Genomic DNA, 111,113 nt, shown 5'->3' with positions numbered 1-111,113 from the left:
CCATCCCGAACGCTCCCAGCAGGCCCGCTCCGACTCCGCCCAGGACTCGAACTCGGTCTCGGTCTCGGACTGGCGGTGAAAAGCAAGCGGCGGCTCGCCCCGAGGGGTGGGCCGCCTGTTGCGGGCCGATGTGAACGCCTGCTCCGGCCTGCCCCTACAGCACCGCCAGGTTCTTCCGCAGCTCGAAGGCCGTGACCAAGACGCCCGGTCAGGACGGTTGCGACGCGGCGAGGCTGTGACGTACGTCATCACCCCCGCCGTCCGCGAGCAGGTCGCAGCCCTCCGCGACGGCCGCCCCGGTCGACGGGCGTGACAGCCCCTGCCCTGCTGCTCTGCCGGCCAGGGGCCGCTCGTTCCGGGGGGCCTGCAGTTACTCGTTGTGACTTATGCCGATCAGGGCTGGGGTGTCACCGCAGTCCACTGAGACTGAGGCGTCATTCCCTGCGCTGGGGCGGGACATACGAGCGTGGTGCCGTTGGCCGCGCAATGCAGCGTGTAGACAGAGCCGCCCTGAGTGATGATCTTGTAGAACGCGTCACTGCCCTGAGCGTCGACCGAGACGCCGCAGACCGGGGAGTTCGTGGGGAATCCGGTGATCGTGCTGAGGTCGGTCCAGCCGGCCGCATTGGCCGGGCCCGAGACGATGTTCGGGCTGTCCGGGTTGGTGTTGGTGTTGGGACGCCTGCCGGCGAATGGCACCCCATTGACGAGGGCGGCGAGGAATTGCTCCATGCCGTTCGGCTTCGTCGAATCGACACCGGTGCCGCATGCAGTCGCAGTCGCGGTCACGGTTGCGGTCGCCGTGGTGGTCGCGGTCACCGTTGCGGTCGCGGTTACGGTCTTCGTTACGGTGACGGTGGGTTTCGGATGGGTGGTGTCGCAGTCGTCTTCGCCCCCCCGTTGGCGAGGCTTGTCGTGGTCGCAGTGGGGATCGACGGCGTATGCCACGCCTGTCTGGGACGTTACGGTGGCGGCCACCGCCACCGCGGGGGCCCCTACCGCGACTGTCACCGCCGTCGTGATCGCGGCGAGCCTGCGGACCCTGTTGAAGCCGCCGTGACCGGCTGACCCGAGTTGGGAGGTCGTCCTGTACTCAGGACTCATCTGGGTGCTCCTTGCTACTAAGTCCCGGGTGATCCCCGAGGCCACATGCGGAGCTTGACCTGGGCGCATCGGAGCATCGGTCCGATGGTGGGAAAACGCGCTTGTAGATCAATAAATCGGACTAGCCGGCATCTTCCGAATAGGCCATTTTCTGTGGATTTGCTGTGCGCGGCGGATCTGGTCGGAACTGCTCGGCGTAAGCGCCCGCCGCAACCCCCACACCCGCCCCAGCTCCCATCCCGTACGCCGTCGACCCACACACCGTGGAGCGGGCGTGGTTCCTGGCGTCCAGGTGGAGCGCGCCACTGTACGAACGGCTGTGAGGAAGTGGACAGTGCCGGCCGATCCCGCGCCGGAGGCACTGCTCTGACCGTCGCGTACGCGGCGATCGACTCATGGCCACCGGCCCTGTCCACCAGTGGGCGCGCGTCGGCGCAGTGCGGGCGGAGCGGGCCGAAGGCAGGAGCGTCGCCCGCAGCGGAGCCGGGAAGCGCGCCCGGCAGAGCGAAGCGCAGCCGGGGCTTGATCGAGGCGGCGGTGAAAGTCTTGACAGCGCTCGGCCTCGCTCTGGCAACGCCAGGGGATCCCCTGCTGCAGCCCTGAGCAGACTCTCGGGGCCGCATGGGACGCGGCTACGGCACGGTGAGTATCAGTTCCGACGACCCAGAGACGGCCCGGCACCCGCGAGACGCACAGGGCCGACGGTCCGCGACCGTCGGCCCCAAGGGATCGTTTCGGCGATAACCCGCCCTGACCTGCCCCTACAGCACCGGCAGGTTCTTCCGCAGCTCGAAGGCCGTGACCTCGGACCGGTACTCCTCCCACTCCTGGCGCTTGTTGCGCAGGAAGAAGTCGAAGACGTGTTCGCCGAGGGTCTCGGCGACCAGGTCGCTGCGTTCCATGAGGGTCAGGGACTCGCCGAGGTTCTGCGGGAGGGGCTCGATGCCCATGGCGCGGCGCTCGGCGTCGGAGAGGGCCCAGACGTCGTCCTCGGCGCCCGGCGGGAGCTCGTAGCCCTCCTCGATGCCCTTCAGGCCCGCGGCCAGGAGGACGGCGTAGGCCAGGTAGGGGTTGGCGCCGGAGTCCAGGGAGCGGACCTCGACGCGGGCCGAGCCGGTCTTGCCGGGCTTGTACATCGGGACGCGGACCAGGGCGCTGCGGTTGTTGTGGCCCCAGCAGATGTAGGAGGGGGCCTCGCCGCCGGCGCCGGCCGTGCGCTCGGAGCCGCCCCAGATGCGCTTGTAGGAGTTCACCCACTGGTTGGTGACCGCGGAGATCTCCGCCGCGTGCCGCAGCAGGCCCGCGATGAAGGAGCGGCCGACCTTGGAGAGCTGGAACTCGGCGCCGGACTCGTAGAACGCGTTGCGGTCGCCCTCGAAGAGGGACAGGTGGGTGTGCATGCCGGAGCCCGGGTGCTCGGAGAAGGGCTTCGGCATGAAGGTCGCCTGCACCCCCTGCTCCAGCGCCACCTGCTTCATGACCAGGCGGAACGTCATGATGTTGTCCGCCGTGGAGAGCGCGTCGGCGTAGCGCAGGTCGATCTCCTGCTGGCCCGGCGCGCCCTCGTGGTGGGAGAACTCCACCGAGATGCCCATCGACTCCAGCATGGTGATCGCCTGGCGGCGGAAGTCCATGCCGACGTTGGTGGGCGTGTGGTCGAAGTAGCCCGAGTTGTCGGCCGGGGTGGGGCGGGAGCCGTCCAGCGGGCGGTCCTTCAGCAGGAAGAACTCGATCTCGGGGTGGGTGTAGAAGGTGAAGCCCAGGTCGGAGGTGCGGGCCAGGGCGCGCTTGAGCACATAGCGGGGGTCCGCGAAGGACGGGGAGCCGTCCGGCATGAGGATGTCGCAGAACATGCGGGCGGTGCCGGGGGTCTCCGCGCGCCACGGCAGGACCTGGAAGGTGGAGGGGTCCGGCTTGGCGATCATGTCGGACTCGTAGACACGGGCGAAGCCCTCGATGGCCGAGCCGTCGAAGCCGATGCCCTCGTCGAAGGCCTGCTCCAGCTCGGCGGGGGCCACGGCGACGGACTTCAGGAAGCCCAGCACGTCCGTGAACCACAGGCGTACGAACCGGATGTCGCGCTCCTCCAACGTCCGGAGCACGAACTCCTGCTGCTTGTCCATCTTCCGCTACCCCATCCTTGCTGGTCAGGCCGCCTGTCCCCCGTCCCGCGGGAGGCGGTCGGGCACCTGAGCATCCCACCACAACACCATTTCATGCGCGTTGCGGACCTTGATCGCGGATGCGTCCTCGGCCTGAACGCCTCTCGTACGGCAGCTGTACTGCCGTGTCGCCCATCTTGCCTGCTCGGACCGATATCCGTAATGGGCGATTGGCTGAAGGCGTGACCGATGCCACGCCCGTTTAATTTGCATCTCAGATGCAACTTTTCTTACGGTTCTGATCAGCTGAGCCGATTGGAGTTCCGATGCTGTCCGAACAGTCCGCAGCCACGGTCCGCGCCACTCTCCCCGCCGTCGGCGCGGCCATCGGCGAGATCACCGAGCGTTTCTACGCCCGTCTCTTCGCCGCCCACCCCGAACTGCTGCGGGACCTGTTCAACCGCGGCAACCAGGCCTCCGGCGCCCAGAAGCAGGCCCTCGCCGGATCCATCGCCGCCTTCGCCACGCACCTGGTGAACCACCCGGACCAGCGGCCGGACGCGATGCTCGGCCGCATCGCCCACAAGCACGCCTCCCTGGGCGTGGCCCCCGAGCACTACCCGATCGTGCACGAGCACCTCTTCGCCGCCATCGCCGACATCCTCGGCGAGGCCGTCACCCCCGAGGTGGCCGCCGCCTGGACCGAGGTCTACTGGCTGATGGCGAACGCGCTCATCGCCATCGAGAAGCGGCTGTACGAGGAGAGCGGCAGCACCGAGCGCCGGCCCTGGGAGGTCGTGGAGCGCATCGAGGAGACGGCGGACGTCGTCACCTTCCGGCTGCGGCCCGCCGACGGCGGCCCGGTGCGCGGCTTCCGCGCCGGCCAGTACGTCTCCGTCCAGGTCGAGCTGGCCGACGGCGCCCGGCAGATACGGCAGTACAGCCTGTCCGGCGCGCCCGGCGAGTCGCTCCGCCAGTTCAGCGTCAAGCGGGTGACCGGCGGCGACGCGACGCCGGACGGCGAGGTCTCGAACCACCTCCACGCGCGCGTGCACGTCGGTGACGTCCTCGGCCTGTCCGAGCCGTACGGCGACCTCGTCCTGGACGCCGACGGGACCCCCCTGCTGCTCGCCTCCGCCGGCATCGGTGTGACCCCGGTGATCGCGATGCTGGCCGACCTCGCGGCGGGCGGCCACGGCGGCCCGGTCACCGTCGTCCACGGCGACCGCACCCCCGCCGACCACGCCCTGCGCACCGACCACGAGATGTACGCCGGGAAGCTCGCGGACGCCTCCGTGCACTTCTTCTACGAGCGGGACGCCGAGCCGGGCACCCGCACCGGCTTGGTCGACCTGGCCGGCATCGCCGTACCCGCCAGCACGCGCGCGTACCTGTGCGGCCCGCTGCCGTTCATGCGCGCGGTGCGCACCCAGCTGATCGAGAAGGGTGTGGCCCCGGCCGACATCCACTACGAGGTCTTCGGCCCCGACCTGTGGCTGGCCCAGGCCTAGCCCTACGGCCGCCGGATCACTCGGCGCCGAAGCGGCGGGCGCCCTCGCGGCCGGTCTCCTGGTTCTCCGCCACGTACGGGCGCAGCTCCTGCTCATAGGCGGCGAAGGCCTTGGTGTGGTCGTCTCCGGACCCGGCGAGTTCCCGGGCGAGAGCGCGGGCGCCGATCAGGGCCTGTGAGGTGCCCATGCCCGAGGTGGGAGCGGCGCAGTAGCCGGCGTCGCCCACCAGCACGACCCGGCCCTCGAACCAGTGGTCGAGGTGGACCTGACAGGCGGAGGAGAAGTAGAGGTCCTCGGCGGCGGACATGTCGTCCAGCAGGCGGGGCACGATCCAGTCGGCGCCGGCCATCCGCTCCCGGGTGATCCGCTCCTGCTCCGGGCGGTCCAGCAGGTCCAGCTTCGGCGAGTCGCTGGCGAAGGAGAGGCTGACGGACATCCGCTCCGGGTCGGCCGCGCTGAAGGCGTAGACCGTCCGGCCCCGGGTCTGCCACAGCGCGCCCCGGTGGTCCAGGCCCAGCCGGTTCGGCGCGGTGAAGCCGACGCCCGACACGCCGAGGTGCCGGACCGTCTCGCTGTGCGGGCCGAAGACCAGCCGGCGCACCGCGGAGTAGAGGCCGTCGGCGCCGACGACCAGGTCGTAGGTGTCCGGGGCGCCGCGTTCGAAGCCGACCCGGACCCCGTCGGCGTCCTGCTCGATCGCATCGACCGAGTCGGCAAAGACATAGCGCACCGCGTCCGCCGTGCGCGCGTGCAGGATGCGGGTCAACTCCCGCTTGGGCACTTCCAGTTCACCGGCGAAGACCTCGGCGGGCAGTTCGCCCGCGCGGTTGCCGTCGGCGTCCAGCAGGTCGGTGCCGCGCATCCCGGTGGCGTGCCCGCGCACCTCCTGAAGGATGCCCAGGTCCGCCAGCGCGTCGAAGGCCGCGCCCCGGAAGTCGACGGCGTAGCCGCTGTCGCGCAGCGCCGGGGCGCGCTCGATCACGGTCACCTCATGGCCGTCGCGGTGCAGGAAGAAGGCGAGGGCGGGACCGGCGACGCTCGCGCCGGAGATGAGGACCTTCATGACGTACCCCCGTCGTCGTGTTCGAGTCGGGGACCAGCCTTCATCAGGTCTGCCCGGTGATCAACACCGTCTTTCGGACACGGGCGTCAGTCGCCCCGCGGCCCCCGCGAGATCCCCAGCAGCAGCGGGCCCGTCGGCTCGGCGACGATCTCGGCGACCGTGACCGGGTCCAGGGCGGCGTAGAAGGCCTCCTGGGCCCGGCGCAGGGCGCCGCGCAGGCGGCAGCCGGAGTTCAGGGGGCACGGAGTCGGGCCCTCGCAGTCGACCACGTCGCCGTCGCCCTCGAAGGTGCGCACCACCGAGCCGACCGAGGCGGTACGGCCCTCGGTGGTGAGGGCGAGGCCGCCGCCCCGGCCGCGCCGGGCGTCCACGAGTCCCAGGTGCTGGAGTTCGGCGACGACCTTCGCGGCGTGCGTGTAGGGCACGTCCATGTCCGCCGCGACCTGGCGGGTGGTGGGCGTGGCGTCGGCGGCCACGGCCAGTCGCATCAGGACGCGCAGGGCCAGGTCGGTGGAGCGCAGGAGCCGCATACCGCGAGCGTAGGTAATGCGCATCCACGATTCAAATTATCCGTCGATCAGCTCTTTGCCGGGACCTCGCTGCGGAAGCCGACCCCCTCCCCATTACGATCGGCGGGCCCCACCCTTCCCGTTGCCGTCCCTTTCCCCAGAAGGACACCTCATGGGTTCCGCCAAGAACAGCAGCGCGGCGCGCAAGGCGCGCATAGAGGAGATGCGCCGTACCGAGCGGGCGCGCGAGCGCCGCAACCGTGCGCTCACCATCGCCGCGAGCGTGGTGGTCGTCGCCGGCCTCGTGGTCGGTGGCGTGGTCCTCGTGAAGTCCCAGTCCGGCGACAAGAAGAACAGCGCGAGCGACTCCAAGAGCTCCTCCGGTGACTCCGGGCACTGGACCACCGGCAAGGACGGCGTGCAGGCCTGGAGCGGCAAGCTGGCGCGGACGCACGTGACGGCCAAGGTGTCGTACCCGATGCACCCCCCGGTCGGCGGCAACCACAACCCGATCTGGGCGACCTGCGACGGCACCGTCTACACCAAGCCGCTGCAGGACGAGAACGCCGTGCACTCGCTGGAGCACGGCGCGGTCTGGGTGACGTACACCAGCAAGGCGAACAAGGCCGACGTCGACGCGCTGGCGGCGAGGGTGAAGAAGACGCCGTACTCGCTGATGAGCCCGTACGAGAACCAGGCGGCGCCGCTGATCCTGTCGGCCTGGGGCCACCAGGTGGCCGTCAAGAGCGCGGACGACCCCGAGGTGAACAAGTTCTTCAGCGCCTACGTCCAGGGCCCGCAGACCCCGGAGCCGGGCGCCGCCTGCACCAGCGGGGCGATGTAGTGAAGCGCCGGCACGTCGGCTGGATCTCCGGGGCCGCGGCGGCGCTGCTCGTCGCGGCCGGCGCGATCACGTACGCCGTCGCCGAGAACACGGGCGGCACCTCCGCCGTGCAGACGCCGGCCGCCGAGTCGGCGGACGCCGGGTTCGCGCGGGACATGGCCGTGCACCACCAGCAGGCCGTCGAGATGTCGTACATCGTCCGGGACCGCACGAAGAACGAGGAAGTGCGGCGGCTCGCCTACGACATCGCGCAGACGCAGGCCAACCAGCGCGGCATGCTGCTCGGCTGGCTGGATCTGTGGGAGCTGCCGAAGGTGTCGGAGAAGCCGCCCATGGCCTGGATGGGCATGGGCGACATGCCCGAGCGCGGGGACGGCTCGCTGATGCCGGGCATGGCGACGAACACGGAGCTGAGGAAGCTCCAGTCGCTGAGCGGCAAGCAGGCCGAGATCCTGTACCTGCAGCTGATGACGGACCATCACAAGGGCGGGATCCACATGGCGGAGGGCTGCGTCGCCAAGTGCACCGTCGGCGTGGAGAAGCGGCTCGCGCAGGGCATGGTCGACGCGCAGCAGTCCGAGCTCCAGGTGATGGCCCGGATGCTCAAGGAGCGGGGCGCCGCGCCGCGTTCGTGACCAGCGGTTCGTGAGCAGCGATGGGTGAACGGTGAACGGGTGGTTCGTGAACAGCGGCCACACACTTCCGTTACGCAACCGTGAGGTACGAAAGGTGCAATTCGCCCTACGTGACGGCTACTTGGGCTTCTCTTGACCTTTCCGTTCCCCTGGCATGAACCGTTCATCGAAAGAGTGACCCCCATCGTGTGATCCACAGGGCCGGCCGAACCGCCGCGGGCCGGCACGCGGATGCATGACGTATCGACCACTACATGCATGCGAACCGCATCGCAGGGGGTTCTATGAGATCCAACCGCGCCAAGCTGCGCGCCGTGAGCATGGCAGCGACACTGCCGATGGTCGCCGGCGCGCTGGCGCTGGGCATACCCGCGGCACACGCCGCGGACAGCCCCGCTCGTTCCGCACTGAAGGGCACCAAGCCGCTGTGGGCCACGGCCAAGGCGGACAAGGGCGCGACCGCGAACAGCGCCCCGGTGAACGCCCGGGTCTACTTCGCCGGCAAGGACGCGGCGGGCCTCGCCGCCTACGCCAAGGCCGTGTCCGACCCCAGCTCGCCGCTGTACGGCAAGTACCTGAGCGCCAAGAAGGCGCAGGCCCAGTTCGGGGCCACCAAGGCCCAGGTGGCCGCCGTCAAGTCCTGGCTGACGTCGGCCGGCCTGAAGGTCACCGAGGTCACCCAGCACTACGTCGCCGTCTCCGGTGACGTGGCCGCCGCCGAGAAGGCCTTCGGCACCCAGCTGCACAACTACGCCAAGGGCTCGGCGACTTACCACGCCCCGGCGCAGACGGCCACCGTGCCGGAGGGCCTGAAGGGCGCCGTCCTGACCGTCACCGGCCTGGACAACGCCCCGCACATGGCCAACCACGACGACCAGCTTCCGCCGCCGGACGCCGTGTTCAAGAACTCCGGGCCGTTCTCCTCGTACTACGGCTCGAACATCGCGACGACGCTGCCGGACGCGTACGGCGGCAAGATCCCGTACGCGATCAAGGGTTACACCGGCAAGCAGCTGCGCGCCGCCTACGGCGCGGGCGACTACACCGGCAAGGGCGTCCGCGTCGCCATCACCGACGCCTACGCCTCCCCGACGATCGCCTTCGACGCGGGTACGTACGCGGTCAAGCACGGTGACGCGGCCTGGAAGACCGGCCAGCTGCACCAGGCGCTGCCGAACAACTACACCAAGATCAAGGAATGCAAGGCCGCGGGCTGGTACGGCGAGGAGACCCTCGACGTCGAGGCCGTGCACGCGGTCGCGCCGGACGCCGACGTCACGTACGTGGGCGCCGCGTCCTGCTTCGACAACGACCTGCTCGACTCGCTCAGCAAGGTCGTCGACAACCACCTGGCCGACATCGTCTCCAACTCCTGGGGCGACGTCGAGGCCAGCCAGACGCCGGACCTCGCGGCCGCCTACGACCAGGTCTTCCAGCTGGGCGCGGTGCAGGGCATCGGCTTCTACTTCTCCTCCGGTGACAACGGCGACGAGGTCGCCAACACCGGTACGAAGCAGGTCGACACCCCGGCCAACTCGGCGTGGGTCACGGCGGTCGGCGGTACGTCCCTGGCCGTCGGCAAGGGCAACACGTACGAGTGGGAGACCGGCTGGGGCACCCAGAAGGCCACCCTGTCGGCCGACGGCAAGAGCTGGACCAACTTCCCCGGCGCCTTCACCTCGGGCGCGGGCGGCGGTGTCAGCAAGACGGTCGCCGAGCCGTACTACCAGAAGGGCGTCGTCCCGGACTCGCTCGCCAAGGCCAACAGCGCCGACGGCAACCGCGTCGTCCCGGACATCGCGGCCATCGCCGACCCGAACACCGGCTTCCTGGTCGGCCAGACCCAGACCTTCTCGGACGGCTCGCAGCAGTACAGCGAGTACCGCATCGGCGGCACCTCGCTCGCCGCTCCGGTCATCGCGGCGGTCCAGGCCCTGGCCCAGGAGGCGCACGGCGGCAAGGCGATCGGCTTCGCCAACCCGACGATCTACGCCAAGTACGGCAAGGGCGTCTTCCACGACGTCACGGACAACCCGACCGGCTCCGGCCTGGCGGTCGCCCGCGTGGACTTCGCCAACGGCCTCGACGCGTCGGGCGGCCTGCTGTACTCGGTCCGCAGCCTCGGCAAGGACAGCTCCCTGTCGGCGGTCAAGGGCTACGACGACGTGACGGGCGTCGGTTCGCCGGCGAACGGTTACGTGCAGTCGTACAAGAAGCACTGACGCGCTGACGCTCCGCTGAGGAGCGGGGGGCGTGGGGTCCTGGTGACCTCACGCCCCCTTTGCGTTACGCGGACTTCGACTTCAGTGCGGTGATGAAGGGGGTCCAGGCGGTGGGGGTGAGGAGGAGGACCGGGCCGCCGGGGACCTTTGAGTCGCGTACGGGGACGAGGGCGGGGATGTTGGGGGCCACTTCGACGCAGTCGCCGCCGCTCGCGTTGCTGTAGCTCGACTTTCGCCAGAGGGCGGCGCCTGGAAAGTCGCTCGCGATCTCGACGCAATCCCCGCCGTCACCATTGCTGTAGCTGCTCTTGAACCAGAGAGCGTCACTCAAGTCGATCCGGTTGCTTGCCATTTCGGTAATCCTCTGCCGCTGCCTTGATCATGGCGAGGGACGTGTCTGGTGACAGCGCGACGGCCCTGAGCCGATCGTATGCCTTGCGGTATTGCTTCACGAGGGCCGGATCGTCGATGGTGTCCCCGCTGTACGACGCCTCGATGTAGAGCAGCGGCGGCGCGTCCGGAAACGTCATGACCTTGATGGAGGCGGCCATCAGGGGATACGCACCGCACGTCCGCAGAACGATTTGTGGTGTGATCCGGCGCCGCTCGGCCAATGCCACGACCCGGTCCAACTGCTCGGCCGTCTCCAGTGGTGGCAGGATCGGGTCCGTGATCAGCGACTCGTGCAGGATCGCCCAGTACTCCGGGGTGGAGTGGTCCTCCTCGAAGAGGCGGGCACGAGCGAGCCGGGCGGTCACCTTCTCCTCGACCCACTCGTCGGAGGTCGCCGGGTGGGCCGAGCGGACCAGCGCTCGTGCATACGGCGCCGTCTGGAGCAGCCCAGGAAAGGTGATGGGACACCATTCCTCAATGGATTCCGCGTACTTCTCGGCCTCCAGGACCTTCTCGAAGTACGCGGCATGCGGCCCTCGCCGCGCCTTCCGCACATCCTCACAGTTCCGCTCGAAGAACCCGTCGGTCTTCAGCACCCGATCCGCATGCCGGGCCAGGTCGAGCGGCATCCTCCGCTCCCCGCGCTCGATGTCGCTGAGGTACGTCTTGCCGTAGAAGCTGCCTTCGAGGAACGCCTCCAGCGACAGGCCCGCCGCCTCCCTCTTCCACCGCAACTCCTTGCCGTAGAAGGTCGGGACGCTCATCGAGCCGTCGATGTCCTTGCGCCGTGCCATCGTTCACCTTTCGCTGCCCCGGTCGCGAACGCGAAACCACTTTTACGGTAGCCAGCAGGCGGACAGTCTGTGAGGAGTTCGTCACACAACGCACAGAAGGCGGCCACCCCTCATGCCCGACCACCGCTCCCCCACCGCCTACGACGTCACCCTCTGCGTGGAGGAACTCCGCTCGGCCCTCGCCCTGCACGGCATCACGCTCCCGTCCCTCCGCGTGGATCTGCCGAGTTTCGCGGGTAGATACGGCCGGTCCGCCGGACTCGTCACGCTCGGGAACTGCGACACGGCCACGGCACGGGCGCTGGCCGCCGCCCTCAGGAAGGCGGCGGGCCGGTGAGGACGGTGCTCGAACTCCGCCTGCTCGCCACGCCGAAGGCCGCGCCCGAGCTGCGTCACCGGCTCCGCGAACACAGCTACGACGTCCGGCTGTGCGCGACGGAGTTACTGACGAACGTCATCGACCACCTGGGCGAGGGAACACCGGTGACCGTACGGGTCATCGGTACGCCCGCGGATCACGGCCGTACCCGCATCGAGGTGACCGACCCCGCCCCGCGCACCCTGCCCGTCCTGCGGTCCGCGACGCAGGCGGAGGAGTCCGGGCGGGGCCTGGCCCTGATCGACGCCCTGGCCGATCGATGGGGCGTGGACCAGGGACCGGGCCGCAAGACGGTCTGGTGCGAACTCTGACAGCACCGTCGGCCAGACGGGCGGCAGCCCGCCGACGGGGGAAGATCGGCGGGCTGCCCGGGTGTTTCCGCAATGGCTCAGTGGACGGAGTGCTCCTCCAGCGGGAAGCTCCCGGAGACGACGTCCTCGGCGAACGACTTCACCGCGTTCCCCATGACCTCACGCAGATCGGCGTACTTCTTGACGAACTTCGGCACCCGGCCGGAGGTCAGCCCGAGCATGTCGGTCCAGACCAGGACCTGCGCGTCCGTCTCGGGCCCGGCGCCGATCCCGACCGTCGGGATGTGCAGCACCCGCGTCACCTCGGCCGCCAGCTCCGCCGGGACGAGTTCGAGGACGACGGCGAAGGCGCCGGCGTCCTGTACGGCCTTGGCGTCGCGCAGCAGCTGCTGGGCCGCCTCCTCGCCGCGCCCCTGCACGCGGTAGCCCATCGCGTTCACGGACTGCGGGGTCAGGCCGATGTGGGCCATGACCGGGATGCCGGACTCGACCAGGAGCCGGATCTGCTCGTGCGAGCGCTCGCCGCCCTCCAGCTTGACCGCGCCGACACCCGCCTCCTTCACCAGCCGGGTCGCCGAGCGCAGCGCCTGCACCGGGCCCTCCTGGTAGGAGCCGAAGGGGAGGTCGCCGACGATCAGGGATCGCTGGGTGCCGCGTACGACGGCCGCCGACAGCATGGTCATCTCGTCGAGGGTGACGGGCACGGTCGTCTCGTACCCGAGGTGACAGTTGCCCGCCGAGTCGCCGACCAGGATCACCGGGATCCCGGCCTCGTCGAAGACGGACGCGGTCATCGCGTCGTAGGCGGTGAGCATGGGCCACTTCTCGCCGCGTTCCTTGGCGAGGGTGATGTCGCGGACGGTGATGCGGCGGGTGCCCTTCCCCCCGTACAGCGCCTTGCTGCCGTCGGAAGGCTTGTGCTGGGCAGCCGAAAGCTGCGTCATGGCAACGGCTCCTTCAGTCATCTCGAGGCGCCCTGACGGCGTCCCCGGATCGTCTCCATGGTGGCACCTCGTGCCAGTCAGGGCCAGGGGGGTCCGCTGTGATCCCCACCCGTGGCCGATCCGCGCCCCTGCCGGACGCGAGCCATGCACGAGCTGTGTAAGGCCTTGGTAAAGAAGCAAGATACGAGACCGTTCCGTATCGGAATGCCCGTAGGCTCGAACACATGACAAGTCCCGTCCCTGCCTCCCGGATACCGGAAGCCGTGCACCGGCGCCGCTGGGCGATCCTCGGCGTGTTGATGCTGAGCCTGCTGATCGTGGTGCTCGACAACTCGATCCTGAACGTCGCCATCAAGACCATTTCCAGCCCCGCGCCGACCGGCCTCGGCGCCACCCAGGGCCAGATCGAGTGGGCGATCAACGCCTACACCCTCGTCTTCGCCGGCCTGCTGTTCACCGCCGGCCTCATCGGCGACCGCCTCGGCCGCAAGAAGGTGCTGCTGGGCGGCATCGCCGTGTTCGGCATCGGCTCGATGCTGGCCGCCGAGTCCGGCTCGCCGGGCCAGCTGATCGCCTACCGCGCGCTGATGGCCCTCGGTGCCGCCTTCGTCATGCCCGCCACCCTCGCCGTCCTGATGAACGTCTTCGAGCGCGAGGAGCAGCCCAAGGCCATCGGCATCTGGGCGGGCGGTGTCGGCCTCGCCATCGCCATCGGGCCCATCACCGGCGGCGCGCTCCTCGACCACTTCTGGTGGGGCTCGGTCTTCTTCGTCAACGTGCCGATCGTGATCGTCGCGCTGGTCCTGATGACCTGGCTGGTGCCCGACTCCCGCGACCCGAAGCCCGGCCGCCTCGACCCCGTCGGCGTCGTCCTGTCCGTCGTCGGCCTGGTCCTGCTGGTCTACGGCATCATCAAGGGCGGCGAACTCGCCGACTTCACCGACGCCAAGGTGCTGGCGACCATCGTCGCCGGTCTCGTCGTCCTGGCCGGCTTCGTCGTCTTCGAGAAGCGCAGCGACCACCCGTCGCTCGACGTCACCTACTTCCGGAACAAGGTCTTCTCGGCCGCCATGACCGCCATCGCGCTGGTCTTCTTCGCGCTGATGGGCGTCACGTTCTTCGGTGTCTTCTACACCCAGAGCGTGCGCGGCTACTCGCCGCTGGAGTCCGGTGTGCTGATGCTGCCGCTCGCCTGCGCCCAGCTGATCTTCGCGCCGCGCGCCCGGCTGCTGGTCGACCGGTTCGGCAACAAGGCCACCACCACCGCCGGCCTGCTGCTGATCGCCGCCACGCTGGCCGCGTTCGCCGGCTTCGAGGCCGACACGCCGATCTGGATGCTCGAGGTCGTCTTCTTCCTCATGGGCACCGGCATGGCGCACATCATGACGCCGACCTCGGTCGTCATCATGCAGGCGCTGCCGCGCGAGAAGGCCGGCTCCGCCTCCGCGCTCAGCAACACCTTCCGCCAGGTCGGCGGCGCGCTCGGCATCGCCGTGCTCGGCTCGGTGCTCGCCACCTCCTACCGCAACGGCATCGACGGCAAGCTCGGCATGCTGCCGCCCGCCCTGCGCGACAAGGCGGCCGAGTCCATCGAGGCCACCCTCGGCATCGCCGGCAAGCTCGGCCCGCAGGGCAAGGCCCTGGTCACGCCGGCCGACGACGCGTTCCTGCACGCCATGCACGTCACCGCGCTGTGCGGAGTGGGCGTCGCGCTCATCGGCACCGTGGTGACGGCCCTGTTCCTGCCCGGCAAGCCGCCGGCCGCTCAAGCGGGCGAGCAGGAGGCGGAGTTGGTCGCGGCCGCGGACTGACGCGGCCGCGGCCGTACCACGGTCGTACACGGGGGAAGGAGGCCGCTGCGGGACAATTCCCGCAGCACAGTGAGAGGACGGACGACGTGAGCCTTGCCGAGAGCCGGCCGCGACCGGACGGGCCCGTGCGGGGACGCCCCCGCAGCGAGGCCGTGGAACGGGCCATTCTGGAAGGCGTGATGAAGCTCCTGGAGGACGGCGTACCGCTCGCCGAACTCTCCATCGAGCGCGTCGCGCGCACGGCCGGGGTCGGCAAGGCCACCATCTACCGCCGCTGGAGCGGCAAGGAGGAGCTGTTCGTCGACGTCATGCGCGCCGCCGAACCCCCCGACCCGGTACTCCCCGGCACCTCCATGCGCGACGACCTGGTCGCCCTGCTGGAGTCGCTGCGCCAACGCGGCCTGGTCAGCCGCTCCTCCGCGATCCTGCACAACGTCTACGCCCAGATGAAGTCCAGCCCCAGGATCTGGTCGGCATACCACGCCGCGGTCGTCGAGCCCCGGCGCGCCCTCGGTCTCGAAGTCCTGCGCCGCGGACAGCGCAACGGCGAACTGCGCGCGGACATCGACCTGGAACTGGCCAACGACATGTTCGTCGGCCCCATGCTCGTCCGCTCCGTCCTGCGCCGCGACGGCGCACTGCCCGAGGGCCTGGCCGAGCAGATGGTCGACTCCCTCCTGGAAGGCCTACGGCCCGTCAGCTCGACAGCCTCGTAGCGCTCATGTGCGCGTTCTGTCACAGACCCCACGGTTTCGGGGGTAACCGGAACTCCCTGCCCCGACTCGTTCGTCCTCGTCTTCCGTACGGCCGTCATGGGACGGCGGGAACGGAACCGATCATCCCCTAGGGTCGGAAGAACACGGGGGGACGACGGTGTGCACGGCAGGCAGTGAGGCAGACGGTATGGCGCAGCAGGCGTACATGACGGAGACGGACAACGGCGGCTCGGGGCCCGAGCGACCCGGATCCCGGCTTCGGCGCCTGGTGCACCGCCTGCTCGCCGGCTGGCGCGGCGACCCACGCATCTGGCGCCGGGGCATCATCCTCGCGGTCCTCGCCCTCCTGCTCGCCCTGGTGATGCTGGTGCACTCGCGCGTCCCGAACCGGGTGGGCAACCTCGGCAGCCTCACCGAGACGTTTCTGCCGTGGCTGGGCCTCGCGATCCCGGTCCTGTTCCTCCTCGGGCTGCTGCGGAGGTCGGCGACCGCGCTGATCGCGGTGGTCCTCCCGGCCGTTGTGTGGCTGAACCTCTTCGGCGGGCTGCTCACCGACAAGACGGGCTCGGGCGGCGACCTGATGGTGGCGACCCACAACGTCAACGCCGAGAACCCCGACCCCGCCGCGACGGCCCGCGAGGTGGCCGCCTCCGGCGCCGACGTGCTGGCCCTGGAGGAGGTCCCGGGGACGGCCGTGTCCACCTACGAGAAGGCGCTCGCGCCGACGTACAGGTACCACGGGGTCGAGGGCACGGTCGGCCTGTGGAGCAAGTACCCGATGAGCGATGTGCAGGCGGTGGACATCAAGCTCGGCTGGACGCGCGCCATGCGCGCCACCATCACCACGCCGAAGGGCCCCGTCGCGGTCTACGTCGCCCACATGCCCTCGGTGCGGGTGAAGGTGGAGGCCGGGTTCACCGCCCGGCAGCGCGACAAGAGCGCCGACGCGCTCGGCGAGGCCATCGCCGACGAGCCGCTGAAGCGGGTGGTGCTGCTCGGCGACCTGAACGGCACGATGAACGACCGCTCGCTCAACGCCGTCACCTCCCAGATGCGTTCCACGCAGGGCGCGGCGGGCAGCGGCTTCGGGTTCAGCTGGCCGGCGTCGTTCCCGATGGCGCGGATCGACCAGATCATGGTCAGGGGCGTGGAGCCGGAGAGCTCCTGGACGCTGCCGCGCACCGGCAGCGACCACCTTCCGGTGGCTGCCCGTGTGAAGCTGGACACGTCGGCGTAACCCCTTGGAATACTGGGCCTGAGAGGCTTTGTTCCGCAGCTGAACATATGCTGGTGCGGACCTCCGCTCTCCGACTTTCCCTGACTTCGAAAGGCACAGGCCCTTCATGCCCCTGGCCCTGCTCGCTCTGGCCGTCGGCGCCTTCGGTATCGGTACGACCGAGTTCGTGATGATGGGCCTGCTGCCCGACGTCGCGGACGACCTGCACATCTCGATCCCCGCCGCCGGTCACCTGGTCTCGGCGTACGCGCTGGGCGTGGTGATCGGCGCCCCGCTGCTGGCCGCGCTCACGGCCCGCATGTCCCGCCGCACGGTCCTGATCGCCCTGATGGCCCTGTTCGTGGCGGGCAACGCCCTCTCGGCGTTCGCTCCCGGCAACGACTCCCTCCTGGCCGCCCGCTTCCTCAGCGGCCTGCCGCACGGCGCCTTCTTCGGCGTGGGAGCGGTCGTCGCCACGACGATGGTCCCGCCGGAGCGCAAGGCCCGCTCGGTCTCCCTGATGTTCCTCGGCCTGACCGTCGCCAACATCGCGGGCGTACCAGCGGCCACGCTGATGGGCCAGCACCTGGGCTGGCGGGCCACCTTCCTCGGCGTGAGCGCGATCGGCCTCGCGGCGATCGCCTCGCTGGCACTGCTCATCCCCCACGACCGTGGACACGCCGCCTCCTCCACCGGCCTGCGCGGCGAACTGGCCGCACTGAAGCCCCTCCCGGTCTGGCTGGCCCTCGGCACGACGGTGGCGGGCTTCGGCGCCCTCTTCGCGGCCTACAGCTACGTGACCCCGATGCTGACCGGGCCGGCCGGGTTCGCGGAGGGCGACGTGACGCTGCTCCTGGCCCTGTTCGGGGTGGGCGCCACGGCGGGCAACCTGCTGGGCGGCCGCCTCGCGGACCACTCCCTGCGGGGCACGCTGTTCGGCGGCCTGGCCTCGCTGGGGCTCGTGCTCCTGCTGTTCCCCCTCCTGATGCGGGCGGAGTGGAGCGCGGCGCTCGCGGTGACCCTGCTGGGCATGGCGGCGTTCATCACGGGTTCGCCGCTGCAGCTGATGGTGATGGAGAAGGCGGCCGCGGCTCCCTCGCTGGCCTCCTCGGCCAACCAGGCGGCCTTCAACCTGGCCAACGCCGGCGGCGCCTGGATCGGCGGCCTGGCACTGGCGGCGGGCTTCGGTACGACGTCCCCCGCGCCGGCGGGCGCGATGCTCGCGGTGCTGGGTCTGGGCGTGGCGAGCGTGGCGTACGCGGTGGACCGGCGCCGGGTGACTCCGTCGGCGGGCCGGGAGAGGCTGGTCGCCTCCCATGTGCCGGAGGGGTCGGGGGCGCTGCAGCACTGACCCGGGCAGGAGTACCGGCGGGCTGTCGGCGTGGTGTCGGTCGGCTGTCGGTGGTTTGTCGGTGGGCCCTGGCACCGTCTTCCCCATGACGCGAATCGATGACAACCCCGTCGGCGGGGGCCACGCCGTGACGGTGCGGGGGCTGGTCAAGCACTACGGCGAGACCAAGGCGCTGGACGGTGTCGACCTGGACGTGCGCGAGGGCACCGTGATGGGTGTCCTCGGTCCGAACGGCGCCGGCAAGACCACCCTCGTGCGGATCCTGTCCACCCTGATCACCCCGGACGCCGGCCGGGCCACCGTGGCCGGGTACGACGTCGTACGGCAGCCCCGGCAGCTTCGCCGGGTGATAGGACTCACCGGGCAGTACGCCTCCGTGGACGAGAAGCTGCCCGGCTGGGAGAACCTCTACATGATCGGCCGGCTGCTGGACCTGTCCCGCAAGGACGCCCGCGCCCGCGCCGACGAGCTCCTGGAGCGGTTCTCCCTGACGGAGGCGGCCAAGCGGCCGGCGAGCACGTACTCCGGCGGCATGCGGCGGCGGCTCGATCTCGCCGCGTCGATGATCGGGCGGCCGGCCGTGCTCTGCCTCGACGAGCCGACCACCGGACTCGACCCCCGTACCCGCAACGAGGTGTGGGACGAGGTGAAGGCGATGGTCGGCGACGGCGTCACCGTGCTGCTGACCACCCAGTACATGGAGGAGGCCGAGCAGCTCGCCTCCGAGCTGACCGTGGTCGACCGCGGCAAGGTCATCGCCACCGGCGGGATCGAGGAGCTGAAGGCCCGCGTCGGCGGGCGCACCCTCCGGGTCCGGCCGGTCGACCCGCTGCAGCTGCGCCCGCTCGCCGACATGCTGGACGAGCTGGGCATCACCGGACTCGCGACCACCACCGTGGACACCGAGTCCGGGACCCTGCTGGTGCCGGTCCTCAGCGACGAGCAGCTGACCGCCGTGGTCGGCGCGGTCACCGCGCGCGGCATCACGATCTCCTCCATCACCACCGAACTGCCCAGCCTGGACGAGGTGTTCCTGTCCCTCACCGGCCACCGCGCCAGTGCCCCGCAGGACACCGTGCCCGCCGACGCCCGCGAGGAGGTCGCCGTATGAGCGCCGCCACCGTCACTTCCGCAGTCCCTTCGGCCGACACCCGCATCCCGCTGCGCGGGCACCTGCGGCACACCGGAGCCCTGCTGCGCCGCAATCTGCTCTGGATCCGCCAGGACCCGGAGTCGATGTTCGACGCGCTGCTGATGCCGGTCATCTTCACCCTGCTGTTCGTGTACGTCTTCGGCGGCTCGATCGGGAAGGCGCTGGGCGGCGGACAGCAGGCCTACGTCCAGTACGTCTTGCCCGGCCTCATGGCCATGACCAGCCTGTCCATGGCCCAGGGCGTCGGCACCGGCTTCAACCAGGACTTCAACAGCGGGGTCATGGACCGCTTCCGGTCCCTGCCGATCGGACGCGGCTCCGTGCTCTTCGCGAAGATCGCGGTGGAGCTGGCCCGGATGCTGATCGCGACGGCCGTGCTGCTGGTCGTCGGTGTCCTGGTGGGCTTCGACATCACCCACTGGGCCGGGCTGTTCGCCGCCGTGGGTCTGGCGACGCTCTTCGCCTCGTCCATCATGTGGGTGTTCCTGACCCTCGGTGTGATCATGAAGAACGCACAGTCCGTGCAGGCGATGGGCTTTCTGACGCTGTTCCCGCTCCAGTTCGGCTCGTCGATCTTCGCGCCGACGAACTCGATGCCGGGCTGGCTGCGCCACTTCACCGACTACAACCCCATGTCCGGCCTGGCCGACGCCGCACGCGGCCTGATGAACGGCGGACCGGTCGCGCACGGCCTGTGGGTGACGGTGGCCTGGTCGGTGGGCATCACCGCGGTCATGGCGCCGGTGGCCATCCACAAGTTCCGTACGAAGAGCTGACGCTCCCGGTGTCACACCAGGGCGGTGGCCTCCGCGAGGGAGAGGCCACCGCCCTCGGCGTACGCGGCCCGGTAGGCGGGTTCGTCCAGGGACTCCCGGATCCGCTCCTCGGCCATGTCGTGGCACCGGCGCTCGACGCCGGAGAGGACGTGCCCGGGCGGCAGCAGGGCGTGGGCGGCGCCCAGGCAGCGGGCGGCGTCGGCGGCGCGGCCGCCGCCGTCGAGGCGGGCCAGGGCCATCGCGGCGGTGTAGAGGCAGACGGAGCCCATGTGCGGGGCGATGGTCCTGGTCAGCGGGTCCCGGGCGAGCTCCAGCGCCCGCCGGGTCCGGTCCAGGGCGTCCTCGGCACGGCCGTCGAGGGCGTCCAGCCAGGCCTCCTGGGTGAGGATCATGGAGTCGAAGACGACGAAGTGCGCGATCTTGAACTCCTCGCGCAGCAGGCGCAGTTGCTCCCGGGCCTCGGCGATGCGACCGGTCAGGCCCAGCCAGCAGCCGAGGAAGAGCCGGGCGGCGGGCATCGCCTCGTTGTGGGAGCCGTCCTGGCTCGCGATGACGTCCCGGAGCAATTGCTCGCCGCGCTCGAGGTCGCCCGTCTCCATGAGCACGCTGCCGAGGCGGGCGCGGAGGATGGCCACCTGGCCGCGGGCGCCGAGGCGTTCGGCGTGCCCGATGGCCGCCCGGTAGTCGGCGGCGGCCTCACGGTAGGCGCCCTGGCGTTCGTGGGCCTCGCCGCGGGCGGACAACGCCTCGGCGATGCCCCAGGTGTCCCCGAGCCGGCGGAAGATCTCCAGCGATTCCTCGGCGTCACGGGTGGCGTTGCCGGCCCATTCGGCGCGGTTGGCGAGGAGGTTGGCGCGCAGCTGCAGGGTATTGGCCAGGTCCCACTCGTAACCGGGGGTCTCGCGGCAGGTCCGGACGCAGGCGTCGACGACGGCCCACATCCGCTCGGCCCCTCCGGTGAGCATGACGGCGAAGAACCAGAGCAGGCCGGGCACCCGGCAGGTCTGCGGCATGCCGGGCTCGTAGGTCTCCACGATGGCACGCAGCTTGGCCTGTGCCTCGGGCGTCTGCCACGACTCCAGGTCGTGGTCCATGCAGGAGAGGTGGGCCAGGTGGACGCCGCGCCGGGCCTCGGCGAGGACCTCGCCGGTGTACGGGGGCGGGGCGTCGGTGCAGCGCTGCCCCAGCGGCGCGGCAGGCCGTACGGGTGCGGCGAAGGGGTCGGGGCCGAGCGCCATGACCTCCTCGCACCAGGTGCGGGTCTCGATGCGCTGGTCCCGCATCTGCCAGAAGACCACCAGGGACAGCACCAGGCACAGCCCCTCCTGCTCGTCCCCCGCGGCGACGGCGTGCCGCAGCGCGGTGCGCAGGTTCTCGTACTCCAGCTGGAACCGGTCGATGGCGGTGCGCTGCCCGGGGCCGCGCAGCAACAGGTCGGTGGTGCGGGCGAGTTCGCGGTAGTACGTCAGATGGGCGCGCTCGGCGTCGGCGCGGTGCCCGGTCTCGTCCAGCCGTTCGCCGGCGTACTCGGCGACGGTCTCCAGGAGCCGGTAGCGCATCCCGCCCTCCGCCGAAGGCGCGGCCACCACCAGGGACTTGTCGACCAGGGAGCCGAGCGCGTCCAGGGCGACGGGCCCGCACACGGCCTCGGCGGCGGCCAGGTCGCAGCCGCCCGCGAAGACGGACAGCCGGGCGAGGACGTCCCGCTCGTCCGCGTCGAGCAGCTCCCAGGACCAGTCCACGACGGCCCGCAGGGTCTGCTGGCGGGGCAGGACGGTGCGGCTGCCGGAGGTGAGCAGCCGGAAGCGGTCGTCGAGCCGGTCGGCTATCTGGCGCGGGCCCAGCATCCGCAGCCGGGCCGCCGCCAGCTCGATGGCGAGCGGGAGTCCGTCGAGCCGCCGGCAGATCTCCGCGCAGGCCTCCGGGTCGTCCTCGATCCGGAATCCGGGCCGGGCCGCCGCGCCCCGGTCGGCGAGCAGCCGCAGCGCGACCGGCTCGGGCAGCGGCTCCACCGGGCGCACCCGCTCCCCCGGTACGCCGAGGGGTTCGCGGCTGGTGGCGAGCACCGTCAGCTGCGGGCAGCGGGCCAGCAGGCGCTCGGTGAGACGGGCGGCGGCCTCGATCACATGCTCGCAGTTGTCCAGGATGATCAGCATCCGGCGCCGGGCGCAGTGCTCCACGATCCGTTCGAGGGGGTCGTCGTACCGGTCGGTGACCGCGCGGATGCTCTCGGCGCCGGCGCCGTGCAGCACGGTGTCGCGGGCGCCGATCGCGGTGAGCACGGCCTGCGGTACGGCCTCGGGGTCGTCCACGGGCGCCAGCTCGGCCAGCCACGCCCCGTCCCGGACGGTGTGCCGTACCGCGTCGGCGGCCTCCTGGGACAGCCGGGTCTTCCCGGCGCCGCCCGGGCCGAGCAGGGTGACCAGGCGGGCGGCGGTCAGATCGGCGCCGATGGCCTCGATGTCGGTCTCCCGGCCGACGAAGGAGGTGAGCCGGGCGGGCAGATTGCCCGGAGCCGTCGGCACGGGCCCCGGCGCCGGGGGTTCCTCGGCGGTCAGCAGCTCGGCGTGCAGGGCGCGCAGGTCCGGCCCGGGATCGGAGCCGAGCCGGTCCGCGAGCAGCCGTCGTACGTCCTCGTAGGCGGCGAGGGCCTGGGCCGGGCGGCCGGCGTCGCGCAGGGCGCGCAGCCGCAGCGCCTGCAGCGGCTCGTCCAGCGGGTGGTCGTCGCACAGGGCGGTCAGCTCGGGCAGCACCTGCTCGGCGTGGCCGAGGGCGAGGGCGGCGGCGTGCCGGGCGCGCAGGACGTCCAGCCGACGGGTCTCCCAGCGGGCCGCCTCGGCGTGGTGGTCGGGCAGGTCGGCGAGGGCGGGGCCGCGCCACAGGGCGAGCGCGTCGTCCAGGACGGCGGCGGCCTTGGCCGGGTCGCCGTCGGCGAGGGCCCGCAGGCCGTCGCCGGTCAGCCGCTCGAAGCGGGTCAGGTCGACGTCGTCGGGCCCGGCGGTGAGCCGGTAGCCGCCCTCGGCGGAGGCGACGGCGTCCGCGCCGAGGGTACGGCGCAGCCGGCCGACCAGCGCGTGGAGCGCCCCGGCGGCGTCGGCGGGCGGGTCGGCGCCCCAGACCTCGTCGACCAGCACGCCCGCGGGCACGGTCCGCCCGGCCCGGAGCGCGAGCACGCCCAGCAGGGCGCGCAGCCGCGCCCCGCCGACCGGGACGGCCGTACCGTCGGGGCGGAGTACCTGGGTGGTGCCGAGCAGCGAAAAGCGCACGGGGTCCATTGTCGCCGCAGCGGTCACCGGCGGTCACCGGGTTCCGGCGGCGCGCCGTCCGGGAGCTCCAGGGTGACGAGGACGCCACGGGTGCGGCGCACCCTCCCGAGCCCGTCCACCGCGCCGCGGTCCACCTCCTCGAACCACTCCGTCCGCCCGTCCTCGCAGAACACCCTCATCCGTGGCATCCCCCCAGGGTCCAGGAACCGGACGGCGAGCGCGAGACGTTTCCCCCGCGGGGGCGCGGCCGGTACGGTCGCACTCCGCACCCTCCCCACCCCGTCCCCACCGCACAGGAGCCCGCCGATGACCACCGCCACCACCCGCCGCGGCGACCGCCGGGTCAGTCCCGTGTTCGTCGGGATCCTGGCCGTGACGGCGGTGACGGGCTGGGCCACCTGGACGGGGTTTGCGGCACAGCCGGGCGTCGCGGTGTTCCTGTTCGTGACGGCGGCCTGGATCGTCTCCCTGTGCCTGCACGAGTACGCGCACGCGCGCACGGCCCTGCACAGCGGCGACATCACGATCGGCGCGAAGGGCTACCTGACCCTGAACCCGCTGAAGTACACCCACGCGCTGCTGAGCATCGTGCTCCCGGTCGTCTTCGTGATCATGGGCGGGATCGGTCTGCCCGGCGGTGCGGTGTTCATCGAGCGCGGCCGGATCCGGGGCCGCTGGCGGCACAGCCTGATCTCGGCGGCGGGCCCGCTGACGAACGTGCTGTTCGCGGTCGTGTGCACCGCCCCGTTCTGGCTGCACGCGCTGGACGGCGTACCGAGCGACTTCCGGTTCGCGCTCGCCTTCCTGGCCCTGCTGCAGGTGACGGCGGCGATCCTGAACTTCCTGCCCGTGCCGGGCCTGGACGGCTACGGCGTCATCGAGCCCTGGCTGTCGTACAGGGTCAAGCGGCAGGTGGAGCCGTTCGCGCAGTTCGGCCTGCTGTTCGTGTTCGCGTTGCTGTGGGTGCCGTCGATCAACATCACGTTCTTCAACATGATCCACGCGATCCTGCGCGTACTGGGAGTCAGCGACTGGGACACGTCGTACGGCTGGAGCCTCTACCGCTTCTGGGCCTAGGCCGCCCGGTCGCGCTTGATGTAGTACCAGGTCATGTTGGACGTCAGGCCCGCCAGCAGTACCCAGACGATCCCCAGCCAGCTGCCCTGGACGAACGAGACGACGGCGGCGGCCACCGCGAGCACGCAGACGACGAGGGTGCAGAGGGCGATGCGGGGCATGGGGGTCGGCTCCTTGCGGGGGACACTGCTACGACGAACAGTGTCCCCCATGCGCTCAGACGTCGGTGACGCGGAGCCCGGCGTGTGCCTTGTAGCGGCGGTTGACGGAGATCAGGTTCGCGACCAGCGACTCGACCTGGTGGGCGTTGCGCAGCCGCCCGGCGAAGACGCCGCGCATGCCGGGGATGCGCCCGGCGAGGGCCTGCACGATCTCGACGTCGGCCCGCTCCTCGCCCAGCACCATCACGTCGGTGTCGATCTGCTCGATCTCCGGGTCCTGGAGCAGCACGGCGGACAGGTGGTGGAAGGCGGCGGCGACCCGGGAGTCGGGCAGCAGGGCGGCGGCCTGCTCGGCGGCGCTGCCCTCCTCGGGCCTGATCGCGTAGGCGCCCTTCTTGTCGAAACCGAGGGGGTTGACGCAGTCCACGACGAGCTTGCCGGCCAGTACCTCGCGCAGGGCCTTCAGCGTGTCGCCGTGGCCGTCCCACGGTACGGCGACGATCACGATGTCGCTGCGGCGCGCGGCCTCGGCGTTGTCGGCGCCCTCGACGCCGTGGCCGCACTCCTGGGCGGCGGCCTGGGCGCGCTCGGCGGACCGGGAGCCGATGATCACCTTCTGGCCGGCCCGGGCGAGCCGGTAGGCGAGGCCCTTGCCCTGCGGTCCGGTGCCGCCGAGCACGCCGACGACGTACCCGGAGACGTCGGGCAGGTCCCAGGGGTCCTTGGCGGGGGCCTTGGCCGGGGTCTGTGCGCTGTCGGTGGAGGTCGTAGAGGTCATGGGTGCGACTCTACGTCCGCCGGGGGTACGGCACCGGCCCACCCGAGCCGCTCCACCGCAACCCTGCGGAAGGTGATGGTCTCGTAGGCGCTGAAGTCGCCGGTCTCGTAGAGGAGTCCGACGGTGTCCGGGTCGACGCGGACCAGGTCGGAGTAGGCGGCGGGCAGTCCGTCGACGGTGAACGCCGTGCGCCAGGTGGTGCCGCCGTCGGTGGAGGCGCGGATCGTCATCAGGGCGCGGAAGGCGGGGTCGGCCGGGCCGGAGTAGAGGAGCAGGTCGGGGCCCCGGAGCTGGAGGACGGAGGCCTCGCAGACGGGTGCGGTGAGCCCGGCCTGCGGCCGGAAGGGTCTGACGAGTGTCCTGCCGCCGTCCGCCGAGTGGGCGTCGGCGCGGTTGCCGGGGGACGGGCTGTCGTTGCGGGTGTTGAAGTAGACGCGGCCGTCGGGGAGTTCGGCGGCGGTGGTCTCGTTGACGTTGATGTACCCGTCGGTGTTCTCGTCGAGGTACCCGAGGCACCAGGACTCCCCCCGGTCGTCGCTGAGCAGGCAGTGGCCGCTGTTGTACCGCGGCTCGGCGCCGGTGTCGGTGCCGGTGGGCGGCAGGGTGTGGTTGGCGGGGACGAGTACGCGGCCGGTGCTCAGCTGGAGGGCGTGGCCGGGGGTGGTGGCGTACCAGCGCCAGCCGGGCTTCTTCACCTGCGCGGTGATCTCCCGGGGTGCGGACCAGGTCGCCCCCTCGTCGTCACTGTGCTGCGCCCACACCCGCCGCCCGTCGGCGTCGGGCACCTGGCCGCGCAGGACGGCGGCCTCGGTGGCGGTGGCGGCGGCCCGGATGTGCACGAGCAGGATGCGGCCGGTGTCGAGGAGGACGGGGGCGGGGTTTCCGGCGAGGTCGTCGCCGTTGCTCGCGACGACCTGGAGCGGCCCCCAGGTGCGGCCGCCGTCCGTGGACCGCTTGAGCACGATGTCGATGTGCCCGTGGTCGGCGGCGGAGTCGGCGCGGCCCTCGCAGAAGGCGAGCAGTGTGCCGGCGCGGGTGGCGACGACGGCCGGTATCCGGTAGGCGGCATAGCCCTCGCGTCCGGCGCGGAAGGGGACGGTGACGTCGGTCATCGGGCGGCTCCTGGGGACGCCGACGGTACGGATGTGGTGTTGTACGTCCCCGGGGCGGGCGAATTCCGGGTGAACTCCGCGTCACGGGTGACCGGTTGCGGCAGGATGCGGGCGCATGGACGCCGTACGGGTCGCACTGCTGCGGGAAGTGCTCGCCGGGACCGAGTGGCTGGGGGCCACCCGGAGGTTCGCGGGGGTGCTGCGCGGGTCGGTGGTGGCGCACGGGGGCGGACTGCTGCTGGTGGGCACGCCGGAGTACGAGCCGTGGCACCTGGCGGCGCATCTGGTGGACGAGGCCGCGTGGTCCGGGACGCCCGAGCTGGCCCCGACCCTGGTACGGCATCACGCGCGCCCCTCGGACCCGCCGCACCTGGCCGTGGGGCCGGGCCGGATCGAGGCGGCGCGGCGGGGTGAGACCCTGCTGGTCGTGGCCCCCGAGGAGCCCGCGCCGCTGCTGGAACGCGTGCACGACGCGCGCCGGGCCGGGGTGACGGTGCTCGCGCTGGGCGCGGGTGGCGGCGACCTTGCCGCGATGGCCCATGACACGCTGGCCGTGCCGGAGGGGGCGGAGCTGGACCTGGACACCGTCCAGCACCTGGTCAGCGCGGCGGCCGGGGAGAACCGGGGCTCTCCGAGGGCGCGGCGGGGGTTCCGGGACAGGTGGGCGAGGCTGGCGGAAGCTTTGACGGCACCGCCGCCGGCCCCCTGGTGACCTTGCCCGCCCGCGCAGGAAAACGGGGGTCTGGGGCCGGGGCTCCCAGGGGGCCGGGAAAAGCAGTTGCCCCTGGACTCCGCCCAATCGAACATGCCTGAAGTGAGCCGCGCCCTCCTCCCCGACCTCGCCCCCTGGAAGTCCTCCGCGGACTTTCGCCGACTCTGGAAGTCGGGGCTGATCAGCAACTTCGGCAGCTTCCTCACCTTCGTCGCGCTCCCGGTCCAGCTGAAGGACCTGACGGAGTCGACCGCGGCGGTGGGCGCGATCGGCGCCGTAGAGCTGCTGCCGCTCATCGTGTGCGGTCTGTACGGCGGCGCCCTCGCCGACGCGCTCGACAAGCGGAAGCTCATCGTGCGGACGGAGGCCGGTCAGGGCCTGCTCAGCGCCGCCCTGCTGCTCAACGCCCTGCTCCCGCACCCCGCGGTCTGGCCGCTGTACGCCGTCGCCGCCCTCTCCTCCGCCCTGGTCTCCGTCCAGCGCCCGGCCCTGGACTCCCTCTGGCCCCGGATCGTCGCCCACGACGACATGCCCGCCGCGGCCTCGCTGAACTCCCTGCGCTGGACCGTCGGCGGCGTCGCGGGCCCGGCCGTCGCGGGCGTGGTCGTCGCCTACGCGGGCCTCGGCTGGGCGTACGCCGCCGACCTGCTGACCTTCGTCGTCTCGCTGGCGTACATGATCCGGACCGCCCCCTCCCCCGCCTCCCACGAGGCGTCGAAGCCCTCCCTGAACGCCATCCTGGAAGGCGCCCGGTACGCCTGGAGCCGCAAGGAGCTCCTCGGCACCTACGTCGTCGACCTCGCGGCGATGTTCCTGGCCATGCCGCTCGCGGTGCTGCCGTTCCTCGCCGACGAGCTGCACGCCGACTGGGCGCTCGGCCTGATGTACGCCGCCGTCCCGGCCGGCGCGATGCTGGTGAGCCTGACCGGCGGCTGGGCCTCCCGGGTCCACCGGCACGGGCTGGTGGTGCTGTTGTCGGCCGCCGGCTGGGGCATCGCCGTCGCGGCGGCCGGTGTCTGCGGAAACCTGTGGCTGGTCCTGCTGTTCCTGACCGCCGGCGGCGGCTTCGACATGGTCAGCGGGATCTTCCGGTCGGCCATGTGGAACCAGACGATCCCGGACGAGCTGCGCGGCCGGCTCGCCGGGATCGAGCTGCTGTCCTACTCGGTCGGCCCGCAGCTCGGCCAGGTCCGGGCGGGCGGCATGGCCGCCTGGGCGGGCGTGCGGACCTCCGTCGTCTCCGGCGGCCTGGCCTGCGCCGGCGCCATGGGACTGCTCGCGCTGTGCCTGCCGGGGCTCATGACGTACGACGCCCGCACCAACGAGCACGCGGTACGGATGCGCGAGCGGCGCACGGCCGTACAGGCCTGATTCAGTCCTCCTCGCCGCTCCCGCCGGCCTGCGCGTCGTGCCAGCGCGGGTCGTTCTCCCACTGGAGGTTGCGCTCGGCGGCCGTCTCCATGGCGTGCCGGGCCTCCTCGGGCGAGGCGTACGGCCCGAAGCGGTCCTTGCCCGGGCACTCCGGGCCCTCCTCGACCTTCTTGTGCTCCAGGCAGTAGTACCACTCGCCCGGCTTGCCGACGGTGCGCTTCTTGAACAGGGGCATGGACAGCTCCTCTCGCCAACGACATGATCCCCCAACTCGGCTCGATAGACTCGCTGCATGTCTGGCCAGTCGCTGCTCGTGCCGGGGGAGCTGTCCCCCACCCGTTCGGTCCCCGGAAACATCCGCCGCCCCGAGTACGTCGGCAAACCCGCGCCGGCGCAGTACACCGGTCCGGAGGTGCAGAGTCCGGAGACCATCGAGGCGATGCGGCTCGCCGGCCGTATCGCCGCGCAGGCGATGGAGGAGGCCGCGAAGATCATCGCGCCGGGGGTCACCACGGACCAGCTGGACAAGGTCGCCCACGAGTACATGTGCGACCACGGCGCCTACCCCTCCACGCTCGGCTACCGCGGCTTCCCGAAGTCCCTGTGCACCTCCGTCAACGAGGTCATCTGCCACGGCATCCCGGACTCGACGGTCCTCAGGGACGGCGACATCGTCAACCTGGACGTGACGGCGTACATCGGCGGGGTGCACGGCGACAACAACGCCACCTACCTGGTCGGCGACGTGGACGAGGAGTCCCGGCTGCTGGTGGAGCGGACCCGGGAGGCCCTGAACCGCGCGATCAAGGCGGTCAGGCCGGGCCGGCAGATCAATGTCATCGGCCGGGTCATCGAGTCCTACGCCAAGCGTTTCGGCTACGGGGTCGTCCGCGACTTCACCGGCCACGGCATCAGCTCCTCGTTCCACTCCGGCCTGATCATCCCGCACTACGACAGCCCGCACGCGACGACGGTCATGCAGCCGGGCATGACGTTCACGATCGAGCCGATGCTGACGCTGGGCACCCACGAGTACGACATGTGGGACGACGGCTGGACGGTCGTGACGAAGGACCGCAGGCGGACGGCCCAGTTCGAGCACACGCTGGTGGTGACGGAGACCGGCGCGGACATCCTGACCCTGCCGTAACGCCGCGCTCGCTCCTGCCACGACCGCACGGCCCGCCCTCTGCGAGGGCGGGCTTTCTCTTGTAGACTTTTACCGACAGGATGTCGGCAAGATGTCGTGCAAGATTGGGACGGCCTCATGGACTCCTCCTTCTCCACCCTCATCCGCACCGCGTCCCATGAGGCACACGGCGAGGCGGAGACGTCGGCGTTCATGAGCGACCTGCTCGGCGGCCGGCTGGGCGTGGCCGCCTACGCGCGCTACACCGAGCAGCTGTGGTTCGTGTACGACGCACTGGAGCGCGGCGCCGGACGGCTGGCGGCGGACCCGGTGGCGGGGCCGTTCGTCCGGCCCGAGCTGTTCCGGCTGGCCGCGCTGGAGCGGGACCTGGCGCATCTGCGGGGGCCGGGGTGGCGGGCGACCCTGAGCCCCCTGCCCGCCACGCGGGAGTACGCGGCCCGGGTCCGCGAGTGCGCCGAGCGCTGGCCCGGCGGCTATGTCGCCCACCATTACACGCGGTACCTGGGCGACCTGTCGGGCGGCCAGATCATCCGCGACCGGGCGGAGAAGACCTGGGGCTTCACCAGAAAGGGTGACGGCGTCCGCTTCTACGTCTTCGACGGCGTCCCCAACCCGGCCGCGTTCAAGCGGAGTTACCGGCAGCTGCTCGACGGGATACGGGTGGACGACCTGGAGAAGCAGCGGGTCGTCGGGGAGTGCAGGCGGGCTTTCGCCCTGAACACCGCGGTGTTCCGGGCACTCGGGGACGAGTTCCCGCTGAGCGCCTGACACCCGGGGGCGACTAGCGCTCCAGGAACACCCGGCCCCCGACCTCCACCCACCCTTCCGGCTGGGGCGCGGTCAGGATCTGGGAGCCCTTGCCCTGGGTGATGTTCAGGGCGCGGCCCAGCCGGTCGGTGAGGAGCAGGGCGGCGGCGCCGGTGGCCTCGTCCTCGTCGATGCCGTCGTCGCGGCCGGGGAAGGCGCGGGCGCGGATCCGTCCGGCCGCCTCGTCCTCCCAGGCCCAGGCGTAGATCCACTCGCCGGGGGCCGGGATCTGAAGAGCATCGACCTCGGCGGCGCTGCCGTACTGCCGCAGGGTGCGTGGCGGCGCCCACTCCGCGCGTGCCTCGATCCAGCTGAACTCGCCGTCCAGCCGGGCACCGACGACACCGGCGGGCGTGACCAGTTCGGGCACGTCGAGCAGCCAGGCGGTGCCGACGCAGGGGTGACCGGCGAAGGGCAGGCGCAGAGTGGGCGTGTAGATGTCGATCACACCGCGCTCGGGGTCGTCCACGAACACGGTCTCGCTGAAGCCGAGTTTGGCCGCCAGCTCCTGCCGGTCGCTCCGCTCGGGCAGCACCGAGCCGTCGCGGACGACGCCGAGCTCGTTGCCGTAGCCGCCGTCCGGTCCGCAGAAGACGCGGAGTACGTCGTAGTCAGTCACGGGGGAATTGAAACATCGCGGCGGCCGGGAGCGCGTTCCGGGCGGGGCACCGCCGACGGCGTTGCCGACGGCGTGTTCGGCTTCCGGCCCGAGCCGACCGTCCGCCAGGTCACGGTGTGGCTGCTGTACCTGATCCCGGCACTCGCGATCTTCCGCGCCCCGGTAGGGTTCGCCTCCGGAAAGGGGAAGGTGAAGGGACCCGATGAGCAGGGATCGCAGCCCGCGCAGGCTCCGCAGGCGTGACCGAAACGCACTCATAGCGGCCTCGCTGACCGCTTTGTCGCTGTCGGCGAGCGGTTGCGTGGTGGTGCACGGGGAGCGGGAGGTGCTCCCCGCCGCCACCCGCGCCGAGGCCGGCAAGGCGCTCACCGCGTTCACGGCCGCGTACAACAAGGCCGACAAGGCCTACGACAGCTCCCTGGACGCGCCCTACCTGACCGGCCCGTTCGGCGACATCACCGCCGCGCGGCTGAAGGCCGGGCACGCCAACAGCCCGTCCGGCAACCCGAACCACGTGCCGCTGAAGCTGTCGGACGTGAAGGTCACGATCCCCCAGAAGGCCGGCTGGCCGCGCTGGTTCGTCGCCGACGCGAAGGGCAACAAGACCGGCGACCTGCGCTGGCTGATGGTGTTCACCCGGGGCGACCTCGGCGAGCGCTGGCGGGTGGCGTACGTCACCCTCGTGGCGCCGGGCGCGGTACCGGCGTTCAAGACGGACAAGGACGGCTGGGCCGAGGCGGTACCGGCCGGCTCCCAGCAGCTCGCCGTCGCGCCAGGGAAGCTGAGCCAGGAGTACGCGACGTACCTGAAGAAGGGCGGTCAGGCCTTCGCCGACGGCAGGTACACCAGCGTCGAACGCGCGGACCGGGCCAAGCGGGCCCGCAAGCCGGGCCTGGTCACCCAGTTCATCGACGGCCCGCTGACGAACGGCAGTTACGCGCCGCTGGCGCTGCGCACGGCGGACGGCGGGGCACTGGTGTTCTTCACCACCCACCACTACGAGAAGCAGACCGCCGCGGCCGGAACCACCGTGCCGGTCACGAACAAGGACGTACAGGCACTGACCACGGGCGAGGTGAAACAGTCCCTGACGCTGCAGTTCATGTCGGGCGAGGTCGCCTTGGACCCGGCGGGCAGCGGCAGGGTGTCGGTGCTGGGGCGGGTGCCGGGTCTTACATCGGCGCAGGGCGAGTGAGACGCGCTGCCTAGTGCCGCAGCGGCCAGGCGGCACCCTGATGGCCGGCGCCCGCGTACCGCGCGCAGGCGTCGGTGAGCGCCTCCAGCAGGCTCAACGGATCCGGCAGCGCATGCTCCGGCCCCCGCACCCAGCGCACCCGCTGGTCGTCACCGGGGAGCCGGGCGGGCGGCACCAGGACGTACGAACCCCGGCAGTGCCAGCGCAGCCCCGGATGCTCGTCCATGGTCTCGGGGCGGCAGTCCAGCTCGCACGGCCACCACTCGTCCTCGTCCTCGGGGGTGCCGCGGGTGAGGGTGAAGAACAGCATGCGGCCGTCGTCGCTCTCGGCGACCGGCCCCACCTCGACGCCGGAGCCGAGCAGCCGCTCCAGCGCCTCCCGGCCGGCCTGCAGGGGCACGTCCAGGACGTCGTGCACCATGCCGGTCGCGGTGATGAAGTTGGCCTGCGGCTGGTGCCGGGCCCAGCGTTCGATCTGGGCGCGGTCGGTGGTGGACTGCGTCTGCCAGGCGAACGACACCGGGTGCCGGGCCGGGGTGGGACAGCCCACGCGGTCGCAGGAACAGCCGTAGCCGGGGGCGGGGTGCGCGGCGGGGGCGAGCGGCAGGCCCGCCGCGGCAGCGGCCAGCAGCAGGGCCTCACGGCCACCGTCGTCGGCGGCATCCTTCGGGCGGCGTCCGAGCAGCCACTGGGAGAGTTTGCCCTGCCGGCCGGACCGGCCGCCGAACGTCGCGCTCATCTATCCCCTCAGTCTGGTCGTCGCCTCGCTGCTGTGCGGACAGTGTGCCTTATCGTCCCATCTTCGTGCGCTTGGGGGTGTCTGGGGTCCCGATTCCGTGCGGGGCGGGCCACCGTGATCCGCAGCACCGCCTTGAGGCCGGCGGCGAGGCCGGCGGTGCCCGGGACGGCGTACTGCTTGCCCGCCCCGGCCCGCGCGGCTACGCGGACGGCTCCTGCGGGGGGTCCTGCGGCGGCCACGGTGTCCCGATTCCGTGCGGGGCGGGCCACCGTGATCCGCAGCACCGCCTTGAGGCCGGCGGTGTCCGGGACGGCGTACTGCTTGCCCGCCCCGGCCCGCGCGGCTACGCGGACGGCTCCTGCGGGGGGTCCTGCGGCGGCCACGGGTCTCCCCACTCGGCGTCCCGGGCGGCCTTGTACAGGTGGCCGTGGCGTTTGGTGACCGTGGTACGGGCCAGCCGTTCACCCGCCTCGCACAGGTCCAGGAGCACCTGGCCCTTGCGGATCTGCGGGCGCCGGATCACGCGGGAGGGGGCCGGCTCGGCGGGCAGGCGGGTGGCGGCGACGTACGAGAACTTCTCGTCCTCGTACGGCAGGGTGCCGCCCTTGACCCGGCGGTGCAGCGAGGAGCGGGCGACCCGGGCGGAGAAGTGGCACCAGTCCCGGCCGGGCTCGATGGGGCAGGCGGCGCTGTGCGGGCAGGGGGCGACGACGTGCAGTCCGGCGTGGATCAGGCGGTCGCGGGCCTCGATGACGCGGGCGTAGCCGGCCGGGGTGCCGGCCTCCACGATCACCACGGCCTGCGCGGCGGCCGCGGCGGCGTCGACGAGGGCGGCGCGGTCGGGCTCGGAGAGCTCGTTGAGGACGTACGACACCGTGACGAGGTCGGTGGCCTCCAGGGTGAGGTCGGCGCCTATCCGGGCGCGCTGCCAGCGGGCGCCCCGCAGGTCCGGGTTGGCGGCGGCGAGCTCCCGGCCGAGGGCGAGGGCGGGCTCGGCCCAGTCCAGCACGGTGACGCCGCGCTCGCCGGGCCAGGTCGCGGTGACGGCCCAAGTGGCGGCGCCGGTGCCGCCGCCGACGTCGACGTGGCTGCCGGGCGTCCAGTCGGGGAGGGCCTGCGCGAACGCCTCCAGCGCCGAGTGGACCGCTTCGAAGGTGGCCGGCATGCGGTAGGCGGCGTAGGCGGCCACGTCGGCGCGGTCGCGGAGGATCGGGGCGTGGGTGGGGGTGTCGCCCCGGTAGTTGGCGATGAGCCTGTCGACGGCGCCGGCGGCCTGGGTGGGCGGCAGTCCGTCGAGCAGGTCGGCGAGGCTTCTGCGGAGGGCTTCCGCCGGTGGTACGGGGGCGTTCACCCGGAGATTCTATGGCGCCCCGCGCTGGTGCGGACCCTGCTGCGGGCTCCGCCCCCAGACCCCGGCCCATGCCCACCCACCAGCCGTCCCGGTCGGCTGGAAGGAGCCGTCACGAGATCACCGCCCTCGCCAGCCGCGTGGCCAGCGCTGCCCTTGGCCCGCTGTCCGGCGGGCGCCTTCTCGGGTGGACCGTGTTCGCCAGCAGCACCAGGAACGTGTCCGTCCTCGGGTCGAGGACGAGCGACGTACCCGTGAAACCCGTGTGCCCCGCCGCCCCGTGGCCCGAGAGTTCGCCCATGAACCACGGCTGGTCGACGGCGAAGCCCAGCCCCGGCGGGGTGAGCAGGAGCTCGACGAAGTCGGGGCCGAGGATGCGGGCGGGGCCGTAGGAGCCGCCGGCGAGCAGGGCGCGGCAGAAGACGGCCAGGTCGCGGGCGGTGGAGAAGAGCCCGGCGTGTCCGGCGACCCCGCCCAGCGCCCAGGCGTTCTCGTCGTGGACCACTCCTCGCAGCATCCCGCGGTCCGCCTTGGCCCAGGGCCGTCGCTGGTCCTCGGTGGCGGCCGCGCCGGGGCACGGCCCGAAGCAGGTCGCCGTCATGCCGAGCGGGCGGGTGATGCCGTCCTGGACGAGGACGTCGAGGCCACAGCCGGTGATGCGCTCCAGCACGGACTGGAGCACGAGCATGTTCAGGTCGGAGTACAGGTACCGGCCGGGCTCGCCGGCCGGGGCCTCGGCGCGCAGCCGGGCGAGCCGGCTCGCGTGGTCCGGGCAGTCGTACAGCGGCAGCTCGGGGCGCAGCCCGGAGGTGTGGGTGAGCAGCTGCCGCACGGTGATGCCGTGGGCGGCCGCGGCGTGGAAGTCGGGCAGGTAGTCGCCGACCCGGGCGTCCATGCCGAGGGTGCCGCGCTCGATCTGCTGCACGGCGGCGACGGAGGTGAACAGCTTGGTGAGGGAGGCCAGGTCGAAGGGGGTGCCGACGGTGGCCGGAACCCGGGCAGCGGGCGGCAGTTCGACACCGGCGTCGCTCTCGGGGTCGTAGGCGGAGTAGCGGACCGCCCAGCCCGTGGCCTCGGCCACGGCGATCACCGGTCCGCGTCCGGCCAGCACGACGGCGCCGGCCGCCCAGGGGCGGTCTCCGGCGGTGAGGGCGTGCACCTCGCCGACCAGGTGCCCGAGTTCGGCCGGGTCCAGCCCGGCCCGTTCCGGTGTGTCGGCGCGCAGTCTCGGTGCGCTCAGTTCTCGTCTCCCTCCGACCCCGCACGTGTGTTCCCACGCGTGTTCCAGGGACGGCACATTCCCATGAAGCAGGCCGCCGCGACCAGTGATCCCGCCAGTTGGACCACCGCCATGGGGACGGCGGTGTGCTCTCCGGCGACGCCGACGAGCGGTGAGGCCACCGCTCCGACGAGGAAGGAGGAGGTGCCGAGCAGCGCGGAGGCGGAGCCGGCGGCGTGCCGGGTGCGCAGCAGGGCGAGGGACTGGGCGTTGGGGAGTGTGATGCCCATGGCGGACATGAGGACGAAGAGCGCGGCGGCGATCGGCGGCAGACCGACCTCGCCGAGGGCGCCGGCGGACATCAGCAGCAGGGCGGCCGCGGCGAGCACGATCACCGCCAGGCCGCAGGCCAGCACCTTCTCCAGGGCGACCCGGCCGACCAGCAGCTTGCCGTTGACCTGCCCGGCGACCACAAGGCCGACCGAGTTGAGGCCGAACAGCAGGCTGAAGGTCTGCGGGGAGGCGCCGTAGATCTCCTGGATGACGAAGGGGGAGGCGGATATGTACGCGAACAGCGCCGCGAAGGCGAAGCCGCCGGCCAGCATGTAGCCGGTGAAGGGCAGGTCGGCGAGCAGGCCGCGCATCGCGCGCAGGGCCGTCCCGACTCCCCCGTCGTGCCGTTCCGACGGCGGCAGGGTCTCGGGCAGCCGCAGCCAGACGAGCGCGGCCAGCAGCACGCCGACCGCCGTCAGGACGACGAACACCCCCCGCCAGTCCGTCACCCGCAGGATCTGCCCGCCGATCAGCGGCGCCACGATGGGCGCGACCCCGGAGATCAGCATCAGGGTGGAGAAGAAGCGGGCCATGGCCACGCCGTCGTACAGGTCGCGTACGACGGCCCGGGCGATGACGATCCCGGCGGCGCCCGCGAGGCCCTGGGCCAGCCGGAAGGCGACCAGCGTCTCGACGTTCGGGGCGAGGGCGCACAGGGCGGTGGCGAGGAGGTAGACGGCGAGTCCGGCGAGCAGCGGACGGCGGCGGCCCCAGCGGTCACTCATCGGGCCGACGACGAGCTGCCCGAGGGCCATGCCCAGCAGGCAGGCGGTGAGGGTGAGCTGGACGGTGGCGGCGGGCGCGTGCAGGGACCCGGTGACCTCCGGCAGGGAGGGGAGGTACATGTCCATGGCGAGCGGGGGTGTCGCGGTGAGGCCGCCCAGGACGAGGGTGACGAGCGGGCCGGTGCGGCGGGTGGCAGCGGATGTCCGGGGCGGGGTGGGCGACCGGTGGGTGTCCGGTGTCGGTGCCGCGGCGTACTCGGGCATCTGTCCCCTCCCCTTGGTGAAACGACCGCCTCGGTGAATCGGCCGCTTGCCGAATCGGCCGCTTGCCGAAAACGACCGGCACCCATGCTCTCAGCTCGCACACACTGCCGGGGTACACATGACCGATGGATGGGGTGAGGGCGGAGCGGAGGTGGCGCCCGCCCTACGCGGGTCCCGCGTGAACGGCTCCCGCCCGTTGCGAGGTGGCCGCCATCCCGGGTAACCGTATGGCGGACGCGGCATTCCGCATGGCGGACTCGCCGCCTACGCTGCGGTGCCATGACTGACAGGGAATCGAAGATCGCGGTGGTGACCGGCGCCGGGTCCGGCATCGGGCGGGCCGTCGCCGTGGAACTGCTGCGGGCCGGCTGGTCGGTGGCGCTGGCCGGCCGGCGCACCGAGACGCTGACGGAGACTGCGGCGCTGGTGCCGGAGGGCGCCTCCCTCGCCGTCCGCACCGACGTGTCCCGGCCCGAGGACGTGGACGCGCTGTTCGCGGCGACGGCGGACCGGTTCGGGCGAGTGGACCTGCTGTTCAACAACGCGGGGACCTTCGGGCCCGGCGGGGTGCCGGTCGAGGAGCTGTCGTACGACGCCTGGCGGCACGTGGTGGACACCAACCTCAACGGGGCGTTCCTGTGTGCCCAGGCGGCGTACCGGCGGATGAAGGAGCAGGATCCGCAGGGCGGCCGGATCATCAACAACGGCTCCATCTCGGCCCACACGCCCCGCCCGTTCTCGGTCGCCTACACCGCCACCAAGCACGCGCTGACCGGCCTCACCAAGTCGCTGTCGCTGGACGGGCGGCCGTACCGCATCGCCGTCGGGCAGATCGACATCGGCAACGCGGCGACCGACATGACGGCCCGGATGGAGACCGGCGCGCTGCAGGCCAACGGCGAGGTGGTCCCGGAGCCGGTGATGGACGTGGCCGACGTGGCGCGGACCGTGCGGCACATGGCCGAGCTGCCGCTGGAGGCGAACGTGCAGTTCGCGACGGTGCTGGCGACGGCGATGCCGTACATCGGGCGGGGCTGAGCCCACGTCCGCAAGCGGAATTCGAACATCCGCGGTATTGCGGCATGTCGCGCCTATATGCTCAACTTTCCTTCACGAGAGCTTCACAGTTGAAGCACGGGGATTCCGCAGCCATCACCGAGGGGGGAGGCGACGGCCGTTCCACCGGGCCGGAGTTGGGGGTGGACCTCGCGACGGGACGCGAGGTGCACGCCGGTCGGTGGAACGGCCGCCGCACTGTTCAGCGCCGGTGCCGGCCGCCGGGCTCCGTGGCGCCCGCATCATCCCCGTCGGGCCTGTCGAACGCCTCCGGCCTCTCGAACGCCCCGGACCTCTCGAACGCCCCGGACCTCTCGGATCTCTCGGACGTCCCGGCCGGTGCTGCCGCCGCAGCCGCCCTGCGCCGCCGTTTGACCACCACCGCCCCCGCCGCCGCCAGCAGCAGCGCCGTACCGGCCGCGCCCTCCACCAGCCGTCCGGGGGACGGGCCGCCGGAACCCGAGGAGGGCGCGCCGGCCGCCGCCTGTGCCGCATTCCGCGCGGGCGCCGGACCCGCCTTCGCCCCGCCCTCGCTGAGCGGATCGACCAGCGTGCCCACGGCCCGCGCCGAACGCCCGGGCCCGAAGCCCCAGTCGAGCAGCGCGGCGGTCTGCTCGTAGACGGCGTTGCTGCCCTCGGCGGGGTGCATGACCGTCACCAGCAGGGTGCGGCCGCCCCGGGTGGCGGCGCCGGTGAAGGTGTTCCCGGCGTGGCTGGTGTAGCCGTTCTTGACGCCGATCAGGCCGTCGTACGTCCTCAGTCCCCACGCCCCGGTCAGCAGGCGGTCGGTGTTCTGGATCTGGAAGGTCTTCCTGCCGCCCGCCGGGAAGTCGGCGGTCCGCGTGCCGCAGTAGCCGCGGAAGTCGGCGTTCTTCAGACCGTGACGGGCGAACAGCGTGAGGTCGTACGCCGAGGAGATCTGGCCCGGGTGGTCGAAGCCGTCGGGGCTGACCACATGGGTGTCCAGGGCCTGCAGGTCCTCGGCCTTGGCCTGCATCTCGGCGACCGTGCCGGCGATGCCGCCGTTCATGTGGGCGAGCACGTGCACGGCGTCGTTGCCGGAGCGCAGGAACACGCCCTGCCACAACTGCTCGACGGTGTAGGTGATGCCGGGCTTGACGCCGACCAGGCTGGAGCCGGCCGGTACGTCGGCGAGGTCGGAGTCCTTCACCGTGTACCGCTCGGTGCGGTCGAACTTCTTCAGCACCGTGTCCGCGAACAGCATCTTCAGCGTGGACGCGGGCGGGAGCCGCCGGTGCGCGTTGAACGCGGCGAGTACCTCACCGCTCGCGCAGTCGGCGATCAACCAGGAACGGGCGGTGAGCTTCTCGGGCAGTCCGGAGGCACCGCGCACCTGGACGCCGGTACGGGCCAGTTGCTCGCCGCCGATCACGGTCGCGGCGGACGCCGGGGTGGACGCGGACAGGGGAAGGGCGGCGGCCGTCAGTCCGAGGACGGCACGCCGGCTGAGCCGGGAACATTCGCGCACTCGGGGACGGTACACCGCGCCCAGCAGCGGATTCGGCAGCGCGGGCCCGTCGCGGCCGTGGAATTTGCCACGTTATGAAAATCGGATGAGTTACCCGGTTTCCTCAGCCCTTGCACACCCTTCGCCCAGGGCGGCTCAAGGTTCCTCCCTGGCCTGTGGCCGCGCCCCCAGTGGGCGCCAAGTACCCTCGAGAAACGGGATGTTCGGCATCTGCCCGGGTCTGCATCTGCCCGAGTCCGGCGCTCGGTATCGCGCTGTTCATCACCGTCAACTCGGTGTCGGCCGGCATGACGCAGGCACGGGACAAGGTCCTGAAATCGCTCTACGGACTACGGCCTACGGCCTCGGCACCGACGGCGGGCAGCTCGCCTCTCAGGGGCCGCGATTCCAGTTCGGCCCGGCGGTGGCTCGTCCCAGGGTCCTCTTCGTGCTGTCCGTCATGCCCAGGGACGCCAGGAGGTGGAGCGCACACGAAGGCAAGACCCGGAGCCTTCTATGCCTGCCCGGTCTCGAACCGCGAGATCCGCCCGTCGTCCTCGACGGTGAAGGCCCACTTGGTGCGCATCTCGCCCCAGGTGTCGTTGCGGTAGCGGGCGATCAGGGCCCGGCCGCCGGCGGACTCGTTGTCGACCTCCATGTGACCGTGGGAGGAGAAGATCTCCCGGTCGATCCACTCGGCGAGGTCACGGTCGGAGCCGTCGTCGGCCATGGTGGCGCCGGGGGCGAGCAGCGCCATGAAGCCCTCCCTGTCATGGGAGTTGACGGCGTTGACGAAGGCCCGGACGGCCGGATCGCTGAGTTTGGCTGGCTGAATCGTCATGGCGTCAGAGTCACACCGCCACCCCGGTCCCGCCACCCGAACGCCATCCACAGCGGGCCGACCGGCGCCGGACCTGCGACGGTGGGCACACGAGCCTCTCCGCCTCTCCTTCCGGGAGTCACCGTGAGCTGTTCCGACCGACGTGATCTGGGCCTGCTGCTGCTCCGGCTGGGCACGGGCGGGGTGCTGGCCGCGCACGGCGCGCAGAAGCTGTTCGGCTGGTTCGGCGGGCACGGGCTCGAGGGCACCGGCCAGTTCATGGAGTCCGTCGGCTACGCGCCCGGCAGGGCGAGCGCGACCGCAGCCGGCCTGGCGGAGGCCGGCGGCGGCACCCTCCTCGCCCTGGGCCTCGCGACCCCGGCGGCGGGCGCGGCGGCGGCCGGCGCGATGGCCGGTGCGGCGACGGTCCACCTGCCCAACGGCTTCTTCGCCCAGGAGGGCGGCTACGAGTACGCGGCGAGCCTCGGCCTCGCGGCAGCGGGCCTCGCGGTGACGGGCCCCGGCCGCCTCTCCCTCGATCACGCCCTCGGCCACGTCTTCGACCGGGGCTGGATGGTGCCGGTGGCCCTGGGCGTCACGGCGGCGGCGACGGCACTGGTGATCGGGGCGCGGAACCAGCGGGTGCGGTTCAGGGCGGAGGGGCAGCAGGAGGTGCTGTTCGAGGAGTAGCCGATGACCGATGACCGGTAGCCGGTACGGCGCGGTGCCGCGACCATGGGAAGCTGCCCGGCATGACCGATCAGGACACCACGGGCACCGCCGCCACGGCCCTCTGGCCGACCATCGACGAACTCTGGTCCCGCCTGGAGGCCACCCGCAGGCACGCGGGACAGGAGGGCCTGCTCCTGCGCATTCTCAAGCTGTCCGAAGAGGTCGGCGAAGTCGCGGAGGCGGTGATCGGGGCCACCGGCCAGAACCCCCGCAAGGGCGTCACCCACACGTGGGAGGACGTCCAGGCGGAACTGTGCGACGTGGCGATCACGGCGTTGGTGGCCCTGCGGACGTTGACACCTGAGGCACGGGAGGTGTTCGAGGGGCATCTGGAGGGGGTGCGGGAGCGGCCGCTGAAACCGCCGGTGTGAAACCGCACTCGGGTTCGCGATCCGCGCTTGCGTGATGCCCAGGCTGCCTCAGCCTACGAACGTTTCTGCACGTGAGTCCCGCTCTGCCTGCGGGCCGGCGCGTCGGCCTTCCGCTGTTCCCACTCGTCCCACGCCATCTCAGGGCCTCCCCCCGTAGTTGCTGTCTCCGTACCACGGCGTCTGCCCCGGCCCCGGTGGCATGGCTACGTGAGTCTGGGCTGCCGCCGCTGAGCGTCGGCGCCTGCGCACCGCTCCGGCGGTGAGAACCCCACCGGCAAGCACTACGGCTCCAGCGCCCCCGAGAATCCATGGCAGTGCAGAGCCGCCGCTCCCAGATGCGGATGCTGCCGGCGATGGGCTGCTGCCATCCTTCGCGGGGGCCGTGGCCGACCCGTTGGGTGTCTTGGGCGCCGCTTGCTTGAAGTCGGGCAGGGGGTAGACGTCGGCCGGGCCGGGGTCACCGGGGTCGGTCAGCGCGATGCGGGGGCGGACGGCGCCGTAGCCGAGGTAGTCGGTGCGCTCCTTGCCGCTCGTCGGCTTGCTCGCCGTGTTGAGCATGACGCGCAGGACCTGGTTGTTGGTCCAGTTCGGGTGCCTGGACCAGATCAGGGCGGCGGAGGCGGAGGCGAGGGCTGTGGCGTCGCTGGTGCCGTGCGAACTGCACAGTTCTGTGCCGCCGAGGCAGGCGGAGATGATGTCCTCGCCCGGCGCTGTCAGATCGACCTGGGGGCCGTGCTCGGACTCCTTCGTCGCCTTGACGTTCTTGTCGATCGCTCCGACGCCCACTACGCCGGGAGTGGCGCCCGGGTAATTGACTTCGTTGAGGGCGTCGCCGTCATTGCCCACAGCTGCGAAGACCAGCTTGCCTTTGGACAGCGCGTAGGCGACGGCGTCCGTCAGCTCCCGAGAATTCGCGGCGCTGCCTCCCGAAATGCTGATGATCTGGGCGCGGGAATCGGCCGCGAACCGGATGGCCTTCGCCGTGGCGGTGGGAAAATCGTCCTGATTGCCGTCGGTGCGGTTGCGCTCGATGAAGCCCGGAGTGCGGATCGGCATGATCTTTGCCCCGGGGGCCAGGCCGTACGAGCCCGTCGTGGCGCCCTTGGCACCCGTACCGGCGATGAGTACGGCCATGGTGGTGCCGTGACCGTCGTAGTCCGTGCGTTCGTCACCGGCGCGCTTGGAGAAGTCCTTGCCGGCCACGACCTGGCCACGCAGGTCCGGAATATCGGCCTGGACACCGGTGTCGATCACCGCGACCGTGATGCCCTTGCCCGTGCTGGCCTTCCACATCTCATCGGCGTGCATGGCATCGAGGTACCACTGCCGCTCGCGGACGGTGTCGGCGTACGCCGGAGTGACGGCGATGCTCGCCAACAAGGCCCCCACGGCTGCGGACACGGCCCGGCTGTGCCGGCTTGCCCGCTCGCTGCGGCTGCGCATGGTCATCCTTCTCGTCCTATGTCTCCATCGGGCCCTTCGGGCAGGGGCGGTGGGAGCGTTCGGTTCTTCTTCTCCTCTGCCTGGTGCTCCCTGTCCTCCGTCCGGTCGGTCTCGCGGCTGCCAGAACGCCTGTCGCGGGCGGAGCGGTCGTCACGCTTCGGGGCGGGGGCGGAGACACCACGCGATGGTCCAACTCGCTGCTGCGACGGCTCGTTTGCGCTCGCTTCGCTTGCGGGTCGGACACCTCTCGAGGTGAAACCTGCCCGCTTGCGGTCTCGGGAAGGTCTGGGCTGCCCCCCGACGATCCCGTTGGACGAGGCAGGCATTCGCCCTCGCGCCGCACCCTCCCGGTTCGCAGTGCGGTCTTCGTCGCGGGCCGGCGTGGCTCCTGCGGCACGGCTTCTCAGCCCGGCGCCACGGCCGCTGGGAGCTTGCTGCTCGATCGGGGTGCCGCCGACGACGTTGCCCCGTGGAATCGCACCGGCAGGCCGTCCCGCCGTTGGCGGGACGGGACGACCGCCTGTGATGCCACTGACGCTTCTGGCAGAGGGGGAGCCGGTCGGCCCAGGCTCAGCGCCGGACTGACCACCGGTCGCACCGGGGCCGTAGGGGCCGGAGAATCCGCGTCCTGGGATACGCGGGCTCGTGGATGTGCCCGGTCCGGATGGCGTGGTCAGGGGGCCCCGGCCTCCGTACACATGACGCTCTCCTCCGGCTCGGACGCCGGGAGGCAGGGGCGTTCCCGTCCCGAACGCCGGCGGGAGAGGCCCGGTCACCGACGGTGTCCGACCGTCCGGAGCGCCCGGTCCGACAGGCGGCGCTGACGGGGAGGCGGGATTCACCGGAGACGGCAGGGTGCCTGTGCTGTCGATGACCGTGTTCGCGGCATCCACGTGATGTCGCGGCAGTGGCACATCTGACACGCTGGCTACATCCGTTGGATGGTGTGGCAGGGACACCCTCGACACAGGACTTGTCGGGCTCACGCTGGAGTCGACGGTTGTCTGCCGTGCTGGTACCTCCGTTCGCACAGGCGTCCCGGGGTAAGTCCCCTTCCCTCCGTCGGTAGGCGCGGAAATGTGGGTTTCGCCGCCAAACCGATCCGGCACGAATCGCTGAGGCAACTCCGGAAACCTCGGTGCCTCCAGCGCGCTGATCTGCTCCGTCGAGGCCGTGTACGACTGGGCGAGCTTCATCATCAGCCCCCCGGCCTCGGCACGGGTGCTGGCGTACTGGGTCTTGGCCTTCGTCACCTCGGAGTCCGACGGGCCGCCGCCGTGATCGCCGACGTTCGTCGCCTTCGCCGCGTGCGCCTCCAGCACCGAGCGCGGGCCCGCGCTCTGCTTGCGCAGGATCTCGAGCTGCGGCTTGACCTCGTGCAGCGTGTCCGCCGCGTGGCCCAGCCATTTGCCTGCGTTCTCGCTGTAGTCGCCCAGGCTCACTGTCGTCAGCGCCGCCTGGTGGCACCAGGTCCGGAACGCCTTGCCGCCCTCGCCTTCCCACTGGACCGCCATGCTGTGGGTCAGCAGATCGCCGCCGATCTCCTTGATCGTCTTGGCGGCCTCCGTCAGAAGCTTTCCGAGGGCGCCGGCCGTCGGCCCGTCGGCCGACTCGACCATGGCCCACAGCTGTTCGGGGTCCTGGAGCAGGAACCGCTCCTGCCTGACCGACTCCCACATGCGGTTGGCGAAGTCAGACATGGAGTCCCACCGCCTTCCCTTTCGACACCATCCCGTCGCGCTGCCTCATCACCACGGACATCACAGGCCGCCCGCCTGCGAGTCGGACGTGGAGCCGTGTCGGCCATGGCCGGGTGCATCCGTCCCGCCGTCAGCGTGTCCCTTTGCCTCCGGCCGGGCCTCATCGACAGCCAGCTTGTCGGCTTCGACACGGATGCGGTGCAGGCGATCGCGAACGTCGACGTCGAGATGGTGATAGTTGCTCTTCGACGCGTCGACCGTGACCATCAGCCCCTCGATCTGCAGCGCCAGCATCTTGGAAAGGCGCTCCAGTTGGGAATGCACCTGGGTGTAGGCACCGTGGAGCGCGTCGGCTTCGTCGAAGTTGCCCAGCCGGCCCGTCGGCAGGGCGCCGTCCGCGATCCTGTGCGGGGCGGCCTTCGAGTTCTCCAGCCGGGTCAGGAGGTCGTTCACCCGGTTCCTGAAGGCGGTCAAAGTCTCGGCCTCGACCCGCAGTTCCCGGGCCATGACGGCCCCGATGCCTGCGATCGGCCCGATGCCGGACGCGGCCAGCGCGCCGGCCGCCGATTCCAGCGCAGCCGCCGTTGCCTGCGGATCCCCCGTGTTGTCGGCCATCGAGTCCTCCCCCGTGCGGTCAGCACCTCAGCGGCACCTCAGCCACTGGTTTGTGGTGCCCCTGCCATCTCCATCCGTAACAGAAGCAACCCGGGCACGATACTCGTGATCTTTCCTGCTCACGGAATCTTGACGCCGCCCCGGTGCACGACTGACCGGAAAGTGGGCATGCCGTACGTCACAGGCACGCCGCTGCCTCCAGCCATGTCCTTGTTGCAGCCGGGAACGGGGCAGGGGCGTAGGCCCCATGGCACCCGGCCGCGGTGCACAGCGCGTGCGCAGTCACCCGGGAACCCCCGCGAGGCCGCAGGTGCGGGCAGAAACCCCAGCCGGACGCACAAAGGCCCCGGCCAGGACGTTCCCTGGTCAGGGCCCCCATGGCAGACGAGTCGGGCTGTACGCCGGGTTCTGTTCCCCGGTGCCCTCGCGGGCGTCGGGGCGACGGCCATCCATCTAGGGCCGGTGTTGCCACCGGCCTCGTGCGGTCTACCCGCGGACTCGGGCGGGCAGCCCTCGAGCGTCCGCGCAGAAACACCGGAGTGTTTCCTTTTGACCTTGCTCCGGGTGGGGTTTACCTAGCTGCCCAGGTCACCCTGGGCACTGGTGGTCTCTTACACCACCGTTTCACCCTTACCAGGGGCCGCAGCCCCGGGCGGTTTGCTTTCTGTGGCACTGTCCCGCGGGTCACCCCGGGTGGCCGTTAGCCACCACCCTGCCCTGTGGAGCCCGGACGTTCCTCGGGAAGCCCCCTAGGGGGACTCCACGCGGCCGTCCGCCCGGCTCGTCTGCCGTGTCGACCATGGTACCGGGCGCCGGGAGCGGCGCGGACCCGCTGCCGCCGTCGCCAGGACCGAGCCCATCAGGATCAGGGCGAAGGCCATCAGGACCGTCGCGGACAGGCGCTCGTCCAGGAAGATCGCGCCCGCCGCCACCGCCACCGCCGGGTTGACGTACGTGATCACCGTCGCCCGCGTCGGGCCCGCCTCCTTGATCAGCTCCAGGAACGCCACGAAGGCCACCGCCGTGCAGAGCACACCCAGGCCGGCCAGGGACGCCAGCGCGGAGGACGAGGGGACGGACGTCGGGCGCGTGGCCATCGCCAGCGGGGCGTAGACCAGCGCCGCCAGGGTCAGGCAGGCCGAGGTCAGGTGGAGTGACGGGACGTCCTTCATGCGGCGCGCGGCTATCAGCGGAGCGGTCGCGTAGCCCACGACCGTCACCAGGACCTCCGCCAGGGAGCGGCCGTCGCCGCCGGTCAGGTGGGGCAGGGTCAGGACCGTCACGCCGGCCAGCCCGAGGGCGAGGCCGGACAGCCGGCGGGCTCCCAGGTGTTCCGTGTCGCCCAGGAGACGGGCCGCGATCAGGCCCACGATCGGTACCCCCGCGATCAGCAGGCCCGACGTCGAGCTGGACAGGTGCCGTTCGGCGTCCGTGAGGGTGAACCAGGGGATCATGATCTCCAGGCACGCGAAGGCCAGCATGGGGCGCCAGTGGGTGCGTACGGTCGTGAGCAGGCCGCCCTGCCGTACGGCGAAGGGGAGCAGGAGGGCCGCGCCGAGCGCGCAGCGCGTGAACACCAGCACCGACGGGGACACCTCGGTCACCGCCACCTTGATCATGAGATAGGGGATGCCCCAGATCACTCCCATGAGGGAGAACAGGAACCAGCCGCGTGCAGTCATACGGTGAGTTTCGGCCGGCGCCTCACCGGGCGTCTTGAACGCTGTTGCGGTACGCCGCCGGCGTCACCCCGAGCACCCTGCGGAACCAGCGGGTCAGATGGGCCTGGTCGGCGAAGCCCACCAGCCCTGCCACCTCGGCCGGGCGCAGGCCCGCCTCCAGCAGTCCGCGCGCCCTGCTCACCCGGTACTGGGCGAGCCAGGCGTACGGGGGTATGCCCATGGTCGTACGGAAGGCGCGCAGGAGCTGGTAGCGGGACAGGCCCAGCTCGGCCGCGAGGTCGGCCAGCGGTGGGGGTGCCGTGAGGTCGTCGGCGAGGCGGTCGCGGACCGTCAGGGCGATCGCGCCCGCGCCGGGGATCTCGTCGGAGGTGGCCCTGGCCGTGGAGTGGCGGCGGGCCAGGGCCGTCAGCAGCCAGGGCAGGACGGACTCGGCCTGCAGCGGGTCCGGGCAGGCGGCGAGTTCCGTGTGGGCGCGGTGGAGGGCCCCGGCCAGCTCGGGGTCGTCCAGGAGGGGTTCGCGGAAGTGCGGGAGGCCGCAGAGGGTGCCGTCGGCCAGGAGGGACGGCTCGGCGTACAGGGCGCGGTAGGCGTAGCCGTCGGTGGCGTTGCCGGGGCCGCCGGTGTGCATCTCGCCCGGGTCGAGGACGACGATCGTGCCGGGGCCGGTGCGGATGTGGCCGCCCCGGTAGTCGATCACCTCACTGCCGCCGACGCAGACGCCGATCGTGTACTCGTCATGGGCGTGCGGGGCGTAGGTGTGCCGGCGGAAGTTCGCCGTCAGCAGGTCCAGCGGAGGTCCGCCGTGCCCCAGCCGGGCGCGCGTCCACAGCGCCTGTTCCGCCATCCCCCATCACCCCTCTCCAACCAAGAGTGCAACGCTTTCGGGCCCCGCTTCCATGCCGCACCCAGGTCGGCTTCCGCGGGAACGGCCGGAGTTCGGCACGGGGCGGGGGCTGTTCGGTGGCGAGGCGGTACACGTGGGGGTGGAGGGCCGGGTGCCGGCTCTTCGACGGCGCCCCGGCGCCCTTCAGGACTGGCTGGGCCGGGTGGCGGCCCACCTCAGGGAACCATCCGCTCCAGCGCCCCGAACGCCGACTCCAGCCGCATCCGGTGATCCCGCGCCACCTCCTGCACCGGGTCCCCGGCCAGCAGCCGGCAGGCGGAGGTGACGTAGACCGTGCGGTACGCCGCCACGGTCAGGGCCGCCAGGAGGGGCGGATCCGGCACGCCTGCCTCCCCGAGGGCGGTCGCGAGCGCCCGCTCCACCTCCTCGACGCCCTCGCGGGCGCGGGCGCGCAGGGCGGGCGAGGCGATCACGGTCCGCCAGAAGGGCAGGAAGGTCTCCCCCACCCCGCTCAACGGGTGCCGCCGGTCGAGGAGTTGGAGCGCGAGCCGGTGCAGGGCGGCCAGCGGGGTCTCGTCCGCCGTGCGCTCCCGTACGGCGGCGGCGAACAGCCCGACGGCCTCCGGGATGCGGTCGAGGAAGAGATCCTCCTTGCGCGGGAAGTAGTTGAAGACGGTCATCGCCGAGACGCCGGACACCCGGGCCACTTCGGCGACCGTCACCGCGTCGAAGCCCCGCTCCACGAAGAGCCCCGTCGCGATGTCCGAGATCCGCTGCCGCGTGGCGCGTTTCTTGCGCTCCCTCAGTGGAAGGCCCTCGTCCGGTTCCTCGCTCATGCGGAAAACTATAGCCACTCAAAACTTTTAGTCACTACAGTGAGGGCATGACGACGACGGATCACGCGGACACGGACTACGACGTGGTGGTGGCCGGCGCCGGCCCCGTGGGCCTCTTCCTCGGCTGTGAGCTGGGGCTCGGCGGGGCGCGGGTGCTGGTCGTGGAGCGGCTGACCGAGGTGGACGAGACGATCAAGGCGGGCTCGGTCAACATCCCGAGCGCGGTCGCCCTCTACCGGCGGGGGCTGCTGCCCGAGCTGGCGTCGGTGTGGGAGGCGGTGCGGGAACGGCTGCGTGCCTTCAGGGAGAGCGGCGGGGCCAAGGCCGCCATGAAGACCCCGCCCAAGTTCGCCGGGCACTTCGCCGGGATCGCGATGGACCCCGACCTCTTCGACGGCTCCGACCCCGCCTGGGAGGACGTCGGCCCCGCCGCCGACAGCGGGCTCGGCGTGCCCCAGGCCGAGCTGGAGCGGATCCTGGCCCGGCGGGCCGCGCGGCTCGGGGTTCAGGTGCGCCGGGGCGTGGAGCTGACCGGCTTCGACGCCGACGCGGACGGGGTCGCCGTGCACACCGGTGACGGGACGGTCCGGGCCGGCTGGCTGGTCGGCTGCGACGGCGGCCGCAGCACCGTCCGCAAGCTCGCCGGGTTCGACTTCCCGGGCACGGACCCCGAGATCACCGGCTATCAGGCGGTCGTGGAGATGTCCGGCGACGAGCGGCTGGGCGTGGGCTGGAACACCACCGACGTGGGGACGTACGTCAACGGGCCGTTCCCCGGCCGGATCCTCACCGTGGAGTTCGACGGACCCCCGGCCGACCGGTCCGCGCCCGTCACCGCCCGGGAGCTCGAGGCCGGTCTGCGCCGGGTGTCGGGCGTGCCCGAGGTCACCGTCCACAAGGTGATCACCGCGACGCGGTTCACCGACAACGCCCGCCAGGCCACCGACTACCGCAAGGGCCGGGTGCTGCTCGCGGGCGACGCGGCGCACGTCCACTCGCCGTTCGGCGGGCAGGGACTCAACCTCGGCCTCGGGGACGCGATGAACCTGGGCTGGAAGCTGGCCGCCGTCGTACGCGGCACGGCACCCGAGTCCCTGCTGGACACCTACACCGCCGAGCGGCACCCGATCGGCGCGTGGGTGCTCGACTGGACCCGGGCCCAGATCGCGGTGATGCGCCCGGACGGGCACGCCCGCGCCCTGCGCCGGGTGGTCACCGACCTGGCGCTGACCACCACGGGCACGACCTACTTCGTGAGCAGGATCTCCGGCATCTGGCAGCGCTACGACCTGCCCGGCGACCACCCGCTGACCGGCGCCAGCGCCCCCGACCTGGTGCTGGCGGACGGCTCCCGGCTCGGCGACCACCTGCACACCGGCCGCGCCCTGCTGCTCGACCTCGCCGACGACCCCGCGCTGCGCGCCCACACCGAGGGGTACGGCGACCGGCTGGACGTCCTCACGGCCGCGTGCCCGGACCGGCCCGCCCTGAAGGGGCTCTTCGTACGGCCGGACGGTTACGTCGCCTGGGCCGGCGAGGACGAGGGCGGCAAGGGCCTGCCGGAGCCCCTGGAACGCTGGCTCGGCCTGCCGCAAGCCGCCGCTTGACCCTGCCGCGACGTCAACGTCTGTACTGGTCCCATGCGGATCGGAGAACTCGCCGCCGCCGTCGGCGTCACGACGCGCACCGTGCGGCACTACCACCACCTGGGCCTGCTGCCCGAGCCCGAGCGCCTCTCCAACGGCTACCGTCACTACACGCTCCGGCACGCCGTCGTCCTCGCCCGGATCAGACGGCTGACCGAGCTGGGGCTGGGCCTGACCGAGGCGCGGGACGTGCTCGCCGACGACGCCGGGAAGGATCTGGTCGAGGTGCTCACCGAACTCGACGAGGACCTCGCCCGGCAGGAGGCGGAGATCCGGGAGCGCCGGCGGCGGCTGCGGGCGCTGCTGGACGCCGGGGAACTGCCGGCCGAAGGCCCGGTCTCACCTCAACTGGCCACGCTGCTCGCCGAGTTTCCCGGCGACGACTCCCCCATGGCCGCCAGGGACCGCGAGGTGCTCGCCCTGATCGACACCGGGGCGGCGCCCGAGGACCGGGAGCGGCTGATGTCCGCGCTGCGTGGCGCCCTGGACACCCCGGGCGCCCTCGCCCGGGCCCGGGAGGTGTACGCGCTGCTGGACGCGCTCGCGGACGCGGAACCGGACGACCCGCGCGTGGGGGAGGCGGCGCGTGCCCTGGCCGACTGTGTCCCGGCCGGGCTGCTGCCGGCGGGGGCGGCCGACGCCGACCACGCCGTACTGCGCGCCCTGTACGCCGACTTCGCGCCGGCGCAGGCCGAGGCGATCCGCCGCGGCCTCAATATCCTTGCGGGAGGGGGGAGATGAGGATGCTGGGCACACTGGGGCGGCTGGCCGGGCACGAGGCGCGGCTCTGCGCGAGCCTCGTGCTGTGGCCGGCCCGGCGTACTCAGGGCACCGCCGGCGGGCGGGCGTTCGGGTACATGCGCGGGCAGGGCGCGACGATGGCCGGACTCGTCTTCGTCTGCCTGGTCGAGACGGTCGGCGTGTCCGCGATGCTGCGCGGCATGCCCACCGCGCACGACGTCCTGCTGGTGCTGGACATCTACACCGTGCTGTTCGTCGTCGCCCTGCACGCGGCCTGCGTGGTCCGCCCCCATGTGCTGACCCCGGAGACGCTGCGGGTGCGCTACGGCGTCCATGTGGACCTGCGGATACCACGGGAGGCGATCAGCGTCGTGCGCCGGGAGACGCGGAACACGCACACTCCCGCGGACGAGACGCTCGACCTCGCCGTCGGCTCGCAGACGTCGGTCACGCTCGAACTCGCCGAGCCCGTCACCCACACGTCCTTCCTCGGCCGGGCGCGCGAGGTGAGCGTGGTGCGGCTGCATGCCGACGACCCCGGCGCGCTCGTCCGGGCCCTCATGCCGCGGTGACCCTCAGGCCACGGTGAAGAGGACCTTCTCCGTCACCGGGTCGGCCCGGACCAGCCGGACCCGCAGGCGTTCGCCCAGCGGCAGCCGGTCGCCCTCGATGCGGCCGATGACCGCCGGGGAGTCCACCTGGACCGTCCCGGCGGTCGGCCGGTGCTCGTCGACGTCGACCACACAGCCGTCGAAGACGTCACCGACCCGGTCCTTGAGCAGGGCCGCCTCGACGATGTCCACGCACTCGCGCTCGACGGTGCCGGCGATCCGGGAGCCGTCGGCCATCCGCCGGGGCAGCGCGTCGAGCGCGGCGAGCACCCAGTCGGGCGGGGCCTGGCCGGCGACGGCGGCGAGGCAGAGCTCCGAGGCGTAGCGGTCGGCGAGGCGCCGCAGCGGGGCGGTGCAGTGGGTGTAGGGGGCGGCGACGGCGGAGTGGGTCGTGATCGCGGGGAGGACGCCGTCCCGGAAGACGGTGTAACCGGCGCCGCGCAACAGGGTGGTGCACTCCTGGAGGAAGGCCGCGTGGTGGGCGTGGTGCGGGTCCAGGGTCCGGATCAGCGCGGCGTACGACACATGGTGCGGCCAGTCGATGTGCAGCGCGGTCGCGGTATGGCGCAGCCGGGCGACGGCGCCGTCCGGGGCGGCCGGGAGGGTGCGCAGGATGCCGGTGCCGTGGGCGAGCATCAGGTCGGCGGCGGCCATCCCGGTGAGCAGGGACAGCTGGGCGTTCCAGCCCTCGGCGGGCAGCGGGGCCCGGTAGCCGAGGACGTAGGTGTGGTCCTGCTCGGTGATCTCCTGCTCGGGCACGTTCAGGGAGATGCCGCCGCGTTCGGTCTCCTGTCGCTCCCGGGCCTCGCCGATCTCCTTGAGCAGCGCGACCGGCTCCTCGGCGGCCCGGGTGTCGATCTCCCGCTGCACGCGCGCGTAGTCGAGTCCGGCGCGGCTGCGGACGAGGGCGCGGCACACGTCGACGGCGATGGTCCGGCCCTCCGCGTCCAGGTCGATCGTCCACAGCACGGCCGGGCGGACCTGGTCCGGCAGCAGGCTTGCCGCGCCCTCGCCGAGCACGGTGGGGTGCAGCGGGATCCTCCCGTCGGGGAGGTACAGGGTGTTCACCCGCCGGTGCGCCTCGGCGTCCAGCGCTCCGCCGGGTACGACGAAGGCGGCGACGTCGGCGATGGCGTACCGGACCCGGTATCCGGTGCCCTGCCGGGAGAGGTGCGTCGCCTGGTCGAGATCGGTGGCGCCCGGGGGGTCGAGGGTGAAGAAGGGGACGTCCGTGGCGTCGTAGGACGGCAGGGCGGGCGCCTTCGCCGCGCGCTCGGCCTCGGCCCGCACCTCGGGCGGGAAGTCCTGCGGCAGCCCGAGCTCGGCACGCAGCGCGGCGAGGGCCGCTCGCAGGGGAGCCTCGGGGGCACCGGTCACGCGGATCTTGCGGCGGGGCATACAGCGAGCGTAGGTCGGGGTCGCGAGGGCGGCACGCCGTACGCTGTCGCGGAGGTCTACGTGAGGAGTACGTGTTGCTGGTCCTGCTGCCGCCCTCGGAAGGCAAGGCGAGCTCGGGCGAGGGCGCCCCGCTGAACCTTCAGTCGCTGTCCCTGCCGGGGCTGACCGCCGCGCGGGAGGCCGTGCTCACCGAGCTGGTCGAGCTGTGCACCGGTGACGAGGAGAAGGCGCGCGAGGTGCTCGGGCTGAGCGAGGGGCTGCGCGGCGAGGTCGCGAAGAACGCCGTCCTGCGCACGGCCGGCGCCCGTCCCGCCGGGGAGATCTACACCGGTGTCCTCTACGACGCCCTCGGCCTGGCCACCCTGGACGCGGCGGCCGGGAAGCGCGCGGCGGACTCGCTGCTGGTGTTCTCCGGCCTGTGGGGCGCCGTACGGGTCACGGACCGCATCCCCTCCTACCGCTGCTCGATGGGCGTGAAGCTGCCGGGGCTCGGCACGCCGGCCGGACACTGGCGGGCGCCGATGGCCGAGGTGCTGCCCGAGGCGGCCGGGGACGGCCTGGTGCTGGATCTGCGCTCCTCGGCGTACGCGGCGGCCTGGAGGCCGAAGGGCGAGCTCGCGGGGCGCACGGCGACGGTACGGGTACTGCACGCGCCCACCCGGAAGGTGGTCAGCCACTTCAACAAGGCGACCAAGGGCCGGATCGTACGGAGTCTGCTGACGGCCGGTACCGCCCCGGAGAACCCCGCCGAGCTGGTCGGGGTGCTGCGGGAGCTCGGGTACGTCGTGGAGGCGGAGGCGCCGGGCAGGGCGGGCAGGGCGTGGTCGCTGGACGTGCTGGTGGAAGAGATCCACTGAGGACCTCGGGGCATTGCAGCATGCGCAACGTTCATTGCGTGTGCTGCAGCGGCTGGGCACGATGAGGGCATGACCTCACCGCCGCCCTCCTCTTCGGCTGCCTCCGTCCTGGATCTCGCGCCCGTCGTGCCCGTCGTGGTCGTCTCCGACGCCGCCGACGCCGTACCGCTGGCGCGGGCGCTGGTGGCGGGCGGGCTGCCGGCGATCGAGGTGACGCTGAGGACTCCGGCGGCGCTGGACGCGATCCGGGCGATCGCCGCCGAGGTGCCCGGGGCCGTCGTCGGCGCGGGCACGGTGATCAGGCCGGAGCAGGTCGGCGCGTGCGTGGCGGCGGGGGCGCGGTTCCTGGTCAGCCCCGGGTGGACGGACGCGCTGCTGGCGGCGATGCGCGGGTCCGGGGTGCCGTTCCTGCCCGGGGTGTCGACCACCTCGGAGGTCGTGGCGCTGCTGGAGCGCGGGGTGCGGGAGATGAAGTTCTTCCCCGCGCAGGCGGCGGGCGGTACGGCCTATCTGAAGTCGCTGGCCGGACCCCTGCCGCAGGCCCGCTTCTGCCCGACCGGCGGGATCGGGCCGGCGAGCGCGCCGGAGTATCTGGCGCTGCCCAACGTGGGCTGCGTGGGCGGCAGTTGGATGATCCCGGCGGAGGCGGTGGCCGCCGGGGACTGGGCGCGGGTCGAGGAGCTGGCGCGGGGGGGCGGCGGGGCTCAGGGACGCAGGTGGGACGTGTCGTTGAACAGCCGTACGCTCGCGTTGCCGTCCGCGTAGTAGGCCACCGCCGACAGAGACGCCGCCGACAGTTCCATGCGGAACAGAGACTCGGGCGGGGCGCCGAGGGCGAGGCGGACGAAGGTCTTGATCGGGGTCACATGGCTGACCAGCAGGACCGTGCGGCCCGCGTGGGCGGCGACCAGCTTGTCACGCGTGGCCGCGATCCGGGTGGCCGTCTCGGCGAAGCTCTCGCCGCCGCCGGTGGGGTGGGCCTCCGGGTCGGCGAGCCAGGCGTTCAGGTCCTCGGGGTAGTGCTCGCGGACCTCGCCGAACGTGAGGCCCTCCCAGGCGCCGAAGTCCGTTTCACGCAGGCCCTCTTCGATCGTCACGTCGAGGCCGAGGCGGGTGGCGACGATGGCCGCGGTCTCGCGGGTGCGGGTGAGGGGGGAGGCGATGACGGCCTGGACGGTGCCGCGCCTGGCCAGTGCCTCGGCCGTGCGGTGGGCCTGTTCGCGGCCGGCGGCGGAGAGGGAGGGGTTGGTGCCGCCGCTGCCGGAGAAGCGCTTCTGGGGGGTGAGGGGGGTTTCGCCGTGGCGGAGCAGCACGAAGGTGGCGGGGGCACCGAGGTCCGGGGCGCTGCCCCACCCCGGGGTCGAGACCCGCTGCTCGTCGGGGGCGGCAGGACGCTGTCCGCCGGCGGCGGACGACGAGGTGTCCAGAGCCGCCGTGGACTCCGAGGGTGACCACTGCTCTCCCCTCACCCCCGCGTCCATCGCCTCGTTCGCCAAGCGGTCCGCGTGTCTGTTCTGCTCGCGGGGGATCCACTCGTAGGTGACCTGGTCCGGGGGGAAGACGGACCTCGACTCGGTGGCCAGGGGCTTCATGTCGGGGTGTTTGATCTTCCAGCGGCCCGACATCTGCTCGATGACGAGCTTGGAGTCCATGCGGACGTGCACCGTCGCGGTCGGGTCGAGGGCGTGGGCGGCGCGCAGGCCGGCCAGCAGGCCCCGGTACTCGGCCACGTTGTTGGTGGCGACGCCGATGTACTCGGCCACCTCGGTCAGCGGCTCGCCCGTGGCCGCGTCACGCACCACCGTGCCGTAGCCCGCGGGCCCCGGATTGCCCCGCGACCCGCCGTCCGCCTCGACGATGAACTCCCGCACCCCTGAAGCCCCTTACCGACTCTTACAGACCCGACTCGGCCGTACGCACCAGGATGCGGCGGCAGTTCTCGCAGCGCACCACCGTGTCCGGCGCCGCCGCCCGGATCTCGTTCAGCTCGGTGATGGCCAGCTCCTGACGGCAGCCCTGGCAGGTGCGGGCGTACAGCTTGGCCGCGCCGATGCCGCCCTGCTGCGCGCGCAGCTTGTCGTAGAGCTTGAGCAGCTCGGCGGGGATGCTGCCCGCGATGACCTCGCGCTCCTTCGTCACCGTCGCCACCTCGCCGTCGATCTCCTCGAACGCGGCGTCCCGGCGGCCGCCCGCGTCGTCGATCTTCGCCTGCACCGACGCGACGCGCTCGGTCAGCTCCCTCACCCGCTCCTGCGCGGCCTCGCGGCGCTCCATGACCTCCAGCACCACGTCCTCCAGGTCGCCCTGCCGCTTGGCGAGGGAGGCGATCTCGTGCTGGAGGTTGGACAGGTCCTTGGGCGAGGTGACCGCGCCGGAGTCCAGGCGCTGCTGGTCGCGGGCGGCGCGCTGGCGCACCTGGTCCACGTCCTGCTCGGCCTTGGTCTGCTCGCGGGCGGTGTCGCTCTCCTCGGTCTGCGCGGCGACGAGCAGGTCCCGCAGCTGGACGAGGTCCTTGTTCAGCGAGTCGATCTCGGCGTGCTCGGGCAGCGACCTCCGCTTGTGCGCGAGCTGCTGCAGGCGGACGTCGAGGTCCTGGACGTCGAGGAGGCGGATCTGGTCGGCGGGCGCGGCGTTCAGTTGGGGGCTCCCGAATCAGCTAGAGGTGCTAGAGGTGGTGGACGCCGCGTGGGCGGTCCAGGGGTCGGTGACCGTCTTGGAGACGTGGACGCGAAGGTCCCAGCCGTGGCGGTCGGAGATCTCGTCGAGCTGGCTCGCGGCCAGCTCGCACCAGGGCCACTCGGTGGCCCAGTGCGCCGCATCGAGCAGCGCGAGGGGGGTGTGGGCGACGGCTTCGGACGCCGGGTGGTGGCGCAGGTCGGCGGTGAGGAAGGCGTCGGCTCCGGCCGCGCGGACCTGGTCGAAGAGGCTGTCGCCGGAGCCGCCGCTGACGGCGATCGTGCGGACGAGCCGCTCGGGGTCACCCGCCACCCGGATGCCCTGCGCGGTGGCCGGCAGCCGCTCGGCCACGCGCGCGGCCAGCTCGCGGACGGTGAGCGGGTGGTCGAGTTCGCAGACGCGGCCGAGGCCGCGGCGGCCCTCCGGATCGGTGGGGTCCGGGACCAGGGGGCGTACGACCCTCAGGTCCAGCGCGCCCGCGAGCGCGTCCGAGACACCCGGGTCCGCCGTGTCGGCGTTGGTGTGGGCCACGTGCAGCGCGATGTCGTTCTTGATCAGCGTGTGCACGGCACGGCCCTTGAAGTGGGTGGCCGCGACCGTGGTCGTCCCGCGCAGATAGAGCGGGTGGTGGGTGACCAGCAGGTCGGCGCCCAGCTTCACCGCCTCGTCGACGATCTCCTGCACGGGGTCGACGGCGAACAGGACCCGGGTGACCTCCTGGTCGGGGTCGCCCACGACCGTGCCGACCGCGTCCCAGGACTCGGCCCGCTCGGCGGGCCACAGGTTCTCCAGCGCGGCGATGACTTCAGACAGACGGGGCACGAAGGTAAGGCTACCTGGCTGGTCCCGGCGGCCGTACCGCATCCGTCCGGTCTGACCCCGCTCAGCACAAAGGCCCCGCTTTCCTCAGGTGAATCGCTTCTGCGCCACCCGTATGTGTGAAGCAGGAGTCGCCCCGTCCCCCGCCTGTGCGTACGAAAACTAGCTTCGTCGCCGGAGGTGACCGAACGATGACGGCCTGTGCGATCGAACCCCCCTCCACGGGCGGGCACGACAGTGTGCCGGGGACGGCGTTCGCCGTGACGGCGGACGGCGCGTACGCGGCCCGGCTCGCCCCGGCCGGGGACTGCTGGTTCCCCGAGCGCTGGACCCTGGACGGCCCGGAGCCGTACGCCGTACCGCTGCCCGGCAACCAGCCCGAGGAGCCCGGCACCGAGGTGCAGCCCCTGTCCGACGGCCGGGTGCTGATCCACCGGCTGGTCGAGCACCGGCACGCCTTCTCGCTGCTGTACCCGACCGGCCCCGGCACCGGTGAGCTGCCGCTGGGCGCGGTGGAGTGCCCCGAGCCCGGCACCCGGCTCACGCTGCTGCCGCCCGCCCCGGGAGGCGTACGGGCGTACGCCCTCGCCGTAGGGCCCCGGTCGAGTGCGGTGTGGCTGGTGGCGGGCGGGGCGTTCGGGCCCGAGCGGCTCGCCGAGGTGCCGGGGCGCTGTTCGGGCGGGGTCTGGCTGGACCGCGCCGGGCGGATGCTGGCGCTGGACCGGGAGCCGGCCGGCGGGCCGGTCAAGACGGTCGTGGTGGACCTGGAGCGCGCGGAGGTCTCGCCGCTTTTGCAGATCGCGGCCGGGAGCGACGACCGGCTACTGCTCGCCGACCCCGACAGCGGGCTGCTGCTCATCTCCTCCGACGCGCCCTCGCCGGGGCGGGAACGGCTGGGCTGGGGCGTGCTCGGCAGCACGCTGCCGGTGCGTTTCCCGGAGTGCCTCAGGGTGCCGGACTGCGCGGTGAGACCGTTCGCGATCCAGCCGGGGCAGGTGCTGATGCCGGAGAACTGCGCGGTGGCGCTGCGCGTCGACGGGCCGTTCGGCAACAGCTGGGTGGGCATCTGGCGGCCGGCCGGGCGGGAGGTGAGTCATCTCCCGGCGCCCGGGGGCTGGCGGGCCGGGGCCGGGCTGTGGACACGGGACGGGGTGCTGCGGCTGCCGTACACCACGGAGGAGACTCCGTGCGGCGTGGCGGAGCTGACGGCGCCCAGGGGGGAGATGGCCGCGGGGAGCGGTACTGCCGCGGTCATGGGGGGTTCGGGGGGATCCGGGGGCGCGGGTCTGGAGGGTCCGGTCCGGGACGGCACGGCTTCCGGGGCGCTCGGGGCGTCCCCGGAGCCGACGGAACCGGATCCTCCGGAACCTGTGGGACCAGGTACTCCGGAGCCTGCCGCACCAGGCGCTCCGCAGCCCGCGGCATGGGGCACGCCGGAACCGGCGGAACCGGCTTCGGCGCCCGCGGAACCGGGCGCTCCCGAGCCTGTGGCGCCGGGCGCTCCGGGGCCGGTGATGGCGCGTCCGGTGCCGTTGCAGCAGGCGCCTCTGGGACGTCTTGTAACGAACTAGTGCCGGTTGGCGTGTGCGCCTGGATTCGGCCCGTGGTGCGCCGGTTAGACTCGCCCGGCTGTACGAAAGATCATGTTGACGGGGTGAATACTTCCGATGAGCGACACCAGCACCACGAACCAGCTGTCTGCCGACTCTCAGGAGGCTGCCGGCCACGGCCGGCACCGGGGCCAGATCGCGGCCCAGGAGAGCGAGTCCGCTCCGCACGGCCGGCACCGCAAGCCGGCCGAGGAGACCGCGGAGGCGGCTGCCTGACGGTGGGAAACGAAAGGAGGGGGCGTCCGACGGGCGCCCCCTCTCCGTCTTTCCTCACCCGTTGTCACCCACGCTTCAGCCCCAGCACCTCCGCAGCCGCGAAGGTCTCCCCCGGCGGCCGGTCCGCGTAGTGCGGGGTGAGCAGCGCGTCGAGCTCGTCGTAGCTGAACGTCTCCTGCTTGCTGTCGAACTTCGCCTGCACCCGCGGCCGTTCGACGATCGCGACCATGCCGCCGTGCACGACGAGCAGCTGCCCGTTGACCCGGGCGGCGGCCGGTGCGGCCAGGTAGCCGACGAGCGGGGCGACATGCTCGGGGGCCAGCGGGTCCAGACCCTCGGTGGGCTGCTCGAACCCGGCGAAGACGTCCTCGGTCATCCGGGTCCGGGCGCGCGGGCAGATGGCGTTGGCCGTGACGCCGTACCTGGCGAGGGCGAGGGCGGTGGAGGTGGTCAGGCCGACGATTCCGCCTTTCGCGGCAGCGTAGTTGGGCTGCCCGGCGGAGCCGGCGAGGAACGCCTCCGAGGAGGTGTTGACGATCCGCCCGTAGACCTTCTCCCCCCCGGCCGCCTTGGACCGCTCCCGCCAGTGCCGGGCGGCGAAGTGGGTGGTGTTGAAGTGGCCCTTGAGGTGGACGCGGATCACCGAGTCCCACTCGTCCTCGGTCATGGAGAAGACCATGCGGTCACGCAGGATGCCCGCGTTGTTGACGAGGATGTCGAGCCTGCCGAACTCGGCGATCGCCGACTGCACCAGCTCTTCGGCCTGTTGGAAGTCGGCGACGTCTCCGGTGTGGGCGACCGCCCGGCCGCCTTGTGCGCGGATCTCGGCGGCGACCTGTTCGGCCGGTCCCGCCGAGGCCTCCCCCGAGCCGTCCCGGCCGGGCTGCCCGTAGTCGTTGACGACGACGGCCGCGCCGAGCCGCGCGAGTTCCAGGGCCTCGGCCCGGCCGAGCCCGCGTCCCGCACCCGTGACGACGGCGGACAGCCCCTTCAAAGGTCCCTCGGATGGCAGTGCCATGCCGGTCCCCGTCCTCAGATCTCGATGCACGTACGCAGGGCGGTCCCGGTACGCATCTGGTCCAGTGCCTCGTTGATCCCGGTCAGTTGGACCCGGTGGGTGATCAGGCCCGCCAGGTCGACGCGGCCGGCCCGCCACAGGGCGATGGTGCGCTCGTAGGAGCGCAGCACGTCGCCGCCGCCGTACATGGACGGCAGGATGCGCTTCTCGTCGAAGAACAGCTCGAACATGTTGAGCCGCAGGAAGTCGTCCATGGCGCCGGCGCCGACCACGACGAGGGTGCCGCCGCGCCGGGTGTTCTCGTAGGCGGTGCGGGCGGTGGCGGACCTCCCGACGACCTCGAAGACGTAGTCGAAGCCCTCGCCGCCGGTGACCTGCTGCTTGGCGTCGGCCAGCTCCTCCGGCGCGACCGCCTTCGTGGCCCCGAACCTGAGGGCCGACTCGCGCCGGGAGGCGACCGGGTCCACGGCGACGATCTCGGCGGCGCCCTTCAGCCGCGCCCCTTGCACCGCCGAGATGCCGACCCCTCCGCACCCGATGACGGCGACCGACGAACCGGCCTCCACATCGGCGGTGTTGAGGGCGGCACCGAGACCGGTGGTGACCCCGCAGCCGATCAGCGCGGCGATGTCGAAGGGCACGTCGTCCGGGATCGGCACCGCGCAGCCGGCGTCGACCACGACCTCCTCGGCGAAGGTGCCGGTGCCGGCGAAGCCGAAGACGTCACCGCCGGAGCGCCTGAAGTTGGGGGTGCCCGCGTTCATGAACCCGGCCAGGCACAGCTCGGTCTGCCCGCGCCTGCAGGCCGGACAGGCGCCGCAGGCGGGCAGCCAGCAGATGACGACCCGGTCGCCCGCCTTCAAGTGCCTTACGCCCTCCCCCACTTCGAGGATCTCGCCCGCACCCTCGTGCCCCGGCACGAACGGCGCGGGCTGCGGCAGCACCCCGTTCATCGCGGACAGGTCCGAGTGGCACAGCCCCGTCGCCCGCACCCGGACCCTGACCCTGCCGGGGCCGAAGCCCACCGCCTCGACGTCGTCGAGGACCTCCAGCTTTTCCTGGCCGATCTCGTGCAGTACGGCTGCGCGCATGGTGCGGCTCCCCTCGATGCTGGTTTCAGGAGTGCTCTACGACGGTGTCCACGAGGACCGGCGCATCCCCCCGCTCGACGGCGCTCACGGCCACCCGCACGCTTCCGTCCTGCCGCCACATGCGGATGCGCAGGGTCTCCCCCGGGTAGACGACGCCCGCGAACCGGGTGGCGTACGACCGCACCCGGCTCACGTCGCCGCCGAGCAGCGTGTCCACGACCGCCTTGAGCGTGATGCCGTAGGTGCACAGGCCGTGCAGGATGGGCTTGTCGAAGCCGGCGAGCTTGGCGAACTCGGGGTCGGCGTGCAGCGGGTTCCAGTCGCCGGAGAGGCGGTAGAGGAGGGCCTGGTCCTCGCGGACGGGGCGTTCGACGATCCTGTCCGGTTCACCGCTGGGCGGATCGAGCCGGTTGGAGGGGCCCCGGTCGCCGCCCCACCCGCCCTCCCCCCGTACGAAGATCTGGGCGTCGTTCGTCCACAGCGGGCCGTCGGCGTCGGCGACCTCCGTGCGCAGGACCAGGATGGCGGCCTTGCCCTTGTCGTAGACGGCGGCGAGCCGGTGGGTCGCGGTCGCCGTGCCCTCGGCCGGGATGGGGCGGTGGATCTCCAGGGTCTGTCCGCCGTGCAGGACCTTGGCGAGCTCGACCTCGACACCGGGCATGGACAGCCCGCTGATCACGCCGGGCGCGCCGGAGCCGGCGACGGTGGCGAAGCTCGGCAGGACGTGCAGCCGGGACTCCAGGGTGTAGCGCAGCTCGTCGGGGTCGGTGGCGGGGGCGTCCTTGTCGGGGTTGGCTCCCGCGCCGATGCCGAGGTGGTAGAGCTGGACGTCCTTGGTGGTCCAGGAGATCTCGCCGGTCCGGGGTCCGGCCGCGAGGGCTCGGCTTGCGTCGATGGGCATACGGCTCCTGACACTGGCGGTTCAAGACCCCGGTGCGGACGTCCGCACCGTCGGCCGCACCGAGGTCGCTACGGGCCGATCTAGAACGCGTTCCAGTCCGGCGCCCTCTGTATAGCCCAGGGCTCCACAGTTGTGAAGGCTCCTGACACTGTGTCAGCTCAGCGGGACAGTGACATTCGTACTGCCCGAGTCCGTACATGCGCATCTGCCGGGGCGGGCCCGCGCTCCCTAGCGTCGTAGGCATGACACAGACGGAGAACACCGCCGTGTCCTTCACGGGGGCGGTCAAGACGTACGGCGCGGTGCGCGCCGTGGACGGGGTGGACCTGCGGATCGGGCGCGGGGAGACCGTGGCGCTGCTGGGCCGCAACGGCGCCGGCAAGTCGACCACGATCGGCCTGCTGCTCGGGCTGTACGAGCCCGACGCCGGCGCCGTGGAACTGTTCGGCGCGGCGCCCGAGCGGTCGGTGCGCGCGGGCCGGGTGGGTGCGATGCTCCAGGACGCCCGCCCGGTGCCCCGGGTCACCGTGGGCGAGCTGGTCACCTTCCTGGCCTCCCGCTGTCCGGCGCCGATGCCGGTGGCGCGGGCCCTGGAGCTGGCCGGGATCGCGGACCTGGCCGGGCGGCGGGTGGACCGGCTGTCCGGGGGTCAGGTCCAGCGGGTGCGGTTCGCGCTCGCGCTGGCCGGGAACCCCGCGCTGCTGGTGCTGGACGAGCCGACGGCGGCGCTGGACGTGGAGGCACGGCACGCGTTCTGGGAGTCGATGCGCACGTACGCCCGGCGCGGCCACACCGTGCTCTTCTCCACGCACTACCTGCAGGAGGCGGACGCGTACGCCGACCGGATCGTGGTCATCGACCGGGGCCGGGTCGTCGCCGACGGCACGGGCGAGGAGCTGCGGCGCGCGGCGAGCGGCAACCTGGTCGCCGTGGACCTGGCGGGGCGGGAACCGGAGTCCTTCGGCCTGCTGCCCGGGGTGCACTCGGTGGAGGTGCAGGGCGACAGGGTCCGGCTGCGCACCGACGACTCGGACGCGACGGTGATCGCCTTGGCCGAGCTGGGGGCCATCAGGGGGCTGGAGGTGACTCCGGCGTCCTTGGACGACGCGTTCCTGGCCCTGACGGCCAGGGGAGGCGCCCCCGAGGGGCGCGGGGAACTGCGCGAGCGACCACACACATCCCGCACTCGAAGGACGACCGTCTGATGCTCGCCTACATCCGCCTGGAAACCTGCCGCACCCTGCGCGACCCCGGCTTCGTCATCGGCGGAATTGCCATGCCGGTAATGATGTACCTCCTGTTCACCAACCTCGGCGGCGAAGACAGCGGCCAGCGCACGGCGGCCATGGTCGGCATGGCCGCCTACGGCGCCGTGGGCTCCGCGCTGAACACCGGCGGCGCGGTGGCCGAGGACCGCGCGACCGGCTGGCTGCGGCAGCTCCGCGTGACCCCCATGACCCCACGCGAGGTGGTGACCGGTCGGGCCCTGACCGGTGTGGTGACCGTGCTGCCCTCGATCGTCGCGGTACTGGCGGCGGGCGGACTGTTCAACGGCGTACGGCTGGCGGCCGGCCAGTGGGCGGCGATCGCGCTGCTGCTGTGGCTCGGCTCGGTCCCGTTCACGCTGCTCGGCCTCGGCAACGGCTACCGGCTGACCGGGCCGAGCACCGGCGTGGTCAACATGGCGTGCAACCTGGGGCTCGCGGTGCTCGGCGGCCTGTGGTTCCCGATCAGCCTGTTTCCCGGCTGGCTGCAGGCCCTGTCGGCGTACACCCCCACCCATCGGTTCGCCCAGCTGGGCACCGCCGTATCCGAGGGGCACGCACCGGGTGCCGGTGCCATCATCGTGCTGACGGCCTGGCTCTTTCTGTTCGGTTCGTACGCTGTGCTGTCGTACCGCCGTCGTGCGGGGACCATCTGACCGGGGGAAACATCAGACATGACGTGGGTACGGGGAGTTGGGTGCCAGCTACAGGCCTTTCGGGCCGAGCGGCGCCAGTGGCGGGCCGAGCACGAACGCTTCAAGGCCGCGCAGCGGGCGGCCCGGAAGGAGGGCAGGGCGCCGGACGTCGACCATCCGGGCCCGCCGCCCACCGGCTTCGCCCTGCTGCCCTGGCTGCTGATGGGGATGGGGTCCTTCTCCAACCTGCTCCAGGGCAAGACCCCCAGCCCATGGGTCGGCGGGCTGGGCCTGATCGCCTTCAACTCCCTGTACATCTACGTCACCTTCCGCTCCTTCGACCGCGAGAGGCGGGCGGCCGCCTCCACCCGGGTGGCGCTGCTCCTCATGGTCCTGGTGACCACGGGCCTCGCCCTCGGCTACGGCGGCAACTGGCTGATGTTCTTCCCGTTGCTCGGCCTCGCCGTGGGCGCCGCCCTGCGCGGGCCGTGGCTGGGCCGCACGGGTCTGCTGCTGACGGTGTACGCGGCCTGCGTCTCCGCCGTCCGCGGCGGCTGGGGGGACGCGACGAACATCGGCTATGCCACCTTCCTGTCCAGCATGGTGACCGCCGCCATCCTCGGCCTGTCCGAGGCCGTACGGGAACTGCGTGCCGCCCGCGAGGAGTTGGCACGGCGCGCGGTGGAGAAGGAGCGGCTGCGCTTCTCCCGGGATCTGCACGACCTGCTCGGGCACACGCTGTCGGTGATCGTGGTGAAGTCGGAGGCGGCCCGGCGGCTGGCCGCGCGCGACATGGACGCGGCGCTGGGCCAGATCACGGACATCGAGTCGGTGGGCCGGCAGGCGCTCACCGAGATCCGCGAGGCGGTGACCGGCTACCGGGAGGGAAGCCTGGCCACCGAGCTGGCCCGGGCCCGTTCGGCGCTGTCGGCGGCGAGTGTGGAGGCGGTGGTACGGCAGTCGGGGGCACCGCTCGAACCGCAGACGGAGGCGCTGCTGAGCTGGGTGGTGCGTGAGGCGGTGACGAACGTGGTCCGGCACAGCGACGCGCACCGCTGTGAGATCACCGTCGAGAGCGGGGCCGAGCAGGCCCGGCTCACCGTCACCGACAACGGCAGCGGCAAGGCGGTCAGCCGGCCCCAGCAGGGCATCGGCGGCACCGGACTGAAGGGGCTCACCGAGCGCCTCGCGGCGGCGGGCGGCTCGCTCACGGCCGGCCCGTCGCCGCGCGGCGGTTTCACGGTGACCGCCGAACTCCCGGTTCAGTCGGCGGAGTTCGCCAAGGCGGTGGCTACGGCGCCCAGGGCGGGCTGACCGCCCAGGTGACGTCGTCGGTCCAGGACGTGCTGCTGTCGAAGTCGTTGGACCCGCCGTCGCTCGCTATGTACAGGTTGTAGTCGTAGTGGCGCAGGTACCTCGTCGGGTAGTTGTACGAGGCGAACGAGGTGCCGGTGCCGCTCTTGCCGGTCTGCGGACAGAAGGTGGCGTCGGCCCGGAACTGGGCGGTGCCGTCCATGGGCTGCCGGTAGAGCTTGTAGTTGTAGTGGCGCAGGTAGTCGCCGGGGTAGTTGCGTGACTCGAAGGAGACGCAGGAGCTGCTCGCGAGTCCCTTGCGGACGATCCAGGTGGCGTCGTTCTTGTCCAGGCCGGAGCTGCCGGAGGTGATGGCGGAGACGACGCCGGCGTTGTTCTGGTGGCGGACGTAGTCGCCGGTGCAGCAGGAGGTGGTGGCGCGCAGCGAGATCTCGGAGCCGGCGCCGAGCGTGCCGGCGCTGCCGGTCGCGCCGCCGTAGCCGACGGAGACGATGTCGGCCTGGACGGCGTTGTCGGCGGCGTCGGTCGGGATGCCGGAGGTCATGACGCCCTCGAAGAAGGAGCCGATGGAGCCGTTGCTGTTGTCGCCGCCGGTGCCGAGGACGATCGCGCCCTCCTGGTGCATGGGCGAGTATCCGCTCGTGGTCGGCTCACCTCCGGAATAGGTGGTCGTCAGCCCACCGGATTGTGCATTCCCCCATTTGAGTGCGAAATGGTTCTGGCCGTTGTTCTTGAGCAGCGCGGTCACGAACGGCAGGGGTCCGGTGCCCGTGTCGGCGGAGTTCTTGCTGTATCCGGCGTCGGACTGGAACAGCCCGTTCTCCAGGTCGGCCTGCACCCAGGGGCCCTGTCCGTAGCAGGGGGAGAACCAGCACTCGGTGCCGAAGTTGATGGCGTCCATGTGGCCGTTGCCGGTGTCCTTGTTGTTGGTCTCGGCGTTGCCGTAGTCGAAGCAGCAGGCGCCGTTGACGTGGGTGCCGGAGGTCACCATGTACATCCCCTCGGCGGCGCCGTTGGTGGCGACGCCGGAGGTGGCGTCGTTCCGGTAGCCCATGCCGGCGGAGATCTCCAGGCCGTAGACCTGGTGGCCGCCGACGGTCACCGGCAGCGCGTCGGCGGGCGCCCCGACATCGGCCTTCCCGGCCCCGCCCGCACCCTCGACGGTGAGGTCGTTGTGGCGGGAGGACTGGTCGTAGATCCTGGTGATGATGCAGGTCGTGCCGGAGCAGAAGGAGTCCTGGGCGGCGGCGTCGGCGTAACCGCCGGCGGTCAGCAGCCCGATGTCCTTCGTGGCGCCGTCCGAGGCCCGCTGCACCCGGTAGAGCGGGCCGTTGTACGAGGAGTACAGCGCCCGGACCAGGCTGTGCGCGGCGACGCAGGGGGTGCCCGCGGCGGCGTAGACGTCACAGGGCAGCGAACTCGCGGCGGCGGCCTGGGGCGTGCCGACGCCGAGCAGCAGCGCGGCGAGGGTCGCGCAGACGGCGAGCACGGACAGGGCGGCGCTTCTCAGCCGCCGGGGGCGGACGTGGGGGGAGCTCACGGGCACGAGGCACCTCGGATTCTCTGGGACTCTCAGGTTCGATATCTCGGACACTGTTCGATCGAAATACCGAACCTATTCGACGGTGGAAATTGCATGGATTCCTGGAAATGCAGGGGCGATTGTTTGAGCAGCGCCTGAGACCGTCAACCCCCGCCGCATCGGACAATGCCAAGTCTTTAATCGACGGCGGCTGCCCGTACCCTGGGCAACGATCGGAAGAAATCCGTCTCTTCGGGCATCGGCCAGGCGATGTCCGGCGAGGCCGGTGGACCGAGGGCTGCGATGGACCGGGGTTTCCGGCCGTAACCTGTGACCATGAACGAGATGCCCCGGGAGCACCGGACCGGCACGTCGATTCGGGTGCTGCTCGCCGAGGACCAGGGCATGATGCGGGGTGCGCTCGCCCTGCTGCTCGGTATGGAGGAGGACATCGACGTGGTGTCCCAACTGGGCTCGGGCGACGGCATCGTGGACGCCGTGCTCACCCACCGGCCGGACGTGGCCCTGCTGGACATCGAGCTGCCGGGCATCAGCGGGCTGGACGCGGCGGCCGAGCTGCGCGAGCAGGCGCCCGACTGCCGGGTGCTGATCCTCACCACCTTCGGCCGGCCCGGCTATCTGCGCCGGGCCATGGAGGCCGGGGCGGCCGGGTTCCTCGTGAAGGACGGGCCGGTGGAGGAACTGGCCGCGGCGATCCGGCGCGTGCTCACCGGGGAGACCGTCGTGGACCCCGCGCTGGCCGCCGCCGCGCTCAGCGCCGGGCCCAGTCCGCTGACGGCCCGTGAGTGCGATGTGCTGAAGGCCTCCGTGGACGGGGCGACCGTCGCCGACATCGCCGGCAAGCTGCACCTGTCCGAGTCCACCGTCCGCAACTACCTGTCCTCGGCGATCGGCAAGACGGGCACCCGGAACCGGGCGGAGGCGGTCCGCGAGGCCCGGCAGCAGGGGTGGCTGTGAACCACTGGATCACCATCGCCGGCTCGTGGCATGGGCGGCCCGGACCGCTGCCTCACGTCGACGGGTTCTTCCGCGGCAGCCACAGCAGCATCAGCACCGCCCCGCCCAGCAGCACCGCCGTGCTGGTCCGGAAGGCCAGCGCGTAGCCGTCGGTCAGCGCCCCGGGGCCGTGGCCGCTGCCCGTGCCGGCCGCGGCGACGGTCGACATCACGGCGAGCCCGAGCGAACCGCCCATCGTGCGCGAGGTGTTGACCAGCCCCGACACCACACCGGCCTCGCCCGGTGCCGCCCCGGACGTGGCCAGGGAGGCGAGCGGGGTCGCCGCGAGGCCCGCGCCGAGCATCATCAGGATCCCGGGGATCATGATCGCGGTGACGTACGCCGCGTGCGCGCTCATCGTCGACTGCCGGCCGAAGCCGGCCGCGGCCACCAGCGTGCCCAGCACCGCCACGGTCCGCGGACCGGCCGACCGCATCAGGCGCGGCGCGAGCTTCGAACCGACGACCACGGACAGCGAGCTGGGAACCAGCGCGAACCCGGCCTGCAGCGGCGTGTAGCCGAGGACGTTCTGGGCGTACAGGGTCATGAAGTACCACATGCAGAACATGGCCGAGCCGGAGAGGAACATCGCCGCGTTGGCCGAGGCGACCGAGCGCAGCCGCAGCAGGCCGAGCGGCATCAGCGGGGCCGCCGTACGCGCCTCGACCAGCAGGAACAGGGCGATGAGCGCCAACCCGGCGCACAGCGGCAGCAGCGTGGCGGGGGCCGTCCAGCCCTCGGCCTCCGTCTGCGAGATGCCGTAGGCGAGGGTCGCGAGGCCCGCCGTGACCAGCAGCGCGCCCGGCAGGTCCAGCCGCCGCCCGTCGCCGGCCCGGCCCTCGGTGAGCCGGCGCACCGAGCCGGCCAGCACCAGCGCGCCCACCGGCACGTTGATCAGCAGCACCCAGCGCCAGGAGAGCACGTCCACGAGCACCCCGCCGACCAGTCCGCCCGCGGCCCCGCCACCGGCGCCGACCGCGGTCCAGGTGGCGATCGCGCGCGCCCGCGCCGCGCCCTCCGGCACCGCGGAGGTCAGCAGGGTCAGCGTGGAGGGGGCCAGCACCGCCGCGCCCAGCCCCTGCACGGCCCGCGCCAGCAGCAGCTGCCAGCCCTCCTGGGCGAGGCCGCCGCCCAGCGAGGCCAGCGTGAACAGGCCGAGGCCGACGAGGAACATCCGCTTGCGCCCGTACAGGTCGCCGGCCCGGCCGCCGAGCAGCATGAACCCGGCGAAGGCGATGGCGTAGGCGTTCACCACCCACTGCAGTCCGGACGCGGTGAGGCCGAGGCCGGTCCGCATGGACGGCAGGGCGACGTTCACCACCGACACGTCGAGGACGACCAGGAACTGTCCGGCGCAGGCGAGCGCCACGACCAGCCAGGTCGGCGCGGTCGTACGGCGGGATATGAGGGGTGTGGTGTCGGCGGCTTCCAGCATGGGTGTCATGCTCTCAACCCGGTTACGGTCCTTGCATCGGCATTTCGGACCACGGGTGCCTAGGTCGTGCGGCCTACACCGCTCGCAGCACCGTCACCACCGCCGCGCCGCCCAGCCCGATGTTGTGCGCGAGCCCCACCCGCGCGCCCGGCACCTGCCGCTCCCCCGCCGTGCCGCGCAGCTGCCACACCAGCTCGGCGGTCTGGGCCAGGCCGGTCGCGCCCAGCGGATGCCCCTTGGAGATCAGCCCGCCCGACGGGTTCACCACCCAGCGGCCGCCGTACGTCGTCGCGCCGGACTCGACGAGCTTCCCGGACTCCCCGGGGGCGCACATGCCGAGCGCCTCGTACGTCAGCAGTTCGTTGACCGAGAAGCAGTCGTGCAGCTCGATGACGTCCACGTCCTCGATGCCGAGCCCGGCACGCTCGTACGCCTGGCGCGCCGCGTCCCTGGACATGGGCTGCCCGACGACGTCGATGCAGGAGCCGGACGCGAAGGACTCCTCGGTGTCCGTGGTCATGGCCTGCCCGGCGATCTCCACGTGACCGGTGAGCCCGCGCTGCGCGGCGAACCGCTGCGACACCACGACCACGGCCGCCGCGCCGTCCGAGGTCGGCGAGCACTGGAGCTTGGTGAGCGGCCGGTGCACGGTGCGGGAGGCGAGGATGCCGGCCACGTCGTACACGTCCCGGAACTGGGCGTAGGGGTTGTGCGCGGAGTGCCGGTGGTTCTTGGCGGCGACCGCGGCGAGCTGCGCCTCGGTCGTGCCGTACCGCTCCATGTGCTCGCGGGCCGCGTCGCCGAAGATCTGCGCGGTCGGCGGGGTCGTCTCGAAGCCGTGCCGGGCGGCCATGACGCCGTAGTGCCGGGCGACGGGAGACGTGGCGCTCCAGTCATCAGCGGCTCCGCCGCGGGCCCCGCCGTCGGCTCCCCCGCCCAGCGCGCCCTTCTTCATCTTCTCGAAGCCCAGCGCCAGTACGCAGTCCGCGGCGCCGCCCTCGACGAGCTGCCGGGCCAGCATCAGCGCGGTCGAGCCGGTCGCGCAGTTGTTGTTGACGTTGTAGACGGGGATGCCGGTCAGGCCGAGTTCGTAGGCGGCGCGCTGGCCGGCGGTGGAGGGCTGGAAGCAGTAGCCGACGGGAACCTGTTCCACATCGGCATAAGCAACGCCGGCATCCTCCAGCGCCGCCGTCCCCGCTTCCCGCACCATGTCCCAGTACTGCCATGAACGGGTCTCGGGCTTCTCGAACCTGGTCATCCCGACCCCGGCGACATAGGCCTTCATGGCGGGCAGACTAGAACGCGTTCCATTAACCCGCCAGCCCCTGACGCCGGATCAGAAACCCATGAGCCGGTCAAGGATTGATTAGAGGCCCGAAGCAACGGAATAGTTGCCTGTGCATACGAGGTTTACCCGTCACTTATTCCTACGGGGAGGCCTCGACTCCATGACCCACACGACGACCGACCAGCCGGCCCGGAGAGCGGGCGGCGCCGTGGTACCGGTGCTCGCCTTCGCGGGCATCGTCGTCGCGGTGATGCAGACGCTGCTCGTGCCGGTCATCAAGGACCTGCCGCAGCTGCTGCACACCGCTCCCTCCAACGCCACGTGGGTCCTCACCTCGACCCTCCTGTCCGGCGCCGTCGCCACCCCGATCATGGGCCGGCTCGGCGACCTCTACGGCAAGCGGCGGATGCTGATCCTCAGCCTCGCCGTGATGGTGGTCGGCGCCCTGGTCAGCGCGCTCACCAGCCAGCTGCTCACCATGATCGTCGGCCGGACCCTCCAGGGCTTCGCCATGGGCGCGATCCCGCTCGGCATCGGCCTCATGCGGGACATGCTGCCGCGCGAGAAGCTCGGCTCGGCCATGGCCCTGATGAGCTCCTCGATCGGCGTCGGCGGCGGCCTCGCGCTGCCGGCCGCGGCCCTGGTCGCACAGCACACGAACTGGCACGCGCTGTTCTACGGCGCCGCCGGCCTCGGCGCGCTGTCCATCGTCCTGACCCTCCTGGTCGTACCCGAGTCCCCGATGCGGGCCGAGGGCTCCTTCGACCTGCTGGGCGCGATGGGCCTGTCGACCGGCCTGGTGCTGCTCCTGCTGCCCATCACCAAGGGCAGCGACTGGGGCTGGTCCTCGGGTACGACGCTCGGTCTGTTCGGCGCGTCGGTCGCGGTCCTCCTGCTGTGGGGCCTGTTCGAGCTGCGCCACCGCGCGCCGCTGGTCGACCTGCGCACCACCGCGCGCCCGGCCGTCCTCTTCACCAACCTCGCGTCGATCATGGTCGGCGTGGCGTTCTACGTCGTCTCCCTGGTCCTGCCCCAGCTGCTCCAGCTGCCCAAGGCCACCGGCTACGGCCTCGGCCAGTCCATGGTCGTCGCGGGTCTGTGCGTGGCCCCGCTGGGCCTGACGATGATGTTCACGGCTCCGGTCTACGCCCGGCTGTCCGCCAGGTACGGCCCGAAGGTCACCCTCATCATCGGCCTGCTGATCATCGCGATCGGCTACGGCGGCGGGCTCGGCCTGATGGACGCGGCCTGGCAGACGATCGTCACCTCCGTGGTCCTCGGCGCGGGCATCGGCCTCGCCTACTCCTCGCTGCCCGCGCTGATCGTCGGCGCGGTCCCGGCCTCGGAGACCGGCGCGGCCAACGGCCTGAACACGCTGATGCGGTCCATCGGCACGTCGGTGTCCAGCGCCGTCATCGGCATGGTGCTCGCCAACACGGCGAACAACGTGGGCGGCATCGCGATCCCGACCATGCACGGCTTCAGGGTGTCCTTCCTGATCGCGACCGCCGCGGTGGCGGTGGGCCTGCTGCTCGCGCTGTTCCTGCCGAAGGCCTCACGGCCGGGTCAGCAGCACACCCAGCTGCGGGCCAGCAGCGAGGAGGACGCTTCGCTGGAGCGGGCCGAAGAGGTGCTGCGGGGATTCCGGGGACGGGTGCTCGGCGCCGACGGTGTCCCGGTCGCCCGGGCCAAGGTCACGCTGATCGACCGGCGGGGGCGGCAGGCGGGGGCGACCGTCTCCGACGAGGACGGCGGCTATGTGCTCGCGGTGCCGGCGCAGGGGGCGTACGTGCTCGCCGCGAAGGCCTCCGGCCATGGCCCGCTTGCTTCCGCCGCGACGCATTCCGGGGAGGAGCGGGCTGTCGAGCTGGATCTTTCGTTGCCTGGGGAGACTGTGAGCGCCTAGAGCTCGGGGGGTTCTGTCGTATCGCGGGTGCGGCTCCGTCGTGGCTGGTCGCGCAGTTCCCCGCGCCCCTTCGGAACGCACCCCCTGTCACATGGCTGACCGGGGGTGCGGCAGCATGGGCGGCTGGAACAGTCGTACGACCGGAAGGCCGCCCATGCCCGCCAGCGCCCCCAAGCCCGAGATCCTGGCCGCTTTCGAGGCGGCCAAGGGGTTCATGCCCGTGGACGAGGGGCTGGCGCTGTACGAGGCCGCGGTGGAGGCGGGGCGGCTGGGGCTGCCGTTGCTGGAGGTCGGGACGTACTGCGGGCGGTCCACCGTGCTGCTCGCCGACGCCGCCCGTGAGGCGGGGGTCACCGCGCTGACCGTCGATCATCACCGGGGCAGTGAGGAGCAGCAGCCGGGGTGGGACTACCACGACCCCGAGACCGTCGACCCCGAGGTGGGGCTGATGGACACCCTGCCGGCCTTCCGGCGGACGCTGTTCAGGGCGGGCCTGGAGGAGCACGTGGTCGCCCTCGTGGGCCGCTCCCCGCAGATCGCGGCCATCTGGAACTCCCCGCTCGGTCTCGTCTTCGTCGACGGCGGCCACACCGACGAGCACGCGGGCGCCGACTACGAGGGCTGGGCGCCCCATGTGGCCGAAGGGGGACTGCTGGTCATCCACGACGTCTTCCCGGAGCCCGAGGACGAGTTCACCGGGCAGGCGCCGTACCGCGTGTACCTGCGGGCGCTCGGGTCCGGGGCGTTCACGGAGGTCTCGGTGACCGGCTCCCTGCGCGTCCTGCGGCGAACGGGAGCGGGGATCTGAGGCCCCGGTTAGAGTCACAGACGTGTCGTACCTAGGCCCGGAGTTCGATTCCCCGCAGCCGCGCCGCCCCCGGCGCGGCCCGCTGACCGTGGCGCTCGCCGCGCTGGTGCCCGGTGCGCTGCTCGGCTGGGTGGTGTACGAGGCGGTGGGCGGCGGTGCCGGCAGCGGCGGCGCGGGCCGTGCGGCCTCCGCCGCTCCGGCGTCCGGTACGTCCGCCGCGCCCTCGTCGTCCGGTCACTCGGCCTCCCCTTCCGCTTCCGCGACGGACGACGGCAAGCAGCCCTCGGGAGGTTCCGCCTCCGGTCCGCTCAAGGGCAAGGTCGTCGTCATCGACCCCGGGCACAACCCCGGCAACTTCCAGCACACGGCCGAGATCAACCGCAAGGTGGACATCGGCACGAACTGGAAGGAGTGCGACACCACCGGGACGTCCACCAACGACGGGTACACCGAGGCCCGGTTCACCCTGGACGTCGCCCACCGGCTGCGCACGCTGCTGGAGCAGCAGGGCGCCACGGTGAAGCTGACCCGCGACGGCGACAGCCCGGCCTGGGGGCCGTGTGTGGACGAGCGGGCCCGGATCGGCAACGACGCCCACGCCGACGCGGCGATCTCCATCCACGCCGACGGTTCGGTGGAGGGCAACCGGGGCTTCCATGTGATCCTGCCGGGGTCCGTGCACGCGGGTGCCGCCGACACCCGGCCGATCGTCGGGCCCTCGCACGACCTCGGAGTGCGTATCGCCGGGAACTTCGTGCGCGACACCGGGGAGCCGCCGTCCAACTACCTCGGGAACGGTACCGGTCTCGTCACACGTACGGACCTGGGCGGTCTCAATCTGTCAACGGTTCCGAAGGTGTTCATCGAGTGCGGCAACATGCGCGATAGCAAGGACGCGGCACTGCTGACCAGCGGCGCCTGGCGGCAGAAGGCCGCGCAAGGGATCTCTGAGGGAATCGTGAGTTTCCTGCGCGCTTCGTGACCGACGGGCGGAACCGACCGGACAGCCGGATCTTGCGGACGGTAGTGTCTACGGACGACGAGACGACTACGAAGGACCTGAAGTGAATATCCGCTCCCTCACTAGAGGCGACGGCGTGGTGATCGGAGCAGCGGTGGTGCTGTTCATCGCGTCGTTCCTCACTTTCGAGAGCTTCTCCGGCTTCGGCACCAGCGAGAGCCGGAACGCGTGGGACAGCCTTGGTACAGGCCTGGGCATCTACATGGGCGCGGTGATCGGTGCCGTCCTCATCGTCGTCAACCGCTGCCTGCCGCAGCCCCGCAAGGTGCTCGGGCTCGACCTCGGACAGGTCGGCACCGCGTTCCCGATCCTGGCGGCCTGGGCGCTGCTGTGGACGCTGATCGACGTGCCCGACGGTGTGGACGCCGGCGCCGGTCTCATCCTCGGCCTCATCGCCGCTCTGGTTCTCGCGGGTGCCGCCATCGCCACCCCGCTCTCCCCGCCGCTGCAGGCCGCTCTGATGCCGGCCCCCAAGCCGGTCGCCCCGCAGCCCTACGGCGCCCAGCCGCCCGGTGGTTACGGCTACCCGGGCGCCCAGCCGCAGCCGGGACAGCCGTACGGTGCCCAGCCGCAGCCGGGCCAGCCGTTCGGCCAGCAGCCTGCCGCGCAGGGTGCTCCGGCGCCCGCGCAGCCGCCCGCCGGGGACTTCTCGCCGTTCTGGTTCGCCGTGCCGGTGACCCGCCCGCTGTTCGCGGAGGACGGCTCGCCGACCCCGATCGCCGAACTGGCGCCGGGCACCTGGTACCTGGCCGTCGAGCAGCGCGGTGCCGCGCTCGTCGCGCAGACCCAGGACGGCCGCCGCGGTGTGCTCCAGGACACCTCCGGCATCCAGCGCGGCTGAGCCGCGCACACCGCCGAGCACGGCCCCTCGCCCTTCCGGGCGGGGGGCCGTTGTCGTACAGTCGCCTCCCGGCAGTGAACTGACGGATCGTCAGGAGGCAGGCGCATGCGGCTCGGTCTCGCACTCGGTTACTGGGGACGCGGCCCGGACGCCGGTCATGTGCCGCTCGCCCGGGAGGCGGAGCGGCTCGGGTACCACTCGGTGTGGACGGCCGAGTCCTGGGGCTCGGACGCCTTCACCCCGCTGACCTGGATCGCCGCGCGGACCTCAACGATCAGGCTGGGCACGGCCGTTGCCCAGATGGCCGCCCGCTCGCCGGCCACCACCGCGATGCACGCGCTCACCCTGGACCACCTCTCCGGCGGGCGGATGCTGCTCGGGCTCGGGCTGTCCGGGCCGCAGGTGGTGGAGGGCTGGTACGGCCGCCCGTTCCCGGCGTCGCCGCTGACCGCGACCCGGGAGTACGTGGACGTCGTACGACAGGTGCTGCGGCGGGAGGCGCCGGTGACCTCCCGCGGGCGCTTCCACCCGCTGCCGTACCCGGGGCCGGACGGCACGGGACTCGGCAGGCCGCTCAAGCCGATCACCCATCCCCTGCGGGCCGATCTGCCCGTCCTGCTCGGCGCCGAGGGCCCGAAGAACGTGGCCCAGACCGTCCGCATCGCCGACGGCTGGCTGCCGCTGTACTGGGCGCCGAGCCGGCCGGAGGTGTACGGGGACGTGGTGCACGAGCTGCCGGAGGGGTTCCTGGTGGCTCCGATGGCCCGGGTGAAGGTGTGCGACGACGTGGCCGAGGGGCTGCTGCCCGTGAAGGCCATGCTCGGCTTCTACATCGGCGGCATGGGCCACACCTCCCGCAATTTCCACGCCGACCTCATGGCGCGCATGGGGTACGAGAAGGAGGCCCGGCGGATCCAGGACCTGTTCCTGGCGGGCCGGCGGGAGGAGGCCGTGCGGGCCGTGCCGGACGCCTTCGCCGACGAGATCTCACTGGTCGGGCCGCGTGAACGCATCGCCGAGCGGCTGGAGTTGTGGCGCGCGGGCCCGGTGACGGACCTGCTGGCCCTGTCACCGGACCCGCACACCCTCAGGGTGCTGGCGGAACTGAACTCCTAGCCGCCGGAGAGCTGGGACGCCGAGGGCACCTGTTCCTTGACCGGGGCGCCGGCGCTGCTGCCCGCGTCCTTGACCTTGCCGATGATGTCGTTGAAGGAGCCGGCCGCGGCACCGTCGCCGCTGCGGAGCTTGGACGGCAGGTTCTTCAGGGCGTCGATACCGGCGCTGAGCGGCGCCAGCGCCTTCGACAGCAGCGGGTCGCCCTGGGCGTTCCGCTGAGCCGCCTTGAGCCGGTGGTAGGTGAACGCGCCGGCCAGACCGGCCTTCACCAGGGTCATCTTGCGGCCCTTGGCGCCCTTCTTGAACTGGCCTGCCTTCCAGGGCTTCACGATCCACTGGTAGGTCGCGCCCGCCGCGAGTCCCGCGTTCGCCACGAACCGGGCCTTGGCGAACTTCTGCCGTTCGGCGGAGGTGGTCGGGCTGGGGGTTTCGGCGGCGGGGACGGCGGCCCGGACCGCCGCGGTGTCCCGCGTACTGGTCTTCTCGCTGCTGCCACAGGCGGTGGAACCGGCCAGCAGGGCGCAGCACAGCGTGAGCGCCATGCAGAGGCGCCGTATGGGTACGGGCACTGGATCCTCCGGACGTGTCCTCCCCGAGCGGACTGCTTCCTCCGGAAGCGTCACCCGGGAGCGCCGGTCGCGCCACTCGGCGTCCGCCGTTCGGGTTTCACCGCTCGCCGCCCGGCAATCCGGAAGGTATGTCCCCTCGATATCGCAACGGTGCCCATCAGGCCGGAACGGTCATCGCGGTCGTCGCCGACATCATGGCGGTGATCCTCGGCCTGTGGATTCTGATGTACCTGCTGGCCGCCAACCGCGCCAACAGCCTGGTCCGGGTCGTCCACCACGCCGCCGCCTGGCTGGCGGGCTGGTCCCACGACCTCTTCACGTTCAACGAGGCCTGGGCGCGGGTGGTCGCGGGCTACGGCCTGGCCGCGGTGGTGTACCTGTTCGTGGGCCACGCCATCGCCAACCGGATACACCGGCTCTGAGCCGCGTGGGCTAGCCGCAGCAGTCGGGGGCGAGCCCCAGCGGCAGATGCTCCCCGCCGAAGACCGCGCAGGTCGCCTCGTGGCCGCCCAGCGCCGCGACGGCGAGGAGCAGTGAACCGGCCGTCCACGTGGTGAGTTCGCGGGGCCAGATCGCGTCGTCCTCGAAGACGTAGCCCGTCCAGTACAGACCGCTCTCCGGGTCGCGCAGGTGCTGGATGGACTGGAGGATCTCCAGGGCGCGGTCCGACTCCCCCACCGCCCACAGGGCCAGGGCGAGCTCGCTGGACTCGCCGCCGGTGACCCACGGGTTGGGGACCACGCAGCGCACGCCGAATTCCGCTACGACGAACCGGTCCCAGGACTCCGCTATGCGGGCCCTGGCCTCCTCGCCCGTGAGCGCGCCGCCGAGGACCGGGTAGTACCAGTCCATCGAGTAGCGGTCCTTGTCGAGGAAGCGCTCCGGGTGCCGGCGGATCGCGTGCCGCAGTCCCCCGACCGCCAACTCCCAGTCGGGCTGCGGCTCTTCGCGCTGCTCGGCGATGGCGAGGGCGCAGCGCAGCGCGTGGTGGACCGAGGAGCTGCCGGTCAGCAGGGCGTCCCCGGTGGGCGTGCCGTCGTCCTCGCGGCGCCAGCCGATCTGGCCGCCGGGCTGCTGCAGGGCGAGCACCCACTCCATGGCCGCGTAGACGCACGGCCACATGCGGTCCAGGAACGTGTCGTCGCCGGTGGAGAGGTAGTGGTGCCAGACTCCTACGGCTATGTAGGCGACGAAGTTCGACTCGCGGGCGCGGTCGGTGACGTCGTCGTGGGCGCCGTCGGCGTAGGCGGCGTACCAGGAGCCGTCCTCGTTCTGGTGCCGGGCCAGCCAGTCGTAGGCCCGCTCGGCGGCCTCGTGCTCGCCGGCCGCGTCCAGGGCCATCGCGGCCTCGGTGTGGTCCCAGGGGTCAAGGTGATGCCCGCGGAACCACGGGATGGCGCCGTCCTCCCGCTGTACGGCGAGGATGCCACGGACGGTCGCGGCGGCCTGCTCGGCGGTGAGGACCCCGGGCAGGACGAGGTGTTCCGTCCGGGGAGTGGTCACTTGGCGGCCGCCTCTTCGTCGAGACGCGGAAGGTGCGGCTTGGTCGCGTAGACCACGAAGCTCTTGCCGATCAGCGGGTTCAGCGCCTGCTCGGCGACCCGGGTGGCGAGCGGCTTCTTCATGATGTCCCAGACCAGCAGCTTGTGGTACGCCCGCACCGGCAGCGCCTTGTCGTTGTCGACGCCGAACGCGCACTTCAGCCACCAGTACGGCGAGTGCAGCGCGTGGGCGTGGTGGCTGCCGTACGGCTTCAGGCCCGCCTCGCGGATCTTCGCCACGAGTTCGTCGGCCTTGTAGATGCGGATGTGGCCGCCCTCGACCTCGTGGTAGGCGTCGGACAGCGCCCAGCAGACCTTCTCCGGGCCGTAGCGGGGCACGGTGACGGCGATACGGCCGCCCGGCTTGAGCACGCGGACCATCTCGGCGAGCACGCCCTTGTCGTCGGGGATGTGCTCCATCACCTCGGAGATGATGACCACGTCGAAGGACTCGTCCGGGAAGGGCAGGGCGAGCGCGTCGCCCTCCATGGCCGTGGCGGTGGCGCCCTCCGGTGCCTCCCCGGCCTCCTTCATCGCCGCGAACCACTTGGCGACCTCGCGGATCTCCTCGCCGTTCTGGTCCAGGGCCACGACCTGGGCGCCGCGCCGGTAGCACTCGAAGGCGTGGCGGCCGGCCCCGCAGCCGAGGTCCAGGACTCGGTCGCCCGGGGCGAGCGGGAACCGGGAGAAGTCGACGGTCAGCACGTGGCCCTGCTTTCGGAAGAGACGCCTGCAACGCTTGCGGGGGCCGCGGGGCGGCCGGGAATCGGGGCGGCGGTGGGGGCGGTGGGGACGCCCCGGTGCGAGCCGGTTCGCACGGGTGAGCGGCCGGCGCGGGCGATGGCCTCGCGGTAGTGCGTCACCGTGCCCTCGGCGGCGCGGGCCCAGGTGAAGTGCCGTAGCACCCGCTCGCGGCCGGCGCGGCCGAGCCGCACCCGCAGCTCACGGTCCCCCAGCAGCCGGCCGAGGCCGGCGGCCAGCGCCCCCGCGTCGCCGGGCGGCACCGCGAGGCAGGTCTCGCCGTCGCGGCCGGCGACCTCGGGGATCGCGCCGCCGGTCGTGGCGACCAGCGGGGTGCCGGTGGCCATGGCCTCGGCGGCGGGCAGCGAGAAGCCCTCGTACAGCGAGGGCACACAGGCCACCTCGGCCGAGCGGATCAGGTCGACCAGCTCGGCGTCGGAGATGCCCTTGACGAACTCGACGGCGCCTTCGAGGCCGTACCGCTCGATCGCGGCCGCGACCGGCCCCTCCTCGGGGCGCTTGCCGACGACGACGAGATGGGCGGCCGGGTGCTCGGTGCGCACCTTGGCCAGCGCCTCCACCAGGAACATCAGCCCCTTGAGCGGCACGTCGGCGCTGGAGGTGGTGACGATCCGGCCCGGCACCTCGGGCACGGCCGGATTCGGCGCGAACAGATCGGTGTCGGCGCCGATGTGGACCACGTGCACGCGGTCGTCACGGACGCCGAGGTGGTCGACGATCTCCTGCTTGGAGCTGCCGGAGACGGTGAGGACCGAGGGCAGCCGGCGCGAGACGCGCTTCTGCATCCGGGTGAAGGCGTACCAGCGGCGCACCGAGTAGCGGCGCTGCCAGCCCTCGGCCGCGTCCAGCTCCAGCTGCCGGTCGACGGTGATGGGGTGGTGGACGGTGGTGACCAGAGGGGCGCCGATGTCTCCCAACAGCCCGTACCCGAGGGTCTGGTTGTCGTGGACGACGTCGAACTCGCCGCGCCGGGCGCGCAGATGGCGGCGCGCGCGGAGGGAGAAGGTCAGCGGCTCGGGAAAGCCGCCGGTCCACATCGTGGCGACTTCCAGGGCGTCGATCCAGTCCCGGTACTCGCCCCGCCCGGGGGTGCGGAAGGGGTCGGGCTGGCGGTAGAGGTCGAGGCTGGGCAGCTCGGTGAGCGTGAGCCCGGGGTACCCCTCGTCGAGCACCGGATACGGCTGCGAGCCGATGACCTCGACCCGGTGTCCGAGCCGGGCCAGCTCACGCGAGAGATGCCGGACGTAGACGCCCTGGCCGCCGCAGAACGGGTTCCCTTTATAGGTGAGGAGGGCGATGTCGAGCGGTCGCTCGCCGTCGGCAGCGGGGTCCTGCTCGACGCCCGCCGCACGGGCCTCAGCGGTCACTCCGTGCCCCCTTCTGCCTGCACCGTCCCGCGACACTACGTCGGGACGCTAATCTAGAACAAGTTTCAGACTTGATCGTTCAAGAGGCTCTGAATCTACCGGCAGGTAGGGGCGCTGTGAGCAGTGGATCAGGTGATTCACGCCACGGCGCGGCGCCCTGCCCTGCTGTGTGATCACGTGCCCCACAGACGCCTTCACCGACTGTCACGGAACGGGACCCATGCCTGCGGAAGCCAGTGTTTCGAGGCCTTCCCCCACGCTCGAACGAGCTCGCGCGGGGGGACCCCCATCGCCGCCTCTGACCGAGCGCCAGGAGGCCCGCCGCCGCCGGATCCTGCACGCGAGCGCCCAGCTGGCCAGCCGGGGCGGTTTCGACGCCGTGCAGATGCGCGAGGTCGCCGAGTCCTCGCAGGTCGCCCTCGGCACCCTGTACCGCTACTTCCCCTCCAAGATCCACCTGCTGGTGGCGACGATGCAGGACCAGCTGGAGCACATGCACGGCACCCTGCGGAAGAAGCCCCCGGCCGGCGACACGGCCGCCGAGCGGGTCGCCGAGACCCTCATGCGGGCCTTCCGCGCCCTGCAGCGCGAGCCGCACCTGGCCGACGCGATGGTCCGCGCCCTGACCTTCGCCGACCGCAGTGTCTCGCCGGAGGTCGACCAGGTCTCCCGCCAGACCACCCTGATCATCCTGGACGCGATGGGCCTGGAGAACCCCACCCCCGAACAGCTCTCGGCGGTCCGCGTCATCGAACACACCTGGCACTCGGCCCTGATCACCTGGCTGTCCGGCCGCGCCTCCATCGCCCAGGTGAAGATCGACATCGAGACGGTGTGCCGGCTGATCGACCTGACGGAGCCGGGGGTCGAGCGTCGCTCCGGTTCCCGTCGCCAGAGGCTGAGATGAGGCCGATCGGTCATACCCGGTCGGCGATGTGGTCGCCTGTCCGAAGTCCGGCCACCCCGTCCTCGATGTGACGGAATCGACCACCGATGTCTGGGATTCCGGCCGGAACCATGACGAGGCCGGTACGCGGGTCCCGGTCCGTCACCCGGTCCCGCCGGACGGTGCCTTGGGGCGAGCGCGGCGTCGTACCGGCACACCGCGCTCACCCTCGGCGGGAGGGCGACCCGGGGACCCGCGGCCCTACTCCTCGGGCGGGAACACCGCCTCCCCGCTCCCCACCAGTGTGATCACGATCGCCTCCACGGGGCAGCTCTCGGCCGCCTCCAGGACCGGTTCGGCGGCGTCGGTGTCCGGTTCCACCGGGTGGGACTGGCGGGCGGAGTCGAGGCGGAAGGCGTGCGGGGCGTGGTGGAGGCACTGGGCCGAGCCGATGCACACCGACCGGTCGACCTCGACGTGCCAGCGGTCGCCCATGGCCTACGCCCCCGCCGGCAGGTGGATCATCTTGTGCTCGAGGTAGGCGCCGTACCCCTCCGGGCCGAACTCCCGCCCCAGCCCGGAGTTCTTGTAGCCGCCGAACGGGCCCAGCATGTCCAGGCTGAAGGTGTTGACCGAGTAGGTGCCGGTGCGGACCTGCCGCGCCACGTCGATGCCGTGCTCGACGTCGGCCGTCCACACGCTGCCGGACAGGCCGTAGTCGGAGTCGTTGGCGATCTTCACGGCCTCGGTCTCGTCGCCGTACGGAAGCAGGCAGATGACCGGGCCGAAGATCTCCTCGCGGGCGATGCGCATGGAGTTGTCCACGTCACCGAAGAGGGTCGGTTCGACGTACCAGCCCCTCTCCAGGCCCGCCGGCCGGCCGCCGCCGATGAGGATCTTGGCGCCCTCCTCCTGGCCGATCCGGATGTAGTCGAGGTTGCGCTGCTGCTGGCGGCGGGCGACCAGCGGGCCTACCTGGGTCGCCGGGTCCAGCGGGTCGCCGACCTTCAGCGCGCCGGCCGCTGCCGCGAAGGCGTCGGCGAACTCGTCGTAGCGGGCGCGCGGGACGAGGATGCGGGTCTGGGCCACGCACGCCTGCCCGTTGTTCATCCAGGCCGCCGGGACGATCCCGGCCACCGCCGTCTGCACGTCCGCGTCCGGCAGGACGACGGCCGCCGACTTCCCGCCCAGCTCCAGCGTGACCCGGGTGAGGTTGCGCGCGGCGACCTCCATCACCCGCCTGCCCGCCGCGACCGAGCCGGTGAAGGAGACCTTGTCGATGCCGGGGTGGCCGACCAGGTACTCGCTGACCTCGCGGTCGGCGGGCAGTATGGAGAGCACGCCCTCGGGGAGACCGGCCTCCCGCACGATCTCGCCCAGGAGATACGCGTCGAGCGGGGACTCCGGGGACGGCTTCAGTACGACCGTGCAGCCGGCCAGCAGCGCGGGCGCGAGCTTGGCGGCGGCGACGAACTGCGGGACGTTCCAGGGGACCACGGCGGCGACCACACCGACCGGTTCGCGGCGGACGAGGATCGGGCCGAGGACACCGTCCCGGCGCTCCTCGTACGGGTAGTCCCGCGCGACCCTGATCGCGGCGTCCCACACCATCATCGCGCCGAGCGCCTGGGCGAGGACGCTCCAGGAGTACGGGGATCCGTTCTGGGCGGAGATCACCCGGGCGATCTCCTCGTGCCGGGCCGCGATGCCGTCCTTGATGCGGGTGACGACCTCGATCCGCTCCGCCAGGGTCGCCCGCGGCCACGGCCCCTCGTCGAAGGCACGGCGCGCCACCGCCACCGCCCGGTCCACGTCCTGCCCGGAGGCGTGCGGCACCCGGCCGATGACCTCCTCGGTGTGCGGGGAGATCACCTCGATGACGTCCTTGCCCAGGGGCTCGGTCAACTCCCCGCCGATGAACAGCTGTCCGTGTTCCACGAGCTCGGTCATGGCCGACTGCCTCCCACCGCACCGCACGTTTCTGACGCTGTTTCAGAACTGATATCAGTTCTAGTTATAGGGGGCAATGGCCGGCACCGGACGGGCTGCACCAGCGGATTCGCCGTCGGCGCGGGGAGGCGGTGACGCCGCCGCAGCGGGTCCCCCGAACGGAGGCCCTGCATTGTTTCAGAACCCATGGGGCCGTTCGAAGGAATCGAGGCCCCGAGACAGCCAGGAGCGTCACGCGCGGTCAACCGCTCTTTTCCCTGCCCTCAGCGTGATTCCGAACCGGGACAGGGCCGGCACCCGGACCCCTCCCCGGCATGAATGGCCCATACAAGGGAGGGCTACAGACATATCCGCGCTTTGTAACGCGGAACCGTTCCTTCCTCCGGTGCCGCCGTGGAGGGCCACAGTGTGGACCCTCGGCACAGAGCCGGGAATTTCCGGATTTGCACGCCCATCCCTGCCAAGGATGGTGTGCAACGAACGTGAGGTGACAGATTCATGTCTGTTTCTCGTACGACGGCCCGCCTGATCGCCACCTGTGTGGCCACGGGCGCCCTCGTCGGCGCGGCCGCCATGCCGGCCCTGGCCGCCGGGGGCGGCCAGGAGCGCGACAACGGAAGGAGTTACTCGCTCAGCCACAGGATCGACCACGACCACGACGGCCGCTTCGGTGACCGGGACCGCGACCACGACCGGGGCTGGGGCCGGGACCGCGACCGGGGCTGGGGCCACGACCGGGACCACGACCGGGGCCGGGACCGGGACTGGCGCTGGGACCGGGACCACGACCGCGGTCGGCACCACGACCGGGACTGGGGCCGGGACCACGACCGGGGCCGGCACCACGAGCGGGGCTGGGACCGGGACCGGGATCACGGCCGGCACCTCGGCCACCGCTAGCCCGCCCCGGAGGCCGTGCCGTGACGCGGGGGCGCACGCCCACCGCCTCCCGTCGCCATAGCCGGCACCACCGCTGAACCCAACCGGAGGGCCGAAGCTCCCTGCAGTCTTCGGCCCTCCGACCACGCCCTGGGCCGGGCCGTGTGAGGGTCACCGGCAAAGCAGACGCTCAGCGGTATCTGACGTTCCATCAGTTCTCGTTATAGTGGGCCATGGCCGTGGGTCCGGGCGGTGGGGCGGAGGACAGATGGCGACGACGTTCGAGCACGGCGGGGGCGTACGGTCCGTGGCCGTACCCATCCCGGACAACCCCCTCGGTCACACGCTGGTCTACGTCGTGGCGACCGACCGCGGCCCGGTGCTGGTCGACACCGGGTGGGACGATCCGGCGTCCTGGGACACGCTCGTGGCGGGGCTGGCCGCGTGCGGTACGGCGGTGCCGGAGGTGTACGGCGTCGTCATCACGCATCACCACCCGGACCACCACGGCCTGTCGGCCCGGGTGCGCGAGGCCTCCGGCGCCTGGGTGGCGATGCACGCCGCCGACGCGGCGGTCGTACGGCGCACCCGGGAGGCACGGCCGGAACGCTGGTTCAGCTACATGAGCGCCAAGCTCGCGGCGGCCGGCGCGCCCGAGGAACACCTGGCGCCGCTGCGCACACCCCGTACCCCCCGCACCCTGCCCGGCCTCTCCCCCGCCCTCCCGGACCGGGAGATCGTCCCCGGCGAGCTCCTCGACCTGCCCGGCCGCAGACTGCGCGCGATCTGGACCCCCGGCCACACACCGGGCCATGTGTGCCTGCACCTGGAGGAGGATCACCCGGACCGTCGACTTCCGGGACAGGGGCGGCTGTTCAGCGGTGACCACCTCCTGCCCCGGATCACCCCGCACATCGGCCTGTACGAGGACCCCGACGACACGACCGTCACCGACCCCCTCGGCGACTACCTCGACTCCCTGGAACGGATCGGCCGCCTCGCCCCCGCCGAGGTCCTCCCCGCCCACCAGCACGCCTTCACCGACGCGCCGGGCCGGGTACGGGAGTTGCTCGCCCACCACGAGGAGCGGCTGGCCGGTCTGCTCGCCCTGCTCGCCGAGCCGCTCACGCCCTGGCAGCTGGCCGAGCGCATGGAGTGGAACCGCCCCTGGGCCGAGATCCGCTACGGCTCCCGGAACATCGCCGTCTCAGAAGCCGAGTCCCATCTGCGCCGCCTGGTCAAGCAGGGCCGGGCGGAACCGGTGGCGGGGAGCGAGCCGGTGGCGTACGTGGCCGTGTAAATGGTTCGCCTCCCCTGGGGCGCCCCTGCTACACAGCCTCATGGACCCCATGAAGCGGCTTTTCGCCGAGCGTGCCTGTGAGCGAGCGGTCGTCGAGTTCGTCCACCGCCTCGACCTCGGTGAACCGGCCGCCGTGGCCGACCTGTTCACCGAGGACGGTCTGTGGGAGTGGCCTGCGCCGGGAGACGGGCGCCGGATCCAGGGACGACAGGCCCTGCGCGCGTATTTCGGCTCCCGCCCCGCCAACCGGCTCTCCCGCCGGATCATGTCCAACATCCTGGTCACGGTGACCGGTCCGCGCGCGGCGACCTCCACCGCGTACTTCACGACGTACCGCGTCGACGGACACGACGGGAGCGGCGGCCCCGTCCCCGCCGGGCCGCCCGTCCAGGTGGGTCACTACGAGGACACCTTCCGCCGGGTCGACGGCACGTGGCTGATCGCCTCCCGCACCCTGCACCTGCCCTTCGGCGGCGACACCCCGAGGGTCGGCTGACCACTCCCCGTCCCGTCACGGCCGTGACCCCGGTCACCGCACCCCCGTGTGCACAGCCACTCCTCAGCCCACTCGGCGCGGCCGGTAAAGTGGCGGCGTCGTCATCACACCCGTACGGGGGGAAGCCGGTGCAATTCCGGCGCTGACCCTCCCCCAACTCTCGGCTTCGCTCGAGCCGGGGGCACCCCCATCCGTGAATCGTTCGTCATCGAACGGTGAGCCGGAACGCCCCGGGCGGGACGTTGACCGGCTCGCGTGCGTCGGCGGTCCGCCGCGCACGGCACCGTCGAGGTTTACGGAGCCGAGCCGCCCGGGGGGTCTCCCGTGCGCTGCCCGGCTCCCCGCAGGAGAGGCAGTCGCCGACCATGAACGTCCGCCGCAGTGCCGCGGCTCTCGCCGCCATAGGCGTGCTGGCCGCCGCCGCGCCCGCCACGGCCGCCGGGCAGTCCCCGTCCCCCTCTCCCAAGGTCGCGATCCCGTCCGGGCTGTACGGAAAGTCCGACCCGACCTACGACGGCGTGTGGCGCCAGTCGCTGACGCTCATCGCCCAGCGGACCCTCGGCTACCGGCCGGCGGCGAAGGCCGTGGACTGGCTCAGCGGCCAGCAGTGCGCGAGCGGCGCCTTCCCGGCGTTCCGCGCCGCCCCCGCCAAGGCCTGCGACGCCAAGGTCATGGTGGACACCAACAACACGGCCGCCGCGGTCCAGGCCCTGAAGGCGGTCGGTGGGCACGACGACGCCGTCGGCAAGGCGGTGGCCTGGCTGAAGTCCGTGCAGAACAAGGACGGCGGCTGGGGCTATGCGCCGGGCGGGGCCAGCGACACCAACTCCACCTCCGTCGTCATCGGCGCGCTCGCGGCAGCGGGGACGGATCCGGCGAGCGTCGGCAAGGCGGGCAAGTCCCCCTACGACCTCCTCGCCGCCCTGTCCCTCCCCTGCGACCAGGACGGCGGCGGCGCCCTCGCCTTCCAGCCGGACAAGAAGGGCAAGCCGGCCGCCAACGCGGACGCCACGGCGGCCGGGGTGCTCGGCGCCCTCGGCAAGGGGTTCGTGACCCAGGCCGGCAAGGCGCCCGCGCAGAACGCGTGCGTCAAGGCGGGCCGTCCCACCCCGGCCCAGGTCGCGGACAACGCCGGCGCCTATCTGGCCGCGGCCGTCGGCACGACCGGGCACCTGCAGTCCGCGCTGCCCGGCGCCAAGGACCAGCCGGACTTCGGCAACACCGCGGACACGGTCGTCGCCCTCGCCGCGGACGGCCGGACCGAGCAGGCCAAGAAGGCGTACGGCTGGCTGGAGAAGAACGCGGGGCAGTGGGCGGTGCAGAGCGGTCCGGCGGCGTACGCCCAGCTGATCCTCGCCGCGCACGCGATCGGCGCCCAGCCCGGTGACTTCGGCGGCACCAGCCTCGTCCGGTCCCTCAACGAGCTCGGCCCGGCACCGGCGATGGACTCCGGCGCGCACGAGACGAAGAAGGCCGAGAAGTCCGACAGCGGGTCGAGCCTCGGCGTCTGGTGGTTCGCCGGCGTCTGCCTCGTCGCGGGCATCGGCATCGGTTTCCTGCTCAGCGGCCGGAAGAAGCGGCAGCCGTGAGGCCCGTCCGCCGCGCCACGAGCCTGCTGTGCGCCGCGCTCGTCCTGCTCGCCGGGGCGGGCCAGGCGCACGCCACCGGTTACCGCTACTGGTCCTTCTGGGAGCGGTCGGGCGGACGCTGGACGTATGCCACGCAGGGCCCGTCGACCGCCCGTCCCGACGACGGCGCCGTGGAGGGCTTCCGCTTCGCGGTGAGCGCGGACTCGGCGGACGCGAGCCGGCCCCGCGGGGCGGCGGACTTCGGCACGATCTGCTCGGGTACCCCGGCCACGTCCGGTACGAAGCGGGTGGCTCTCGTCCTCGACTTCGGCACGCCCGCGGATGCGCCCTCCGGCGAGACACCGCCGGCCCGCCGTACGGAGTGCGCCCGCGTGTCCCCCGACGCGACGACCGCCGACGCCCTGGCGGCCGTCGCCCCGCCCCTGCGCTACGACACCAACGCCCTGCTGTGCGCGATCGCCGGGTATCCGAAGAAGGGGTGCGGGGAGCAGGTCTCGGCGGGCGGCACGTCAAACGCGGCCCAGCCGAAGCACGGCTCGGACAGCGGGCCGTCCCTGGGATTGCCGATCGGCGTGGCGGTGGTCGTCCTCCTGGGAGGCGCGGCGGTGTGGCAGTTCCGACGGCGACGCGATGACTCCGTCTGACTGCGGGCCGGTGGGGGCTGTTCGTGCAGTTCCTCGCGGTGCTGTCCACCCCGGTGCCTGGTGGCTCTGGGCGTCGAGTCTCGGTACCGCCGCCACCCGCACCACCAACCCCCTCCTCCTCGCCCTGCTCATGTCCGCCTCCGCCTACGTCGTGGCGACGCACCGCGGCACCGCCGGCGCCCCCACCGCGCACGCCTACACGGCCTTCGCCAGACTCGCCCTCGCCGTGCTCCTCGTCCGCGTCGTCTTCGCGGTGGCGCTGGGCTCCCCCATCCCCGGCACCCACACCCTGGTGACGCTCCCCGAGGTCCCCCTCCCCCACTGGGCACAGGGCATCCGTCTGGGCGGAAAGGTCACGGCGGAGGCGCTCGTCTTCGCCGCCTACGACGGGCTGAAGCTGGCCGCCCTCCTGATCTGCGTCGGCGCGGCGAACGCGCTCGCCGGCCCCACCCGCCTGCTCAAGTCCCTCCCCGGCGCCCTGTACGAGACCGGCGTCGCCGTCGTCGTCGCCCTCACCTTCGCCCCGCACCTCATCGCCGACGTCCAGCGCCTGCGCGCCGCCCGCCGCCTGCGCGGCCGCCCGGACCGGGGGCTGCGCGGCCTGCTCCAGGTCGGACTGCCGGTGCTGGAGGGCGCGTTGGAGCGCTCGGTCGCCCTCGCCGCCGCGATGGAGGCCCGCGGCTACGGCCGTACCGTCGAGGTCCCCGCCCGTATCCGCCGTACGACGGCCGCGCTCACCCTCGGCGGACTGCTCGGCGTGTGCGCGGGAACGTACGGGCTGCTCACCGCGGAGGGCGGCACGTACGGCGTCCCGCTGCTGCTCGCCGGTGTCGTCGCCGCCCTCGCGGGGCTGCGGCTCGGCGGCCGGCGTTCGCCGCGCACCCGGTACCGCCCGGACCCGTGGGACGTACGGGCCTGGCTGGTCACCGGCTCGGGCGTCGCGGTCGCCGCGCTGATCGGCCTGGCCTCCGCCCGCGACCCGGAGGAACTGCACCCGGGCGTCGTGCCCCTCGTGGCCCCCACTCTCCCGCTGTGGCCCGCCGCGGCGGTCCTCCTCGCCCTCCTGCCCGCCTTCGTCGTGCCCAAGGTCCACAAGGAGCCGTCGTGATCCGCTTCGAGGATGTCAGCGTGACGTACGACGGTGCGGCCGAACCCGCCGTCCAGGGCGTCGGCTTCGAGGTGCCGGAGGGCGAACTCGTGCTGCTCGTCGGCCCGTCCGGGGTCGGCAAGTCGACCGTGCTCGGCGCGGTGAGCGGTCTCGTGCCGCACTTCACCGGCGGCACCCTGCGCGGCCGCGTCACGGTGGCGGGCCGGGACACCCGTACCCACAAGCCGCGCGAACTCGCCGACGTGGTCGGCACGGTGGGCCAGGACCCGCTCGCCCACTTCGTGACCGACACCGTGGAGGAGGAACTCGCCTACGGCATGGAGTCGTTGGGCCTCGCCCCGGAGGTCATGCGGCGCCGGGTCGAGGAGACCCTGGACCTGCTGGGGCTGGCCGGACTGCGCGACCGCCCGATCGCCACCCTCTCCGGTGGCCAGCGGCAGCGGGTCGCGATCGGCTCGGTCCTCACCCCGCACCCCCGGGTGCTGGTCCTGGACGAGCCGACCTCGGCCCTGGACCCGGCCGCGGCGGAGGAGGTCCTGGCGGTGCTCCAGCGCCTGGTGCACGACCTCGGCACGACGATCCTGATGGCCGAGCACCGCCTGGAGCGCGTGATCCACTACGCCGACCGAGCCGTCCTCCTGCCCGGTCGCGGCGAAGCCCCGGTCGTCGGCTCCCTGCCCGAGGTGATGGCGGTGTCCCCGGTGTACCCGCCGGTGGTCGGTCTGGGCCGCCTGGCGGGCTGGTCCCCGCTCCCCCTGACCGTCCGGGACGCCCGCCGTCGGGCCGCCGGCCTGAGGGAACGCCTGGCCGCGTCCGCGCCTGCGAGTGCGTCGGGGCTGGTCGCTCCCCCGAGTTCTCGGCTTCGCTCGAACCCGGGGGGACCCCCATCGCGGCGGAGCCGCATACCGACACGGCCCGCGCCCCCCGTAGCCGGGGACAGCCCTGGCACAGGGCGCCGTCTCCGGTTCCGTCGCCGCCCCGCCTCCCCCACCCCACCACCCCACCACCCGCACATCGCCGAGGTCCGCTCCCTCTCCGTGCGCCGAGCCCGCGTCGACGCCCTCCGGCACATCGACCTCACCGTCGCCCCCGGCGAGACCATCGCGCTCATGGGCCGCAACGGTGCCGGCAAGTCCACCCTCCTCGCCTCGCTCGTCGGCCTGGTGGTGCCCAGTGCGGGAAGCGTGCAGGTCGGCGGGGCCGAACCCCGCCGCACCGCACCCCCCGACCTCGTACGCCGCGTCGGTCTGGTCCCCCAGGAGCCGCGGGACCTGCTCTACGCCGACACGGTCGCCGACGAGTGCGCGGCGGCCGACCGGGACGCGGGGGCCGAGCCGGGGACCTGCCGGGCGCTGGTGTCGGAGCTGCTGCCGGGGATCACGGACGACACCCACCCCCGCGATCTGTCCGAGGGGCAGTGTCTGGCGCTCGCCCTGGCCGTCGTACTGACCGCCCGCCCGCCCCTCCTCCTGCTCGACGAGCCGACCCGCGGCCTGGACTACGCGGCCAAGGCCCGCCTGGTGACCGTACTGCGCGGCCTCGCCGCCGAGGGGCACGCGATCATGCTGGCCACGCATGACGTGGAGCTGGCGGCCGAGCTCGCGCACCGGGTGGTGCTGCTGGCCGAGGGGGAGGTCATAGCCGACGGGCCGACGGCGCAGATCGTCGTCTCCTCGCCGTCCTTCGCCCCGCAGGTGACGAAGATCCTCGCCCCGCAGCAGTGGCTCACCGTCGCCGAAGTACGCAAGGCCCTCGCATGAGGCCCCCGAGCACCGCGCCGCTGCACGCCGTCCGTCTCCGCCCCCGCTCGCTCGCCGCGCTGGCCCTGGTCGGCGCGGTCGGTGTGGTCGCCTTCGGCTGGCCCTTCCTCGCTCCGCCCGCCTCGCAGCTGAGCGCCCACGCCCAGGACGCGCCCTGGCTCTTCGCGGGCCTCCTCATCCTGCTGGTCGCGGTCGTGGCGGCGACGATCTCGGAGTCGGATCTCGGGCCGAAGGCCGTGGCCATGCTGGGCGTGCTGGCCGCGACGGGGGCCGCGCTGCGTCCCATCGGCGCGGGTACGGCGGGGATCGAGCCGATGTTCTTCCTGATGGTGCTCAGCGGGCGGGTGCTGGGACCGGGCTTCGGCTTCACGCTGGGCTCGGTCACGATGTTCGCGTCCGCCCTGCTCACGGGCGGGGTCGGGCCGTGGCTGCCGTTCCAGATGCTGTCGATGGGCTGGTTCACGATGGGCGCCGGGCTGCTCCCGGGCCCGGTCCGGCTGCGTGGCCGGGCCGAACTGCTGCTCCTCGCGGTCTACGGCTTCCTCGCCGCGTTCGCCTACGGCACGGTCATGAACCTGGCCGGCTGGCCGTTCATGGGCGGCGCCGCCTCGAACATCTCCTTCGACGCCCATGCCTCCGTCCCCGCCAACCTGGCCCGTTTCGTGGCCTACTGCCTGGCCACCTCGCTCGGCTGGGACCTGGGCCGGGCCCTGTGCACGGTGGTGCTGACCCTCGTCCTCGGCCCGGCCGTGCTGCGCGCGCTGCGCCGGGCCACGCGGCGGGCCGCCTTCGAGACCGCGGTCACATTCGACGGCCCCGGCGCGTGACGGGCGGCACAGCGAACGGTGCCGCTGGGTGAGGCGCCGTGTGCGGCTGGTGAGGGAGACGGTGAAGCACCCCACATGACGCACGTCACCTACGATGCGGGGCCGTAGTCCTGAATGTCCGATATGCCCTTTCAGGCACCCCTACTGACCTGCGCTTTGCGATCCACGTCACAGAGTCGACCTTTGCCTCTCATCCGGCCACAACTAGTAAAAGGGGTCATTGCGGACGGCTTTCCGGGCTGCTTCTCTGGACGACGTCGCCAGGCGCCACGAGCCCCCCGGGTCGCGGCGCCGACGCATGAGGCCACATCGCGTGGTCCTTCCACTGCGGGCGATCCCCTGTCCCCGACGCAAGAGGTACTCCGTGTCCGTCTCCTTCATCCGCCGCATCGCTTCCCCGAAGAAGGCCCTCACCATCGCCGCCGTGGCCGCCGCCACCGCCGGCATGGCTCTGAGCGCGGCGCCCGCCCAGGCCGCCCCCAGCTCGGCCTCCTCCGCCCAGGCGATCGCGCACAAGATGATCCCGGACGCCGCGCAGTTCAACGCGTTCAACAAGATCGTCTCGCACGAGAGCGGCTGGAACCCGAGCGCCACCAACAGCTCCTCCGGCGCCTACGGCCTGGTCCAGGCCCTGCCGGGCTCCAAGATGTCCTCCGCCGGTTCCGACTGGAAGACCAACCCGGCCACCCAGATCAAGTGGGGTCTGGACTACATGAAGTCCCGCTACGGCAGCCCGGCGAAGGCCTGGAGCTTCTGGCAGGCCAACGGCTGGTACTGAGCCACTCGGTAGCCGCCCCCCAGCACACGCGCGCACCCTCGCCCCTCGACGGGCGGGGGTGCGCGCGCATGTCCGGCCCCCGCCGCCGGACACGTGCTGAAGTGGTCGCATGACGACAGCGCGCACACCGGCACCGGACCCCGAGGCGCGCGGGCTGCGGCTCGTGCTCGTGCTGCTGGTCCTGACCGTGGTGAGCGGTCTGATCGACGCCGTCAGCTATCTGGGCCTGGGCCGGGTCTTCACGGCCAACATGACCGGCAACGTCGTCGTCCTCGGCTTCGCGGCGGCCGGCGCGCCCGGCTTCTCCGTGCCGCACACGGCGACCTCGCTGGGGTGTTTCCTGCTGGGCGCGGTGACCGGCGGCCGGCTGGCGGCCCGCGTCGGCAAGGGGTCGCGCCTCACCTGGACCCGCCTCACCCTCACCGCCGAGGCGGTCCTGGTGGCCCTGTCGGCGGCGGTCGCCTTCGCCTGGCCGCACGCCACCGGCACGGTCTACGCCCTGATCGCCCTCACGGGGTACGCGATGGGCCTGCGCAACGCGACGGTCCGCAAGCTGGGCGTCGCCGACCTGACGACCACCGTGCTGACCATGACCCTGACCGGCCTGGCCTCCGAGTCCCGCCTCGGCGACGCCACCGGCCACCGCTCACCGCGCCGCACGGCCTCGGTGATCGCCATGCTCGCCGGTGCCTGCCTGGGCGCGTGGCTGGTCCTGCACCACGGTCTCGCCCTTCCGCTGCTGCTCGCGGCGGTGGCGTCGGGCGTGCTGGCGGTGGTGGCGTCCGGCCGGGAGTGACCCCGCCGACCTGTGACTTCGCCGACCTCGGGGGAGGCAGGAACGGGGCGTTGGGGTAGGGGTGCTCCTGCCTCCCTCGGGGTGGGCCGACCCACGCGGGTTCAGCCGGTGGTGACCTGGAGTTCCTTGACGCCGTTGATCCAGGCCGAGCGCAGCCGGCGGGGCTCGTCGGCGGACCGCAGACCGGGCATCGCGTCGGCGATCGCGTTGAAGATCAGGTCGATCTCCAGGATCGCCAGGGACTTGCCGAGGCAGTAGTGCGGGCCGCCCCCGCCGAAGCCGAGGTGGGGATTGGGGTCACGGGTGATGTCGAAGTCGTCGGGGTCGGTGAAGACCTCGGGGTCGTGGTTGGCGGAGGCGTAGAACAGCCCGACCCGGTCGCCCTTCCCGATCCGGGCCCCGCCCAGCTCGATGTCCTGGGTGGCCGTCCGCTGGAAGGCGTTGACCGGGGTCGCCCAGCGCACGATCTCCTCGGCCGTCGTGTCCGGCCGCTCCCGCTTGAACAGCTCCCACTGCCCGGGATGGGTCAGGAACGCGTGCATCCCGTGGGTGATGGCGTTGCGGGTGGTCTCGTTCCCGGCCACCGCCAGCATCAGCACGAAGAAGCCGAACTCGTCGGAGTTCAGGTTGCCCTCGTCCTCCGCCGCGACGAGGGTCGTGACGATGTCGTGGGCGGGGCACTGCTTGCGCTCGGCGGCCATGTTCATGGCGTAGGCGATGATCTCGGCGGCCGACTGGGCGCCGACCTCCTCGGTGATGGCGTACTCGGGATCGTCGTAGGCGATCATCTTGTTGGACCAGTCGAAGATCTTGGACCGGTCCTCCTGGGGTACGCCGATCAGCTCGGCGATGGCCTGCAGGGGCAGTTCGCAGGCGACCTCGGTGACGAAGTCGAAGGGCCCGGAGCGCGCGCGGGCACTCGCGACGATCGCCTCCGCACGCGCCCGGAGCCGCTCCTCCAGGGCGCGGATGGAACGTGGCGTGAAGCCACGCTGCACGATCTGCCGCACCCGCGTATGTTCCGGAGGATCCATGTTGAGCAGGATCAGCCGCTGTGCGTCGATCGCGTCGCGCTCGATGTGCTCGTTGAAGCGGATGATCGCTGTGTTGACGGTGGAGGAGAAGAGCTCCGGGTGCGTGGAGACGTACCGGACGTCCGCGTGCCGGGTCACGGCCCAGTAGCCGTCGTCGGCGAAGCCCGCGCGGCCGTGCGGCTGCGGGATCCAGCGGACCGGCTCGGTGCGGCGCAGCTCGGCGAACTCCGGGAGGGGCACACGGTGGTGCAGCAGGTCGGGGTCGGTGAAGTCGAACCCGTCGGGCAGCGCGGGGCAGTGCATCGGCGACTCCCGTCGTCCGGTCTCAGTCCGTTCTGACGGCCCATCAGCGGGTGCCGTGAAGGTAGTAACGGGTTCTACAAGTCGCAAGGGGTACGGCAGCCCCAATCCGTGCGGAATTCGTGCAGATCACCAGTCCGGCACCTGCAAGACTCTTGCGGTGATGGACATCACGTCAGCAGACTGCTGGGCAGAACTAGAACGCGTACTAGTTCTGGAGGAGAGCCCTCTCGGAGAGGACCCGCACCCATGGCCGCCGAACCCGTGATCGTCGAAGCCGTACGCACCCCGATCGGCAAGCGCGGCGGCGCGCTCGCCAACCTGCACCCCGCCTATCTCCTGGGCGAGACCTACCGTGAACTCCTCGGCCGCACCGGCATCCCCGCCGACGCGGTCGAGCAGATCGTCGGCGGCACGGTCACCCACGCCGGCGAACAGTCCATGAACCCCGCGCGCACGGCCTGGCTGACGATGGGGCTGCCGTACGAGACGGCGGCGACGACGGTCGACTGCCAGTGCGGCTCCTCCCAGCAGGCCTCGCACATGGTGGCCAACATGATCGCCGGGGGCGTGATCGACGTCGGGATCAGCTGCGGGGTCGAGGCGATGAGCCGGGTCCCGCTGGGATCGGGGTCGAAGCACGGCCCCGGCAAGCCGTTCCCGGACGAGTGGAACGTGGACCTGCCGAACCAGTTCGAGGCGGCCGAACGCATCGCGCGGCACCGGGGGTTGAGCAGGGAGGACGTGGACAAGCTGGGCCTGCTCTCCCAGGAGCGGGCGGCCCTCGCCTGGGCCGAGGAACGCTTCAAGCGCGAGACCTTCGCCGTGCAGGTTCCGACCACCGAGGAGGAGCAGTACGCAGGTCAGGGCATGTGGCGCCTGGTCGACAAGGACGAGGGGCTGCGCGACACGTCCATGGAGGCGCTGGCCGGCCTGAAGCCGGTGATGCCGACGGCCGTCCACACGGCGGGCAACTCGTCGCAGATCTCGGACGGGGCGGCGGCCATCATGTGGGCGTCGAAGCGGATGGCCAGGGCGCTGAAGCTGAGGCCCCGGGCGCGGATCGTCGCCCAGGCGCTGGTGGGCGCCGACCCGCACTTCCACCTCGACGGCCCGATCGACGCGACGCGCGCGGTGCTGGGCAAGGCCGGGATGTCCCTGAAGGACATCGACCTGGTCGAGATCAACGAGGCGTTCGCGTCGGTGGTGTTGAGCTGGGCGCAGGTCTTCGAACAGGACCTGGACAAGGTCAACGTCAACGGCGGTGCGATTGCCCTGGGTCACCCGGTGGGGGCGACGGGCGCCCGCCTGATCACCACCGCCCTGCACGAACTGGAGCGCGTGGACAAGGAGTTCGCGCTGATCACCATGTGCGCGGGCGGTGGGCTGGCCACCGGGACGATCATTCAGCGGTTGTAGAGGCCACGTTCACGAAGGCGGTGAAGCCGGCGGGGTCGAGGGTGAGGACCGGTCCCGCCGGGTCAGGTGCATCCAGGCCGGTGTCGCGCGCAGCGCGATGCTTCTGCCGGCCATCTGCGCAAGCGACTTCGCGCGGGCGACGAAGAGGTCCGGGTCGTCCATCCGGGCGGTCACCGCGGGGGGATAGATCTCGGCGTCGACATGGCGGGGGAAGGCGTCACGCAGGGCGGTCAGGACGTTCGTCCGATCGGGTTCGGGAAGGTCCCCGACGAACACATGGCCCGATGCCGCGCCCGCGGTGACATCGCGCCGGACCTGAGCGTCCGTCACGTGACGGAGGATGAACGCGGCCACGTCGTCGAAGAGGCCGGAGGTGGCGAACCAGTCGAGGTTCTCTCCCGATCCGCCCGAGGGCAACGACACGAGCTTCGTCACGGCTGCCCTTCCGTCACGGCGAGCGGCGGGCGCGCGACCTCCTGGCCGGGGGACTCCCGGCGTGCCGCCGCTGCCGTGGCGATCCGGGCCCGCGGGCCCTGGAACACGTACGACAGCCCGAAGCCGGCGCTCACCACCGCCGCGCCGCCCACCGCGTCCAGCACCCAGTGGTTGCCGGTGGCGACGATGGCCGAGACGGTGAAGAGGGGGTGCAGGAGGCCGAGGGCCTTCATCCACCACTTCGGGGCGATGATCGCGATGACCAGGCCGCACCACAGGGCCCAGCCGAAGTGCAGCGAGGGCATCGCCGCGTACTGGTTGGTGAGCGCGGTGAGGGTGCCGTAGTCGGGCTTGGAGAAGTCCTGGACGCCGTGGACGGTGTCGATCACGCCGAGACCCGGCATCAGGCGCGGCGGGGCCAGCGGGAAGAGCCAGAAGCCGATCAGGGCGAGGAAGGTGGCGAACCCGAGGGAGGCGCGGGCCCAGCGGTAGTCGACGGGGCGGCGCCAGTAGAGGACGGCGAGGATCGTCAGGGGCGCGATGAAGTGGAAGGACTCGTAGTAGAAGTTGAAGAAGTCCCGCAGCCATTCGATCTTCACGACGGCGTGGTTGGCCCGGTGCTCGATGTCTATGTGCAGGACACGCTCTGTGTCGAGGACGATGTGGCCGTGGTGCTCGGCGCGGGCCCGGCCGCCGGAGACGGTGCCGCCGGTCGCGGCGAGCCGCACCTGCGAGTAGGCGGCGTAGACGACCCGGATGAGCAGCAGCTCCAGGAGGAGGTTCGGGCGGCTGAGGACGCGGCGGAGGAAGGGGAGCAGGGGGATGTGGCGGAAGCGGGCCGGGACCGGTGGGGCGTACTCCGCCGGGATCGGGATCTGGTAGTGGGGGGACGTCCGGGACAGGAACGGTACGGCCGTGGCGGCGGCCAGCGCCGCGAGCAGGACGAGGTTGTCGCGCAGCGGGTGCATCACCGCCATGTTCGGCAGCATCATCTTGGCCGGCAGGGTGGTCACCAGGATCATGGCGACGGGCCATACGTAGCGGTCGGAGGCCCGCCTGCCGACCCGGCCGACCATCGCGAGCAGCACCCACAGCACCTGGTGCTGCCAGGCGGTGGGAGACACCGCGACGACGGCGCAGCCGGTGACGGCCACGGCGAGCAGCAGCTGGCCGTCGTGCGCGTAGCGGACGGCGCGGCGCAGGGCGAGCGCGGCGACGGCGGCGCTCAGCACCAGGAAGAGGCCGATCTCCAGCGGGCCGCTCACGCCCAGGCGGAGCAGGGCGCCGTGCAGGGACTGGTTGCCGAGAGCGTCGGCCTTGCCGCCGAGGCCCGTCCCGGCCATGTGGTGCACCCAGTACGTGTACGAGTCGTGCGGCAGCGCCGCCCAGGCGAGCGCGGTGCAGGCGGCGAAGGTGCCGGCCGTGGCGGCGGTGGCCCGGCGGCGGCCGGTGAACCACAGCAGCGGGGCGAACAGCAGCATGGTCGGCTGCAGAGCGGCGGCCAGGCCTATGCACACCCCGCTCCCGCGTTCGCCGCGTACGGTGAAGCAGCCGAGCAGGACGAGCAGGACCGGGATGATGCTGGTCTGGCCCAGCCACAGGGCGTTGCGTACCGGCAGCGACAGCATGAGCAGGCTGATCGCGATCGGCGCGGCCAGCAGGGAGGTGCGGCGGCCGACCGGCTGGGGCAGCGCGCGGGCCGCCACCAGACCGAGCGCGACGACCAGCAGCAGGGTGCCGAAGGTCCAGCCCCAGCCGAGCGCGGCTTGAGCGGAGCGCGTGAGGGGTTTGAGGACCAGACCGCCGAGGGGCGTGCCGGTGAACCGGGTCGAGTCGTAGATCGAGCCGTTCACATGCAGCACGCCGTGGGGGCCGACCCAGGTCTCCAGGTCGGTCAGCCGCTCGCCGCTCGGCGTGGTGAGGACGACGGTCAGCTGCCGTATCGCCAGGATCGCGGCGACCGCCCACAGGGCGAGCCGCGCCGCGCGCAGCCTCGCCTCGGCCGGGGCCCTGCCGAAGGTGTCCACTGGTCGCCCGCTGTGCTCCACGTTCGCCACGCCTCGTCGGCCTCCCGCCCCGTTCGGTCCCGGCGCCGGTCACGCCGCCGGATTCCTCTGAGAACCCTATGAGGGTCCCAACCCCCCGGAGAAGGACGCGGGAAACCAACGCTTCACCTGACGTCCGTTCTCCTTTTGTCCGGAAGACGATAGACGGGGGCATGGGCGGTTGCCCGGCCGGGGCGCGAGAAGGATCACAGCGCGGGACCGGAATGGCTGGACCTGAGTGGGCAGACGTACCTGCGTATGCATCGTTTGGGTGCAGTATGCAGCTAACCGCATACGTGACGTAAAGTGCCCAAGTCCGCCTATGGTCACTTTTCGGCCCGAATTCCGGCAGTGTCGCCGTGCGGACCGCGTTCCTGTCCCCGTCGAAAGGTAGGCGAGCCCCGTTTTGGCGACCGCCACAGCCGTCTCCCCGTCCCTCGTGAAGACCCGGCGGGCCTCCACGGCCCGTGACCTCACCGTCACCGACCCCGCGCTCGTCAGGCGCGCCGTGAAGGCGGCCGCGCTCGGCAACGCGATGGAGTGGTTCGACTTCGGTGTCTACAGCTACATCGCGGTCACCCTGGGCAAGGTCTTCTTCCCGTCCGGCAACCCGACCGCGCAGCTGCTGTCGACCTTCGGCGCCTTCGCGGCGGCCTTCCTGGTCCGGCCGCTCGGTGGCATGGTCTTCGGTCCGCTGGGCGACCGCGTGGGCCGTCAGAAGGTGCTCGCCGTCACGATGATCATGATGGCGGCGGGCACGTTCGCGATCGGCCTGATCCCGTCGTACGCCTCGATCGGCGTGGGCGCGCCGCTGCTCCTGCTGGCCGCCCGGCTGGTGCAGGGCTTCTCGACCGGCGGCGAGTACGCCGGTGCCTCCACCTTCATCGCCGAGTACGCCCCCGACAAGAGGCGCGGCTTCTTCGGCAGCTGGCTGGAGTTCGGCACGCTGGCGGGCTACATCGGCGGCGCGGGTCTGGTCACCCTGATGACCGCGCTGCTGTCCTCGCACGATCTGGTGTCGTGGGGCTGGCGCATCCCGTTCCTCATCGCCGGTCCGATGGGCATCATCGGCCTGTATCTGCGGATGCGGCTCGAGGAGACCCCGGCGTTCGCGGCCGAGGTGGAGAAGGCGGAGGCCGCGCGGCCGAAGGTGCCGCTGCGCGAGATGGTGGCCGGCCAGTGGAAGGCGCTGCTGCTGTGCATGGGCCTGGTGCTGGTCTTCAACGTCACCGACTACATGCTGCTGTCGTACATGCCGAGCTACCTCACCAGTGAGCTGAAGTACGACGAGACGCACGGGCTGCTGGTCGTGCTGGGCGTGATGGCCCTGATGATGGTCGTCCAGCCGTTCGCGGGCGCGCTGACCGACCGGGTCGGCCGCCGCCCGGTGATCGCGGCGGGCTGCGCGGGCTTCCTGTTCCTCTCCGTCCCGGCCCTGCTGCTGATCCGCCAGGGCAGCCTGCTCGCCGTCGCGCTGGGCATGGGCGCGCTGGGTCTGCTGCTGGTCTGCTTCACGGCGGCCATGCCGGCCGCGCTGCCCGCTCTCTTCCCGACGCGGGTGCGGTACGGGTCCCTGTCCATCGGGTTCAACGTGTCGGTGTCGCTGTTCGGCGGGACGACTCCGCTGGTGGTCACGGCGCTGATCGGGGCGACCGGGAACATGATGATGCCCGCGTACTACATGATGGCGGCGGCTGTCGTGGGCGGGTTCGCGGTGTGGCGGATGTCGGAGTCGGCGGGGCGGCCGTTGCCGGGTTCCGCCCCGGCGGTGGAGCAGCGGTGAGCGCCGCAGGGGCGCGGGGTGTATGCCGGGTGCGGGTGCGTGGGGGCTGATCGCGCAGTTCCCCGCGCCCCCTGGGGAGTTGCGGTCGCCGCACGCCGGACACGCCCGGAACCGATGACAAGGGCAGCACCGTCTGTTGCCCTGTGGAAAACGCCCGCGCTCGCATAGTCGCCCTCGTCCTCGCCCTCCTCGGTATCCAGCTGAGCTGGCTCGTCGCCCCGGCCTACGCCTGCGGCTGCGGGGCGATGGTGCCGGACCCGGCGACGGAGATATCCGTCGCCCAGGAGCAGTCCGTGCTCCGCTGGGACGGCCGCCAGGAGCAGATCGTGATGCGGCTGACGGTGAACGGCGACGCGCGGCACGCCGCCTGGATCATGCCCGTCCCGCACCGGGCGACCGTCCGTCTCGGCGACCCCGCCCTCTTCGACCAGCTCTCCAGGGCCATCCAGCCCGTCCACCGCACCCGGTACCACTTCTGGCCGAAAAACGGCGACTGGCCCCTCCACGGCTACGACAACTCCGCCGGCGCCGCCGCACCACCCGCCGCCGGCGGCGTGGACGTGGTCGGCCGCCAGCGGCTCGGGCCCTTCGACGTGGCCCGGCTGACCGCCACCGACCCGGCCGCCCTCGGCGACTGGCTGCACGCCCACGGCTTCTCCCTGCCCGCCCGCCTGCGGACGGCCCTGCGGCCGTACGTCGACATGCACTGGGAGTACGTGGCCGTCCGCCTCGCCCCGGACACCCGGGACTCCGCCCTGCACGGCGCGCTGGACCCCCTCCACCTCACCTTCTCCGCCGACCGCCCGGTGTACCCGATGCGTCTCTCCCGCCTCGCCCGCACCCCGCAGTCGCTCGGCCTGTACGTCCTCGCCGCCCACCGCATGGAGACCCGCACCACGATCGGCGGCCTCGCGCCCAGCGTGGTCTTCGCGGGCCGGGTCCACGCACACGGCGGGACCCTCGGCGAGCTGGCCGCCGGTACGCCGTACCTGACCGCCCTCACCCAGCGGTTCCCCGAGCCCGACCGCATCTCCGGCGACCACGAGCTGCGCCGGGCCGCCACCGACACCCCGGTGCAGCAGGTGAGCTACGACGACCGGCTGCGCGAGGTCGCCGGGGTCCCGGCCTGGCTGCTCACCGTGGCCGGCGTGCTCCTGACGGTGGCGGCCGCCGGCGTCGTGATCGTCGTACGGCGCTCCCGGCGGCCGGTGAATCCGTCGATGATCACCCCGTCCGCGCCCGTCGGCTGAGACGATGTCAGCGGGAACGGCAGGCACTCGGGAAAGGCAGCAGGAGCATGAGCGACTCCCAGCTCTGGGACGACGTCGATGACTACTTCACCAGCCGACTCGCCCCCGATGACGAGGCGCTGCAGGCGGCCCTGCGGGAGAACGACGCGGCCGGTCTGCCGCACATCGCCGTCTCGGCGGCACAGGGCAAGTTCCTCCAGCTGCTCGCCCAGGTGCAGGGCGCGCGGCACATCCTGGAGATCGGCACACTCGGCGGTTACAGCACGATCTGGCTGGCCCGGGCCCTGCCCGAGGACGGCAGACTGGTGTCGCTGGAGTACAACGCCAGGCACGCGGAGGTGGCCACCCGGAACCTCGCCCGGGCCGGCCTGGACCGGATCGCGGAGGTGCGGGTGGGCCCGGCCCTGGAGTCGCTGCCCAAGCTCGCCGACGAGAACCCGGCCCCGTTCGACCTGGTGTTCATCGACGCCGACAAGGCCAACAACGCGCACTACGTGGAGTGGGCGCTGCGGCTCACCCGCACCGGCAGCCTGATCGTCGTGGACAACGTGGTGCGCGGCGGCCGGGTCGTCGACGAGCGCAGCACCGAGCCCGACGTCGTGGGCACGCGCGCGGCGATCGAGCTGATCGCCACCCATCCGAGGCTGAGCGGCACCGCGATCCAGACGGTCGGCAGCAAGGGGTACGACGGGTTCGCGCTGGCCCGGGTACTGGACTGAGCGGCCCCCGCCCGTCGCCCGGCTGGGGGCTCAGACCTCGTGGTAGAAGCCGACGTTGACGCTGCGCGGCGCGGTGCGGTCCTGGACGACGATCTCGCCGGACCCGCCGTGCGGCAGCGGTACGGTCGCGCCGTAGCCGACGGGCTGCGCGTACTCCCCCACCAGCAGCCGCACTTCGGACGACGGCTCGGCCTGCGAACCGCGCAGCCAGCTCAACTGCCAGCCGCCGTCCGGGGTGCACTGGAACTCCAGGTGCACCCGCGAGACGAACAGCCAGTCCTCGGGGGTGACCAGCCGGCACACGGACGCGTCGCGGCCGACCCGGAGCACGGCGCCCGGCTCGCTCGGCGCCTCGGCCATCGTCATGCCGGCCGTGGCACCCGCGTCGGCCCCGGAGACGGTGGCCATGGTGAGTTCGAGCACGAGCGTTTCCCCCTGTACGACCTTCGTGGTGCGGCGGCCGGATCGAGGTGCCGCCGCCGCATGATAAAACGCCCGGCGGGGCCGCGTCCGGCACAATGGGTTCATGACCGAGCGAAAGCCACCGGGTGTGCCGTTCGAGTCCTGGGCCGACAAGCAGATCCGCGACGCGCAGGGACGGGGTGAGTTCGAGCGGCTGCCGGGCACGGGTGAGCCGTTGCCCGCCGGACTGGACTCCACCTACGACGAACTGTGGTGGGTCAAGCGGAAGATGGTGCGCGAGGGCCTGTCCGTCCTGCCGCCCGCCCTCGCCCTGCGCAAGGAGGCCGAGGACGCGCTCGCGGCGGCCTACGCGGCGCCGTCGGAGCGGATCGCGCGGAAGATCATCGAGGACGTCAACGTCAAGATCAAGGACATGATGTTCAAGCCGCCGCCCGGTCCCCCGCTGGGCAAGAAGCCGTACGACGTCGAGGAGGTCGTGCGCGAGTGGCGGCAGCGCAGGGCTGCCGCCAAGGGGTCGTCAGAGGTGTAGCAGGCGGCCGGCCAGCTCCTGGTAGTCGCGCAGCGCCAGCCTGAGCTGCTCGGTGTCGGTGTCCGAGCCGGATCCGCGGTCCTCGGAGGCCTCCCAGGACCGCCGCAGCGTACGCCGGCGCCGCTCCACAGCCTCTTCGAACCGCCCCGCGATCTCCTCGACCACGTGATCGGCCTGCTCGACCGCGCGCCGGGGCTCGTCCACGAACCCGGCCGCCAGCTGCCGCATCCGCTGCTCCCAGCGGTCGGTCTCGTCGTGGGGCAGCAGGGGCGCGCCGGTGCCGGAGGGAGCGGGCGCCGTCTCACCGACACGGCCGGATGCGGCGCCGCCGGGTGCCGTCGGCCAGGCGTCCGGCGCGGTGGACTCGGTGGTGCGCGCCTCACGCGCGGTCACGTCCCCGGGGGACGGAACCCCCAGCCCGTCGTCGGGCATAGGACTCTCGTAGGCCCCACCGCCCTCGCCGGGCACACGCCTCTCGCCCGGTATGCCGGCGCCGCTCGCCGTACCGCCGTCGATGTCCGCGGGGCCCGGTGGGTGTGGAGGCGTGTCCTCCGGGGTGAGGTCGTCGGCTGTGAGGCCGTCCCTGCCGGGGCCGATCGAGCCGGGGAGGCGGGATGGGGCCCCCGTCGGCGGCGGTTCGCCGGGGAGCCGTTCCTCCGGCAGGGACTCTGTCGGTGTGCGGTGGCCCAGGGGCATGTCCTCCGGGGTCCAGTCCTCGTCCTCGCGGCGGCGGCTCTTGCTGTCCGACATGGTGCTCAACCCTCCTTGGTACGGCTCCTGGAGCGGCTGCCGGTCTCCCCGGAGGGGTGGGTCAGGTCGTCGAAGAGGGCGCGTGCGCCGACGAGCGCCGTCCGCATCTCCTCGGTCCCGGAGCCGGCCTCGGTCAGCCCGTCGCGCGCCCCCGTACGGGCCACCCGGTGCACCTGCCGATAGCCGTCCACGTGGTCGGCGTGGTGCACGGACAGCGCGGCCAGCTGCTCCTCGTAGCGCCCGCCGTCCGGGTAGCCGCGCGCGGCCGCGACGTCCGCGAGGAGCTGGTCGGCCTCGGCCACCGCCTGCCGCGGCGACTCGACGAAGTGTTCCTGCACGGCCGTCCAGCGGGCCGCGTAATGCTCCCGCCCGGCCGGGTCCAGTGGCCGTTCCCGCAGGCCACCGTGGCGTTCGACGCGCTCGGCCAGCTCCCGTTCGGCGGCCCTGGTGTCCCCGTCGTGCAGGGCGACGGTCCGCTCGTACTCGGGTCCGAAGCGCTGCCTCAGGCCGGGCCCGCCGTACCGTCCGCGACCGCGCAGAACCGGGGAGGCGGCCGCGGCGATGATCACGACCACCACGATCACGGCCAGCACGATCATGCCTGTGGACATGGTTGCCTTCCGCTCGGACCGGCCCCACCGGCCGGCTCCCCCTCCGGGTGACCCGGAAGGGGAGCCGCAAACGGTGATCAGTCCGCGAAGCGGCGCAGTCCGGTCACCGACCGGACCGCCGCGATACGCCCGTCCGCCACCTCCAGCAGGTCGATCCCGCTCTTCTGGGTGCCGTCCGGCAGGGTCACGTACCAGCAGCAGGCGGTGCGGCCCGACGCGCCGTCCACCACCGGCGTGCCGTCGACGGTGAAGCGCAGTCCGGGCTTCTCCTCGCGGAAGGCGGAGATCAGCCCGAGGATCCCGGCCGGGCCGTGCACCGCGTCGGTGGTCGCGCCCCGCTCGGGATCGTTGCCGAAACGGATGCGGAAGCCGGGCGCGAGGAACGCCTCCGGGTCGCTGAAGTCGCCGTTCCACAGCGCGGTCCAGCGGTCGAAGAGGGCGATGCCGGTGGCGGGGGTGAGACCGGCGGAGCTCGTCAGGGAGGTCGATGTCGATGTCATGGGCATCAGCCTGCGCCCCGCCCGCGACACCCCCCTGTCGGTGATTGCCGTCACATCACGGTCGCCGCGTCGAGCGGTACGACGTCGGAGCCGAGCGTGTCGAGGGCGGCGAGGTCCACGGCGCGGTGCGGGGCCCGCTCGTCCAGGGCGGTGGCCTCGCGGACCCGGTCCAGCCGGAAGCCGCGCGGGGCGTCGCGCAGCCGGCACCAGCCGGCCAGGTACCAGTGCTCGGTGCCACCGAGGAAGCCGAGCGGTTCCACGTCCCGTCCGGTGATCCGGCCGGCGGCGTCGGCGTACCGCAGCCGCAGCACCCGGCCCGCGGTGAGCGCCTCCCGCAGGGCGGCGGGCACCACGGGTCCGGCGGGCCGCGCCGGGCGGGCGGCCGGGACGAGCAGCCGTACCCGCTCGGTCAGCTCGGCCGCCGCCCTGCGCTCCCGTTCCGGCATCACGGCCAGCACCTTGTGCAGCGCGCTGCGCGCGTCCGCCGCGAACGGGGTCCCGGAGAGCGTGTGCAGCCCGACGGCGAGGGCGGTCGCCTCGGCCGGGGTGATGGTCAGCGGCGGCAGCGTCCGCTCCCTGTCGAGCACATAGCCGCCGCTGCGGCCCGGCTCGGCGTGGATGGGCACCCCGGACTGCTGCAGCGCGGCCAGGTCCCGCTCGATGGTGCGGACGCTGACCTCGAAGCGCCGGGCGAGCGCGCGGGCGCTGCGGGGCCGGGGAGCGGCGGCGCGCAGTTCCTCGACGAGGGCGTAGAGACGGTCGGTGCGGTTCACGGCAGACAGTCTGCGGAAATTCGCTCGTCGGTGCGGGGACGGCCGCCGACAATGGCCGGCATGACGTGGACGATCGCCCCGGAACCGTACGACTCCCCGGTCGCCGCCGCGCTGTGGCGGGCGTACTACACGGAGGTCAGCGACCGCTGGTACCTGCTGCACGAGGGCCGTCGTACCGGCCCCGACGAGTTGGAGCGGGAGATCGCGGCCGCGACGGGATCCGAACTGGCGCCTCCCACCGGGCAGTTGCTCGTCGGCCGGTACGACGGTGAGCCGGCCGGGTCGGCGGGGGTACGGCTGCTGGAGCCGGACACGGCGGAACTGACCCGGGTGTTCGTGTACGAGCAGCTGCGCGGCAGGGGCGGGGCTCCGCTGCTGGTGGCCGCAGCCGAGGAGGCCGCCCGCGCCCTCGGTGCCCGGCGGCTGATCCTGGACACCCGCTCCGACCTGGTCGAGGCGCGCACCCTGTACGCCCGACTCGGCTACACGGAGACCGGTCCGCACAACGACGACGTCTACGCCGAGCACTGGTTCCGCAAGGAGCTGGCGCTCAACTGACCCTGGTGGTCGTCGCGTTGTGCGGTCGCTCGCGCTCGGTGCCGCACAGTTCGCCGGTGAGTTCCCTGACGAGCTGGGTCAGGTCGGTGGAACGGCCGGGCTCCCACCAGTCGCCGAGGAGTTCGGCGAGGGACTCCTCGCGGGCCTTGGCGAGCCGTTCCGCGACCACGCGTCCGGAGGGGGTCAAGTACAGGTCCAGGCCCTGGCGTTCGGCGAGCTGCCGTTCCTCGACCTGGCGGGCGGCGGCGAGGACGGCCTCCAGCGGGACGGGGCTGCGCTCGGCGAGCACGCCCGGCTCGATGGAGCCGTACTTGCGGATGCGCAGCAGCATCCAGCTGGCGGCGGGCAGCAGGTCGTACCCGGCCCGTTCGGTGATCTTCCGGTAGACCTCGCGGCGGCCCTCACGGGTGCCGAGCAGGGACAGGGCGCGGCTGCACTCGTCGTAGGAGGACCGCTCGACCGGGTTGGGCGGGATGGTCTCGGAGGCGTCCGGCGCGGTGACCGAGCCCCGCAGCCGGTCCTCCTTGAGGAACCAGGCCAGCAGGAAGCCGAGGAGGGCGACGGGGGCGGCGTAGAGGAAGACGTCGGTGATGGCGGACGCGTACGCGTGCAGGGCCGCCGGGCGCAGGGCGGGCGGCAGGGCGGCGATGCCGCGCGGGTCGGACTTGAGGGAGTTCGCGGACGCGCCCGGGGGCAGGTGCACGCCCCGGAGGGCGGCGGCGAGCTTGTCGCCGAGGCGGCTCGCGAACACCGTGCCGAAGATCGCCACGCCGAAGGAGGCGCCGATGGAGCGGAAGAAGGTCGCGCCGGAGGTGGCGACGCCCAGGTCCTCGTACGACACCGCGTTCTGCACGATGAGGACGAGCACCTGCATGACCAGGCCGAGGCCGAGGCCGAACACGAAGAAGTAGGCGCTCATCTCGGCGGTGGAGCTGTGTTCGTCGAGCCGGTGCAGGAGGAGCAGGCCGATGGTGGTGACGGCGGTGCCGGTGAGCGGGAACACCTTCCAGCGGCCGGTGCGGCTGACGATCTGCCCGGAGACCGTGGACGACAGCAGCAGGCCGGCGACCATGGGCAGCATGTACACTCCGGACACGGTCGGCGAAACCCGGTGCACGACCTGCAGGAAGGTCGGCAGGTAGGTCATCGCGCCGAACATGGCGAAGCCGACGATGAAGCTGATGACGGCGGCCAGGGTGAAGGTGCGGATGCCGAACAGCTTCAGCGGCAGCACCGGTTCGTCGGCCCGGCGCTCCACGGCGACGAACGCCACGGCCAGCAGGACGCCCAGCACGGCCAGCCCGATGATCTGCGCCGAGCCCCAGGCCCAGGTCGTCCCGCCGAGGGAGGCGACCAGCACCAGGCAGGTGGCGACGGACGCGATCAGGAACGTACCGAGGTAGTCGATGACGTGGTGCGCGGTGCGGCGCGGGATGTGCAGGGCGGTGGCGATCACGGCGAGCGCGACGACGCCGACGGGCAGGTTGACGTAGAACACCCAGCGCCAGCTCAGATGCTCGGTGAACAGCCCGCCGAGCAGCGGGCCCAGCACGCTGGTCGCCCCGAACACGGCCCCGAACAGCCCCTGGTACCGCCCGCGGTCACGCGGCGGCACGATGTCGCCGACGATCGCCATCGACAGCACCATCAGTCCGCCACCGCCCAGGCCCTGCAGCGCCCGGAACCCGATCAGCTCGCCCATGTTCTGCGCCATGCCGCACAGGGCCGAGCCGACGAGGAAGATCACGATGGCGGCCTGGAACAGCCGTTTCCGCCCGTACTGGTCGCCGAGCTTGCCCCACAGCGGGGTCGCGGCGGTCGAGGCCAGCAAGTAGGCGGTGACGACCCACGACAGGTGCTCGAGACCGCCGAGATCGCTGACGATGGTGGGCAGCGCGGTCGAGACGATCGTCTGGTCGAGCGCGGCGAGCAGCAGCCCGAGGAGCAGGGCGCCGATCGAGACCATCACGTTGCCGGAGACGTGCTCGGCGGCCTTGATCTCCTTCTCCGTGCCGTGCGTGTCCAGGGCCATGGAGACCTCCCGGGGCTCGGATGCACCTGACTCCATCGTGGTCGGAGTCACCGTTCATGGCCTGTCGAGTCCCGCGTTTCGGGCGGCGGATGCGAAGAAGTTGCGCATAGTGTCGGTGGTTCGTGAGGGGAGGGGCGAACGCGTGAGTGATTCCGAGGGCCGCAGCTGCCCGGAGTGCGGGGCACCGAGGGGTCCGGACCTGAGCCCGTCCTGCGACTGCACCGAGCGCGCGGCCGAGGCCCTGCGCGAGACGCGCACGGCCGAGGCGGCAGCGGCGGAGGACTTCGACCCGCTGCGGATACGGCCGTATGTGAAGGTCGAGCCCGCCGAGACCACGCTTCCGTTACGCGCGGTGTCGGAGCTCGAGGGGAAGCGCCCCGAAGGGGCACGGGGCCGTGCTTTGATATGCGGCTCCGCCGCGATGGGGGTCCCCCCGGGTTCGAGCGCAGCCGAGAACTTGGGGGAGCGACCAGCCACAGCGGCGCTGCAGCCGAACGACGATCCATCCCAGCCGCAGCACGAGCCACCGTGGCCGAACCGGCGAGGCACCACCGTCCTCCTGTGTGCCGCGGCCGCCGGCACGGCGCTCGCGGCGGCCGGGTTCGCGAGCGGGCTGTTCGCGTATCACGCGCCGTCCCGGGACCGGGCGGCCCAGGAGGTCAGGCAGAGCGTCCCGGAGGTGAGCACACCGGTCCCGGCGTCGCCGCCGGCGCCGTCCTCCCCGGCCCCGTCGCACCGGCCGGTGCCACCGCCCACCGCATCGGCCGGCCCCCCGAGCCCGCCGGCCACACCGTCCACATCGCCGCCCCCGTCCCGGTCCCCGTCCCCGTCTCCGCCCGCCGTCCCGTCCAGCCCGGCCTCCACAACCGCCTCCGCCGCCCCGCGGACCACCCCGGCCGTCGCACCGGTGCTGCACCTCGGCGACCAGGGCCCGGAGGTGACCGAACTCCAGCAGCGGCTACGGCAGTTGAACCTCTACGGCGACCAGATCGACGGCGACTTCACCCGCCCGGTGGAGGACGCCGTACGCACCTACCAACTGGCCCGGGGCGTCCGGGGCGACACCCTGGGGGTGTACGGACCGGCGACCCGGAAGAGCCTGGAGGCGGAGACGCGGGAGCCGTGAGGGGCGGGCGGGAACGCCGCGTCAGCCGATGTGCAGCCGGATCGTCCCGTCGCCCGTCGCCTCGACCCGCACCTGCGTGAGATCCGGCACGACCACGTCAGGTCCGTGCAGAGCGGCGCGGGGCCCGACCCCCACCACCGTCATCCCCGCGGAGCGCCCCGCGGCGATCCCCGCGCCGGAGTCCTCGAAGACGACACAGTCCGCCGGATCCACGCCCAGCTCGGCGGCGCCCTTCAGGAACCCCTCGGGATCGGGCTTGCTCGCGCCCACCGACTCGGCGGTGACGCGGATCTCGGGCAGCGGCAGCCCGGCGGCGTTCATCCGCGCGGTGGACAGCGGGACGTCGGCGGAGGTCACCAGGGCGTGCGGGAGACCGCGCAGGGACGCGAGGAAGGCGCTCGCGCCGGGGATCTCGACCACGCCGTCGGTGTCGGCGGTCTCCTCGGCGAGCATGCGCGCGTTGTCGGCGAGGTTCTGCTCCATGGGCCGGTCGGGCAGCAGTACGGCCATGGAGGCGTGACCCTGCCGGCCGTGGACCACCTTCATCACCTCGTCACCGTCCAGCCCGTGCCGCTCGGCCCAGCGGCGCCAGATGCGCTCGACGACGGCATCCGAGTTGACCAGGGTGCCGTCCATGTCGAGCAGGAGGGCACGGGCGGTGAGGACGGTGGGCGTGGCGGTGGCCGTCATCGGCAGCTCCAGGAACGAAAAAGACCCCGAAGGGAGGGACAAGGCGGCCCCGCCCGCCGGTCAGGGAAAACGGGCGGGAGCCACTTTGTTCCTCCACGGTACAAAACCCGGGGCCGATCCCGCCACCGCATTCCGAGAGGGTTCACCGAGCGTTCAGCTCGGGGGGGCGGCCGGGGCGGTGGCCAGGGCTGGGCTGGGGATCGACCTGAGGCTCGGGCTGGGGCCGGGGCTCGCTCTGAGACTTGGGTTCGGGCTCGGGCCGGGGCCAGGACCGGGGGCTGAGGCTACGGCCGGAGTCAGGGACCGGGGCTGGGGCTGGGGATCGGCCTGAGGATCGGACTCGGGCTGGGGCGGGGTCAAGGCCGGGGTTGGGGTCAGGGCCGGGGCGCCGGGGCTGGGGCCGGAGTCGGAACCGGGGCTGAGGCTGGGGCCGGAGTCAGGGGCCGCGACTAAGGCTCGGCCCCGAGCCGGGCCGGGGCTAGGGCTCAGCCCGGGGCCGGGGCCGGGGCAAGGGCTCCGCCTGAGGATCGGGCTCGGGGCAAGGGCTCGGCCTGAGGCTCGGGCTCGGGCCGGGGTCGGAACGCGGGCTGAGGCTGGGCCGGAGTCAGGGGTCGCGGCTGGGGCTCGGCCCGGGGCTGGAGCTCCGGCCCGGGCCCTGGCCAGGGCCGGGTCAGGGGCCCGGTCAAGGCCGAGCCGAGCCAGGGCCGGGTCAGGGTCAGGGTCAGGGCAGAGACACAGCCAGGCCCGGGTCAGGACGAAGTGGGCTTGATCCGCTTTGACGGACATCGCAGATCAGGGGCTTCGGTCCCAGAAGGATGATGTCCATCATGGAGAGCATGGGGAAGAAGAAGCCGC

General features: G+C 72.2%; 106 protein-coding genes, 1 other RNA gene and 3 pseudogenes (1 of these 110 running past the window's edge). 58 read left to right on the top strand and 52 right to left on the bottom strand.

What is annotated here, in order from left to right; all coding sequences use genetic code 11:
• A protein-coding gene (locus ABT288_RS09765; RefSeq protein ID WP_351604551.1) for a hypothetical protein crosses the window boundary here: on the top strand, positions 1-79 show its final stretch. Its footprint begins 218 nt before the window's first position; 79 of the gene's 297 nt are visible here — the last part of the coding sequence; the start codon falls outside the window, past its left edge; the stop codon is at positions 77-79.
• Positions 80-393: 314 nt separating this feature from the next.
• Here the strand turns inward: ABT288_RS09765 and ABT288_RS09760 are convergent, their stop codons facing one another.
• Both ABT288_RS09760 and glnA2 read right to left on the bottom strand, forming a co-directional pair.
• Positions 394-1,104 carry a hypothetical protein gene (locus ABT288_RS09760; protein WP_351604549.1) on the bottom strand — a complete coding sequence of 237 codons (711 nt, stop codon included), beginning with the start codon at positions 1,102-1,104 and terminating at the stop codon, positions 394-396.
• A 761-nt stretch (positions 1,105-1,865) separates the two neighbouring features.
• A complete protein-coding gene (gene glnA2, locus ABT288_RS09755) occupies positions 1,866-3,227 on the bottom strand; it encodes a gamma-glutamylpolyamine synthetase GlnA2 (RefSeq protein ID WP_351604548.1) in 1,362 nt (453 codons plus the stop codon).
• 305 nt (positions 3,228-3,532) lie between these two features.
• Between glnA2 and ABT288_RS09750 the strand changes: the two genes are divergently transcribed.
• Positions 3,533-4,717 carry a globin domain-containing protein gene (locus ABT288_RS09750; protein ID WP_351604547.1) on the top strand — a complete coding sequence of 395 codons (1,185 nt, stop codon included), beginning with the start codon at positions 3,533-3,535 and terminating at the stop codon, positions 4,715-4,717.
• Between the two features lie 16 nt (positions 4,718-4,733).
• Here the strand turns inward: ABT288_RS09750 and ABT288_RS09745 are convergent, their stop codons facing one another.
• Both ABT288_RS09745 and ABT288_RS09740 read right to left on the bottom strand, forming a co-directional pair.
• Positions 4,734-5,780 (bottom strand): FAD-dependent monooxygenase, encoded by a 1,047-nt coding sequence (locus ABT288_RS09745; RefSeq protein ID WP_351604545.1) that lies wholly within the window; start codon positions 5,778-5,780, stop codon positions 4,734-4,736.
• Positions 5,781-5,866: 86 nt separating this feature from the next.
• On the bottom strand, positions 5,867-6,310 hold the full coding sequence (locus ABT288_RS09740) for an RrF2 family transcriptional regulator (protein WP_351604543.1): 444 nt from the start codon (positions 6,308-6,310) through the stop codon (positions 5,867-5,869).
• 151 nt (positions 6,311-6,461) lie between these two features.
• On the opposite strand from ABT288_RS09740, the gene ABT288_RS09735 reads away from it, so the two are divergent.
• From ABT288_RS09735 to ABT288_RS09725, 3 genes are all read left to right on the top strand, one after another.
• Positions 6,462-7,133 carry a thioredoxin-like domain-containing protein gene (locus ABT288_RS09735; RefSeq protein WP_351604541.1) on the top strand — a complete coding sequence of 224 codons (672 nt, stop codon included), beginning with the start codon at positions 6,462-6,464 and terminating at the stop codon, positions 7,131-7,133.
• Positions 7,133-7,768, top strand: a complete 636-nt coding sequence (locus ABT288_RS09730; protein WP_351604539.1) for a DUF305 domain-containing protein — start codon at positions 7,133-7,135, stop codon at positions 7,766-7,768. Before ABT288_RS09735 ends, ABT288_RS09730 begins: the two co-directional genes overlap by 1 nt.
• A gap of 284 nt (positions 7,769-8,052) precedes the next feature.
• Positions 8,053-9,990, top strand: coding sequence for a S53 family peptidase (locus ABT288_RS09725; RefSeq protein WP_351604537.1), 1,938 nt, complete (start codon positions 8,053-8,055; stop codon positions 9,988-9,990).
• A 64-nt stretch (positions 9,991-10,054) separates the two neighbouring features.
• Here ABT288_RS09725 and ABT288_RS09720 read toward each other — a convergent pair whose 3' ends face one another.
• Together ABT288_RS09720 and ABT288_RS09715 are read right to left on the bottom strand one after the other, a co-directional pair.
• Positions 10,055-10,342 (bottom strand): DUF397 domain-containing protein, encoded by a 288-nt coding sequence (locus ABT288_RS09720; protein ID WP_351604535.1) that lies wholly within the window; start codon positions 10,340-10,342, stop codon positions 10,055-10,057.
• Positions 10,314-11,177 carry a helix-turn-helix domain-containing protein gene (locus ABT288_RS09715; protein WP_351604533.1) on the bottom strand — a complete coding sequence of 288 codons (864 nt, stop codon included), beginning with the start codon at positions 11,175-11,177 and terminating at the stop codon, positions 10,314-10,316. Before ABT288_RS09715 ends, ABT288_RS09720 begins: the two co-directional genes overlap by 29 nt.
• A 112-nt stretch (positions 11,178-11,289) precedes the next feature.
• On the opposite strand from ABT288_RS09715, the gene ABT288_RS09710 reads away from it, so the two are divergent.
• Positions 11,290-11,514: a hypothetical protein gene (locus tag ABT288_RS09710; RefSeq protein ID WP_351604531.1), complete on the top strand. Its 225-nt coding sequence runs from the start codon at positions 11,290-11,292 to the stop codon at positions 11,512-11,514.
• Positions 11,511-11,867 carry an ATP-binding protein gene (locus tag ABT288_RS09705; protein ID WP_351604529.1) on the top strand — a complete coding sequence of 119 codons (357 nt, stop codon included), beginning with the start codon at positions 11,511-11,513 and terminating at the stop codon, positions 11,865-11,867. Before ABT288_RS09710 ends, ABT288_RS09705 begins: the two co-directional genes overlap by 4 nt.
• A 77-nt stretch (positions 11,868-11,944) precedes the next feature.
• On the opposite strand, the gene panB is transcribed toward ABT288_RS09705, so the two are convergent.
• Positions 11,945-12,811 (bottom strand): 3-methyl-2-oxobutanoate hydroxymethyltransferase, encoded by an 867-nt coding sequence (gene panB / locus ABT288_RS09700; RefSeq protein ID WP_351604527.1) that lies wholly within the window; start codon positions 12,809-12,811, stop codon positions 11,945-11,947.
• Between the two features lie 224 nt (positions 12,812-13,035).
• On the opposite strand from panB, the gene ABT288_RS09695 reads away from it, so the two are divergent.
• The 6 genes from ABT288_RS09695 (at position 13,036) to ABT288_RS09670 (ending at position 19,834) form a co-directional block, all read left to right on the top strand.
• On the top strand, positions 13,036-14,622 hold the full coding sequence (locus tag ABT288_RS09695; protein WP_351604525.1) for an MFS transporter: 1,587 nt from the start codon (positions 13,036-13,038) through the stop codon (positions 14,620-14,622).
• Between the two features lie 86 nt (positions 14,623-14,708).
• Positions 14,709-15,338: a TetR/AcrR family transcriptional regulator gene (locus ABT288_RS09690; protein WP_351604523.1), complete on the top strand. Its 630-nt coding sequence runs from the start codon at positions 14,709-14,711 to the stop codon at positions 15,336-15,338.
• Positions 15,339-15,525: 187 nt separating this feature from the next.
• Complete coding sequence (locus tag ABT288_RS09685; protein ID WP_351604521.1) at positions 15,526-16,575, top strand: endonuclease/exonuclease/phosphatase family protein; 1,050 nt, start codon at positions 15,526-15,528, stop codon at positions 16,573-16,575.
• Between the two features lie 106 nt (positions 16,576-16,681).
• A complete protein-coding gene (locus tag ABT288_RS09680) occupies positions 16,682-17,905 on the top strand; it encodes an MFS transporter (RefSeq protein ID WP_351604519.1) in 1,224 nt (407 codons plus the stop codon).
• 85 nt (positions 17,906-17,990) lie between these two features.
• Entirely contained in the window at positions 17,991-19,016 is a 1,026-nt protein-coding gene (locus tag ABT288_RS09675) for an ATP-binding cassette domain-containing protein (protein WP_351604517.1), read from the top strand.
• Positions 19,013-19,834 (top strand): ABC transporter permease, encoded by an 822-nt coding sequence (locus ABT288_RS09670; protein WP_351604515.1) that lies wholly within the window; start codon positions 19,013-19,015, stop codon positions 19,832-19,834. Before ABT288_RS09675 ends, ABT288_RS09670 begins: the two co-directional genes overlap by 4 nt.
• Before the next feature lie 11 nt (positions 19,835-19,845).
• Here ABT288_RS09670 and ABT288_RS09665 read toward each other — a convergent pair whose 3' ends face one another.
• Positions 19,846-23,109, bottom strand: a complete 3,264-nt coding sequence (locus ABT288_RS09665) for an ATP-binding protein (protein ID WP_351604565.1) — start codon at positions 23,107-23,109, stop codon at positions 19,846-19,848.
• A 14-nt stretch (positions 23,110-23,123) separates the two neighbouring features.
• Positions 23,124-23,288 carry a hypothetical protein gene (locus tag ABT288_RS09660; RefSeq protein WP_351604513.1) on the bottom strand — a complete coding sequence of 55 codons (165 nt, stop codon included), beginning with the start codon at positions 23,286-23,288 and terminating at the stop codon, positions 23,124-23,126.
• Between the two features lie 118 nt (positions 23,289-23,406).
• Between ABT288_RS09660 and ABT288_RS09655 the strand changes: the two genes are divergently transcribed.
• Positions 23,407-24,177: a site-2 protease family protein gene (locus tag ABT288_RS09655; RefSeq protein WP_351604511.1), complete on the top strand. Its 771-nt coding sequence runs from the start codon at positions 23,407-23,409 to the stop codon at positions 24,175-24,177.
• Here the strand turns inward: ABT288_RS09655 and ABT288_RS09650 are convergent.
• From ABT288_RS09650 to ABT288_RS09640, 3 genes are read right to left on the bottom strand one after another with little or no spacing between them, the layout of a single operon-like run.
• Positions 24,174-24,389, bottom strand: a complete 216-nt coding sequence (locus ABT288_RS09650) for a hypothetical protein (protein ID WP_351604509.1) — start codon at positions 24,387-24,389, stop codon at positions 24,174-24,176. The genes ABT288_RS09655 and ABT288_RS09650 overlap by 4 nt on opposite strands.
• A 4-nt stretch (positions 24,390-24,393) precedes the next feature.
• On the bottom strand, positions 24,394-25,116 hold the full coding sequence (gene npdG / locus ABT288_RS09645; protein WP_351604507.1) for an NADPH-dependent F420 reductase: 723 nt from the start codon (positions 25,114-25,116) through the stop codon (positions 24,394-24,396).
• Positions 25,113-26,228 carry a sialidase family protein gene (locus tag ABT288_RS09640; RefSeq protein ID WP_351604505.1) on the bottom strand — a complete coding sequence of 372 codons (1,116 nt, stop codon included), beginning with the start codon at positions 26,226-26,228 and terminating at the stop codon, positions 25,113-25,115. Before ABT288_RS09640 ends, npdG begins: the two co-directional genes overlap by 4 nt.
• 115 nt (positions 26,229-26,343) lie before the next feature.
• Here ABT288_RS09640 and ABT288_RS09635 point away from each other — a divergent pair, with 115 nt between their 5' ends.
• Positions 26,344-26,940 carry a hypothetical protein gene (locus ABT288_RS09635; RefSeq protein ID WP_351604503.1) on the top strand — a complete coding sequence of 199 codons (597 nt, stop codon included), beginning with the start codon at positions 26,344-26,346 and terminating at the stop codon, positions 26,938-26,940.
• Between the two features lie 93 nt (positions 26,941-27,033).
• Positions 27,034-28,311 carry an MFS transporter gene (locus ABT288_RS09630; RefSeq protein WP_451334315.1) on the top strand — a complete coding sequence of 426 codons (1,278 nt, stop codon included), beginning with the start codon at positions 27,034-27,036 and terminating at the stop codon, positions 28,309-28,311.
• 1 nt (position 28,312) lies between these two features.
• On the opposite strand, the gene ABT288_RS09625 is transcribed toward ABT288_RS09630, so the two are convergent.
• Positions 28,313-28,546 (bottom strand): hypothetical protein, encoded by a 234-nt coding sequence (locus tag ABT288_RS09625; protein WP_351604501.1) that lies wholly within the window; start codon positions 28,544-28,546, stop codon positions 28,313-28,315.
• Positions 28,547-28,603: 57 nt separating this feature from the next.
• Here ABT288_RS09625 and map point away from each other — a divergent pair, with 57 nt between their 5' ends.
• Both map and ABT288_RS09615 read left to right on the top strand, forming a co-directional pair.
• Positions 28,604-29,461, top strand: coding sequence for a type I methionyl aminopeptidase (gene map / locus ABT288_RS09620; RefSeq protein ID WP_351604500.1), 858 nt, complete (start codon positions 28,604-28,606; stop codon positions 29,459-29,461).
• Positions 29,462-29,578: 117 nt separating this feature from the next.
• Complete coding sequence (locus tag ABT288_RS09615) at positions 29,579-30,229, top strand: biliverdin-producing heme oxygenase (RefSeq protein WP_351604499.1); 651 nt, start codon at positions 29,579-29,581, stop codon at positions 30,227-30,229.
• Between the two features lie 13 nt (positions 30,230-30,242).
• Here ABT288_RS09615 and ABT288_RS09610 read toward each other — a convergent pair whose 3' ends face one another.
• Positions 30,243-30,887, bottom strand: a complete 645-nt coding sequence (locus ABT288_RS09610; protein WP_351604497.1) for a PhzF family phenazine biosynthesis protein — start codon at positions 30,885-30,887, stop codon at positions 30,243-30,245.
• Between the two features lie 69 nt (positions 30,888-30,956).
• On the opposite strand from ABT288_RS09610, the pseudogene ABT288_RS09605 reads away from it, so the two are divergent.
• Both ABT288_RS09605 and ABT288_RS09600 read left to right on the top strand, forming a co-directional pair.
• A pseudogene (locus ABT288_RS09605) lies at positions 30,957-31,130 on the top strand (iron transporter); the annotation flags it as partial.
• Positions 31,090-32,082: an SCO2278 family lipoprotein gene (locus tag ABT288_RS09600; protein WP_351604495.1), complete on the top strand. Its 993-nt coding sequence runs from the start codon at positions 31,090-31,092 to the stop codon at positions 32,080-32,082. The pseudogene ABT288_RS09605 and the gene ABT288_RS09600, both read left to right, overlap by 41 nt.
• A gap of 10 nt (positions 32,083-32,092) precedes the next feature.
• On the opposite strand, the gene ABT288_RS09595 is transcribed toward ABT288_RS09600, so the two are convergent.
• From ABT288_RS09595 to ABT288_RS09580, 4 genes are all read right to left on the bottom strand, one after another.
• Positions 32,093-32,821, bottom strand: coding sequence for a bifunctional DNA primase/polymerase (locus ABT288_RS09595; protein ID WP_351604493.1), 729 nt, complete (start codon positions 32,819-32,821; stop codon positions 32,093-32,095).
• A 343-nt stretch (positions 32,822-33,164) separates the two neighbouring features.
• The gene (locus ABT288_RS09590) at positions 33,165-34,172 is read right to left on the bottom strand and encodes a small ribosomal subunit Rsm22 family protein (protein ID WP_351604491.1); all 1,008 of its coding nucleotides are present in this window, start codon (positions 34,170-34,172) and stop codon (positions 33,165-33,167) included.
• A gap of 109 nt (positions 34,173-34,281) precedes the next feature.
• Positions 34,282-35,466 (bottom strand): serine hydrolase domain-containing protein, encoded by a 1,185-nt coding sequence (locus ABT288_RS09585; RefSeq protein WP_351604489.1) that lies wholly within the window; start codon positions 35,464-35,466, stop codon positions 34,282-34,284.
• Positions 35,406-36,710 (bottom strand): multidrug effflux MFS transporter, encoded by a 1,305-nt coding sequence (locus tag ABT288_RS09580; RefSeq protein WP_351604487.1) that lies wholly within the window; start codon positions 36,708-36,710, stop codon positions 35,406-35,408. The genes ABT288_RS09585 and ABT288_RS09580 overlap by 61 nt, the downstream gene beginning before the upstream one ends.
• Positions 36,711-36,989: 279 nt before the next feature.
• Here ABT288_RS09580 and ABT288_RS09575 point away from each other — a divergent pair, with 279 nt between their 5' ends.
• On the top strand, positions 36,990-37,748 hold the full coding sequence (locus ABT288_RS09575; protein ID WP_351604485.1) for an SDR family oxidoreductase: 759 nt from the start codon (positions 36,990-36,992) through the stop codon (positions 37,746-37,748).
• 220 nt (positions 37,749-37,968) lie between these two features.
• Here the strand turns inward: ABT288_RS09575 and ABT288_RS09570 are convergent, their stop codons facing one another.
• Positions 37,969-39,255, bottom strand: a complete 1,287-nt coding sequence (locus ABT288_RS09570; RefSeq protein ID WP_351604484.1) for a D-alanyl-D-alanine carboxypeptidase family protein — start codon at positions 39,253-39,255, stop codon at positions 37,969-37,971.
• Between the two features lie 493 nt (positions 39,256-39,748).
• The gene (locus tag ABT288_RS09565; RefSeq protein ID WP_351604482.1) at positions 39,749-40,075 is read right to left on the bottom strand and encodes a nuclear transport factor 2 family protein; all 327 of its coding nucleotides are present in this window, start codon (positions 40,073-40,075) and stop codon (positions 39,749-39,751) included.
• Between the two features lie 123 nt (positions 40,076-40,198).
• On the opposite strand from ABT288_RS09565, the gene ABT288_RS09560 reads away from it, so the two are divergent.
• On the top strand, positions 40,199-40,744 hold the full coding sequence (locus ABT288_RS09560; RefSeq protein WP_351604480.1) for a DoxX family membrane protein: 546 nt from the start codon (positions 40,199-40,201) through the stop codon (positions 40,742-40,744).
• A gap of 62 nt (positions 40,745-40,806) precedes the next feature.
• On the top strand, positions 40,807-41,157 hold the full coding sequence (locus tag ABT288_RS09555; protein ID WP_351604478.1) for a MazG-like family protein: 351 nt from the start codon (positions 40,807-40,809) through the stop codon (positions 41,155-41,157).
• A gap of 138 nt (positions 41,158-41,295) precedes the next feature.
• Here the strand turns inward: ABT288_RS09555 and mycP are convergent, their stop codons facing one another.
• From mycP to ABT288_RS09525, 6 genes and pseudogenes are all read right to left on the bottom strand, one after another.
• Positions 41,296-42,600, bottom strand: a complete 1,305-nt coding sequence (mycP, locus tag ABT288_RS09550; protein ID WP_351604476.1) for a type VII secretion-associated serine protease mycosin — start codon at positions 42,598-42,600, stop codon at positions 41,296-41,298.
• 1,760 nt (positions 42,601-44,360) lie between these two features.
• Positions 44,361-44,915, bottom strand: coding sequence for a DUF2563 family protein (locus ABT288_RS09545; RefSeq protein WP_351604474.1), 555 nt, complete (start codon positions 44,913-44,915; stop codon positions 44,361-44,363).
• A gap of 381 nt (positions 44,916-45,296) precedes the next feature.
• Positions 45,297-45,699, bottom strand: an RNA gene (gene rnpB, locus ABT288_RS09540) — RNase P RNA component class A.
• 118 nt (positions 45,700-45,817) lie between these two features.
• Positions 45,818-46,534: pseudogene (locus ABT288_RS09535) on the bottom strand (DMT family transporter); the annotation flags it as partial.
• A gap of 85 nt (positions 46,535-46,619) precedes the next feature.
• Complete coding sequence (locus ABT288_RS09530; RefSeq protein WP_351604472.1) at positions 46,620-47,441, bottom strand: helix-turn-helix domain-containing protein; 822 nt, start codon at positions 47,439-47,441, stop codon at positions 46,620-46,622.
• A 215-nt stretch (positions 47,442-47,656) separates the two neighbouring features.
• A complete protein-coding gene (locus tag ABT288_RS09525; RefSeq protein WP_351604470.1) occupies positions 47,657-48,277 on the bottom strand; it encodes a TetR/AcrR family transcriptional regulator in 621 nt (206 codons plus the stop codon).
• Between the two features lie 47 nt (positions 48,278-48,324).
• On the opposite strand from ABT288_RS09525, the gene ABT288_RS09520 reads away from it, so the two are divergent.
• From ABT288_RS09520 to ABT288_RS09510, 3 genes are read left to right on the top strand one after another with little or no spacing between them, the layout of a single operon-like run.
• Entirely contained in the window at positions 48,325-49,884 is a 1,560-nt protein-coding gene (locus ABT288_RS09520) for an FAD-dependent monooxygenase (RefSeq protein ID WP_351604468.1), read from the top strand.
• Between the two features lie 33 nt (positions 49,885-49,917).
• The gene (locus ABT288_RS09515) at positions 49,918-50,664 is read left to right on the top strand and encodes a MerR family transcriptional regulator (RefSeq protein WP_351604466.1); all 747 of its coding nucleotides are present in this window, start codon (positions 49,918-49,920) and stop codon (positions 50,662-50,664) included.
• A gap of 2 nt (positions 50,665-50,666) precedes the next feature.
• Entirely contained in the window at positions 50,667-51,236 is a 570-nt protein-coding gene (locus ABT288_RS09510) for a hypothetical protein (RefSeq protein ID WP_351604464.1), read from the top strand.
• Between the two features lie 3 nt (positions 51,237-51,239).
• On the opposite strand, the gene ABT288_RS09505 is transcribed toward ABT288_RS09510, so the two are convergent.
• Positions 51,240-52,673 (bottom strand): RNB domain-containing ribonuclease, encoded by a 1,434-nt coding sequence (locus tag ABT288_RS09505; RefSeq protein ID WP_351604462.1) that lies wholly within the window; start codon positions 52,671-52,673, stop codon positions 51,240-51,242.
• Between the two features lie 74 nt (positions 52,674-52,747).
• On the opposite strand from ABT288_RS09505, the gene yaaA reads away from it, so the two are divergent.
• Together yaaA and eda are read left to right on the top strand one after the other, a co-directional pair.
• A complete protein-coding gene (yaaA, locus tag ABT288_RS09500) occupies positions 52,748-53,530 on the top strand; it encodes a peroxide stress protein YaaA (RefSeq protein WP_351604563.1) in 783 nt (260 codons plus the stop codon).
• Positions 53,531-53,599: 69 nt separating this feature from the next.
• A pseudogene (gene eda, locus ABT288_RS09495) lies at positions 53,600-54,263 on the top strand (bifunctional 4-hydroxy-2-oxoglutarate aldolase/2-dehydro-3-deoxy-phosphogluconate aldolase).
• Here the strand turns inward: eda and ABT288_RS09490 are convergent.
• The 3 genes from ABT288_RS09490 to ABT288_RS09480 are packed head-to-tail and all read right to left on the bottom strand — an operon-like array spanning position 54,235 to position 57,028.
• Entirely contained in the window at positions 54,235-55,401 is a 1,167-nt protein-coding gene (locus tag ABT288_RS09490; protein WP_351604458.1) for a bifunctional RNase H/acid phosphatase, read from the bottom strand. The pseudogene eda and the gene ABT288_RS09490 overlap by 29 nt on opposite strands.
• 22 nt (positions 55,402-55,423) lie before the next feature.
• Positions 55,424-56,167: a zinc ribbon domain-containing protein gene (locus ABT288_RS09485; RefSeq protein WP_351604561.1), complete on the bottom strand. Its 744-nt coding sequence runs from the start codon at positions 56,165-56,167 to the stop codon at positions 55,424-55,426.
• Between the two features lie 15 nt (positions 56,168-56,182).
• A complete protein-coding gene (locus ABT288_RS09480) occupies positions 56,183-57,028 on the bottom strand; it encodes a Nif3-like dinuclear metal center hexameric protein (protein ID WP_351604456.1) in 846 nt (281 codons plus the stop codon).
• A gap of 188 nt (positions 57,029-57,216) precedes the next feature.
• On the opposite strand from ABT288_RS09480, the gene ABT288_RS09475 reads away from it, so the two are divergent.
• The gene (locus ABT288_RS09475) at positions 57,217-58,596 is read left to right on the top strand and encodes a hypothetical protein (protein ID WP_351604454.1); all 1,380 of its coding nucleotides are present in this window, start codon (positions 57,217-57,219) and stop codon (positions 58,594-58,596) included.
• 96 nt (positions 58,597-58,692) lie between these two features.
• On the top strand, positions 58,693-58,851 hold the full coding sequence (locus tag ABT288_RS09470) for a hypothetical protein (protein ID WP_351604452.1): 159 nt from the start codon (positions 58,693-58,695) through the stop codon (positions 58,849-58,851).
• A 64-nt stretch (positions 58,852-58,915) separates the two neighbouring features.
• On the opposite strand, the gene ABT288_RS09465 is transcribed toward ABT288_RS09470, so the two are convergent.
• From ABT288_RS09465 to chsH3, 3 genes are read right to left on the bottom strand one after another with little or no spacing between them, the layout of a single operon-like run.
• Positions 58,916-59,869 (bottom strand): 3-oxoacyl-ACP reductase, encoded by a 954-nt coding sequence (locus tag ABT288_RS09465; protein WP_351604450.1) that lies wholly within the window; start codon positions 59,867-59,869, stop codon positions 58,916-58,918.
• Positions 59,870-59,883: 14 nt separating this feature from the next.
• Positions 59,884-60,960, bottom strand: coding sequence for a Zn-dependent alcohol dehydrogenase (locus tag ABT288_RS09460; protein ID WP_351604448.1), 1,077 nt, complete (start codon positions 60,958-60,960; stop codon positions 59,884-59,886).
• A 25-nt stretch (positions 60,961-60,985) separates the two neighbouring features.
• The gene (gene chsH3, locus ABT288_RS09455) at positions 60,986-61,861 is read right to left on the bottom strand and encodes an enoyl-CoA hydratase ChsH3 (protein WP_351604446.1); all 876 of its coding nucleotides are present in this window, start codon (positions 61,859-61,861) and stop codon (positions 60,986-60,988) included.
• Positions 61,862-62,103: 242 nt separating this feature from the next.
• Here chsH3 and ABT288_RS09450 point away from each other — a divergent pair, with 242 nt between their 5' ends.
• Genes ABT288_RS09450 through ABT288_RS09440 form a run of 3 tightly spaced genes read left to right on the top strand, consistent with a single transcriptional unit; the run spans position 62,104 to position 65,075 of the window.
• Positions 62,104-63,066 (top strand): ABC transporter ATP-binding protein, encoded by a 963-nt coding sequence (locus tag ABT288_RS09450; RefSeq protein ID WP_351604444.1) that lies wholly within the window; start codon positions 62,104-62,106, stop codon positions 63,064-63,066.
• The gene (locus tag ABT288_RS09445; protein ID WP_351604442.1) at positions 63,066-63,782 is read left to right on the top strand and encodes an ABC transporter permease; all 717 of its coding nucleotides are present in this window, start codon (positions 63,066-63,068) and stop codon (positions 63,780-63,782) included. The genes ABT288_RS09450 and ABT288_RS09445 overlap by 1 nt, the downstream gene beginning before the upstream one ends.
• An 18-nt stretch (positions 63,783-63,800) precedes the next feature.
• The gene (locus ABT288_RS09440) at positions 63,801-65,075 is read left to right on the top strand and encodes a sensor histidine kinase (RefSeq protein ID WP_351604440.1); all 1,275 of its coding nucleotides are present in this window, start codon (positions 63,801-63,803) and stop codon (positions 65,073-65,075) included.
• On the opposite strand, the gene ABT288_RS09435 is transcribed toward ABT288_RS09440, so the two are convergent.
• The gene (locus ABT288_RS09435) at positions 65,053-66,621 is read right to left on the bottom strand and encodes an alpha-L-arabinofuranosidase B (protein ID WP_450859648.1); all 1,569 of its coding nucleotides are present in this window, start codon (positions 66,619-66,621) and stop codon (positions 65,053-65,055) included. The two genes, ABT288_RS09440 and ABT288_RS09435, sit on opposite strands and share 23 nt — an antisense overlap.
• A 312-nt stretch (positions 66,622-66,933) precedes the next feature.
• On the opposite strand from ABT288_RS09435, the gene ABT288_RS09430 reads away from it, so the two are divergent.
• Positions 66,934-67,575: a response regulator gene (locus ABT288_RS09430; protein WP_351604436.1), complete on the top strand. Its 642-nt coding sequence runs from the start codon at positions 66,934-66,936 to the stop codon at positions 67,573-67,575.
• 52 nt (positions 67,576-67,627) lie between these two features.
• Here ABT288_RS09430 and ABT288_RS09425 read toward each other — a convergent pair whose 3' ends face one another.
• Both ABT288_RS09425 and ABT288_RS09420 read right to left on the bottom strand, forming a co-directional pair.
• Positions 67,628-69,058, bottom strand: a complete 1,431-nt coding sequence (locus ABT288_RS09425; protein ID WP_351604434.1) for an MFS transporter — start codon at positions 69,056-69,058, stop codon at positions 67,628-67,630.
• Positions 69,059-69,122: 64 nt separating this feature from the next.
• A complete protein-coding gene (locus ABT288_RS09420; RefSeq protein WP_351604432.1) occupies positions 69,123-70,334 on the bottom strand; it encodes a lipid-transfer protein in 1,212 nt (403 codons plus the stop codon).
• A 163-nt stretch (positions 70,335-70,497) separates the two neighbouring features.
• On the opposite strand from ABT288_RS09420, the gene ABT288_RS09415 reads away from it, so the two are divergent.
• From ABT288_RS09415 to ABT288_RS09395, 5 genes are all read left to right on the top strand, one after another.
• Positions 70,498-72,243, top strand: coding sequence for an MFS transporter (locus ABT288_RS09415; RefSeq protein ID WP_351604430.1), 1,746 nt, complete (start codon positions 70,498-70,500; stop codon positions 72,241-72,243).
• 154 nt (positions 72,244-72,397) lie between these two features.
• A complete protein-coding gene (locus ABT288_RS09410; protein ID WP_351604428.1) occupies positions 72,398-73,051 on the top strand; it encodes a class I SAM-dependent methyltransferase in 654 nt (217 codons plus the stop codon).
• A 22-nt stretch (positions 73,052-73,073) separates the two neighbouring features.
• Complete coding sequence (locus tag ABT288_RS09405) at positions 73,074-74,033, top strand: N-acetylmuramoyl-L-alanine amidase (protein ID WP_351604427.1); 960 nt, start codon at positions 73,074-73,076, stop codon at positions 74,031-74,033.
• Positions 74,034-74,115: 82 nt separating this feature from the next.
• Positions 74,116-74,913: a DUF5336 domain-containing protein gene (locus ABT288_RS09400; protein WP_351604425.1), complete on the top strand. Its 798-nt coding sequence runs from the start codon at positions 74,116-74,118 to the stop codon at positions 74,911-74,913.
• 105 nt (positions 74,914-75,018) lie between these two features.
• Positions 75,019-76,029, top strand: a complete 1,011-nt coding sequence (locus tag ABT288_RS09395) for an LLM class F420-dependent oxidoreductase (protein ID WP_351604424.1) — start codon at positions 75,019-75,021, stop codon at positions 76,027-76,029.
• Here the strand turns inward: ABT288_RS09395 and ABT288_RS09390 are convergent.
• Complete coding sequence (locus tag ABT288_RS09390; RefSeq protein ID WP_351604423.1) at positions 76,026-76,598, bottom strand: hypothetical protein; 573 nt, start codon at positions 76,596-76,598, stop codon at positions 76,026-76,028. The genes ABT288_RS09395 and ABT288_RS09390 overlap by 4 nt on opposite strands.
• A 128-nt stretch (positions 76,599-76,726) precedes the next feature.
• On the opposite strand from ABT288_RS09390, the gene ABT288_RS09385 reads away from it, so the two are divergent.
• The gene (locus ABT288_RS09385; RefSeq protein ID WP_351604421.1) at positions 76,727-77,020 is read left to right on the top strand and encodes a hypothetical protein; all 294 of its coding nucleotides are present in this window, start codon (positions 76,727-76,729) and stop codon (positions 77,018-77,020) included.
• A gap of 10 nt (positions 77,021-77,030) precedes the next feature.
• Here ABT288_RS09385 and ABT288_RS09380 read toward each other — a convergent pair whose 3' ends face one another.
• Genes ABT288_RS09380 through ABT288_RS09370 form a run of 3 tightly spaced genes read right to left on the bottom strand, consistent with a single transcriptional unit; the run spans position 77,031 to position 80,268 of the window.
• Positions 77,031-78,101, bottom strand: coding sequence for a prenyltransferase/squalene oxidase repeat-containing protein (locus ABT288_RS09380; RefSeq protein WP_351604419.1), 1,071 nt, complete (start codon positions 78,099-78,101; stop codon positions 77,031-77,033).
• A complete protein-coding gene (locus ABT288_RS09375; protein WP_351203473.1) occupies positions 78,098-78,844 on the bottom strand; it encodes a class I SAM-dependent methyltransferase in 747 nt (248 codons plus the stop codon). Before ABT288_RS09375 ends, ABT288_RS09380 begins: the two co-directional genes overlap by 4 nt.
• Positions 78,838-80,268 carry a glycosyltransferase family 4 protein gene (locus ABT288_RS09370; protein ID WP_351604417.1) on the bottom strand — a complete coding sequence of 477 codons (1,431 nt, stop codon included), beginning with the start codon at positions 80,266-80,268 and terminating at the stop codon, positions 78,838-78,840. The genes ABT288_RS09375 and ABT288_RS09370 overlap by 7 nt, the downstream gene beginning before the upstream one ends.
• Positions 80,269-80,488: 220 nt before the next feature.
• Between ABT288_RS09370 and ABT288_RS09365 the strand changes: the two genes are divergently transcribed.
• Positions 80,489-81,175, top strand: a complete 687-nt coding sequence (locus ABT288_RS09365) for a TetR family transcriptional regulator (protein ID WP_351604415.1) — start codon at positions 80,489-80,491, stop codon at positions 81,173-81,175.
• A gap of 240 nt (positions 81,176-81,415) precedes the next feature.
• Here the strand turns inward: ABT288_RS09365 and ABT288_RS09360 are convergent, their stop codons facing one another.
• Together ABT288_RS09360 and ABT288_RS09355 are read right to left on the bottom strand one after the other, a co-directional pair.
• Complete coding sequence (locus ABT288_RS09360; protein ID WP_228620044.1) at positions 81,416-81,649, bottom strand: ferredoxin; 234 nt, start codon at positions 81,647-81,649, stop codon at positions 81,416-81,418.
• Between the two features lie 3 nt (positions 81,650-81,652).
• Positions 81,653-83,104, bottom strand: a complete 1,452-nt coding sequence (locus ABT288_RS09355; RefSeq protein ID WP_351604413.1) for an aldehyde dehydrogenase — start codon at positions 83,102-83,104, stop codon at positions 81,653-81,655.
• Positions 83,105-83,602: 498 nt separating this feature from the next.
• Here ABT288_RS09355 and ABT288_RS09350 point away from each other — a divergent pair, with 498 nt between their 5' ends.
• From ABT288_RS09350 to ABT288_RS09305, 10 genes are all read left to right on the top strand, one after another.
• Positions 83,603-84,004 carry a hypothetical protein gene (locus ABT288_RS09350; RefSeq protein ID WP_351604411.1) on the top strand — a complete coding sequence of 134 codons (402 nt, stop codon included), beginning with the start codon at positions 83,603-83,605 and terminating at the stop codon, positions 84,002-84,004.
• 247 nt (positions 84,005-84,251) lie between these two features.
• Entirely contained in the window at positions 84,252-85,283 is a 1,032-nt protein-coding gene (locus ABT288_RS09345) for a Strvi_7410 family MBL fold metallo-hydrolase (RefSeq protein ID WP_351604409.1), read from the top strand.
• A gap of 40 nt (positions 85,284-85,323) precedes the next feature.
• Positions 85,324-85,779, top strand: coding sequence for a nuclear transport factor 2 family protein (locus tag ABT288_RS09340; RefSeq protein ID WP_351604407.1), 456 nt, complete (start codon positions 85,324-85,326; stop codon positions 85,777-85,779).
• A gap of 365 nt (positions 85,780-86,144) precedes the next feature.
• Positions 86,145-87,368 carry an SCO2321 family membrane protein gene (locus ABT288_RS09335; RefSeq protein ID WP_351604405.1) on the top strand — a complete coding sequence of 408 codons (1,224 nt, stop codon included), beginning with the start codon at positions 86,145-86,147 and terminating at the stop codon, positions 87,366-87,368.
• Complete coding sequence (locus ABT288_RS09330) at positions 87,365-88,012, top strand: SCO2322 family protein (protein ID WP_351604403.1); 648 nt, start codon at positions 87,365-87,367, stop codon at positions 88,010-88,012. The genes ABT288_RS09335 and ABT288_RS09330 overlap by 4 nt, the downstream gene beginning before the upstream one ends.
• Complete coding sequence (locus ABT288_RS09325) at positions 87,999-89,120, top strand: CbiQ family ECF transporter T component (protein WP_351604402.1); 1,122 nt, start codon at positions 87,999-88,001, stop codon at positions 89,118-89,120. Before ABT288_RS09330 ends, ABT288_RS09325 begins: the two co-directional genes overlap by 14 nt.
• Positions 89,117-90,880 carry an ABC transporter ATP-binding protein gene (locus ABT288_RS09320; RefSeq protein ID WP_351604400.1) on the top strand — a complete coding sequence of 588 codons (1,764 nt, stop codon included), beginning with the start codon at positions 89,117-89,119 and terminating at the stop codon, positions 90,878-90,880. The genes ABT288_RS09325 and ABT288_RS09320 overlap by 4 nt, the downstream gene beginning before the upstream one ends.
• On the top strand, positions 90,877-91,707 hold the full coding sequence (locus ABT288_RS09315) for an ECF transporter S component (protein ID WP_351604398.1): 831 nt from the start codon (positions 90,877-90,879) through the stop codon (positions 91,705-91,707). The genes ABT288_RS09320 and ABT288_RS09315 overlap by 4 nt, the downstream gene beginning before the upstream one ends.
• Positions 91,708-92,071: 364 nt before the next feature.
• Positions 92,072-92,485, top strand: a complete 414-nt coding sequence (locus ABT288_RS09310; protein ID WP_351604396.1) for an aggregation-promoting factor C-terminal-like domain-containing protein — start codon at positions 92,072-92,074, stop codon at positions 92,483-92,485.
• A 109-nt stretch (positions 92,486-92,594) separates the two neighbouring features.
• A complete protein-coding gene (locus ABT288_RS09305) occupies positions 92,595-93,281 on the top strand; it encodes a YoaK family protein (RefSeq protein ID WP_351604394.1) in 687 nt (228 codons plus the stop codon).
• Positions 93,282-93,382: 101 nt separating this feature from the next.
• On the opposite strand, the gene ABT288_RS09300 is transcribed toward ABT288_RS09305, so the two are convergent.
• Complete coding sequence (locus ABT288_RS09300; RefSeq protein WP_351604392.1) at positions 93,383-94,618, bottom strand: cytochrome P450; 1,236 nt, start codon at positions 94,616-94,618, stop codon at positions 93,383-93,385.
• Between the two features lie 246 nt (positions 94,619-94,864).
• Here ABT288_RS09300 and ABT288_RS09295 point away from each other — a divergent pair, with 246 nt between their 5' ends.
• The gene (locus ABT288_RS09295; protein WP_351604390.1) at positions 94,865-96,034 is read left to right on the top strand and encodes a steroid 3-ketoacyl-CoA thiolase; all 1,170 of its coding nucleotides are present in this window, start codon (positions 94,865-94,867) and stop codon (positions 96,032-96,034) included.
• Between the two features lie 9 nt (positions 96,035-96,043).
• Here the strand turns inward: ABT288_RS09295 and ABT288_RS09290 are convergent, their stop codons facing one another.
• Complete coding sequence (locus ABT288_RS09290; RefSeq protein ID WP_351604388.1) at positions 96,044-96,469, bottom strand: hypothetical protein; 426 nt, start codon at positions 96,467-96,469, stop codon at positions 96,044-96,046.
• Complete coding sequence (locus tag ABT288_RS09285) at positions 96,466-98,526, bottom strand: bifunctional glycosyltransferase 87/phosphatase PAP2 family protein (RefSeq protein ID WP_351604386.1); 2,061 nt, start codon at positions 98,524-98,526, stop codon at positions 96,466-96,468. Before ABT288_RS09285 ends, ABT288_RS09290 begins: the two co-directional genes overlap by 4 nt.
• Before the next feature lie 427 nt (positions 98,527-98,953).
• Here ABT288_RS09285 and proP point away from each other — a divergent pair, with 427 nt between their 5' ends.
• The 3 genes from proP (at position 98,954) to ABT288_RS09270 (ending at position 102,266) form a co-directional block, all read left to right on the top strand.
• A complete protein-coding gene (gene proP, locus ABT288_RS09280) occupies positions 98,954-100,297 on the top strand; it encodes a glycine betaine/L-proline transporter ProP (RefSeq protein WP_351604559.1) in 1,344 nt (447 codons plus the stop codon).
• A 143-nt stretch (positions 100,298-100,440) separates the two neighbouring features.
• Positions 100,441-101,547 (top strand): DUF2330 domain-containing protein, encoded by a 1,107-nt coding sequence (locus tag ABT288_RS09275; RefSeq protein ID WP_351604384.1) that lies wholly within the window; start codon positions 100,441-100,443, stop codon positions 101,545-101,547.
• 47 nt (positions 101,548-101,594) lie between these two features.
• A complete protein-coding gene (locus ABT288_RS09270) occupies positions 101,595-102,266 on the top strand; it encodes an O-methyltransferase (RefSeq protein WP_351604382.1) in 672 nt (223 codons plus the stop codon).
• A 30-nt stretch (positions 102,267-102,296) separates the two neighbouring features.
• On the opposite strand, the gene ABT288_RS09265 is transcribed toward ABT288_RS09270, so the two are convergent.
• Positions 102,297-102,689: an FHA domain-containing protein gene (locus ABT288_RS09265; protein WP_351604380.1), complete on the bottom strand. Its 393-nt coding sequence runs from the start codon at positions 102,687-102,689 to the stop codon at positions 102,297-102,299.
• Between the two features lie 103 nt (positions 102,690-102,792).
• Between ABT288_RS09265 and ABT288_RS09260 the strand changes: the two genes are divergently transcribed.
• Positions 102,793-103,218: a DnaJ family domain-containing protein gene (locus ABT288_RS09260; RefSeq protein WP_351604378.1), complete on the top strand. Its 426-nt coding sequence runs from the start codon at positions 102,793-102,795 to the stop codon at positions 103,216-103,218.
• Here ABT288_RS09260 and ABT288_RS09255 read toward each other — a convergent pair.
• The 4 genes from ABT288_RS09255 to ABT288_RS09240 all read right to left on the bottom strand — a co-directional run bounded on the left by ABT288_RS09255 (position 103,207) and on the right by ABT288_RS09240 (position 105,852).
• Positions 103,207-103,968 (bottom strand): hypothetical protein, encoded by a 762-nt coding sequence (locus tag ABT288_RS09255; RefSeq protein ID WP_351604376.1) that lies wholly within the window; start codon positions 103,966-103,968, stop codon positions 103,207-103,209. The genes ABT288_RS09260 and ABT288_RS09255 overlap by 12 nt on opposite strands.
• A gap of 5 nt (positions 103,969-103,973) precedes the next feature.
• Positions 103,974-104,579, bottom strand: coding sequence for a hypothetical protein (locus ABT288_RS09250; protein ID WP_351604374.1), 606 nt, complete (start codon positions 104,577-104,579; stop codon positions 103,974-103,976).
• A gap of 77 nt (positions 104,580-104,656) precedes the next feature.
• Positions 104,657-105,079 (bottom strand): nuclear transport factor 2 family protein, encoded by a 423-nt coding sequence (locus ABT288_RS09245; protein ID WP_351604372.1) that lies wholly within the window; start codon positions 105,077-105,079, stop codon positions 104,657-104,659.
• 50 nt (positions 105,080-105,129) lie between these two features.
• On the bottom strand, positions 105,130-105,852 hold the full coding sequence (locus tag ABT288_RS09240) for a helix-turn-helix transcriptional regulator (RefSeq protein ID WP_351604370.1): 723 nt from the start codon (positions 105,850-105,852) through the stop codon (positions 105,130-105,132).
• Between the two features lie 51 nt (positions 105,853-105,903).
• On the opposite strand from ABT288_RS09240, the gene ABT288_RS09235 reads away from it, so the two are divergent.
• The gene (locus tag ABT288_RS09235; protein ID WP_351604369.1) at positions 105,904-106,410 is read left to right on the top strand and encodes a GNAT family N-acetyltransferase; all 507 of its coding nucleotides are present in this window, start codon (positions 105,904-105,906) and stop codon (positions 106,408-106,410) included.
• On the opposite strand, the gene ABT288_RS09230 is transcribed toward ABT288_RS09235, so the two are convergent.
• Positions 106,403-108,442 carry a DHA2 family efflux MFS transporter permease subunit gene (locus tag ABT288_RS09230; protein ID WP_351604368.1) on the bottom strand — a complete coding sequence of 680 codons (2,040 nt, stop codon included), beginning with the start codon at positions 108,440-108,442 and terminating at the stop codon, positions 106,403-106,405. The two genes, ABT288_RS09235 and ABT288_RS09230, sit on opposite strands and share 8 nt — an antisense overlap.
• A gap of 142 nt (positions 108,443-108,584) precedes the next feature.
• Between ABT288_RS09230 and ABT288_RS09225 the strand changes: the two genes are divergently transcribed.
• Positions 108,585-109,568, top strand: coding sequence for a peptidoglycan-binding domain-containing protein (locus ABT288_RS09225; RefSeq protein WP_351604366.1), 984 nt, complete (start codon positions 108,585-108,587; stop codon positions 109,566-109,568).
• 21 nt (positions 109,569-109,589) lie between these two features.
• Here the strand turns inward: ABT288_RS09225 and ABT288_RS09220 are convergent, their stop codons facing one another.
• On the bottom strand, positions 109,590-110,258 hold the full coding sequence (locus tag ABT288_RS09220) for an HAD family hydrolase (protein ID WP_351604364.1): 669 nt from the start codon (positions 110,256-110,258) through the stop codon (positions 109,590-109,592).
• Positions 110,259-111,113: the final 855 nt, after the last annotated feature.

The organism is Streptomyces sp. NPDC001093, assembly GCF_040298985.1.
In the GTDB taxonomy this organism is placed as follows: Bacteria; Actinomycetota; Actinomycetes; order Streptomycetales; family Streptomycetaceae; genus Streptomyces.
This window is presented reverse-complemented; position numbering and strand designations above follow the sequence as displayed.

What these genes read in the sequence shown, in the direction of transcription:
- ABT288_RS09425 (WP_351604434.1), bottom strand. Translation starts at nt 69,058, where the DNA reads ATGACACCCATGCTGGAAGCCGCCGACACCACACCCCTCATATCCCGC.
- ABT288_RS09460 (WP_351604448.1), bottom strand. Translation starts at nt 60,960, where the DNA reads ATGCGCGCAGCCGTACTGCACGAGATCGGCCAGGAAAAGCTGGAGGTC.
- ABT288_RS09395 (WP_351604424.1), top strand. Translation starts at nt 75,019, where the DNA reads ATGCGGCTCGGTCTCGCACTCGGTTACTGGGGACGCGGCCCGGACGCC.
- ABT288_RS09565 (WP_351604482.1), bottom strand. Translation starts at nt 40,075, where the DNA reads ATGACGATTCAGCCAGCCAAACTCAGCGATCCGGCCGTCCGGGCCTTC.
- glnA2 (WP_351604548.1), bottom strand. Translation starts at nt 3,227, where the DNA reads ATGGACAAGCAGCAGGAGTTCGTGCTCCGGACGTTGGAGGAGCGCGAC.
- ABT288_RS09555 (WP_351604478.1), top strand. Translation starts at nt 40,807, where the DNA reads ATGACCGATCAGGACACCACGGGCACCGCCGCCACGGCCCTCTGGCCG.
- ABT288_RS09580 (WP_351604487.1), bottom strand. Translation starts at nt 36,710, where the DNA reads ATGCCCGAGTACGCCGCGGCACCGACACCGGACACCCACCGGTCGCCC.
- ABT288_RS09325 (WP_351604402.1), top strand. Translation starts at nt 87,999, where the DNA reads ATGACTCCGTCTGACTGCGGGCCGGTGGGGGCTGTTCGTGCAGTTCCT.
- ABT288_RS09300 (WP_351604392.1), bottom strand. Translation starts at nt 94,618, where the DNA reads ATGCACTGCCCCGCGCTGCCCGACGGGTTCGACTTCACCGACCCCGAC.
- ABT288_RS09545 (WP_351604474.1), bottom strand. Translation starts at nt 44,915, where the DNA reads ATGGCCGACAACACGGGGGATCCGCAGGCAACGGCGGCTGCGCTGGAA.
- ABT288_RS09710 (WP_351604531.1), top strand. Translation starts at nt 11,290, where the DNA reads ATGCCCGACCACCGCTCCCCCACCGCCTACGACGTCACCCTCTGCGTG.
- ABT288_RS09260 (WP_351604378.1), top strand. Translation starts at nt 102,793, where the DNA reads ATGACCGAGCGAAAGCCACCGGGTGTGCCGTTCGAGTCCTGGGCCGAC.
- ABT288_RS09745 (WP_351604545.1), bottom strand. Translation starts at nt 5,780, where the DNA reads ATGAAGGTCCTCATCTCCGGCGCGAGCGTCGCCGGTCCCGCCCTCGCC.
- ABT288_RS09340 (WP_351604407.1), top strand. Translation starts at nt 85,324, where the DNA reads ATGGACCCCATGAAGCGGCTTTTCGCCGAGCGTGCCTGTGAGCGAGCG.
- mycP (WP_351604476.1), bottom strand. Translation starts at nt 42,600, where the DNA reads ATGCGCAGCCGCAGCGAGCGGGCAAGCCGGCACAGCCGGGCCGTGTCC.
- ABT288_RS09615 (WP_351604499.1), top strand. Translation starts at nt 29,579, where the DNA reads ATGGACTCCTCCTTCTCCACCCTCATCCGCACCGCGTCCCATGAGGCA.
- ABT288_RS09385 (WP_351604421.1), top strand. Translation starts at nt 76,727, where the DNA reads ATGTCCCCTCGATATCGCAACGGTGCCCATCAGGCCGGAACGGTCATC.
- ABT288_RS09655 (WP_351604511.1), top strand. Translation starts at nt 23,407, where the DNA reads ATGACCACCGCCACCACCCGCCGCGGCGACCGCCGGGTCAGTCCCGTG.
- ABT288_RS09305 (WP_351604394.1), top strand. Translation starts at nt 92,595, where the DNA reads ATGACGACAGCGCGCACACCGGCACCGGACCCCGAGGCGCGCGGGCTG.
- ABT288_RS09245 (WP_351604372.1), bottom strand. Translation starts at nt 105,079, where the DNA reads ATGACATCGACATCGACCTCCCTGACGAGCTCCGCCGGTCTCACCCCC.
- ABT288_RS09520 (WP_351604468.1), top strand. Translation starts at nt 48,325, where the DNA reads ATGACGACGACGGATCACGCGGACACGGACTACGACGTGGTGGTGGCC.
- ABT288_RS09695 (WP_351604525.1), top strand. Translation starts at nt 13,036, where the DNA reads ATGACAAGTCCCGTCCCTGCCTCCCGGATACCGGAAGCCGTGCACCGG.
- ABT288_RS09440 (WP_351604440.1), top strand. Translation starts at nt 63,801, where the DNA reads ATGACGTGGGTACGGGGAGTTGGGTGCCAGCTACAGGCCTTTCGGGCC.
- ABT288_RS09725 (WP_351604537.1), top strand. Translation starts at nt 8,053, where the DNA reads ATGAGATCCAACCGCGCCAAGCTGCGCGCCGTGAGCATGGCAGCGACA.
- ABT288_RS09630 (WP_451334315.1), top strand. Translation starts at nt 27,034, where the DNA reads ATGCCTGAAGTGAGCCGCGCCCTCCTCCCCGACCTCGCCCCCTGGAAG.
- ABT288_RS09415 (WP_351604430.1), top strand. Translation starts at nt 70,498, where the DNA reads ATGACCCACACGACGACCGACCAGCCGGCCCGGAGAGCGGGCGGCGCC.
- ABT288_RS09530 (WP_351604472.1), bottom strand. Translation starts at nt 47,441, where the DNA reads ATGGCGGAACAGGCGCTGTGGACGCGCGCCCGGCTGGGGCACGGCGGA.
- ABT288_RS09465 (WP_351604450.1), bottom strand. Translation starts at nt 59,869, where the DNA reads ATGGCACTGCCATCCGAGGGACCTTTGAAGGGGCTGTCCGCCGTCGTC.
- ABT288_RS09685 (WP_351604521.1), top strand. Translation starts at nt 15,526, where the DNA reads ATGGCGCAGCAGGCGTACATGACGGAGACGGACAACGGCGGCTCGGGG.
- ABT288_RS09335 (WP_351604405.1), top strand. Translation starts at nt 86,145, where the DNA reads ATGAACGTCCGCCGCAGTGCCGCGGCTCTCGCCGCCATAGGCGTGCTG.
- ABT288_RS09675 (WP_351604517.1), top strand. Translation starts at nt 17,991, where the DNA reads ATGACGCGAATCGATGACAACCCCGTCGGCGGGGGCCACGCCGTGACG.
- ABT288_RS09505 (WP_351604462.1), bottom strand. Translation starts at nt 52,673, where the DNA reads ATGCCCCGCCGCAAGATCCGCGTGACCGGTGCCCCCGAGGCTCCCCTG.
- ABT288_RS09255 (WP_351604376.1), bottom strand. Translation starts at nt 103,968, where the DNA reads ATGTCGGACAGCAAGAGCCGCCGCCGCGAGGACGAGGACTGGACCCCG.
- ABT288_RS09430 (WP_351604436.1), top strand. Translation starts at nt 66,934, where the DNA reads ATGAACGAGATGCCCCGGGAGCACCGGACCGGCACGTCGATTCGGGTG.
- ABT288_RS09600 (WP_351604495.1), top strand. Translation starts at nt 31,090, where the DNA reads ATGAGCAGGGATCGCAGCCCGCGCAGGCTCCGCAGGCGTGACCGAAAC.
- ABT288_RS09650 (WP_351604509.1), bottom strand. Translation starts at nt 24,389, where the DNA reads ATGGGGGACACTGTTCGTCGTAGCAGTGTCCCCCGCAAGGAGCCGACC.
- ABT288_RS09510 (WP_351604464.1), top strand. Translation starts at nt 50,667, where the DNA reads ATGCTGGGCACACTGGGGCGGCTGGCCGGGCACGAGGCGCGGCTCTGC.
- ABT288_RS09420 (WP_351604432.1), bottom strand. Translation starts at nt 70,334, where the DNA reads ATGAAGGCCTATGTCGCCGGGGTCGGGATGACCAGGTTCGAGAAGCCC.
- ABT288_RS09410 (WP_351604428.1), top strand. Translation starts at nt 72,398, where the DNA reads ATGCCCGCCAGCGCCCCCAAGCCCGAGATCCTGGCCGCTTTCGAGGCG.
- ABT288_RS09445 (WP_351604442.1), top strand. Translation starts at nt 63,066, where the DNA reads ATGCTCGCCTACATCCGCCTGGAAACCTGCCGCACCCTGCGCGACCCC.
- ABT288_RS09475 (WP_351604454.1), top strand. Translation starts at nt 57,217, where the DNA reads ATGACGGCCTGTGCGATCGAACCCCCCTCCACGGGCGGGCACGACAGT.
- ABT288_RS09220 (WP_351604364.1), bottom strand. Translation starts at nt 110,258, where the DNA reads ATGACGGCCACCGCCACGCCCACCGTCCTCACCGCCCGTGCCCTCCTG.
- chsH3 (WP_351604446.1), bottom strand. Translation starts at nt 61,861, where the DNA reads ATGCCCATCGACGCAAGCCGAGCCCTCGCGGCCGGACCCCGGACCGGC.
- ABT288_RS09640 (WP_351604505.1), bottom strand. Translation starts at nt 26,228, where the DNA reads ATGACCGACGTCACCGTCCCCTTCCGCGCCGGACGCGAGGGCTATGCC.
- ABT288_RS09270 (WP_351604382.1), top strand. Translation starts at nt 101,595, where the DNA reads ATGAGCGACTCCCAGCTCTGGGACGACGTCGATGACTACTTCACCAGC.
- ABT288_RS09660 (WP_351604513.1), bottom strand. Translation starts at nt 23,288, where the DNA reads ATGCCACGGATGAGGGTGTTCTGCGAGGACGGGCGGACGGAGTGGTTC.
- ABT288_RS09670 (WP_351604515.1), top strand. Translation starts at nt 19,013, where the DNA reads ATGAGCGCCGCCACCGTCACTTCCGCAGTCCCTTCGGCCGACACCCGC.
- ABT288_RS09735 (WP_351604541.1), top strand. Translation starts at nt 6,462, where the DNA reads ATGGGTTCCGCCAAGAACAGCAGCGCGGCGCGCAAGGCGCGCATAGAG.
- ABT288_RS09595 (WP_351604493.1), bottom strand. Translation starts at nt 32,821, where the DNA reads ATGAGCGCGACGTTCGGCGGCCGGTCCGGCCGGCAGGGCAAACTCTCC.
- ABT288_RS09525 (WP_351604470.1), bottom strand. Translation starts at nt 48,277, where the DNA reads ATGAGCGAGGAACCGGACGAGGGCCTTCCACTGAGGGAGCGCAAGAAA.
- ABT288_RS09635 (WP_351604503.1), top strand. Translation starts at nt 26,344, where the DNA reads ATGGACGCCGTACGGGTCGCACTGCTGCGGGAAGTGCTCGCCGGGACC.
- ABT288_RS09355 (WP_351604413.1), bottom strand. Translation starts at nt 83,104, where the DNA reads ATGACCGAGCTCGTGGAACACGGACAGCTGTTCATCGGCGGGGAGTTG.
- ABT288_RS09740 (WP_351604543.1), bottom strand. Translation starts at nt 6,310, where the DNA reads ATGCGGCTCCTGCGCTCCACCGACCTGGCCCTGCGCGTCCTGATGCGA.
- ABT288_RS09230 (WP_351604368.1), bottom strand. Translation starts at nt 108,442, where the DNA reads ATGGCCCTGGACACGCACGGCACGGAGAAGGAGATCAAGGCCGCCGAG.
- ABT288_RS09315 (WP_351604398.1), top strand. Translation starts at nt 90,877, where the DNA reads ATGAGGCCCCCGAGCACCGCGCCGCTGCACGCCGTCCGTCTCCGCCCC.
- ABT288_RS09450 (WP_351604444.1), top strand. Translation starts at nt 62,104, where the DNA reads ATGACACAGACGGAGAACACCGCCGTGTCCTTCACGGGGGCGGTCAAG.
- ABT288_RS09235 (WP_351604369.1), top strand. Translation starts at nt 105,904, where the DNA reads ATGGCCGGCATGACGTGGACGATCGCCCCGGAACCGTACGACTCCCCG.
- ABT288_RS09625 (WP_351604501.1), bottom strand. Translation starts at nt 28,546, where the DNA reads ATGCCCCTGTTCAAGAAGCGCACCGTCGGCAAGCCGGGCGAGTGGTAC.
- ABT288_RS09575 (WP_351604485.1), top strand. Translation starts at nt 36,990, where the DNA reads ATGACTGACAGGGAATCGAAGATCGCGGTGGTGACCGGCGCCGGGTCC.
- ABT288_RS09350 (WP_351604411.1), top strand. Translation starts at nt 83,603, where the DNA reads ATGTCTGTTTCTCGTACGACGGCCCGCCTGATCGCCACCTGTGTGGCC.
- ABT288_RS09760 (WP_351604549.1), bottom strand. Translation starts at nt 1,104, where the DNA reads ATGAGTCCTGAGTACAGGACGACCTCCCAACTCGGGTCAGCCGGTCAC.
- ABT288_RS09515 (WP_351604466.1), top strand. Translation starts at nt 49,918, where the DNA reads ATGCGGATCGGAGAACTCGCCGCCGCCGTCGGCGTCACGACGCGCACC.
- ABT288_RS09365 (WP_351604415.1), top strand. Translation starts at nt 80,489, where the DNA reads ATGCCTGCGGAAGCCAGTGTTTCGAGGCCTTCCCCCACGCTCGAACGA.
- panB (WP_351604527.1), bottom strand. Translation starts at nt 12,811, where the DNA reads ATGACGCAGCTTTCGGCTGCCCAGCACAAGCCTTCCGACGGCAGCAAG.
- ABT288_RS09250 (WP_351604374.1), bottom strand. Translation starts at nt 104,579, where the DNA reads ATGTCCACAGGCATGATCGTGCTGGCCGTGATCGTGGTGGTCGTGATC.
- ABT288_RS09360 (WP_228620044.1), bottom strand. Translation starts at nt 81,649, where the DNA reads ATGGGCGACCGCTGGCACGTCGAGGTCGACCGGTCGGTGTGCATCGGC.
- npdG (WP_351604507.1), bottom strand. Translation starts at nt 25,116, where the DNA reads ATGACCTCTACGACCTCCACCGACAGCGCACAGACCCCGGCCAAGGCC.
- ABT288_RS09345 (WP_351604409.1), top strand. Translation starts at nt 84,252, where the DNA reads ATGGCGACGACGTTCGAGCACGGCGGGGGCGTACGGTCCGTGGCCGTA.
- ABT288_RS09715 (WP_351604533.1), bottom strand. Translation starts at nt 11,177, where the DNA reads ATGGCACGGCGCAAGGACATCGACGGCTCGATGAGCGTCCCGACCTTC.
- ABT288_RS09470 (WP_351604452.1), top strand. Translation starts at nt 58,693, where the DNA reads ATGAGCGACACCAGCACCACGAACCAGCTGTCTGCCGACTCTCAGGAG.
- ABT288_RS09720 (WP_351604535.1), bottom strand. Translation starts at nt 10,342, where the DNA reads ATGGCAAGCAACCGGATCGACTTGAGTGACGCTCTCTGGTTCAAGAGC.
- ABT288_RS09750 (WP_351604547.1), top strand. Translation starts at nt 3,533, where the DNA reads ATGCTGTCCGAACAGTCCGCAGCCACGGTCCGCGCCACTCTCCCCGCC.
- map (WP_351604500.1), top strand. Translation starts at nt 28,604, where the DNA reads ATGTCTGGCCAGTCGCTGCTCGTGCCGGGGGAGCTGTCCCCCACCCGT.
- ABT288_RS09680 (WP_351604519.1), top strand. Translation starts at nt 16,682, where the DNA reads ATGCCCCTGGCCCTGCTCGCTCTGGCCGTCGGCGCCTTCGGTATCGGT.
- ABT288_RS09665 (WP_351604565.1), bottom strand. Translation starts at nt 23,109, where the DNA reads ATGGACCCCGTGCGCTTTTCGCTGCTCGGCACCACCCAGGTACTCCGC.
- ABT288_RS09295 (WP_351604390.1), top strand. Translation starts at nt 94,865, where the DNA reads ATGGCCGCCGAACCCGTGATCGTCGAAGCCGTACGCACCCCGATCGGC.